Source organism: Nocardioides xinjiangensis (assembly GCF_017916385.1).
Taxonomy (GTDB): Bacteria; Actinomycetota; Actinomycetes; order Propionibacteriales; family Nocardioidaceae; genus Nocardioides; species Nocardioides xinjiangensis.
Genome location: NZ_JAFMSW010000002.1, coordinates 57,672 through 171,142 on the forward strand (window position 1 = coordinate 57,672; position 113,471 = coordinate 171,142).

The following is a 113,471-nucleotide window of genomic DNA, read 5'->3' on the forward strand; positions in this document are numbered from 1 at the left end:
CGGCGATGCCGGCGTACAGCCCGCCGCCGCCGACCGCCACGACGACCGTGTCGACCCCCGGCTCGTCCTCGAGGACCTCCTCGCCCACCGTGCCTGCGCCGGCCGCCACCTCGAGCTGGTCGTACGCATGGGCGAAGGCGGCTCCCTCCGCCGCTGCGTGTGCCACGGCCGCCGCGTAGGCCTCGGCGTACTCGCGGCCGGCCCTGCGGACCTCGGCGCCGTAGCGCTCGATCCGCGCCACCTTGACCTGCGGCGCCGACTCCGGGACGAACACCGTGGCCCGCACGCCGAGCTCGCGGGCGGCGAACGCCTGCGCGAGGCCGGCGTTGCCGCCCGAGGCGACGACGATGCCGGCGTCGCCCAGGTCGCCGCGCTCGAGGGCTGCGAGCTGCCGGTTGAAGGCGCCGCGGGTCTTGAACACGCCGCAGTGCTGCAGGTGCTCGCACTTGAGCCAGACGCCGTCGCGGCCGCCGGGCGGGAGCAGGGGAGTGCGCCGTACCCGGCCGGCGATCCGGTCGCGGGCGGCCAGCACGTCGTCGCGGGTGATCGTCACCGCGCCAGTATCGGCGACCGTCGCACCCTCGACCGGCGGGTGGTCCGTCACCGGACCCGCGGGACCTCGCCCGGGCCGGCGCGCCGGACGCCGTCGGGATCGGCGGGTTCGGGGAGAGGGCCGAACTGCTGGTTGCAGGTCCAGCCGGCGCAGGTCACGAGCTCGCGTCGACGCAGCTCGAGCGCGGCGACCACCGCGGCGTAGGCGGGGTCGTCCACGCGGTTGACCATCTCGTCCGGGTCGAGCAGCCGGTCGTAGAGGAAGGCGTCGACGCCGTCCGTGCCGTAGAGGTAGCGCTCGGTGCGCACGCCGCGGTGCGACCAGCCGTCGCCGAGTGTCCGGCCCGTCTGGATGAGGGTGGTGTCGCGGAACGCCTGCTCGTCGCCGAGGAGGGTGGGGGCGAGGGAGGTCCCGTCCACCTGCCACTGGGGCGTGACGCCGGTGAGGCCAGCGAAGGTCGCCGGCAGGTCCACGAGCGTCACCGGGAGGTCCGAGGTCGTCCCGGCAGCGATCCCGGGCCCCCGCACCAACAGCGGCACCTGGAGTGCCTCGTCGGTCAGCACGTCCTTGCCGACGAAGCGGTGCTCTCCGAGCGAGTAGCCGTTGTCGGAGCTGAAGACGACGTAGGTCTCGTCGAGCACGCCCTCCTGGGACAGGGTCGCCACGAGGGAGCCGACCGCGCGGTCCACGGCCTGCAGCGACTGCAGCCGCGCCGTGTTCTCCGCGCGGACCGCGGCGCGCGAGACGGGGGAGAGGCGGCGGAGGTAGGCGGGCTGGTCGCTGACGTCGGCCTCGTCGAAGGCCGGGGCGTCGAAGGAGGACGGCCGCTGGTCGACGAAGAGGTCCTCGTCCTGCGGCATGGCCGGCGGCAGGCCGCGTCCGCCCTGGGGCGTGATGCGGTAGTGCGGGGCCAGGTGCCAGGCGTACACCACGAAGGGGTCGCCGCTGCGGGCGAAGTCGCGGACGGCCTCGTTGGTGTGGTCCTCGATCACGCGGGTCACGTGGCTGCCGGTGTGGTGCTCGGGCCGGCCGTCGCCAGTCATGGAGAAGTTCACGTAGTCGTAGACGCCCTCGGTCAACGCGTCCCAGCGCGACCAGCCGGCGGGACGTACGTCGTGGGGCCCGTAGCCGTTGAGGAACTTGCCGACCAAGGCGGTGCGGTAGCCCTCGTCGCGCCACCAGGTGCTGGCCTCCTGCGCCGGGTCGAGCGCCTCGAAGCCGCCGTGCACGCCTCGGTTGTGCTGGACGCCGTTGTTCTGGGCGTACTGGCCCGTGGCGAGCTGCGCGCGAGCGGGGCAGCACAGCGGGTGCGGTGAGATCGCGTCGGTGAGCTCCATGCCCTGGTCGGCGAGCAGCCGGCGCGTGATCGGCATGTGATCGAGGTCGTCGTCACGCATGTCGTCGGTCAGGACGAACACCAGGTTCGGGCGGTCGACGCCCGGGGCGGGTGACTGCGTGCCCTGCGCGAGGCTCACCGGCCCGACGCGGTCGGCGTCGGTCCCCCCGGTGGTGGTGACGGTCGCCAGGGTGGCGACGAGTACGACGAGGAGGGCAGCCGTGATCGACTGTGCCCACCCTCGCATCTACGTCATTCCTCGCCGGGACCCCCGAGGGTCCTTGTCGCCGCCCGTGTGGGGGCAACAGTAGGACGGGCCGGCGTCCCTCCCCAAAGCGACACGACGACTGTGGCGGAACGCATCCGAGTCGTTACCCTGTGGTCTCCTGGCGCCCGCCGGCGTCGACCCACCGAGCAGAAGGAACCCCCAGCACCAGTCATGGACGACGGTCAAAGTCCCCGCACGGCCGCGCTCGACCCAGGGCGCGCGTCGTGACCCCGCTCCTGCTCCTCCTCGTCTCGCTGGCCCTGGTGGCCGCCTGCGGCCTCTTCGTCGCCGCTGAGTTCGCGTTCGTCACCGTCGACCGGCCGAGCGTCGAGCGCGCCGCCGCCGACGGCGACGAGGGCGCCCGTGGCGTCCAGCTGGCCCTCCGGTCGCTGTCGACCCAGCTCTCCGGTGCCCAGGTCGGCATCACCGTGACCAACCTCGCCATCGGCTTCCTGGCCGAGCCGGCCATCGCCCAGCTCATCGACGGTCCGCTGGCGGCCGCGGGCGTGCCCGACGGAGCCGTGACGCCCCTGTCGCTCGCGCTCGGGCTCGCCATCGGCACCGTCGTGACGATGATCTTCGGCGAGATGGTCCCGAAGAACATCGCCATCTCGCGCCCGCTCGAGACCGCACGCACGACGCAGGGCTTCATGCGCGCCTTCACCGCCCTCACCCGGGGGCCGATCCACGCGCTCAACGGCTCGGCCAACGCGATCGTGCGCCGTCTCGGCATCGAGCCGCAGGAGGAGCTGCGCTCGGCACGCAGCTCCCAGGAGCTGTCCTCGCTCGTGCAGCGCTCCGCCGACCAGGGCACGCTGGACGCCGACACCGCCGAGCTGGTCGAGCGCTCGGTGGAGTTCGGCAGCCGCACGGCCGGCGAGATCATGACGCCGCGGGTGCGCACCACGACGGTGGAGGACGGCGACCGCGTCTCGTCCGTCATCGAGCTGGCCCGCCAGACCGGGCACTCGCGCTTCCCCGTGCTCGACGCCGAGGACGTGGTCGTCGGCACCGTGCACGTCAAGCACGCCGTCGCCGTACCGGTCCACGAGCGCGCGACGACCCGCATCCGGCACGTGATGGTCAAGCCGGTCGTGGTGCCCGACAGCCTGCGGCTCGACCCGCTCCTCGCCCTGCTGCGGCAGGACGGCTTCCAGATGGCGATCGTGCTCGACGAGTACGGCGGTCACGCGGGCATCGTGACGCTGGAGGACGTGGTCGAGGAGATCGTCGGCGACATCTCCGACGAGCACGATCGTCTGGGGTCCCGCATCCGCCAGCGGCGCGACGGCAGTTGGACCCTGTCCGGCCTGCTCCGGCCCGACGAGGTGGAGGACGCGACCGGGATCGAGCTGCCCGACCACGAGGACTACGACACGGTCGCCGGCCTGGTGATGCGCGAGCTCGGCAAGATCCCGGAGCCCGGTGATCGCATCGAGGTGCCGGTGCCCGACCGCACGGACCCGCACGAGCTGCGGGAGCGGCTCGTGACGCTGACGGTGGAGCGGATGGACGGACTGCGCATCGACCGCCTCGACCTGCGGCTCGTCGCCCCGACGGCGGGGGAGCGGACAGGCGCGAGCGCGGAGGACACCGCATCGACCGGGACGTCCGCGACGAGGGGAGCCGCGCGATGAACGGCGACCTGTTCGGTGTCGGCCTGGCCGTCGTGCTGCTCGGCCTCAACGCCTTCTTCGTGGGAGCGGAGTTCGCGCTCCTCGCCGCCCGCCGCAGCCAGATCGAGCCGCGCGCGCAGGAGGGCTCCCGCGCCGCCCGGACGACCCTGCGGGCGATGGAGAACGTCTCCCTCGTCATGGCCGGCGCCCAGCTCGGCATCACGGTCTGCTCGCTGGGACTCGGCGCCATCGGCGAGCCGGCCGTGGCCCACCTGCTCGAGCCGCTCTTCCACGCCGCCCACCTGCCGGAGGACCTGCTGCACCCGGTGTCGTTCGTCGTGGCGATGTCGATCGTGGTGTACCTCCACGTCGTGCTGGGCGAGATGGTGCCGAAGAACATCGCGCTCGCGGGCGCCGACCGGGCAGCCCTGGTGCTGAGCCCCCCGATGATGGTCGTCGTCACGGTGCTCCGCCCCGTCATCGCCGGGCTCAACCTCGCCGCCAACGGCGTGCTCCGGCTGCTGCGGATCGAGCCCAAGGACGAGGTGCACTCGAGCTTCACCCGCGAGGAGGTCGCCGCCCTCGTCGAGGAGTCGCGGGGCGAGGGGCTGCTCGAGGCGGAGGAGTACGACCGGCTCGCCGGCGCCCTCGGGTTCACCGAGAAGTCCGTGTCCTCGATCCTGATGACTCCCGACACCCTCGCCACCGTCGCCCCCGGGTCGACCGTCGCCGACGTCGAGGCGCTGTGCGCCGCCACCGGCTTCAGCCGGTTCCCGGTCGCCGGTCCCGACGGCACGCTGCTCGGCTACCTCCACATCAAGGACGCGCTGGAGTCCGACGACGACAAGCGCTCGCGCGTCATCGAGGACAAGTGGATCCGGCCGTTCGCATCGGTCAACCCCGACGACCTGCTCCACGACGCGCTCGAGAGCCTCCAGGCCAAGGGCGCCCACATGGCACGCGTGGTGCGGCGCGACGGCGAGGTCATCGGCCTGGTCACGCTGGAGGACGTGCTCGAGGAGCTGGTCGGCGAGATCCGCGACGCGGCACACCACGACGTGTCACCGGTGGACGCCTGAGCGCTGGATAGGGTTCGTCCGTGCCAGAGGAAGCGACCCGCGTCTGGACCGTGCCCAACATCATCAGTGTGGTGCGGCTCGCCGGTGTGCCGTTGTTCCTGTGGCTCGTCCTGGGGCCCGAGGCCGACGCCCTCGCCCTCGTCGTCCTCATGGTGGCCGGGTTCACCGACTTCCTCGACGGCTGGCTGGCGCGCCGGCTGGACCAGTACTCCACCCTCGGGGAGATCCTCGACCCGGTCGCCGACAGGCTCTACATCCTGGCGGTCGTGGTCGGGCTGCTCCTGCGCGACATCATCCCGTGGTGGGTGGCGGTCGCGCTGCCGCTGCGTGACCTCTTCCTGTGGGGACTCGTGCCGGTCCTGCGCACCCGCGGCTACTCCGCGCTCCCGGTGCACTTCCTCGGCAAGGCCGCCACCTTCAACCTGCTCTACGCGTTCCCGCTGCTCCTGCTGGGCGGTGGCGACGGCATCGTCGCCACCCTCGCCCGGACCTTCGGGTGGGCGTTCGCGTGGTGGGGCATCGGCCTCTACTGGTGGGCCGGTGTCCTCTACGCGTGGCAGGTGCGCACGCTGCTGAGGGACACCCCCCGCCGCACGTCACCGGCGTCCGAGCATGGCTGAGCCCTCCGCCGGCACCACCGAGCGCCGCCTCCCCGAGCACGTCACCACGCCGCTGCTGACGCTGATCACCACGCGCTCGATGGACGAGGACTACGCGCACGTCGCGCAGCAGCGTGCTGCAGCGGGTGACGTACGCCCCCAGGTCGCGCGGCCGCACTGGTCGAGCGTGCTCGCGATCGCCGCGCTGGGCGTGATGGCGGCTGTCGTGGCTGCGCAGACGGACCGGCAGGCCGACGTCGACGAGCTGAGCCGCGCCGCGCTCATCGAGCAGATCGACATGCGCAGTGACGAGGTCCGCGCGCTGCAGCGCCAGGTCGTCGAGCTGACCAGCTCCAACGCGGAGGCGGCGAGCAGGAGCACGCAGCTGCAGGGACGGCTCGACGACATCCAGTCGCGGGTGCGGCGCGCCGAGCTCAACACCGGCTACTCGGCCGTCCACGGCCCCGGCGTGCGCATCACCGTCGACAACCGGCCCGACGTCGAGGTCAACAGCGAGATCCGCGACGAGGACCTCGCGATCCTCGTCGACGGGCTCTTCGAGGCGGGCGCGGAGGCCGTCGCCGTCAACGACCAGCGGATCAACGTCCTCGGCGGGATCCGCAACACCAACCGCGCGATCCACGTGAACGGACGGCCCATCATCCCGCCCTACGTGGTGTCCGCGATCGGCGACCCCAGGACCCTGCAGGCGCGGCTGCTCCAGACCAGCCAGGGGCAGGAGTGGTTCACGCTCGTCGACGGGCTGGACTTCGTCTACTCGTCGGAGAATGTGGACGACATCCGCCTGCCGCCCGCGCCCGAACGGGCGCTTCGTGATGTGATCGAGCTCGACGCCGACGCCTTCAGCGGACCGACCAGAGAGGGGAGCTCGCCGTGATCGCCGCCCTTGGGCTGCTCCTCGGCATCATCGCCGGACTCGCGTTCGCGCCCGACGTGCCCCTGGGCCTGCAGAACTACCTGCCCATCGCGGTCGTGGCGGCCCTCGACGCGGTGTTCGGCGGCCTGCGCGCCTACCTCGACGGCATCTTCGACGACAAGGTCTTCGTCGTCTCGTTCGTCAGCAACGTCGTCGTGGCCGCGGCGATCGTCTACCTCGGCGACCAGCTCGGCGTCGGGTCGCAGCTGAGCACGGGCGTCATCGTCGTGCTCGGCATCCGCATCTTCTCCAACGTGGCGGCGATCCGCAGGCACGTGTTCCATGCCTGACGAGCGACCGGCGCACGGGCGGCCCGCACCGGACGAGCCCGGCCGCGAGCGGCTCCGGGTGGCGCTGACGAAGCCGACGCGCCGCCAGGCGGTGGTGGCCGTGCTCCTCGCGGTGCTCGGCTTCGCCTTCGTCGTCCAGGTCCGCGACACGCAGGCCAACGACACCTACGAGGGACTGCGCGAGGGCGAGCTCATCGAGGTGCTCGACGGACTCACCGGCACCGCGGAGCGGGCGCGCCGCGAGGTCGACCGGCTCGAGGCGCGCCGCGACGAGCTGCAGGACGAGAACCAGGCCCGCGCCGCCGCGCTCGACGAGGCCGAGCAGCGGGTGCGCACGCTCAACATCATCGCCGGCCTCGTGCCGGTCACGGGCCCCGGCCTGCGGGTGACCATCGCCGAGTCCACCAGCCGGGTCAGCGTCGGGTCGCTGCTCGACACCGTCCAGGAGCTGCGCACCGCCGGTGCGGAGGCGATGGAGTTCAACGACTCCATCCGCCTCGGCGCGGACAGCTCGTTCGAGAACGCCGTCGGCGGGATCGAGCTCGACGACCAGCTGCTCGAGCCGCCGTACGTCCTCGACGTCATCGGCGACCCGCACGTCCTCCGCACGGCGCTGACCTTCTCGACCGGCCCCATCGAGACCCTCGAGACGCTCGACGGCGCGACGGTGACCGTCGAGGAGCTCGAGCAGGTCGAGATCACCAGCGTCCGCGACGCGCCCCGGCCCGAGTATGCGGAGCCCGGCAGCGGCCAGTAGCCTGCCGAGGAGCCCCGGCCACCAGCCGACGTACCCGCCGACCACCCGAGGAGCCCCCGTGTATCCGGAGAACCTGAAGTACACCAGCGAGCACGAGTGGGTCCGCACCCCCGGCGACACCGACGGCTCGGTCCGGGTCGGCATCACGGAGTTCGCGCAGGACGCCCTCGGCGACATCGTCTACGTGTCGCTGCCGCAGGTGGGCGACCAGGTCACGGCGGGCGAGACCTGCGGCGAGCTCGAGTCGACCAAGTCGGTCAGCGACATCTACGCGCCGGTCACCGGCGAGGTGGTCGCCACCAACTCGGCCCTCGACGCCACGCCCGAGCTGGTCAACAGCGACCCCTACGAGGCCGGCTGGCTCTTCGAGGTCAGCGTCACCGACGCGTCCGAGGTCGACGGCCTCATGGACGCCGCGGCCTACCAGGCCGGCCTGGGCGGCTGAGTCGTCCGCCCGGTCGCCGACCACCGGATCCACCGGGCTGGTAAGTTCGGACCAACCGTCAACCTCAACCCTCGGCTGAGGGTTCAGTGTCGATCCGTCGAGGAGCCTCCATGCCGTTCTGCACCGCCTGTGGCAAGCAGAACCCTGACGATGCCCGCTTCTGTGCCCAGTGCGGCACCAAGCTGCTCGGCGGGGACGACGCGGGCACCAGCCCGGTCGAGACCACAGCGACGATCACCTTCGGGGCGCCCGACCAGCGCGAGTCCTCCGACCGCCAGCTGAGCCCGGTCGACGCGGCCGCCGTGGACGCGCTGCCCGAGGGTCACGCCCTGCTCGTCGTCCAGCGCGGTCCCAGCGCCGGCAGCCGCTTCCTGCTCGACACCGACGTCGTCGGTGCGGGCCGTCACCCCGACAGCGAGATCTTCCTCGACGACGTCACCGTCTCGCGCCGGCACGCCGAGTTCCGGCGCTCCGGCACCGGCTACGCCGTCAGCGACGTGGGCAGCCTCAACGGCACCTACGTCAACCGCGACCGCATCGACTCCGTCGAGCTCAACGACGGCGACGAGGTGCAGATCGGCAAGTACCGGCTCGTCTTCTTCTCCTCCCACCCGGGCAGCTGATCCGTGGCCGCCTCGGCATCGGCAGGGCAGGGTCGCGGCGCCCGCTACAACATCGGGCAGGTCCTCGACCAGCTCCGTCCTGACTTCCCGGGCGTGACGATCCCCAAGATCCGCTTCCTCGAGGACCAGGGCCTGGTCAAGCCCGAGCGCACCGCGGCCGGCTACCGGAAGTTCTCGGGCGAGGACGTCGCGCGGCTGCGCTACATCCTGCTGATGCAGCGCGACCACTACCTGCCGCTGAAGGTCATCGGCGACCACCTCGACGCCATCGACCGCGGCCTCGAGCCGCCGGCGATCGAGTCGGTCGTGCCGACGGTGCCCAAGGTGGCCCTCGCCTCCGACGGGCTGCCCAGCCCGGAGTCGTTCCGCCGCACCAGCGACCTGCGTCTCTCGCGCCGGGAGCTGATCAAGGTCGCGGAGATCTCCGAGGAGCTGCTCGCGCAGCTCGAGCAGTACGGCCTGGTCAGCGCGCGGACCGGCACGGGGCACTTCGACAGCGACGCCCTCGTCGTCGCCCAGACCGCGCGCGAGCTGGCCGACTTCGGCTTCGAGCCGCGCCACCTGCGGGCCTTCAAGACGGCGGCCGACCGGGAGGTCGGGCTGGTGCAGCAGGTCGTGGCCCCGCTGGCCCGGGGCCGCGACGCGGCTGCTCGCGGACGCGCCGAGGACGCCACCTCGGAGATCGCGGCCCTGTCGGTGCGGCTGCACGCCACGCTGGTGAAGGTGGGCCTCGACCGGGGCTGACCCCTGAGCGGTGCGTCCCGCGGGTGCGTGGCCGGCCACCCGCCGGCGGGGACGCTCGGAGGGGCACCGCCGACAGGCACCTCCAACCTCACCAGCCGTGAGTAGGGTGGAGCCATGCGGGAAATGGACGTCATCGGGGTCCGTGTCGAGATGCCCTCCAACCAGCCCATCGTGCTGCTGCGCGAGGTCACGGGGGAGCGCTACCTGCCGATCTGGATCGGGGCGGTCGAGGCCACGGCCATCGCGTTCGCCCAGCAGGGCGTCACGCCCCCGCGCCCCCTGACGCACGACCTCATGCGCGACGTGCTCGAGGCGACGGGCCAGCGGCTCGACGAGGTGCGGATCATCGACATGCAGGACGGCGTCTTCTACGCCCAGCTGGTCTTCGAGGGCGGCGCCGAGGTCGGAGCGCGCCCCTCGGACTCCATCGCCCTGGCCCTGCGCACGGGCAGCCGCATCGTGTGCGCCGAGTCGGTGCTCGAGGAGGCCGGGCTCGCCGTGCCGGCCGAGCAGGAGGACGAGGTGGAGCGGTTCCGCGAGTTCCTCGACCACGTCTCGCCCGACGACTTCGAGTCGCCCTGAGCGACGGGCGGCCGGGGCGTCCCTCGCCCTCCTGCGTCGTCCGGTGACCATCACCCTCAACCTGAGGTTGGGGGTCTGCGACACGCCGGGTCGTGGATGGACAACCCGCACGTGCGGGCTTACCTTGAACTGTCTCTGTTGTAACTCCACCGTTGTGGTTGCCGGTCCTCCGGCTGCCGGGCGGGCCCTTCCCCCAGGAGTTACCGCTCAGCGGAGGATCTGACCTGGAGGGTCACTGTGGGTAGCAACGAGAACGAGCAGGGCGCGGACGCCGCCGGGATGAAGGCTGCTGCCGAGGCGGCCGGCCTCGCCGAGGAGCAGGGTCTGCTCTTCGACGACGACGTCTCGCCGCTGCCCAGCGACACCGGCTACCGCGGGCCGACCGCCTGCAACGCGGCCGGCATCACCTACCGGCAGCTCGACTACTGGGCCCGCACCGGGCTGGTCGAGCCGAGCGTGCGCGGCGCGGCCGGGTCCGGCTCTCAGCGGCTCTACTCCTTCCGCGACATCCTGATCCTCAAGGTCGTCAAGCGGCTGCTCGATGCGGGCATCTCGCTGCAGCAGATCCGCACCGCGACCGCCCACCTCCGCGAGCGCGGCACCGACGACCTGACCCGGGTCACCCTGATGAGCGACGGGGCCTCGGTCTACGAGTGCACGAGCAACGACGAGGTCATCGACCTGCTGCAGGGCGGCCAGGGCGTCTTCGGCATCGCGATCGGCGGTGTCTGGCGCGAGATCGAGGGCACGCTCGCCGAGCTGCCGTCCGAGCGCACCGCCGAGGAGGCCGGCACGGCCGTCCCCGGCGACGAGCTCGCCGCGCGCCGCGCGGCTCGCAAGACGGGCTGAGCCCCGCCCCTCCCCGCACCACGTCGAGGCCGTCCGGACACCGGGCGGCCTCGCCCAACTCCCGGGTGGGCCGCTAGACTCGTCGTGCTGACATCCCATGCGGGAGAGTCACCGCGGCCGGCTCGCCGGCCTGCGGTGCGCCGAAGGGGCAATTCCTCCCCGGAACCTCTCAGGCACCCGGACCGCGCTGGGTTGGCACTCTGGAGGTCACCGGGCCGACAGAGGGGGAGGTCCAGTGACCTCAGGGAGCCCTCGTGCCGGACGCCACCCCGACCCCCGCCCCGACCCCCGCCCCGACCCCAGTCCCCACCGACACGCTCGGGGAGTTCGTTCGCCGCCACATCGGCCCCGACGAGTCTTCCGTCGCACACATGCTGCGGACGGTCGGTCACGAGTCGCTCGAGTCGCTGATGGCGGCTGCGGTCCCGGGCGGCATCCGCACCGCCGCCGCGCTCGACCTGCCCGACCCGCTCGACGAGGAGGCCACGGCCCGCGCGCTGCGGACCCTCGCCTCGCAGAACCGTCCCGCCGAGGCGATGATCGGACTGGGCTACCACGCGACCATCACGCCGCCGGTCATCCGGCGCAACGTGCTGGAGGACCCCTCCTGGTACACGGCGTACACGCCCTACCAGCCCGAGATCTCCCAGGGCCGGCTCGAGGCGCTCCTGAACTTCCAGACCGTCGTCGCCGACCTCACGGGCCTGCCGACGGCCAACGCCTCGCTGCTCGACGAGGGCACCGCGGCCGCCGAGGCCATGACGCTCGTGCGTCGAGCGCAGCGCAACGCCTGCGGCCCGTTCGTCGTCGACGCCGACGCCCTGCCCCAGACGATCGACGTCGTGCGCACCCGCGCCGAGGGCATGGGCATCGAGGTGGTCGTGGCCGACCTCGACGAGGGGTTGCCCGAGGGCGACGTGTGCGGCGTGCTGGTCCAGTACCCCGGCGCCTCGGGGGAGGTGCGCGACCCCCGGCCGGTGATCGACGCCGTGCACGAGCGCGGCGGTCTCGCCGTCGTCGCCGCCGACATCCTCGGACTGGCCCTGCTGGAGGCGCCCGGGACCTTGGGCGCCGACGTCGTGGTGGGGTCGTCGCAGCGCTTCGGCGTGCCCCTGTTCTACGGCGGTCCGCACGCCGGATTCATGGCGGTGTCCTCCGGCCTGGAGCGCCACCTGCCCGGCCGCCTGGTGGGCGTCTCGGTGGACGCCGAGGGCCGCCCGGCGTACCGCCTCGCCCTGCAGACGCGGGAGCAGCACATCCGTCGCGACAAGGCGACGTCCAACATCTGCACCGCCCAGGTGCTGCTCGCGGTCGTGGCCTCGATGTACGCCGTCTACCACGGGCCCGACGGGCTGCGGCGGATCGCGCGGCGCACGCACGAGCACGCCGGCCGGATCGTCGCGGCGCTGCGTGCCAGGGGAGTGACGGTCCTCAACGAGACCTGGTTCGACACCCTCACCGTCGCCGTGCCGGGTCGCGCCGGCGAGGTGGTCGCAGCCGCCCGCCAGGTGGGCCTGCACCTGCGGCTCGTCGACGAGGACCACGTCGGCCTCTCAACGTCCGAGCGCACCAGTCCCTCGACGGTGGCTGCTGTCCTGCGGTCCTTCGGCGTGGCTCCGGCCGCGGACGAGGTGGCGCCGGGACTGCCCGAGCAGCTCGTGCGCACGACGGACTTCCTGACCCACGAGGTGTTCAACTCCCACCACAGCGAGACGCAGATGCTGCGCTACCTGCACCGCCTGTCGTCGCGTGACTACGCCCTCGACCGGGGGATGATCCCGCTCGGGTCGTGCACGATGAAGCTCAACGCGACCACGGAGATGGAGCCGGTGAGCCTGCCCGGCTTCGCCGACCTGCACCCGTTCGCGCCGGCCCAGGACGCCACGGGCTACCGCGAGCTCGTCGACGACGTCGAGCGGTGGCTGGCCGAGGTGACGGGCTACGACAAGGTCTCCGTGCAGCCCAACGCCGGCTCCCAGGGCGAGCTCGCCGGCCTGCTGGCGATCCGCGGCTACCACCTCGCCAACGGCGACGTGGGCCGCGACGTCTGCCTGATCCCGTCCTCGGCGCACGGCACGAACGCGGCCTCGGCGGTGATGGCGGGCATGAAGGTCGTGGTGGTCAAGGCCTCCGACGACGGCTCGGTGGACCTCGACGATCTCCTGGTCAAGTGCGAGCAGCACGCCGAGACGCTGGCCGCGATCATGGTGACGTACCCCTCGACGCACGGCGCCTACGAGGACACCATCACCGACCTGTGCAAGATCGTCCACGACCACGGCGGGCAGGTGTACGTCGACGGCGCCAACCTCAACGCGCTGCTCGGCCACGCCCGGCCCGGCGAGTTCGGCGGCGACGTCTCGCACCTCAACCTGCACAAGACGTTCTGCATCCCGCACGGTGGTGGTGGTCCCGGCGTCGGTCCCGTCGCCGTGCGCTCGCACCTCGCGCCGTACCTGCCCTCGCACGCGTCGCACCCGGAGGCCGGGAAGCGGCAGGGCATCGGTCCCATCAGCGCGGCGCCCTACGGCTCGGCCGGCATCCTGCCGATCACGTGGGCCTACATCCGCATGATGGGCGCCGAGGGGCTCACGCGCGCCACGGCGGTCGCGGTGCTGTCGGCGAACTACATCGCCCACCGGCTCGGGGACCACTTCCCGGTGCTCTACCGCGGCCACGGCGACCTGGTGGCGCACGAGTGCATCCTCGACCTGCGCGGCATCACCAAGGCCAGCGGCGTCACGGTCGACGACGTCGCGAAGCGGCTCGTCGACTACGGCTTCCACGCCCCGACGATGTCGTTCCCGGTGGCCGGGACGCTGATGGTCGAGCCCACGGAGTCCGAGGACCTCGGCGAGATCGACCGGTTCTGCGACGCGATGATCGCCATCCGTGCGGAGATCGCACGCGTCGAGGCGGGGGACTGGACGCCCGAGGACTCGCCGCTGCGGCACGCGCCGCACACCGCCCGCGCGCTGGTCGGCGAGTGGGAGCGTCCGTACACCCGCGAGCTCGGCGTCTTCCCGCGGGGCATCGACCCCGACAAGTACTGGCCGCCCGTGGCCCGCATCGACCAGGCCTACGGTGACCGCAACCTGGTCTGCTCGTGCCCGTCCCCGGAGGCGTTCGCCGAGTGACCGCCACGGCGCGGCGCGCCTAGGGTCGGGTCTGTGGGCGACCAGCGACAGCGACTGCTGGACCTCGCTCAGGCGGAGGGCCGGCTGACGTCGGTCGTCGGCGCGGTCCTCGACCGCTACGGCGCGGTGTGGGCCGGTGGTGCCGGCCAGGCGCCGGGCCTCGACGGGCAGTACCGCATCGGGTCGATCACCAAGACGATGACGGCCGTCCTCGTCCTGCAGGCGCGCGACGAGGGCCTGCTCGACCTCGACGACCCGCTGTCGGCGCACCTCGGCGACGTCGGCTACGGCGAGGTCACCCTCCGCGAGGCGCTCGCCCACTCCTCGGGGATGCAGAGCGAGCCGCGCGGCCCGTGGTGGGAGCGCACGCGGGGCGGCGACTTCGCGGCGCTGGTCGCCGCCAACGACGGCAGCGGCCGGGTCGCGCGGGCGGGGGAGTGGTTCCACTACTCCAACCTGGGCTACGGACTGCTCGGGGAGGTCGTCGCCCGTCGGTTCGGCGCGCCCTGGCGCGCGCTCGTGGCGGAGCGGCTGCTGCAGCCGCTCGGGATGCGCACGACGTCGTACCTGCCGCGTCCCGGTGCCCAGGCGGGCTGGAGCGTCGACCACTTCACCGGCATCCGGGTGCACGAGCCGCTCGCCGACACCGGGGCGATGGCGCCGGCGGGGCAGCTGTGGTCCACGCTCTCGGACCTCGTCACCTGGGGACAGGTGCTCGGGGGTGCCCGGCCCGACGTGCTGGCGGCGCCCTCGCTGGAGGAGATGCAGCGGCCGGTCACGGCCGGCTACGGGCTCGGGCTGATGCTCGACACGCACCCGGGCGGCCGCCTGGTGGGGCACACCGGGTCGATGCCCGGCTTCCTCGCCGCGCTGCACGTCGACCCCGTGAGCGGGATCGGCGCGGTCGTGCTGGCCAACGCCACCACCGGCATCGATCCGCGAGAGCTCGCCGTCTCGCTCATCGACGGCGACCCTGGCGCCGACGACGCCCGCCCGGTGCCCTGGCGGCCGACGGTGGCCCTGCCACCCGAGGTCCACGGCGTACCGGGGCTCTGGTTCTGGGGCAACACCGCCTACGACGTGCGCTGGCACAACGACGGGCTCGAGCTGCGGGCCATGGCCCGCAGCAACGTCGTCACCGACCGCTTCGAGGTCGTCGACGGGGTGCTCGTCGGGACGCTCGGCTACCACCGGGGCGAGCGGCTGGCGCTCCTGCGCCGCCCGGACGGCTCGATCCGCAACCTCGAGTGCGCGACGTTCGTGTACACCCGCACGCCCTACGACCCCGAGGTCGACATCCCGGGCGGACACCCGTGGTGAGCGGAGCAGGCGGGCGGGTCAGACTCCCTGCGACACGCTCGACATGTTGAAGTCCGGGATGCGCAGCGCCGGGGTCGCGGTCCGCGAGAAGTAGTCGTCGCCCCACTCGCGGCTGAAGCTCGGCACGGACGTCGTGGCCGCGCTGAACCGGTTGAGCAGGTCGATGGGGCTCTCGTTCCAGCGGAAGTTGTTGGCCGCGCCGACGATCTCGCCGTCCTCGACCACGTAGACGCCGTCGCGGGTCAGCCCGGTCAGCAGCATGGTCTGCGGGTCGACCTCGCGGATGTACCACAGGCAGGTCAGCAGCAGACCGCGCTGCGTGCCGGCGACGAGGTCGTCGATCGTGCCGGCGCCCTCACCGACCTCGAGGACGAGGTTGTCGATCATCGGCGTCACCGGCTGCCCCGTCATCGCCGCCGAGTGGCGGGTCTGCAGCAGCCCGGTGAGGAGGCCGTCGCGGATCCAGTCGGTGCGCTCGAGGGCGAGCCCGTTGTCGAAGACGGAGTCGGTGTTGTCCGAGGACCCCGCGACGACGAACGGCGCGCACTCCAGGCCGGGATGGGCGGGGTCGGAGAACAGGTTGACCCCGGGAGCCGCCACCTTGTCCTGGATCCGCGTCCCGCCGCCTCGGCGGCTGTAGACCGACTCGCCCTCGTGTGCCACGCGGGCGCCGGCGCCCCAGTAGGCGTCGATCATCAGGTCGGCGACCGAGGACGGAGGGAGGATCGTGTCGTAGCGGCCGGCGGGCAGGTCGACCCGCCGCTGCGCCCACGCCAGCCGCTGGGCGACGGTGGCGGCCATCGCCGCGGCGTCGACGTCGCGGAAGTCGCGTGTGGCCCCACCGGTCCAGGCGCTGCGGGTCAGCGAGGCGTCCTTGCCGGTGCAGGCGTAGTGCCCGGTGGGCTGCACGTGACGCAGCCGCAACCCGCGGGAGGAGCCGAGGTAGGTCGTCACGACCTCGTGGTTGACGAAGCCGTAGAGCAACCGGTCCTCCGCCGTCGCCTGCACGAACGCCTCGCCGAGCGCCGGAGCGAAGGCGTCGTAGACGCCGATGTCGGTGGTCACCGGCTGGTCGTCCCAGTCGCGGGACGTGACGTCGGCGACCAGCTCGGCCTCGTCCTCGGCGGGGGTGCCCGCGCGAGCCGCGGCGTCGGCGGCCTCGACGAGTGCGCCGACCTGCGCGGTGGTGGCGGCGCTCCCGGACACCGAACCGGTGGCGATCCCGCCGTCGACCGAGGCGAAGCTGATGACGGTCACCGAGACCTCGGTCATCACCCCGTTGGTGGTCAGGGTGTTGTTGGCCCAGCGCAGGTTGGCGCTGGTGGCGTCGCGGACGATGGCGATGCAGTCGTCCGCGGTCGACGTGGCGAGCGCGTGCTCGACGAGCTGCTGGGCGGTGCTGCGCATGGACGTCATCAGTGGCCTGCCTCGTCGAGGGTGTTGAGGATGTTGACCCCGCGGAACAGTGCGGTCGGGCAGCCGTGGCTGACGGCGGCGACCTGTCCCGGTTGCGCCTTGCCGCAGTTGAACGCACCGCCGAGGACCCAGGTGTCCGGTCCACCGACGGCCTCCATTGAGCCCCAGAAGTCCGTGGTGGTGGCCTGGTAGGCGACGTCGCGCACCATGCCATCTAGACGGCCATTCGCAATTCGATAAAAGCGCTGGCCGGTGAACTGGAAATTAAAGCGTTGCATATCTATAGACCAGGACTTGTCGCCGACCACGTAGATGCCGCGCTCCACCCGGGCGATCAGGTCGTCGGTGCTCAGTCCGTCGGTGCCGGGCAGGAGCGAGACGTTGGCCATGCGCTGGATCGGGATGTGCCCCGGCGAGTCGGCGTACGCGCACCCGTTGGACCGCCCGCCGTTGAGCTCCGGCTTGAGGTGGCCCATCGAGCGGTCGAGCTGGTAGCCCACGAGCACGCCGTCGCGGACGATGTCCCACGTCTGTGTCTGCACCCCCTCGTCGTCGTAGCCGACCGTGGCCAGGCCGTGCTCCTGGGTGCGGTCGCCGGTGACGTTCATGACCGAGGAGCCGTACTGCAGGGTGCCGAGCTTGTCGTAGGTGGCGAACGAGGTGCCGGCGTAGTTGGCCTCGTAGCCGAGTGCCCGGTCGAGCTCGGTGGCGTGGCCGATCGACTCGTGGATGGTGAGCCAGAGGTTCGAGGGGTGCACGACGAGGTCGTACGTCCCGGCCTGCACGCTGGGCGCCTTCAGCTTCTCGGCGAGCAGCTCGGGCACCTCGGCGAGCTCGGCGTCCCAGTCCCAGTGGGACCCGGTGAGGTACTCCCACCCGCGTCCGACCGGCGGGGCGATCGAGGCCATCGAGTCGAAGACGCCGGTCTCCGCGTCCTCGCCCGTGGCCTCGAACCCCGGCTGGAGGCGGACGCGCTGCTGGGTGGTGCGGGTGCCGGACAGGTCGGTGTAGTACTTGTTCTCCTGCACCTGCTGCAGGAACGCCGTGGCGTGGGCGACGGCGGCACCGGCGCGGAGCCGCTCGGTCCAGTCGACGAGCAGCGCGGCCTTGTCGCGGGTGGGGACCTCGAGCGGGTTGACCTCGTAGCCGGAGACCCAGGTGACGTCGCCGTGGACCGGCTCGGGCGCCAGCTCGACCGGGGTCGTGGTCATCGCCGCCGCGACCCGAGCGACCGAGACGGCCGTCTCCGCGACCCGTCGGGCCTCGGCGTCGGTGAGCACCACCCCGGACGCGAAGCCCCACGCGCCGTCGTGGACGACGCGGACCGCGAAGCCGAGGTCCTCGGCGTCGCTCGCGGTCTGGAGGACCCCGTCGCGCGCGCCGAGGTACTGGTAGCGGTTGCGCTCGAACCGGAAGTCCGCGTGGCTCGCGCCGAGCTCCGCGGCTCGGGCCAGGGCCACCTCGCCGAGCCGGCGGTGCGGCAGGTCGCTGAAGGTCGGGTCGAGCCCGGGCGCACTCATGCGCACGAACCTAGCCGAGCACCGGGGCGCGGCACGACCGACATCCTGGGCAGCAGCACGATCAGGCGAGGGCGAGGGTGGTGCGGCTGCCGCTGCGGCCGCGGTGGACGCGCAGCTGGGTGGGGATGCGGGTCTGCAGCTCGGGGACGTGGCTGACCACGCCGACCACGCGCCCGCCGTCGCGCAACGTGTCGAGGGTGTCCATCACGTCCTCCAACGTCTCGGAGTCGAGCGCGCCGAAGCCCTCGTCGACGAAGAGGGTGTCGAGGTCGGTGCCGCCGGCCTCGTCGGTAATCACGTCGGCGAGGCCGAGGGCCAGGGCGAGGGACACCACGAAGGTCTCGCCGCCGGACAGGGTGGCGGGGTCGCGGTCGTCGCCGGTCCAGTCGTCGCGGACCAGCAGGCTCAACCCGCCGCGTGTCTCACCGGCACCGCGTCGGCCCGTGTGTACGAGCGTGTAGCGCTGGTCGCTCATCGTCGTCAGTCGCAGGTTCGCCGCGTCGACGACCTGCCCCAGGCGGTGCGCGAGGACGTAGGCGGACAGCCGCATCTGGAGCCGGTTGTCGGGGTGCTTGCCCTCGACCAGCGCGGCGAGGTCGGTGACGAGGTTGAGGTCGTCGAGGACCGGCTGCCAGGCCGACAGCGCAGCCGTCACCTCCTCGGCGAGGCTGCCGAGCCGGCGGGCGCGGTCGCGCAGCGCCAGGTCGCGCTGGCGGGCGGCGACCGCCTCCTCCTTGGCGGTGCGGTGGGCCCGCGCCAGCGCCTCCAGGTCGGGCGGATCGGCCTCGGCGGACCGGGCCAGGGCCTCGTCGGCGAGGAGTGCGCCCACGCGGGCGACCTCGCGCTCGTGGCTCTCGATGGCGTCGAGCAGCGCGGCGAGGGTGTCGGGCGGCAGCCAGGCAGCGGCTGCTGCCGCGGACGACGCGAAGCCGGCAGCGGCAGCCACCTCGTCGGCGGCGGCCTGTGCGCTCGTCGCCGTGCCGCGGGACCGGGCGAGGTCGGACGTGATCTCGTGGTGCCGCCGTGCGAGTGACTCGACCCGCTGGTGGTGCGCGGCGAGGGCGTCGAGGTCGGAGCCCTCACCGAGCACCGCGCCGATCTGCTCGTGCAGCGCCTCGATGCGGGACGTCAGGACCGCGGCCTCCGTCTCGTGTCGGGACACAGCAGCGACGAGCCGCTCGCGCTCACCGGTGAGGGAGGCCTGCTCCGTGCGGAGGTCGTCGACGCGCGTCGCCAGCGTCTCGGCGCGGGCCGCCGCGGCGCGTGCCCGGTCGCGCTGCCCGGTGACGCGCAGCTCCTCGGCGAGCAGGCGCTCGAGCGACTCGCCCGACTCGGTGCGGGCCACCGCGAGCTGCGCCTCGAGGCCGCGGACCTGCTGGGCGTGTGCCTCGACGACCACCTCGAGGTCATCGACCTCACGACGGGCGCGGCGCTCGGCGGCCTCGTCGGGCGCGCCGGGCGCCGGTGAGGCGGGGGAGGGGTGCTCGGCCGAGCCGCACACGGGGCAGCAGGCCCCGACGGCGAGCTTGCCGGCGATCTCGGCGGCCATCCCGTCCAGTCGCTGCTCGCGGATCTCGACCAGGGTCTCCCGGGCGAGCAGCCGCGCCTCGGTGGCGCCGCGCAGCTCGGCCTCGGCCGCCGCCAGCCTGGAGGTGAGCTCCTCGGCGGCGCGTGCCGCACCCACCCGGGCGCCGAGCACTCGCAGCTCGCGGTCGAGCGCCTCGGCGGTGGTGACCGCTTCGCGTGCCGTCGCGAGGTCCGGCTCGAGCCGCGCGAGCGCCAGGGGCACCTCCGCGAGGCGTTCGTCGACCTGCCGCAGCTGCGCCTCGACCTGCTCCCGCGCCCGAGCGGCGGCGGTGACCTGGCGGTCGAGGTCGCCGGCCTGTCGCTGCAGGGGACGCACGCGAGCGACGTCGGCCAGGGTGCTGGTCGCCGTGCGCAGGTGGTCGTCGACGTCCGTCGCCTCGAGGGACGGCACGCCCAGGACGCCGGCGAGCGCGGCGAGGGCGTCGGCTGCTCGCCGCTCGAGGTCGGCGACCTCGGCGCGGGACTGGGCCGCGAGGTCGTGCAGGGACCGCACCGCAGTGGCGCGCTGGGCTGCGTCGGCCCGCTGAATGCGGGAGGCGTGCTGGGCGGCCTCGGCCTCGAGCGCCGTCCACGAGCGGTGCGCGGCGGCGTGGGTGGCGCGCAGGCCGGCGAGCTCGACGCCTGCGGCGTCGGCCTCCGCGGCCGCTGCCTCGGCGCGGGCCGCCGCGTCGACGGCGATCGCCTGCTCCTCCGACGCGCAGACCGCTGACTCGAGCATCGCGCGCACCCAGGGTCCGAGCGACGTGGGGTCGGCCGTCCACTCCTCGGGCACACCCTCGCCGGCCACCTCGCTGACGCGGCTGACCAGGTCGGCGACCGCGGAGCGGTGTGCGTCGCAGGTGCGCCTCAGCTCGATGCGGCGGTCGCGCAGCCAGCGCTCGGTGCGGTCAAATCGTCCGGTCTGGAAGACCTGCTGCAGCAGGGCGTGCCGTTCCTCCGAGCGGGCCCGCAGGAACGCCTGGAACCTGCCCTGGGGCAGCAGCGCGACCTGGCAGAACTGGGGCAGCGTCATCCCGACGAGCCGGGTCACGAGGTGCCCGGCCTCGTCCAACCGGGTGGTGAGCGGCTGCCACTGGTGACCCGTGCCGTCCGACCCGTCACCGGTGGAGTCGTCGGCGGACGGACGACGCTCCGAGATCACCACCCGGGCCTGCTCGGTCGTCGTGCCGCTCCCGCGCTTCTTGGGGCGGGTCCAGGCCGGCGACCGGTCGATGCGGAACCGCCGGCCCGAGAGAGTGGCCTCGAGCACGACCCGGGGAGCCACGCCGGGCGCGGCATGGTCGGAGCGCAGCCGCTTGGCGATCGCCCGGTCGCCGGGCACGTCGCCGTAGAGGGCGAAGCACACGGCGTCGAGGACGCTCGACTTGCCGGCTCCGGTCGGCCCGCTGAGCAGGAACAGCCCAGCCGCTGACAGGGCGTCGAAGTCGACCGTCGTCGGGTCGGCGAACGGGCCGAAACCGACCACGTCGAGGCGGTGGAGCCTCACCCGGCACCACCGGGTGCGGGCGCTGCCGCCGCAGTGACAAGCACGTCCTGGTCGGGGTCGTGGCAGCAGGCGTCGACGGCCTCCTGCAGCAGGGCCGACTCGGCCGCGCTCGCCCCGGTGCCGCGCACGTGGCGCACGAAGTCGAGCGCGATCGCGTGGTCGCCGGCCCCGGCGGCCGGTCGCGGCGGCGCCTGCGGGTCGGCGGCCGGGGTGGGGAACTGCAGGACCAGCGTGTGCGGAAAGCGTCGGCGCAGCTGCTCCATGGCGCGAGCCGGCCGACGCGGGTCGGTGAGGGTCACCTGGACCCAGTCGTGTTCGTGGTGGGTGAGCGAGGGGTCGGCGAGGAGGTCGTGCAGGGTGCCGGAGAGGCGTGCGAGCCGGCGCGGGACCGGCGCGTCGATCCACGTGGTCGAGACCAGGCCGGTGGCCCCGAGCTCGACGAGCCAGGAGCCCTTGACCTGGTCGGCCTCGGAGAAGGAGTAGGCCAGGGGCGAGCCGGAGTAGCGCAGGCCCTCGGACAGGACGTGACGGCCGTGCAGGTGGCCCAGGGCGGTGTAGTCGACGCCGTCGAAGACCGTGGTGGCGACGCGCGACACCCCGCCGACGCTGATGTCGCGCTCGGACTCCGAGGGCGTGGCCCCGGCGACGAAGGCGTGGGCGAGGACGACCGACCGGGTCGTCGCCGGCCGGGCCGCGAGGTCGGCACGGACCCGGCGCATCGCCTCCCTGAGCGCTGCCTCGTGGCTGCGGTGACCGAGCGACCACGGCTCGAGGAGCGCGGAGGGGTCGAGGTAGGGGATGGCGTGGATCGCCACGTCGCCGTGGCGGTCGCCGAGCAGCACGGGCGTGCCGACCGAGGAGGCGTCGGTGCGGACGAAGACGCCGGCGGCGTCCATGAGCCTGGAGCCGAAGCCGAGCCGCCGGGCACTGTCGTGGTTGCCGCTGCTCACCACGACGCGGGCCCGCGACGCGGCGAGCCGGGCGAACGCCTCGTCGGCGAGCGCGACCGCGTCGACGTGCGGCAGCGCCCGGTCGTAGACGTCGCCGGAGACCACGACGACGTCGACCGCCTCCTGCTCCACCACCTCCAGCAGGTGGTCGACGAACGCACCCTGGTGGCCCAGGAGGCCCTCGCGGTGGAAGGACCTCCCCAGGTGCCAGTCGGAGGTGTGGAGGATGCGCACGGGACGACCGTAGAACGCACCACCGACAGCACCCGACCACCACGCCGTGGTGGCCGGGATCGGTGCCCGGGGGTCAGGAGTAGCTGACCGTGCGACGTCCGGAGGTGAAGCCCCAGAGGTCGATGCCGGCCTCCCGGGCCAGGGCGGCGGCCAGGCTGGTCGGGGCGCCGACGGCGACGATCGACCCGATGCCGCTGGCGGCGGCCTTCTGCACCAGCTCGAACCCGACGCGTCCGCTCAGCACGAGGCAGGCCGACGCCGGTGGCTCGCCGGCCAGCACCCGCGCACCGACGACCTTGTCGACGGCGTTGTGGCGGCCCACGTCCTCGCGCACCACGAGCAGCGTGCCGTCCGCGTCGGCCAAGCCCGCCGCGTGGACGCCGCCGGTCCGCGCGAACAGCTTCTGGCGCTCACGCAGCGCGTCGGGGAGGCGGCGTACGACGTCCGCGGCGGGCCGGTCGCCCGACCATCGCGCCGCCGGCCGCGTGGCGAGCGCCTCGCTGACGCTGTCCTTCCCGCACACCCCGCAGGCGGAGGACCCGGCCGACGCGGCGACGTGGCGGTGGGGGAGCTCGGCGCCGCCGGCGAGGGTCACCGTCACGACGTTGAACTCCTGCTCGGGCGTCAGGTCCGCATCGGTGCAGTAGGCGACCTGGACCAGCCCGTCCTGCGTGGCGAGGCCCTCGTTGACCAGCCAGCCGGCGGCCAGCTCGAAGTCGTGGCCGGGGGTGCGCATGGTGACCCACGCGCGGCGCGGCTCGACGCCGGCCGCGCGCACGCGGATCTCGAGCGGCTCCTCGGTGATCAGCCGGTCCTCGCGGGACACCGGGTCCGGCCCGGCGTGCTCGACGACACGTGTCCGGACCGAGGGGCCGGGCCGTCGTGTTCGATCGGTGGTCACGCCTCGACCCTAGCCCGGAGGCGTTCGCGAGCGCCGCCGGTCCGGTGGCGGAGATCACCCGCTCGTCGATACCAAACGCCGGTGGGAGCCGCCGTACGATGTAAGAGCCGCAACGGCGCGGCTACGTCTTACATCTTCGCTCGCTCACGTGGGGGCCAGGACGCCCCCGGAAGGACAGATCCCCATGAACCCGCAGCTGCACCTCGCCATCAGCCTCGTCGATGCACGAGCGCGATCGGCCGAGGACCGTGCCCTCCTGCGCAACGTGGAGATCGCCCGTCGCGAGGAGCGCCGCGCCCGACGCGCGGCCCGCCGCAGCACCCGCTGACCCGCGCGGGCAGGGCCGCAGCGGGCCCCGGCCGCTGGGCGGACCGGCGAGCTGGTCGCCGGTCGTGGTCCCTGCTCGCTCTGGCAGGGTGAGCGCCATGAGCGACCAGACCGACCCGTCCCTGCGCAGCGTCGAGCTCACCCGCATCGGGCCGGCCCGCTTCAAGGCCACCAACGCCCGCGGTGGCGAGACGTTCTTCGGCACCGGGGGAGAGGACCCCGACTTCACCCCGGTCGAGCTGCTGCTGGCGGCGATCGCCGGGTGCAGCGCCCTCGACGTCGAGGCGATCACGCACAAGCGCACGTCCAGCACCAGGTTCGACGTGCGCGCCGAGGGTCGCAAGGTGCGCGACGAGCACGGCAACCACCTGACGGGCCTGCGGGTGTCGTTCGACGTCGCGTTCCCCGAGGGCCGCGAGGGCGACGTGGCCCGCGCCCGCCTGCAGGCGGCGATCGAGATGTCGCGCGACCGGCTGTGCACGGTCTCGCGCACGGTGCAGCTGGGCGCCGACGTGGCGTACGACCGGGTCAGCCGACCGTGACCTCCTCGATGGTGACCTCCTTGTTCGGGGTGCCACCACCGGCCGGGTGGGCGCCGTCGTTGCCCTCGGCGGCGATGGCGTCGATGACCTCGAGGCCGGCGTCGTCGATGGTGCCGAAGACGGTGTAGTCGGGCGGGAACTGCGAGTCGCGGAAGACGAGGAAGAACTGCGAGCCGTTGGTGTCGGGGCCCGCATTGGCCATGGCGAGCGTGCCGGCCGGGTAGGTCTCGTCGCCGCTCAGCTCGTCGGCGAAGGAGTAGCCGGCGCCGCCGGAGCCGGTGCCGGTCGGGTCGCCGCACTGGAGGATGCCGAAGCCCTCCTGGTCGCCGATGCGCGGGCACGGGGTGTCGTCGTAGAACCCCTGCTCGGCCAACGACACGAACGAGTTCACCGTGCACGGCGTGGTGGCTGCGTCGAGGGTGATGCCGATGTCGCCGAAGTTGGTCGTGATGGTCGCCGGGACGGTGCCCTCGGCCTGCGCCTCCGCGTCGGGCGCCTCGACGTCGCGGGCCGGCTCCTGCCCGTCGGTGGGGTACTCGCAGGTGGTCGTCTCGCCGGAGGCGGAGGGTGACCCGCTCGCGCTCGGGCTCTCGCTGGAGGTGTCCGTGGCGGTGCCCTGCCCGTCGGCCTCGTTGCCGCACGCGGCGAGGGTGAGGACGGACAGGCACGCGGCCACGGAGGCGAGGCGCTTCAGGGGTGAGGGGGTCGACATGGCGCCGATGGTAGCCAGCGGCTGCTCACATCTCCTCGTGGGTGTCGGGGTTGCCGCCGAACAGCCGGCCGTCGGGCTCGGCCAGCCCGGAGATCGCCGCCACCTCGTCGTCGGTGAGCTCGAAGCCGAAGACGTCGAGGTTCTGCGCCTGGCGCGCGGGGTCCGCGGACTTGGGGATCGGCAGCGAGCCGAGCTGGACGTGCCAGCGCAGGATGACCTGGCCGGGGGAGACCCCGTGCGCCGCCGCGGCCGAGGTGACGACGTCCTCCTCGAGCGGCGCGCGCCGCTTGCCCATGGGGCTCCACGCCTCGGTGCGGATGCCGAGCCGCTCGTGCACCTCCCGCATCCCGGCCTGCGGGAACCGGGGGTGCAGCTCGACCTGGTTGACCGCCGGCGTGACGCCGGTGTCGTCGATGATCCGCTCGAGGTGCTCCGCGGTGAAGTTCGAGACGCCGATGGAGCGGACCAGGCCGTCCTTCTGCAGCTGGACGAGCGCGCGCCACGCCTCGACGTACCTGCCCTGGCCGGGGTTCGGCCAGTGGATGAGGTGGAGGTCGGTGCGCTCGACGCCGAGCCGCTCGAGGGAGCCGCGCACCGACGCGATGGCGTCGTCGTACGCGTGGTGGCGGCCGGGGATCTTGCTGGCGACCAGAATCTCCTCGCGGGGGAGGCCCGAGCGTCGGACCGCCTCGCCGACCTCGACCTCGTTCTCGTAGTTCACCGCCGTGTCGAGCAGCCGGTAGCCGGCCTCGATGGCGCTCAGGATCGCCGCGGTGCCGTCCTCGCCCCTGAGCGGGTAGGTCCCGAAGCCGATCGCCGGGATGGTGGTGCCGTCGTTGAGGTCGTACGCCGGGATCGCGCTCGGGTCGTGGGCCATGGCCCCACCGTAGGGGGAGCGGCCCGATCAGGCGGCCAGGCGGTCAGGAAGTCAGGCCCACGACCAGGACGAGGCCGACGAGCGCGGTGGCTCCGAGGCCGTGGCCGAGGAGCACCGACTTGGGGATCTGCTTCTCGACCACTCGCACGTCCGCCGGGTCGGCGGCCGGCTTGTGCAGCGTGTCGGAGTGCCCGAACGTCCGGGCCGCCATGACGAGCCCTCCGGCCACGCTCGCCAGCAGCGAGCCGAGCGTCACCCAGACCCACATCTTGTCGGCGGTGAGCAGCCACGCGACCCACCACACCGGGGCGATGATGCCGAGCATCGAGTGTCCGAAGACGACGAGGGACGGCAGGCGGGTGGCGCGGGCGGTGCTGGACCGGGAGTTCGACGAGGCGACGGACATGAACAGGTAGGACCCGACGACCACCTGCACCACCAGCAACATCATCACGAGCTTCGACATGACGCCCGGTACCCCGTGCAGCGCCGATCACGCGGGCACCCGGCGGCGCGGACGGGGCATGACCGGGCCCGGGGGAGGGAACCTCGTGAGATGCCCGACGAATCCGCCGGCGCGCCGGACGTGGACCTCGGCGTGCCGCTCGCGCTGGACGTCCAGCCCCTGCCGCACAGCGCGAGCGGTGAGGCCACGACCGAGATCGACCTGTCCCGGTTGGCGCCGCCCAGCCGCCCGGCGCGGCGTTGGGTGCCCAAGCGCGTCGTGGTCACCCCCGCCGCGCTCGACGAGCCGCACGGGCAGCGCGTCGTGGCTCGGGTCGAGGCGCTCGGCATCGAGGTCGAGCGGCTGCGCGCGAACCGGCTGACCGGGGTGCGGGGGGAGTCGGACCGGGAGACCTACGCGCGGGCGAAGTCGACGATGGCCATCGTGGTCAGCCCACCCAGCCGGCGTCGGCTGCAGCCCATCGCACCGAGCGCCGACTGGCGCGTCGACCTCGCCGAGGGCTGCCCGGCGCACTGCCAGTACTGCTACCTCGCAGGCTCGTTGTCCGGGCCGCCGGTCACCCGGGTCTACGCCGACCTCGACGGCATCCTCGACGGCCTCGCCGACTACGTCGGGACCGGCACCGTCACCAGCCGCTCGGCCGCCCGCAGCGAGGAGGGGACGACGTTCGAGGCCTCGTGCTACACCGACCCGCTCGCCCTCGACCACCTCACCGGCAGCTGGCAGCGGGCGATCGAGCACTTCGGCGCCTGGGACGCGCCGGTGCAGCTGCGGTGGACCACGAAGTACGGCGACGTCGACCGCTTCCTCGACCTGCCGCACGCCGGCCGCACGCGCGTGCGCTTCAGCGTCAACTGCCTGCCCGTGACCCGGCGCTGGGAGGGTGGCACCAGCACGCTCGAGCAGCGGCTCGACGCGCTCCGCCGGCTCGCCCTCGCGGGCTACCCGGTCGGGCTGACGATCGCGCCGATCATGCCGCTGGAGGGCTGGCGCGACCACTACGGCCACCTCCTCGACCTCGTCGAGCAGGCCGTGGCCGACGTACCGGCGCCGGACCTGACCGCCGAGCTGATCACCCACCGCTTCACCGCGTCGAGCAAGGAGGTCCTGCTCGGGTGGTACCCACGCACCACGCTGGAGATGGACGAGGCGCGACGCTCGGTCAAGCGCGGCAAGTTCGGCACGAGCAAGCACGTCTACCCCCGCGAGGTGATGGCCGAGCTGCGGACGTGGTTCGACGACGAGCTCGGCCGGCGGCTGCCGCAGTGCCGGGTGCTCTACTGGACGTGAGGGATCACCGGCGGCCGACGACGTCGCGGGCCGCCGCCTCGACGGCCGGCAGCATCGCATCGGCGATGACGGCGTAGCCGGCGCTCGAGGGGTGGAACCGGTCGGCGGAGAACAGCGAGGGATCCGTGCCGAACGCCCGGGAGGCTCGCTGGTCGCCGTCGGCGACGCGGCCGCCCTCGGCCAGCACGGCAGCCGACTGCCGCTCGCGCAGCACGTCGCCGGCCGCACGGACGACGTCGCGCAGGTACGGCGGCACGTGGGGGACCGCGCTGAGGTCGGGTGCGGGTGCCACCACGACCTCGCTGCCGGCGGCGCGGAGGCGGCGAACGGCGTCGGCGAGCGCGGCCACCGCCCGGTCGACCGGCTCGCGGTGGGTGAGGTCGTTGGCGCCGATGACGACCACGGCCAGCTGCGGGGACCACCGCAGGGCGGCGTCCACCTGCGCGGCGAGCCCGGCGCTGCGGGCGCCCGGCACGGCGTACGTCGCGAGCTCGACGTCGACGCCGCGCACCGCAAGGCCGTCGACCAGACGCGGACCCAGCCGTTCCCGGTCCCGGCTCGCTCCCTGCCCCCACGCGATGGAGTCGCCGAGCAGCGCCAGTCGAACGGTCATGTCCTCAGCAGAGCAGACCGGACCAAGGAACGGGGGGCAGGGCAGGGAGAGGAACTGGGGCCCGACGCCCATGCATAATGACATAATGTCAGTTATCGGCGACATGGCCAGGCGTTGCGGCCGCGCTCATCGTCGGCCCGAGGTGCAGCCAGCCCTGACGTGACATCGTGGAACATCGGGGTCATCCAGTGACGCGGATCCTCCACAATCGTTGGACGTGCTCAGCTGCCGCTGACCCGGCCGAGCGCCAGGCGCAGGGACGAGACGTCCTCGGGCCCGACGCGGCAGCACCCGCCGACGAGCCGCGCGCCGCCGGCGACCCAGCCCGCCACGTCGGCGGCGTGGAAGGCCGAGCGGCCCTCCCACATGCGAGTGGCGGCGTTCCACGACTGGCCGGAGTTCGGGTAGACCACGGCCGGGCGTCGATCACCGACGAGCGGGACCGCCGTCCCCGCGTCGGCCGGTGTCGTGCAGTTCACCCCCACCGCGATCACCTCCGCCACGTCGGCGGCCATGGCGAACGCCTCCGCCAGCGGCTCGCCCGCCCGGGTCCGGCCGTCGGCGGCCGACAGCGACAGCCACGCCGGGACGCCGGTGCCGTCGAGCTCCGCCAGCACGGCCTCCACCTCGGCCAGGCACGGCACGGTCTCGACGGCCAGGACGTCCGCACCCGAGCCGACGGTCGAGGCCAGGACCTCGAGCCTCGGGCGGTGGAAGGCCCGCAACCCCGCGACGTCGAGGTCGTAGTCGCCGCGGTACTCCGAGCCGTCGGCCAGCACCGCGCCGTACGGGCCCACCGAGGCGGCGACCCAGCCGCCCGGCGCCACGGCGTCCCGTGCCGCCGCGGCCAGCTCGACGCTGCGCCGGAGCACGGCGGCGACCTCCCCGCGGTCCGCGCCCTGCGCGCCGAAGCCCTCGAAGGAGACCTGGTACGACGCCGTCGTGGCGACCTCGGCGCCGGCGGCGAAGAACTCCCGGTGGGCGGCCTCGACGGCCGCGGGCTCGTCACGGAGCAGCCGGGCCGACCAGAGGTCGCTGGACAGGTCGTGGCCGTGCCGCTCGAGCAGCGTGGCGAGGCCGCCGTCGAGGACGACGGCACGCGAGGCGACGGCGTCGCGGAGGCTCGTGCGGGTCATGGCGGCGAGTCTGGCACCCGAGGGGTGTGCCCGGTCCCTTGCCCGGTGGGCGAGCATCGGTGCGTGCCAGAGGGACACACCATCCACCGCCTCGCCCGTCGCCATGCCCGGCTGCTCGTCGGCCACCCGGTGGCCGCCGACAGCCCCCAGGGCCGCTTCGAGGACGGCGCGCGCCTGCTCGACGGCCGCATCCTCGAGCGCACGGACGCGTGGGGCAAGCACCTGTTCCACCAGTACGGCGACCTGTGGCTGCACGTCCACCTCGGCCTCTACGGCACGTTCGACGACGGCGTGCTCCCCGCTCCCCCGGCCCGCGGCGCCCTCCGGCTCCGCCTGGTCGGCGGCGGTCACTGGCTGGAGCTGCGCGGGCCGACGGCCTGCGAGGTCCTCACCGCTGCCGAGCGCAAGCGGATCCTCGCGCGCCTGGGGCCGGACCCGCTGCGTCGCCGCCCCGACGTGACGGCGTTCGTCACCCGCGTGCTCACCAGCCGCACGCCGATCGCCACCTTGCTGATGGACCAGTCGGTCGTGGCCGGCATCGGCAACGTCTACCGCGCCGAGGTGCTCTACCGCCACCGGCTCGACCCGTTCCGCCCGGGCCGGGACCACGACGCGGCGGTGCTCCACGCCCTGTGGGACGACCTGGTCGTGCTGATGCGGGCTGGGGTGCGCGTCGGGCGCATCATCACCACCCGGCGCGAGGACCGCGAGCGCCGCACCGGCAGCCCCCGCCGGGAGGACGCGCACTACGTCTACCGCCGCACCGGCCTGCCGTGCCGCATCTGCGGCACGCCCGTGCAGGACGCCGAGATCGCCTCGCGGCGGCTCTACTGGTGCCCGGTCTGCCAGTCCTGACCACCGCCGGCCGCGCGCCGGTCAGGGCAGCAGCGCCTGCACGGCCGCCGGGTCCTCGACGTGGGCGTTGTGACCCAGCCCGGGCAGCGTCACCGGGTCGGCGACCAGCGCGGCGAGCTCCGCGTGGCTGACCATCGGGTCGTGCTCGCCGCGCGCCAGCACCACCGGGCAGTCGACGGCCGCCAGCAGGGCCGGCACGTCCGGCACGCCGACGCCGAAGGTGCGCGGGTCCTGGGCGAGCCGCCAGCCGCTCCCCTCCCCCACCACCGCGGTGCCGACCGCGGGGTCGTCGGGAGCGACGAGGCCCGCGAGCCCGGAGACGCGGAGGAACCGCTCGGCGGCCTCCTCCCGGGTCGCGTACGTCGCCACCGGGCGCTGCGCCACCGCAGCCGCACGTGCCACGTCATCGGGCGACCAGGCCACCTTGATCCCGAGGCCCACGACGCCCGCCACCCGCTCCGGGGCCATGGCGGCAAGCGCCAGGGCGACGACCCCGCCCATCGAGTGCCCGACCAGCGGCACCGGGCCGTCGAAGCGCTCGAGCAGCGGGCGCACCGCGTCGGCGCACCGCTCGAAGGAGTACGTCGGCTCCCAGGGCGCGGTCCCGTGACCGGGCAGGTCGGGCCCGACGCCGTCGTAGCCGCGCCACACCGCGCCCGTGGCGCCGAGGCCGTGCAGCAGCAGCATCAGGCGCCGACGTAGGCCGCGAGGTGCTTGCCGGTCAGCGTCGGCTCCGCGGCCGCCACCATCTCGGCCGGTGGGCCCTCGAAGACGACGGTGCCGCCGTCGTGGCCGGCGCCCGGCCCGATGTCGATGATCCAGTCGGCGTGGGCCATCACCGCCTGGTGGTGCTCGATGACGATGACCGACCTGCCGGAGTCGACGAGGCGGTCCAGCAGCGCGAGGAGGTTCTCCACGTCGGCCAGGTGCAGGCCGGTGGTGGGCTCGTCGAGGATGTAGACGTCGCCCTTCTCCCCCATCTGCACGGCCAGCTTGAGGCGCTGCCGCTCGCCGCCCGACAGCGTCGTCAGGGGCTGTCCCAGGGTGATGTAGCCGAGCCCGACGTCGACGAGCCGCTCCAGGATCGTCACGGCGGCCGGGATCCGGGCCTCGCCCTGCCCGAAGTGCGCGAGCGCGTCGACGACCGACATCTCGTGCACCTGCGCGATGTCCTTGCCGCCCCGGGTGTGCTCGAGCACCTCGGCCTTGAACCGGCGGCCCTCGCACTCCTCGCACGGCGACTCGACGGTCGCCATCGGGCCGAGCTCGGTGAAGATCACCCCCGCGCCGTTGCACGTCGAGCACGCGCCCTCGGAGTTGGAGCTGAACAGCGCCGGCTTGACGCCGTTGGCCTTCGCGAAGGCCTTGCGGATCGGCTCGAGCAGCCCGGTGTAGGTGGCGGGGTTGCTGCGGCGCGACCCCTTGATCGCGCCCTGGTCGATGACCACGACCCCCTCGCGGCCGGCGAGCGAGCCGTGCACCAGCGAGCTCTTGCCCGACCCGGCCACGCCCGTGACGACGGTGAGCACCCCGAGGGGCACGTCGACGTCCACGTCCTTGAGGTTGTGGGTGCTCGCGCCGCGGACCTCCATCGCGCCGGTCGGCCCACGCACGGCGTCCTTGAGCCGGGCCCGGTCGTCGAGGTGGGTGCCGGTGATCGTGCCGCTCGTGCGCAGCCCGTCGACGTCGCCCTCGAAGCAGATCGTGCCGCCGGCGGAGCCGGCGGCCGGTCCGATGTCGACGACGTGGTCGGCGATCGCGATGGTCTCCGGCTTGTGCTCGACCACCAGCACCGTGTTGCCCTTGTCGCGCAGCTGGAGGAGCAGGTTGTTCATCCGCTCGATGTCGTGCGGGTGCAGGCCGATGGTCGGCTCGTCGAACACGTAGGTGACGTCGGTCAGCGAGGACCCGAGGTGCCGGATCATCTTGGTGCGCTGCGCCTCGCCGCCGGACAGCGTGCCGGCCGGCCGGTCGAGCGACAGGTAGCCGAGCCCGATCTCGGAGAACGAGTCCAGCAGGTGCTGCAGGCCCGCGAGGAGGGGCGCCACCGAGGGCTCGTCCAGCCGGCGCACCCACTCGGCGAGGTCGCTGATCTGCATCTGGCACAGGTCGGCGATCGACTTCCCGGCGATCTTCGACGCCCGCGCCTCCGGCGTCAGCCGGGTGCCCTCGCACTCCGGACACGTCTGGAAGGTGACCGCGCGCTCGACGAAGCGCCGGATGTGCGGCTGCATCGCCTCGGGGTCCTTCGACAGCATCGACTTCTGGATCTGCGGGATGATGCCGTTGAAGGTGAGGTTGACGCCCTCGACGTTGATCTTGGTCGGCTCCGCCCACAGCATCGTCTCGAGCTGCTTCTTGGTGAACGACCGGATCGGCTTGTCCATCGGCAGGCCCATGCCCTCGAAGAGCCGGCCGTACCACCCGTCCATCGAGTAGCCGGGCACCGTCAGCGCGCCATCGGAGAGCGACTTGTCCTCGTCGTAGAGCGCAGTGCGGTCGATGTCGTTGACCTTGCCCATGCCCTCGCAGCGCGGGCACATGCCGCCGAGGTAGACCTCCTGCTTGGCGATGCGCCGCTCGGTGCGGCCGCCCTTCTCGGTGGTCATCATCCCGCTCGCCTTGCGGGTCGGGACGTTGAAGGAGTACGCCGTCGGCGGGCCGACGTACGGCTCGCCGAGCCGGCTGAAGAGGATCCGCAGCATCGCGTTGGCGTCGGTCGCGGTGCCGACGGTCGAGCGCGGGTTGGCGCCCATCCGCTCCTGGTCGACGATGATCGCCGTCGTGAGCCCCTCGAGGTGGTCCACGTCGGGGCGCGAGAGCGACGGCATGAACCCCTGCACGAACGCGCTGTAGGTCTCGTTGATCAGGCGCTGGGACTCCGCCGCGATGGTGGCGAAGACCAGCGAGCTCTTGCCGGACCCCGAGACCCCGGTGAAGACGGTGAGCCGCCGCTTCGGCAGCTCGACCGTCACGTCCTTGAGGTTGTTCTCCCGGGCCCCCACGACCCGGATCAGTGCGTGGTCGTCGGCTGGGTGTGTGGTCATGCTGCGCTCTCCCCGTCGTCCTTCGGCCCTCGAGCCGTCGAGCCCTCGAGCCGTCCGCCCGCCGGGTCGCTGCCCGCCCGGCGGCTGCGGGCCATCCTGCCAGTACGACGGCCGAGCGGGCAGGAGTGTGACCGCACCCGCCCGGCAGGATGAGGTGAGGGTTTGTCCACCGTGCGAGGGTCGAAGCATGACGACACACGACGACCAGATCTCGACCGTTGCGGAGCTCATGCGGGCCACCGACATCGCCGTGCTGACCTACGTGTCGCTCGACGGCGCCCTCGTCTCCACGCCCATGGCCACGCGTGACTTCACCGATCCCGGCACCACGTGGTTCCTCACCGAGCGCGACACCGACAAGGTCCGTGCGATCCAGGCCGACCCGCGCGTCAACGTCACCTACCACGGCGACAACGGCTGGGTCTCCCTCAGCGGCACCGCGACGGTCAGCGACGACCGGGCGAAGGTCGCGGAGCTGTGGGACGCCTCCGCCGACACGTGGATGTCCGGTGGTCCCGAGGACCACGCCAACGTGGCGCTGCGCGTCGACGGCGCGACCGCGGAGTACTGGGAGTCGCCCGGCAAGGCCACCGCTGCCGTGCAGCTGGTGAAGGGGCTGGTGAGCGACAGCCGCCCCGACATGGGCGACAACGACACCGTCGAGCTCTGACCAGGGCCCGGCTGCCGACATGCTCGTCGAGGCACACGGACCCGCACCGGCCAGCGACGTCTGGCGTCGGTTCACCGAGCCGGACGCCTGGCCCGGCTGGGCGCCGCAGATGAGGAGCGTGGAGGCCGACGACGCGGTGCTGGCCCCCGGCACGCGCGGCCGCGTCCACGGCCCGGCCGGCGTGACGGTCGACTTCCGGATCCTCGACGTCGACCACGAGCTGCGGTCGTGGTCATGGAGCGTGGGTCGCGGTCGGGCAGCCGTGCGGATGGACCACCACGTGCTGCCCGCCCCGGGCGGCGGCAGCCGGGCCGTGCTCCGGGTGCCGGGACCGGCGGCGACCGTGCTCCAGCCGTACCGCCTCCCGGCGGTCGCGGCGCTGCGGCGGCTGGTGCGGGCCACGACCGGCGGGCAGGCACCCGCCGAGGCGGTCGCGTCGTTCGACTTCGCGTTCGCGCCGGCGTACGCCCTCGCCGGCCGCGCGTTCGGCGTGACGCCGAGCACCACGACCGTCGAGGTGGGCCCGCAGTGGCTCTACGTGCGCTACGGGCCCTGGCGGCTCGTCACCCCCCGCAGCAACGTGGCCTCCGCCGAGGTGACCGGCGACTTCCGGTGGATCCGCACGGCCGGCCCACCGCACCTGTCGCTGAGCGACCGCGGCGTCTCCTTCACCACCAACGGCGAGCGCGCCCTCTGCGTGACGTTCCACGAGCCGGTGCCCGCCATCGACCCCACGGCGACGATCACCCATCCCGGCGCGACGCTGGCGGTGGCCGAGCCCGAGCGGCTGGCAGCGGCGCTCGGTCTCGCGTGACTCAGGCGCGAACGGGCTCCAGGCCCAGCCACGCGGCGAGGGCGTCGACCTCGGCGTCGACCCGCCGTCGCCGGGCGGAGGACCAGTCGCCGTCCTCGTGCACGGCGTCCACGAGCAGCACGCCGCCCTCGCGGTCGGCCGTGGCGTCGACCTTGCCCACCAGCTCGTCGCCGTCGAGGACCGGCATGGCCCAGTAGCCCCACCGCCGCCTCGCTGCGGGCTTGTACATCTCCAGCTGGTAGTCGAAGCCGAACAGCTCCTTTATCCGCCTCCGGTCGAAGATGAGGCGGTCGAGCGGCGACAGGACCGCCGCTCGGCCCTCGAAGTCGTCGAGGTCCGCCAGGCGCTCCGGGTCGACCCGCCAGCGACCGCGTACGCCCTCGACGCGCGCGCCGACGCCGGTGTTCCGCACGTCGAACGGCTCCTGCCAGGCCTCGATGGCGCGGGGACGGGCGATGCCGAGAGCGCGGAGCCGCCGCGCGGCCAGGATGCGGTGGGCCTCCTCGGCGGGCACGGCGGGGTCGCCGGGGTGCACCCTCGAGGCGAGGTCCCACCGCCGCTCGCGGCCCTCGCGGGAGGCGACGGCCACCTCACCACGTGCCTCCATGTACTCGAGGAGCTTCATCACGTTCTTGCTGTCGGTCCAGCCGGTCGACCGCCACGGCACCTCGCAGCTGTCCGGCAGGTCCCGGGCCGGGGTGGGGCCTTCGGCGCGCAGCACCGCCAGGATCTCCCGTCGGCACCCGTCGTTGGCGGCGACCCAGTCGCGGAGCTCCTCCTGCCACTCCCTCAGCGGGGGACGCCCGGGCCAGGACTCCATGTCGGCCCGGAACAGCGCGACGTCCTCGCTGGGGCGCAGCATCCCCGCGAGCTCGACGACCGCGCCGTCACCCACCAGCTCCTCGAGGTCCTCGGGCTCGTACCCCTCCCCCAGCCGCGTCCACAGGGCGAGGTCGGCGTGCCGGGCGACCACCTGGGTCAGGTCGACCTGCAGGAACCCGAGGTGGCGCACGGTGTCCAGCACGTCGGTCGGCCTGTCGGCCGCGAGCAGCTGCGCGCGTACGGCGATCCGCCGGGCCTGCCGCGGCGACAGCGTGACCTCGCCCCGCGCATCGGCTCCCCCGTCGGCTCCCATGGCGCGATCCTAGGCGGCGAGGGACCGTGCGGAGGCACCGCGCGCACGGGCCAGCCGGCATGGCCCGAACGGGTCATTCCTGCCCCAGATCGGTCGATCGCGGCGGTGTTCGCGCCCTCGGGGCGTCATCGGGTGTCACCGTGGACGTCACGTGGAGGACATCGCGAAGACACCGACCTGTGGGGGCCGCATGTGGGACACCGTCGAGACCAGCACGGACCACCTCTCGCACGACCTGCCGTGCGCCGGGTGCGGACACGGGCGGCACACCTACCTGCCGTGCTCCGACACCTGCGACTGCGCGCACGGGCGCGACCGGGTGCTCACCACCACCTGACGCACCACCTGACGCACCACCCGACCCACCACCCAGGGCCGTCCCGGCCGCGCGGTCCTCAGCGCTGACGCACCGAGCCGTCGGCGACCCGCCGCCCGACCCGCCGCCGGACCTTCGCGACGACGCCGCCGCGGGGCGGGGCGTTGCCGTCCTCGTCGAGCTCGTAGGCCTCGACCTTGGCCAGCCGGGGCCGCGCGTGGTCGTCGACGACCTCCCCGGTCACCCACCACAGCCGCATGCCGCGCCCCGCGAGCCGGAGGAGGGCCAGGTTGTTGTCGAACCACGGTCCTTCGGCGTACGTCCACCGGAGCGGCGCGTCGGGCACGCGCGTCGAGCGGGAGGCGAGGCGCCCCACCGGGCCGGCGACGCCGTAGGACAGCACGGCCGTGGCGAAGCGCAGGTTCCGCGAGAGCGGATTGCGGATCGGGGAGCACACCGCCTGGAGGATCGTCGAGCGCAGGGGCGGACCGCCCGCGGCGGCCCGCGCCTCGGTGACGTAGCTGTGGTGCACGTCCCCGGACAGGAACGTCACGGTGGCCGGCGCCTCGCCGCGCTGCCCCGCCGCGACCGCCAGGGCTTGGTGAGCCACCTCCTGAAAGCTCCTCTGGAACGCGCCCCAGTGCTCGAGGTCGACGAGCTGGCGCAGCTTCTCGCCGGTCCGGGCGCCGCGGTCGCCCCACGCTCCCGCGGCCAGCGCCTCGCTGAACGCCTCGAGGTGGTGCAGGCCGCGCGCGAGGAGGAACGGCAGCGACGTGGCGATGAACAGGTGGTCGACGTCGCCGCGCATCTGGTCGTCGAGCCACGCCGCCTCGTCGGGGTCGAGCATCGCCCGCGACTCGGGCTCGAGCCGCCGGGCAGCGCGGGAGTCGACGACGACGAGCCGCGCCTGCGTGTCGAACTCGCGGGTGTAGCTCCAGCGGTAGGTGTGCGGCTGCTGGTCGACCCGCTCGGCGAACGCGTCGAGCAGCGGTCCGAGGTCGCGCTCCTCGTCGCCGGCATGGGCCCGCACCTGCGCGTACACCTCGTCCTCCGCACGCTCGGCGGGCGACAGGTTCCCGAGGTGCTGGTAGACCCAGTAGGACGCGAGCCCGCCGACGATGCGCCCGTGCCACCACGACGTCGCCTCCATCTCGCGACGCCACTCCAGCGAGGTGTTCCAGTCGTCGCGGATGTCGTGGTCGTCGAAGATCATCGCGCTGGGCACGGTCGACAGCAGCCAGCGGTTCGCCGGGTCCGACCACGCGAGCCGGTAGAGGTGTGCGTACTCCTCGTAGTCCTGCAGCTCGGTCCACGGCGCCTGGTCGATGTCGCGGCGGGACTCGATGAAGTCGCGCATCTCGTCGGTCGTCTCGTCGGCGTAGACCTGGTCGCCGAGGAAGAGCAGCAGGTCGGGGAGCCGGTCCGCGGCGAGGTCCGGGTCGTCGGGGTCGGCGGGGTCGACCTGCGCGGCGACGCGCAGCGCCCAGGCCCGCAGGGCGTCGACGCCGTGGCTGCGGTTGCCCTTCGCGTCGTGGGAGACCGAGGTCCGGCACGACCCGAAGGCGAGGTGGAGCGGCCGGCCCGGCTCGAGCGTCGCGATGACCGGCGCCGGGAAGGGCGAGGCGGGCTCCGGCCACACGGTGCGCCCGTCGACCGCGACGGTGTAGGCCTCGGTCGTGCCCGGCTTCAGCCCGTCGAGCTCGACGAGGGCGTAGTGGTGACCGTGGACGCGGAACGTCCGGGCGTCGGCGGAGGTCTCGCCCCGGGTCACGGTCACCGTCGCGGGGCCCTCGGTCTCCACCCACACGGCCGCGGAGGTGTCGTCGACGTGGCGCAGCAGCGGCCCGAGCCGCAACGCCTCCGCGGACCCGTTCACGGCTGCAGCAGCACCTTGATCGCGCGCCGCTCGTCCATCGCCCGGTAGCCCTCGGCGGACTCCGCCATCGGCAGCGTCAGGTCGAAGACCCTGCCCGGGTCGATCGCCCCGGACAGGACGCGCTCGAGCAAGTCGGGCAGGTAGCGGCGCACCGGTGCCATCCCGCCCGCGAGGCCGACGTTCTTCTGGAACATCCGGCGCACCGGTGGCTCGACCCCGTGCGGCACGCCCACGAAACCGACGGTGGATCCCGGTCGCGCGACCGCGAAGGCGGTGCTCATCGCGGCGTCGGTGCCCACGCACTCGAGCACCGCGTCGGCGCCCACGCCGGCGGTCAGCTCGGCGATCCGCGCCTCCCCCTCCTCGCCGCGCTCGGCGACGACGTGGGTGGCGCCGAAGGCGCGGGCGATCTCCTGGCGCGGCTCGTGGCGCGACATCGCCACCACCCGCTCGGCGCCGAGCTGCGCGGCGGCGAGCACGCCGCTGAGACCGACGGCGCCGTCCCCGACCACGACCACCGTGTGCCCGGGCTGCACGCCGGCCGCCACCGCGGCGTGCCAGCCGGTGGCCATCACGTCGGTGAGCGCGAGCAGGGACGGGACGAGGCGCTCGTCCGGCATCCCGTCGGTCGCCACCAGGCTCCCGTCGGCCTGCGCGACGCGGGCGTACTCCCCCTGCCCGCTCTGGGTGATCCCGAGGTTGACGCACGCGGACTGGACGCCGGCGCGACAGTGCGCGCAGGTGTTGTCGCAGTGGCAGAACGGGACGAGGACGAAGTCGCCCACCTTCGTCCTGGAGACGTCCGAGCCCACCTCCTCGACGACGCCGACGCACTCGTGGCCGATCGTGCTGCCGGCCCGGACGGGGTTCTCGCCGCGGTAGGGCCAGAGGTCCGAGCCGCAGATGCAGCCGGCGACGACCTTGACGATCGCGTCCGTCGGCTCCTGGATGACGGGGTCCGGGACCTCTTCGAAGCGGATGTCCCCGGGGGCGTGGATGGTGGTGGCGCGCATGGTCGCGATCCTGCCACGCTCCCCCGAGCCACGCGCACGCGCGCCGAATGGCGCTATCTCATATCTGAGATATCGTGGTGCCATGGCTGACTACAAGGGTCGTATCGGCAACCTGATCCGCGACGCTCGCAAGCACCGGGGACTCACCCAGCACCAGCTCGCCGAGCTCCTCGGCACGAGCCAGAGTGCCATCCACCGCATCGAGAAGGGCCACCAGAACCTCTCCCTCGAGATGCTCGCCCGCATCGGGGCGGCGCTCGACTCGGAGATCGTCGCCCTCGGCGCGGGCCCCACGCACCTGCGCGTCGACGGCCCGACGACGCTGTCGGGCTCGATCGACGTCAAGACCTCGAAGAACGCCGGCGTCGCGCTGCTGTGCGCGTCGCTGCTCAACAAGGGACGCACGACGCTGCGCAAGGTCGCGCGCATCGAGGAGGTCAACCGCCTCCTCGAGGTGCTCAACTCGCTCGGGGTGGCGACCCGCTGGCTCAACGACGACAACGACCTCGAGATCGTGCCCCCGGCCGACCTCGACCTCTCGCAGATCGACGAGGGTGCTGCGCGACGCACCCGCTCGGTGATCATGTTCCTCGGCCCGCTGCTGCACCGGGCGGAGGAGTTCGAGCTGCCCTACGCCGGCGGCTGCAACCTCGGCACCCGCACGGTCGAGCCGCACATGGCGGCGCTGCGCCCGTTCGGCCTCGAGGTCAAGGCCACCGACGGCGCCTACCACGCGAGCGTGAACCGCGCGCTGGAGCCGGAACGGCCGATCGTGCTCACCGAGCGCGGCGACACCGTCACGGAGAACGCGCTGATGGCCGCCGCGCTGCACCCGGGCACGACGGTGATCCGCAACGCCTCCTCCAACTACATGGTCCAGGACCTCTGCTTCTACCTGCAGAAGCTGGGCGTCGTCGTCGAGGGCATCGGCACCACCACGCTGAAGGTCACCGGTCGCTCGACGATCGACGTGGACGTCGACTACGCGCCCGCCGAGGATCCGATCGAGGCGATGTCGCTCCTGGCCGCGGCCATCGTCACCAAGTCGTCCATCACCATCCGCCGGGTGCCGATCGAGTTCCTCGAGATCGAGCTCGCCACGCTCGAGGAGATGGGTTTCCGCTACGACCGCTCGGCGGAGTACCCCGCCCTCAACGGCGAGACCCGGCTGGTCGACATCACCACCCATCCCTCCGAGCTGCGCGCGCCGCTCGACAAGATCCACCCGATGCCCTTCCCCGGGCTCAACATCGACAACCTGCCGTTCTTCGCGGTCATCGCCGCGACCGCCGAGGGCCAGACCCTGCTGCACGACTGGGTCTACGAGAACCGGGCGATCTACCTCACCGAGCTCAACAAGCTCGGCGCGCAGGTCAAGCTGCTCGACCCGCACCGGGTGCTCGTGGAGGGCCCCACGCACTTCTCCGGCGCCGAGATCGTGTGCCCGCCGGCGCTGCGCCCCGCGGTGGTGCTCCTCATCGCGATGCTCGCCTCGAAGGGCCGCAGCGTGCTGCGCTCGACGTACGTCATCCACCGCGGCTACGAGGACCTCGCCGAGCGCCTGAACGAGCTCGGCGCGAACATCGAGACCTTCCGCGACATCTGAGGGCTGGCCGGTTTGGAATCCCCCGCCTAAGCGGGGGATTCCGAACTTCCGGGGGCCTGCACACCCCCAGAAGTTCACGACCCGCGAGCGAGGTCCGGGCCGCCCGGAGGTCCTCGACCCCCGGCGCTGCTGCCGAGGCCCCCCGTGGCGCGCGCGAGAGCTCAGCCGAACAGCGTCTCCACCCAGGCGCGCGACTGCCGGCCCGTGACCGGCGGCGCGGTCATGTCGGCGGTGATGCGCGGCAGCGGGGCGGTGTGCTGGCCGGCCTGGGCGTGCCAGTCGTTCTCCGCCTCGATCAGCACGCCGAGATCGGCACGCGAGAGGAACACCCCGTGCCCCTCGGGGCACTGGCTGACCGTCGCCTCGCCGAGGGTCTTCTCGTCCATCTCGACACCGCACCGGGGACACGTCATGCTCTCCATCCTCCGACGGTACCGCCGCCTCCATACTTCTCGCGTGAGCCCAGCCCGCGACGTCCTCACCCGCCCCCGCCCCGTTCCCCCGTACGACGACGCCGCGGGGGCCGCCCGGTGAGCGCGCCGCGCCCCCCTGCGAGCGGCTACCTGGACTCGCCCCGCCCGCTCGCGTTCGCGCACCGCGGCGGGGCCTACCACCCCGAGATCGAGGGCCTCGAGAACACGCTGGCCGCGTTCGCGCACGCGGTGCGGCTCGGCTACACGTACCTCGAGACCGACGTCCACGTGACGAGCGACGGCGTCCTGCTGGCCTTCCACGACACGGTCCTCGACCGCGTCACCGACCGCACCGGCAGCATCGCCGACTCGACGTACGCCGAGGTGCGGGAGGCCCTCATCGGGGGGAGCGAGCGCGTGCCGACGCTCGCCCAGCTCTTCGACGCCTTCGCCGCCGCCCGGTTCAACATCGACCTCAAGTCGGACGGCGCCGTCGAGGCGCTGGCCGCATTCGTCGAGGACCGCGAGGCCTGGGACCGCGTGCTGGTGGGGTCGTTCTCCGCCCGCCGGATGAACGCCTTCCGCAGGCGCACCCGCGGCCGCGTCGCGACCTCGGCACACCCGCTCGAGGTCGTCGCGTACGTCGTCTCCCCCAGCGCCCGCCTCGCGCGGCTCCTGACCCGCGGGCGGCCCGTGGCGCTGCAGGTCCCGCACCGCCGCGGCCCCCTCGTCGTGGCGTCGGCCGGCCTGGTGCGCCGGGCGCACGCGGCCGGCGTCCAGGTGCACGTGTGGACGATCGACGACCCGGCCGAGATGAACATCCTCCTCGACCGTGGTGTCGACGGCGTCATGACCGATCGCACCGACATACTCAGGGACGTGCTCCGCGCCCGCGGACAGTGGCACGGTCCCGCCGAGGGACGTACGGAGGGGGACGCATGACCGGGGTCGGGGGCGGGATCGCCAACCTGGAGCCGCTCGAGCAGGCACGCGAGCAGAAGGCCTGGTACTTCTACGACTGGGCCAACAGCGCCTTCGCCACCACGGTCTCCGGCGTGCTGTTCGGGCCGTACCTCATCGCCATCGCCGAGGAGGCCGCGGTCGACGACCGCGTGTCGGTGCTCGGCCTCGACGTCGCCCCCGGGGCGCTGCCGGCGTACGTCGTGACGTTCTCCACGCTCGTCTCCGCGGTCCTGCTGCCGCTGCTGGGCGCCGTCGCCGACCGGACCTCGCGCAAGAAGGACATGCTGGCCGGCTTCGCCTGGGCCGGCGCCTTCTTCGCGGGACTGCTGTTCTTCATGTCCGGCGACAACTGGCAGCTGGGCGCGATCACGTTCGTGCTGGCGAACCTCTGCTTCGGCGCCTCGGCGGTGTTCAACGACGCGATCCTGCCCCTCATCTCGAGCGAGTCGGAGCGGGACCGGGTCTCCACGCGCGGCTGGGCGTACGGCTACGCGGGCGGCGGCCTGCTGCTCGCGCTGAACTTCGTGCTGGTGAGCCTCCACGACACGTTCGGCCTCACCGAGGGGATGGCGGTGCGCATCTCCCTGCTGTCCGCGGCGGTGTGGTGGGCGGCGTTCACGCTCATCCCGTTCCGGGGCCTGCGCAACCACCCGCCCGCGCACGTCGAGCACGTCGAGGGCGGCGTCGTGCAGCGCAGCTTCGGACAGCTGTGGGCCACGCTCAAGGACATGCGCAACTACCCGGTCGCGCTGACGTTCCTGCTGGCCTACCTCTTCTTCAACGACGGCATCCAGACCGTCATCAGCCAGGCGTCGGTCTACGGCGTCGAGGAGCTCGGGTTCCCCCAGGGGACGATGCTGGGCGTCTACCTGCTGGTGCAGTTCGTCGCGGTCGGCGGGGCGCTGCTGTTCGGCCGGGTGGCGGCCCGCCGCGGCGCGAAGTCGACCATCCTGGGCGGCCTGGTGGTGTGGATGCTCATCGTGACCGCCGCCCTGTTCATCCCCGAGGAGTCCCTCCTGCCGCTCGTGGCCCTCGGCGTCGCCATCGGCGTCGTCCTCGGCGGCACCCAGGCGCTGGCCCGGTCGTACTTCTCGCTGCTCATCCCGCGGGGCAAGGAGGCCGAGTACTTCAGCTTCTACCACGCGATGGAGCGCGGGACCTCGTGGTTCGGCACCCTGGTGTTCGGCCTGGTCTACACGTTCACCGGCTCCTACCGTCCGGCGATCTTCGCGCTCATCGTCTTCTTCGTGATCGGCGGCCTGCTGCTGCTGCGCGTGGACACCGCCCGCGGGATCCGCGAGGCGGGCAACGAGGTGCCCGCGGTCATCTGAGCCCCCGGGCGCAGCCCGGACGGGCGGACACGCGCCGCTCGGAGCGCGCCGTACCCCTGCGGGTGAGGTTGGTCTCGCCTGAGCGTGCGAAGGGCACGCTCGAATCCGCGGAATTGTGACGCCCCCGCTACCGTTGAAGATCGAAGGAGACGGGCCGCGTCGTCACGAGCGGCGTTCAGGGACCCCGGTCCGGCTCGTCTCATCCTTGACCCGGTACACAACAGCGGGTTTCAGCAACCCATTGGAGGTGGGCACGGTGGCGGAGCGCACACTACGTGGCGCAAGGCTTGGTGGTCAGAGCTTCGAGGACGAGCGCGGGATCGAGTTCGCCGCTCGGCAGCAGGTCGGCTATCGCTGCAAGCAGGGACACGACTTCGAGGTCACGATGTCGGTCGAGGCCGACATCCCGGCCGTGTGGGAGTGCCCGCGCTGCGGCGCCGAGGCGCTGAGCACGGCAGGCATCATGCCGGAGGAGAAGGTCGAGAAGCCCGCGCGCACGCACTGGGACATGCTCCTCGAGCGTCGCTCGGAGAAGGAGCTCGAGGACATCCTCAAGGAGCGTCTGGAGCTGCTGCGCGGCGGCGAGATCGGTCCCGCGCACCTGCACCGCGCGAACAAGAAGAAGCGCGTCGGCTGAGCCGGCCGCTCCCCTGACGCGTCACTCGACCACGTCTCACTCGACCACGTCGCCCCGGACCACCGGCCCCTCGCCGCCCGGTCCGGGGCGGCTGGCATTTCGCGGCCCGAACCCGGCGCCGAAGGCGCCGGCGGCGCCGAGGGGCGCCACCACGAGGCGTCGCTCCACCACCGTGGTGAGCAGTCGCCTGGCGACCGGCCGCGTGAACGGCAGGATCAACAGGATGCCGACGAGGTCGAGCACGAAGCCGGGGCTGAGCATCAGCGTGCCGCCGATGAGGACGAGCGCACCGTCGGCGATCTCGCGGGCCGGCATGCGCCCGTGCTGCAGCGCCTCACGCAGTGCCCGCCACGCGCGTCCGCCCTCGCGCTTGACCAACCACGCGCCGAGCAGGCTGTCGAGGACCAGCAGCACGATGGTCCACCAGGGACCGACCAGCCGGCCGACCTGCAGGATCGCCCAGATCTCGACGAGCGGGACAACGACGAACGCCGCGGCCAGGGCCGGCCGCAGCCAGCGGCGGGAGCGGCGGGGACCCGTGCGGAGCGACGCCGATGCGCTCATGCCCGCTCCCTGCTCCTGCGCAGCTGCGCCCGACGCTCGGACAGCCCCCACCGGGTGATGAGCCGGAGCGACTCGCTGGCGACCTGGCCGCTCATCTTGGAGTCGCCGCGTTCGCGCTCGACGAACTCGATCGGCACCTCGGTGAGGCGCAGCCCGCGGCTCAGGGTGCGGTAGGCCAGGTCGGTCTGGAACACGTATCCAGTAGACCGCACCGAGCCAAGGTCGATCGCCTCCAGCGTGGCCCGCCGGAACAGGCGGAAGCCCGCCGTGGCGTCCTTGACCCGGATGCCCAGCAGCAGCCGGACGTAGAGGTTGCCGCCACGGGAGAGCAGCAGCCGCTGCGCCGGCCAGTTGACGACCGACCCGCCGGGAACGTAGCGGGAGCCGATCACCAGGTCGGCGGTGTGCAGCGCGTCGATCAGCCGCTGAAGCTGCTCGGGCTGGTGGGAGCCGTCGGCGTCCATCTCGCCGATGACGTCGTAGCCGGCCTCGAGCGCGACGGCGAAGCCGTTGAGGTACGCGGCGCCCAGGCCGGCCTTCTCGGTGCGGTGCACGACCCGGACGGCAGGGTCCGCGTCGGCGAGCTTGTCGGCCAGGACACCGGTGCCGTCGGGGCTGTTGTCGTCGACGACGAGCACGTCGACGCCGGGCTGGGCCGCCCGCAGCCGTTCGACGATCCACTCGAGGTTGTCCGCCTCGTTGTAGGTCGGGACGACCATCACGCAACGGCCGAGGCCTTCCACTGCCACGCCCTGCTACCTCGCTCCGTCGGCTGCCGTCGCGGCGCGGTCGCGCCGCCGGGTGCGACGATAGGGCACCAGCACGAACAGCGTGTGACCTACGAGGAACACGAGGGTGAGCCGCGCCGGCCAGGTCCCGAGGCGCACGGCGGGCGTGGTGGTCGTGCTGAGCCCGACCGTCTCCACCAGCACCTCCTGGCCGCGGGCGGGCACCGAGGAGGCGATGGACCCGTCGGGCCGCACCACGCCGGAGATGCCGTTGATCGCGGCGACCACGACCCAGCGCCCCGTCTCGAGCGCGCGCAGCCGGCTGATCTCGAACTGCTGGGCCAGCTGCCCGGTGCGGCTGAACATCGCGTTGCTGGTCTGCACCGTCACCAGCTCGGCGCCGCGGCCCACCTGGCCGGCGATGCCGTCGTCGTAGGCGACGTCGAAGCAGATGGCGTCGGCCACCAGCAGGTCCCCCACGCGCAGCGGCTCCAGGCTGGTGCCCCGCACCATGTCGCGCGGCACCTCGGTGAGGCGGCCGTAGGTCGAGGGCATGAGGCTGCTGCCGCGGAACGGGATGTACTCGCCGTAGGGGACGGGGTGCAGCTTCGTGTAGCGGTCGCCGCCGCCGAGGCCCGGCCGGAAGACGATCCCCTGGTTGAGCACCCGGGTCTCGTCGACCGGGTCGCTGTTGGTCCCGCCGACGATGATCGGCACGTCGATGGCGTCGGAGGCCGCGACGATGCCGTCGTTGACCCCGGTGTCGAGGAACGGGTCGACGGCCGTCGAGTTCTCCGGCCAGACGACGAAGTCGGGCTCCGGCGCCTCGCCGGCCGCCACGGCGTCGGCGAGCTGCTGCGTCAGCCGGACGTGGTTGGCGGTGACCTCCCGGTGCACCGCCGGGACGTTGAGCCCGGTGCCCGGCACGTCGCCCTGCACGGCGGCCACGGTGGCCGTGCCGGACTGCTCGACGGGGAAGGGGAAGAGCGCCGGCGCGAGCGTCGCAGCGGCGAGCGCTGCCGCGACGGCGTACGTCCGCGGTGCGGGCGTGCGCACCCGGAGCAGCAGCCACGCGAGGGTGGTGCCCGTCAGGGCGACGAGGAAGCTGGTGCCGGTCATCCCGATCCACGGCACAGCGTCGGCCCACGGGGTGTCCGCGGTCGCGTAGACGAGGCGGCCGAACGGCATGCCGCTGAACGGGAAGCCGCTGCGCCAGGTCTCGATGCCGACCCACCAGAGGGCGGCCAGGACGGGCCAGGCGCGCATCCGCAGGCTCCACGCCAGCCCGACGCCCAGGGGCACGAAGAACGCGGACTCCATCGCGCACATGGCGATCCACGCGTCCGTCCCGACCGAGCGCATCCACACCATGACCGAGAAGGTGAACGCGACGCCGAAGACCAGGCTCGGGACCCAGGCCCGGCCCGGTCGCAGGCCGCGCACGGAGAACACGAGCGCCGCGATCGCCGGGGGCATGAGCCAGGAGTGGCCCACCGGCTCGAAGGCGGCCGCCAGCACGAGCCCCGCGACCAGGGCGAGGAGGCAGCGCAGCGGCACGCAGAGACCCTAGCCGACGGCTGCACACGTGCAGCGGAGCGGGAGGGACGAGGGGGCTTCGGACCGACGCGCGAGCCGACTGGCTGCCGATCGCACGAAGTTGTCTACGGCCCCGAGGTCCCTCCCGCATCCAGCCCCCGCGGGGCGTCGTCGACGGGTCGGCGGACACGGGGCACCGCTGGCTCCACGTACCTCACGTCAGTCTCCCCACTGCCGATGACGCCACCCGCGAGCTGCACAGGCGGACCCCGGAACCCTCCCTCCCCCAAGGGGTGATGTCAACCGGCTCCTGACCTGCGCGTTCGGGCGAAACCGCAGGTCAGCGCCGGGCAGGCGGTCGGGCAGTCGCTCGAGGAAATCTCGGCGGCGACGGCGTGTCGTGCTCGACACGCCGGTGTCGGTACTCCCGGACCAGGGATGCGGGTCGCCGGACCCGGGTCGGGGACGCGGGGCGAGGGACGGCGGTCAGGGGCGCGCGGGCACGACGACGGTGCCCGTGGCCGTCGTGGCCACGACCGGCGGGTCGAGGACCTCGGCCGCGCCGGGTGCCTCGGCGCTCGGCGTACCCCGTCCGACGACGTGGACGGCGAAGTCCATCACCCGGCTGCGGGTGCCCTCGCGCACGAGCGTCGCGGTGATCTCCAGGACGTCGCCGGCGCGCACCGGTGCCCGGAACTGCACGTCGGAGTACGACGCGAACAGCCCCTCGTCGCCGTCGAGGACGATGCACATCTCGGTCGCCACGTCGCCGAACAGGCCGAGGCTGTAGGCGCCGTCGACCAGGTTCCCGGCGTAGTGGGCGTGCGAGTAGGGGACGTAGCGGCGGTGCGTGACGACGGTGCCGACGCGGGACTCGGTGCTCATGAGGCCTTCTCCGTGCTGGTGCCGGCCGGCCCGCGAGGACCGGCAAGCCGGTGGACGATGAACGACGCGACCTCGCCGGGCGTCGTGCCCCTGCTGAAGACCCGGTCGACGCCGAGCTCGTCGGCCATCGTCTCGTCGAAGCGGGGCCCGCCCACGACGAGGAGCGGACGCCGCGCGGCGGGATAGGCCTCCCGGAAGGCCGCGGACATCTCGCGGGTGTTGAGCAGGTGGGCGTCGCGCTGGGTGACGACCTGGGAGACCAGCACCGCGTCGGCCTTCTCCTCGCGGGCCGCCTCGACGAGCTGCGGGACCGACACCTGGGCGCCGAGGTTCACGACCTTGAGCTCGCGGTAGTACTCCAGGCCCTTCTCCCCCGCGAACCCCTTGATGTTGAGGATCGCGTCGATCCCGACGGTGTGCGCGTCGGTGCCGATGCAGCCGCCGACGACCACCAGGCGGCGCCGCAGTGACCGCTTGATGGCCGCGTTGGCCTCCTTGGGGGTCAGCAGCGGGTAGTCGCGCTCCACCACCTCGACGGTGCTGGGGTCGACGAGGTGGTTCACCCGCCCGTACACCACGAAGAACGTGAAGCCCTCCCCCATCGCCTTGGCGTGCACGACCAGCGCCGGGTCCATCCCCATCTTGTTGGCGAGCTGCACGGCGGCACCCTCGGCGACCTTGGAGTGCGGGATGGGCAGGGTGAAGGACAGCTGCACCATGCCGTCGCCGGTGGTGTCGCCGTAGGGACGGACGAGTCCGGTGCTCATGCGCCCTCCAGGATCTCGGTCGCGGGGTTGTAGTAGTCGGCGGCCTTGGGCGCGACGCCGTCGAGCCCCTTGCCCTTGTCGGCCGGTCGCTTCATCAGGCCGAACGTGCCGTCGGCGATCGCGGACAGCAGCGGCGGCTGCCCCGGCGCGCTGCGGTCGGCCTTGATCTCCTCGAGCAGCCCGACGGCCTCGCCGAGCACCTGGCGGGCCCGACCGGCGATGAAGCCGTCGGGTGCGGGCCGGAAGTCCTCGTGCAGGTTGCCGGCGGCGTTCATGACGTAGCGGACGTTCTGCAGGGCCAGGTCGCGGTCGGAGATCCAGGGCGTGACGACGGCTTCGGTCATCATGCCCACGAGCAGGATGCCCTGACCGGTGAGGGCGCCGACGAGGTTGAAGAAACCGTCGAGCAGGTAGCCCTTGAAGATGTCGCCGGTCATGTGCCGGGTGGGCGGCATCCACTTCAGCGGCGCGTCGGGGAACAGCTCGCGGGCCAGCATCGCGTGGGCCAGCTCGAGGCGGAACGAGTCGGGCACCTCGGGGTCGATCTCGAACGCGTGGCCGAGCCCGAGCTGCCAGTCCTCGAGGCCGGCCTCCTTGGCGAAGTACTCGTTGAGCAGCTGGCTGGTGGTGACCGTGTGCGCGGCCTCGACCGCGTCGGCGGTGGTGAGGTAGTTGTCCTCGCCGGTGTTGATGATGATGCCGGCCCGGGCGTGCACCTGGCGGCTGAAGCGCTGGTCCACGAACGTCCGGATCGGGTTGATGTCGCGGAACAGGATCCCGTACATCGAGTCGTTGAGCATCATGTCGAGGCGCTCGAGGCCCGCCAGCGCGGCGATCTCCGGCATGCAGAGCCCCGAGGCGTAGTTGGTGAGCCGGACGTAGCGGCCGAGCTCCCTCGACGTCTCGTCCAGCGCCGCGCGCATGAGGCGGAAGTTCTCCTGCGTGGCGTACGTGCCGGCGAAGCCCTCGCGCGTCGCGCCCTCCGGCACGAAGTCGAGCAGCGACTGGCCGGTCGAGCGGATCACCGCGATGACGTCGGCGCCCTCGCGCGCGGCGGCCTGCGCCTGCGGGATGTCCTCGTGGATGTCGCCGGTGGCGACGATGAGGTAGATCCACGGCTTGCTCGGGGCGTCGCCGACCTTGGCGATCATCCTCTCGCGGACCGCGCGCTGGCGGTCGATGGTCCTGATCCCGGCGCCGACGGCCTTGCGGGCGGCCGCCCTCGCGCGCGTCGCGTCCTTGCCCTCCGGCACGCGGAAGGTCACCGAGCCCGCCGCGGCCTTCTGGGCGAGCGTGAGCAGGTCGTCGCCCTCGCCCCGGAGGAGTGCGTCCCACACCGGCAGGCTGACGCCGTGCTCGAGGCCGACGTCGGCGCGGACGACGTCCGCCAGGCGGTTCACCCACGGCGTGCCGTCGGGGTCGGCGCCGGCGAGGCCGGCGAGGCGGAGCGTGGCGCGCTCGACGCTCACCGTGGTGTGCCGCTGGGCGAGGTCGACGATCGGTCGCCCGACCTGCCGGGCCAGCGTCCGCGCGCGGCGCACGTCGGCGCGGTCGATGCCCAGGGTGCTGGTCGTGCGGGCCACCTCAGAGCCTCCGCTCGAACAGTGCCCGGACCCCGGCGTCCGAGCGCAGCAGCTCCATGGCGTACGCCGCGTGGCCGGGGACGTAGCCGTTGCCGACGAGCATCCGCACGTCGGCGGCCAGCCCTTCGGCACCGAGTGCCGCGGCGCTGAAGCTGGTGGCCATCGAGAAGAAGACGACCGTGCCGCCGTCGGCGGTCGCGAGGATCGCGCCGCCCTCGCAGCCGGGCACGTCGACGCAGACGACGGTGACGTCGGCGGGGCCACCCGCCGCGGTCACCGCGTCGCGGAGCGCGACGGGGTCACGGGCGTCCGCGACGGCGACCCTGTCGGCGAGACCGGCGGCGGTGAGCAGGTCGTGCTCGCCCTGGTGGGGCACCACCCCGATCGTGCGCTCCGCTCCGGCGGCCCGGGCGGCGGCCAGGCTGAGGGAGCCCGACTTGCCCGCGCCGCCGATCACCGCGACGGTGGGCCGCGCGCCGCGGGCGACGTGCTCCTCCACGACGCGGGCGGTCAGGGCGGGCGCGCCGCAGACGTCCATCACGCTGAGCGAGAGCGCGGGGTCGAGGTCGTCGGGGATGACGGCGGCGATCGAGCGACCGAAGAGCACGGCGTAGCCGTCGCAGGGCACCTGCTCGCTGCGGCCGTCCCAGCGGGCGAGCCCGTCCTCGATCACGAGCGGGGTCAGGGTGAGGCTGACGAGGGTCGCGACCCGATCGCCCACCGAGAGGCCGAGCGGCGACTCGGGGCCGACCTCCTCGACCGTGCCGACGAGCATGCCGCCCGAGCCGGTCTCGGGGTTCTGCATCTTGCCGCGCGTGGCGACGATGTCGAGGACCTCGGCACGCACGGCGTCGCCGTCGGTGACCCCGTCGTGGGTGTGCACCCGCTCCAGCTGGCGGAACGACGCCGCGTCGAGGTTCAGCCGCTCGACGCGGACACGGACCTCGTCGGACCAGAGCTCGCGCCGCGTGTCGAGGCGCTGCGCCGCCTGCGGGAGCACGGTGCGCTCGTCGAGCACCCGGTGCAGGCCCGTCGGGTCGCTCGTGCGGATGTCCGTGTCGGTCGTCATTCAGAGCATCCTTCTAGGTTCACGCGGTTCAGCGGGAAATCTTGCGGCGTGGCATTGGACGCGCCGTACGTTCTCCACGTACTCTCCCAGATGTGTCGCCGCACACACAACCGGCGCGCCGCACGTCCCGACCCGGGCGCCTCCCAAGGCCCTGCAAGGAGATCGCATGAGCATCGAGACCGCCGTCGGCCTCGCCACCGGACAGCCCTACCCCTACCAGCGGGTGGAGCTCGTCGAGCCGGACTGGACCCGCTTCCCGGGCTGGTCCGACGTCACGGCAGCGGACTGGGCGTCCGTGCAGTGGCAGCGCGCGCACTGCATCAAGAACGTGAAGCAGCTGCGCGAGCTCATGGGCGACCTGCTCGACGAGCGCTTCTACGCCGACCTCGAGCGCGACCAGGCCGAGCGCGCGACGATGTCGATGCTCGTGCCGCCGCAGATGATGAACACGATGGCGCCGGCCTTCGAGCCCGCCGGCCCCGGCTCGCTGACCGAGGAGTTCTACGCCGACCCGGTCCGGCACTACATGATCCCGGTGTTCAGCGACCGGCGCACCGACTGGCCCTCGCACCCGCACGCGGCCCGCGACTCCCTCCACGAGCACGACATGTGGGCCACCGAGGGCCTCACCCACCGCTACCCCACCAAGGTCCTCGCCGAGCTGCTGCCCACCTGCCCGCAGTACTGCGGCCACTGCACGCGCATGGACCTCGTGGGCAACTCGACGCCGGTCATCGACAAGCTGAAGTTCGCCGCGAAGCCCAACGACCGGCTCGGCGACATGCTCGACTACCTCCGGCGCACGCCGTCGGTGCGCGACGTCGTGGTGTCCGGCGGCGACGTGGCCAACATGCCCTGGCCCCGCCTCGAGGCGTTCCTCATGTCGGTGCTCGAGGTCGACAACATCCGTGACATCCGGCTGGCCACGAAGGCGCTCATCGGCCTGCCGCAGCACTGGCTGCAGCCCGACGTCGTCGAGGGCGTCGCCCGCGTCGCCGCGGTCGCCCGCTCGCGCGGGGTCTCCCTCGCGATGCACACCCACGCCAACCACGCGAGCTCCGTGACGCCGATCGTCGCCGAGGCCTCGCGCGCGATGCTCGACGCCGGCCTGCGCGACGTACGCAACCAAGGCGTGCTGCTCAACGGCGTGAACGCCGACCCGCACGCGCTGCTCGACCTCTGCTTCCGGCTACTCGACGGGGCGCAGATCATGCCCTACTACTTCTACATGTGCGACATGATCCCGTTCTCGGAGCACTGGCGGGTCTCGGTCGCCGACGCGCAGCGCCTCCAGCACCACATCATGGGCTACCTGCCCGGGTTCGCGACGCCGCGCATCGTGTGCGACGTGCCCTTCGTCGGCAAGCGGTGGGTGCACCAGCTCGCCGACTACGACACCGAGCACGGCATCTCGTACTGGACGAAGAACTACCGCACGTCCATCGAGGCCGACGACGCCGAGGCCCTCTCGCGCCACTACGAGTACTACGACCCGATCCACACCCTGCCCGAGTCCGGCCAGCGGTGGTGGGAGGAGCACGGCCGCCTCGACGAGGCCTCCCTCAAAGCCGCCGAGATGGCCGAGGCGTCGCGGCGTACCGCCGCGCTGCAGGCCTGGTAGGCGCGCGGCCCGTCCGCCCCTGAGCGCCCCCTGAACGCCCCCTGAAGTCCGGCAATCCCCCGCTTAGGCGGGGGATTGCGAACATCAGGGGGCCTGCACGCCACCGGAACTTCGCACAACCCTCGGCAAGTCCGGTCCGCGGTCGGCGTCCTCCACAGCCGGCACCACCGGCGTTTCCGCCGCCCCGCTCACCGGGCATCACGGGTGCATGCAGCGACCGCCCGCACCCGACCTCACGCACGTCGTCCGCCTCCGCAGCGAGCTGGTCGACGACGGCTACACCGACCACCAGCTCCGCGTGCTCGTACGCGCCGGTGTCCTGCACCGGGTCCGGCGCGGCGCGTACGTCGACCGCGCGCTGTGGGAGCGCTTGTCCCCCGTCGACCAGCACCGGGTCCTGTGCCGCGCCGTGCTCCGCGTCGCGCACCCGCTGACGGCGCTCACCCACGTGTCCGCGGCCGTCGAGCTCGGCGCACCGGTGTGGAACATCCCGCTCGACGAGGTCCACACGACGCGCACCGACGGCAAGGCGGCCCGCCGCGAGGCCGGGGTCGTGCACCATGCCGGCGCCCTGCCGGAGGAGGACGTGCGCGTCGTCAACGGCGTACGCGTGGGGCCGGCCGCCCGGGCCGCCGTCGAGGTGATGGCCAGCGTGCCTCCTGAACCGGCGCTGGTCGTCACCAACGGCCTGCTGCACGGACAGCACATGACGCGCGAGGAGCTGGTCGCGTCGGCGCGGGCGATGAAGCACTGGCCGCACACGCTGTCGGCGCACGTCGTCGTGGCGCTCGCCGACGAGCGGATGGAGTCCGTGGCGGAGACGAGGACGTACTACCTCTGCAGGCAGCAGCACCTGCCGAGGCCCGAGCCGCAGTACCCGGTGGTCGACGAGCACGGCCAGGTCTTCGCGCGCGCCGACTTCGCGTGGCCGGAGCACGGTGTGTTCCTCGAGTTCGACGGGCGCGTGAAGTACGAGCAGCACCGGCGTCCCGGGGAGACGCTCGAGCAGTACCTCATGCGGGAGAAGCGCCGCGAGGAACGGATCTGCCAGCTCACCGGCTGGGTGTGCATCCGCATCGGCTGGACCGACCTGGCCGACCCGGTGACGACCGCCGCCCGGATCCGCCGCCTGCTCGACAGCCGGCGCGGCCCGATCGGCGCCTGACCTGCCGAGGGTTGTGCGAACCTCCATGGGTATGCAGGCCCCCGGAAGTTCGCGATCCCCCGCTTAAGCGGGGGATTGCAAGAAACGACCTCACAACCGCGGGAGCAGGACCGGTACGCCGGGGCCGTCGAGCTCCTCACCGGACACCGGGCGCCCGTACACCAGGCGCACGGCCGCGTTGGCCGACAGCGTGACCTCCGGCCCGTCGCCGTGGCTCCAGCCGGCCTCCGGCACGACGAGGCGGACCCCGGCGACGCGACGGCGCGAGCTCCCGCCGATGACGGCTGTGAGCGGCCACGGCGTGGCGAGGGCGAAGTCCGCGATCCGGCCGACGGCCGGCGGCGGGAGGTCGTGCGGCAGGCCGAGCGGGCGGCGTACGTCGATGCCGTGCACGACGGCGTCCGCCAGCGCCGACACCCTCGGCATCCCGATCGGCGTGGCGCCGGACCGGGCGTTGTCGGTGAGCTGCTCGAGGATCGCCTCGCGGCCCCGCGCCGACCACGCCACGGCGGTGCGCGCGATCATCCGGTTCACCGAGCGGTACCGCGCCAGCGCGGCGGCGCCCTGCACGGCGCCGAGCGTCGGCGTCCACGCGAGGTGCGCCGCGACGTCGACCACCCGCCAGCCGCCGCACAGCGAGGGCTCCTGCCACTGGGCGGCGGTCAGGGCGGACAGGTCGTCCACGAGCGCCAGGCGCTCGGCGGTCAGCAGGTCGTGCGTGGACGGTGCCATGGGCGCTCCCGGTGCGGCGGGCGGGACGGGACGGTCAGTCGATGGGTCGGTTCTCGTAGGGGGTCGAGAGCACGATCGTGGTGCGCGTCGAGACGCTGGCGGCGCCGCGGATCCGCGCGAGCAGCTCCTCGAGCGCCAGCGGCGTGGCGACGCGGATCTTGAGGATGTAGGACTCCTCGCCGGCGACCGACCAGCACGACTCGATCTCCTTGATGCCGGCCAGTCGCTCGGGATAGTCGTCGGGCTGCGAGGGGTCGATCGGGGTGATCGAGATGAACGCCGTCAGCGGCCGGCCGAGCTGGTCGTGGTCGATCGTCGCGCCGTAGCCGGTGATGAGCCCGCGCTGCTCGAGCCGCTTGACGCGCTGGTGCACCGCCGAGGTGGACAGGTCGGTCGCCCTGCCGAGGTCGGTGAAGGACATCCGCCCGTCGGCGGCCAGCAGCGAGAGGATCTGCCGGTCCTTGGACTCGACCTCGGAGGAGCTCACGGCGTCACCCTAGTGCGCGCCGGACAGTGCCTGCACCAGCCGCACGGCAGACGAACCGAGGCCCCACTTCTCGTCCAGGGCCACGAGTGCGTCGTGGTCGGCGGGGGTGCGGGGCCGGGTGAGGTCAGGCGTGCCGAGGTCGAGGTCACGGCGTACGGCGACCACGCGTGGCGCGACCGCGAGGTAGTCGGCAGCCGCCTTGATCTTGCCCCGCGGGCCGGGCCCCATGTCGGAGCCGGGGTCGGCGGCGGCCTCGATGATCGCCTCGACGGTGCCGAAGCGGTTGAGCAGCGTGGCGGCCGTCTTGTCCCCCACCCCGGCGACGCCCGGCAGCCCGTCGGAGGCGTCCCCGCGCAGGGTCGCGAGGCCGGCGTACTGGTGGGCGTCGACGCCGTACTTGGCGCGCACCCAGGCGTTGTCCACGCGCTCGTGGCGGCTGACGCCGCGCGCGACGTAGAGCACGCGCACCGCCGCGTCGTCGTCGACGAGCTGGAACAGGTCGCGGTCGCCGGTGACGATGTCGACCGGCATCCCGGCGCCGGTGGCGAGGGTGCCGATGACGTCGTCGGCCTCCATCTCGGGGTGGCCCACGACCGGGATGCCGTAGGCCTCGAGCACCGACAAGATGATGGGGACCTGCGCCTCGAGCGGGTCGGGCACCTCCTCGACGTCGGGCCGGGGGCCCGGGACGGCGCGGACCACCCGGTGCGCCTTGTAGGAGGGGATCAGGTCGACGCGCCACTGCGGCCGCCAGTCGTCGTCCCAGCAGCAGGCCAGGTGCGTGGGGTCGTACTCCCCCACGAGCCGGCTGATGAAGTCCATCAGCCCGCGCACGGCGTTGACCGGTGTGCCGTCGGGTGCCTTCAGCGAGTCGGGCACCCCGAAGAACGCGCGGAAGTAGAGCGAGGCGGTGTCGAGCAGCATGAGACGGCTGCCGGCGGGGGCGGTCATGTGCTCAGCCTGTCACTCCGCGAGCACGGAGTACGCGATCACGCCGCGCTTGAGCAGCTTCGCCGTCGCGCGGGCGGTGTCGCGCAGCTCGCGCTCGCCCGCGGCGTCGGCCACCTGGCCGCACAGGTCGAGCAGCTGCTTCATCCAGCGCACGAAGTCGCCCGCCGACAGGCCGGTCACCATCAGCACGTCGTCGAGGTCGTCGCCCTCGGCCCAGCGCCACGCCGCCCAGGCGAACCCGATGTCGGGCTCGCGCAGGAAGTCGAGCTTGTGGTCGCGCTCCAGCGCGTCGAGCTGCCCCCAGAGCCGCACCAGTTCGGCGAGCACCGGCCGCACGCGGCCGCCGGGCATCTTCGGCGACGACGCGTCGTCGGCGCGCCGGGCCTCGAAGACGAGGGCGGACAGCACGGCCGCGAGCTCGGACGGCGCGAGCTCGTCGAACAGGCCGGCCCGGATCGCCTCGGCCGCGACGAGGTCCATGTCGGTGTAGATGCGCCGCAGGTGGGCGCCCTTCTCGGTGACGGTGTCGCCCTCGAGGTAGCCGAGCGCGGCCAGCACGTCGCAGACGCGGTCGAAGGTCCGCGCGACCGTGTTGGTGCGGTTCTCCACCCGCCGCTTGAGCGTCTCGGTGTCGCGCTGCAGCTTGAACCAGCGCTCCGCCCACCGCGCGTGGTCCTCGCGGTCGGGGCACCGGTGGCACGGGTGGGCCTTCAGGTCCGCGCGCAGCCGTGCCACCTCGCGGTCGGTCGCGGTGTCGGCGCCGTCGCGCTGCTTCGACTGCCGCGGGGCCGGGCCCTCGAAGCTGTCGGCCCTGTCGCGCAGGGCGGTGGCGAGCTCGCGGCGCATGGCGGGGTTGCGGCCGTTGAACGACTTGGGCACCCGCAGCCGGCCGATCGCCTCGACGGGGACCGGGAAGTCCATCGGCGCCAGCCGGCGGGCCTGGCGGTCGGCGGTCACGACATAGGGCCTCGGCTCGTCGCCGGAGTGCCCCGGGTCGATGACCACCGCGAGCCCGCTGAACTTGCCGGCGGGCACGTGGATGACGTCGCCGGGGCGGAGCTTGCCGAGCGACCGTATGGCCTCCTCGCGGCGGTCCAGCCGCCGGTCGCGGGCCGCGCCCTTTTCGAGGTCGGAGATCCGCCGGCGCAGCCCGGCGTACTCCATGAAGTCGCCGAGGTGGCACGTGGCCGCCTCCCGGTAGCCGTCGAGCGCCTCCTCGGCCTTGTGCACCTGCCGAGCGAGGCCGACGACCGCCTTGTCGGCCTGGAACTGGGCGAACGACTGCTCGAGCAGCTCGCGGGAGCGGGCCCGGCCGAACTGGTGCACCAGGTTGACCGCCATGTTGTAGGACGGCCGGAAGGAGGAGCGCAGCGGGTACGTGCGCGTCGAGGCGAGGCCGGCGACCTCGCGCGGGTTCATGCCCGGCTGGTAGAGCACGACGCCGTGCCCCTCGATGTCGAGCCCGCGGCGACCGGCGCGACCCGTGAGCTGGGTGTACTCCCCCGGCGTCAGGTCGGCGTGCGACTCGCCGTTCCACTTCGAGAGCTTCTCGATCACCACGGTGCGCGCGGGCATGTTGATGCCCAGGGCGAGGGTCTCGGTGGCGAAGACGACCTTGACCAGCCCCTCCTGGAACAGCTCCTCCACCACCTGCTTGAACGCCGGGAGCAGGCCGGCGTGGTGGGCGGCGATGCCGCGGGTGAGGCCGTCGAGGAACTCGTGGTAGCCGAGGACGTGCAGGTCCTCCTCCGGCAGCGTGCGGGCCGCCTCCTCGACGCGCGCGAAGATCTCGTCGCGCTCCGCGGCCGTGGTCAGCCGGGTGTTGGCCTGCACGAGCTGGGTCACGGCGGCGTCGCAGCCGGCGCGGCTGAAGATGAACACGATCGCCGGCAGCAGGCCCTCGCGGTCGAGCCGCTCGACCACCTCGACCCGGCTGGGGATCCACACCCGGCGTCCGTTGCCGACGGCACGGGGGTTCTTCGAGGACCCCGGCTTGCCCTTGCGGGGCGAGCGGCGGTCACGCATCAATCGCGAGCTCGCCCAGTCGTCGCGGGCGATGCGGGTGAGCTCGTCGTTGACCGGCGCGCCCTCCTTGACGAAGCCCGCGCTGGCGTCGACGTCGGAGGAGGCGAACAGGTCGAGCAGCCGGCGGCCCACCATGACGTGCTGGAACAGCGGCACCGGCCGCTTCTCCTCCACGATCGTGGTCGTCTCGCCGCGCACGGTGGCCAGCCACTCGCCGAACTCCTCGGCGTTGGACACCGTCGCCGACAGCGACACCAGCGTCACCGACTCCGGCAGGTGGATGATCACCTCCTCCCACACGGCGCCGCGCATGCGGTCGGCGAGGTAGTGCACCTCGTCCATGACGACGAACCCCAGGTTGAGCAGCGTGCGCGAGCCGGCGTAGAGCATGTTGCGCAGCACCTCGGTGGTCATCACCACCACGGGCGCCTCGCCGTTGACCACGTTGTCGCCGGTCAGCAGGCCGACGTTGTCGGCGCCGTAGCGCCTGACGAGGTCGTGGTACTTCTGGTTGGACAGCGCCTTGATCGGGGTCGTGTAGAACGCCTTGCGGCCGGTCTGCAGCGCGAGGTGGATCGCGAACTCACCGACGATCGTCTTGCCGGAGCCGGTCGGTGCGGCGACGAGCACGCCGCGGCCGCTCTCGATCTCCTGGCACGCGCGGACCTGGAAGTCGTCGAGCTCGAAGCCGTGCAGGCTGGAAAACTCCTTGAGCATCGGATAGGGCTTCTCCCGCCGGAACGCCGCGTAGCGCTCGGCAGGGGACAGCTGCTCGTCGGGACGGTCGCTCATGCGAACACCTCCAGCGCGCCGGGCACGCACTCGATCGTGATGGGCAGCGGGCCGAAGCGCTCGCCGTCGGCGTACGACACGATGCCGGGCGCGGCCACCGTCACCGAGCGGACCCGGCGGTGGACGTACTCCTCCACGCCGTCGATCCTCCCGGTGAACAGGCGCGGGTAGGACCGCACCAGCTTGGGCTTGCTCATGCGCGTGATGACGACGACGTCGAGCAGCCCGTCGTCGAGCAGCGCCCCCTCGGTGATGCGCAGGCCACCGCCGAAGGACGGGCCGTTGCCGACGGCGACGAGCATCGCCTCGTGCTCGATCGTCTCGTCGTCGAGCCGGAGGACGTAGGGGATCGGCCGGAAGGTGCGCAGCTCGGCCAGCGTGGCGAGGTTGTAGCGCATCTGGCCGCGCGGCCACGTCATCGTGTTGGCCCGCTCGTTGACGATCGCGTCGAAGCCGGCGGCGAGCACGGTCACGAAGTAGCGGTCGCCGCTGCGCGCCAGGTCGATGGTGCGGCGGCGCGACGCCACGACGCGGTCCGCGGCCGCCGCCGGGTCGGTGCGCGGGAGCCCGAGGTAGCGGGCCGCGTCGTTGCCGGTGCCCGCCGGGATCACCCCGAGCGGGATGCCGGAGCCGGCCACCGCCTGGGCGCCGAGGTGCACGAGGCCGTCGCCGCCGCACACCACGAGCGCCTCGACCCCGTCGGCCACGCAGCCGCGTGCCAGGTCGGCCGCCTCGTCGGCGTCGCGGCCCTGCAGGTTGCGCACGACGAAGCCGCTCTCGCGCAGCCGCGCGAGCGCGACGTCGCGGTGACGGGCACCTCTGCCCCGACCCGCGGTGGGGTTGGTCAGCAGTGCGATCTCGCGCCCGGCCACCGGGTGGCCGGACGCACGGGCGTCGTGCATGGCGCGACCCTATCCCCCGGCCCCGACAGGTCCGGGCCGGTGGCCCACCGCGGGCCGGTGCGGCGCCCGGGGCTAGCCGAGCCGCAGCAGCGCGGCGTAGCGCTCGGTCCGCGCGCCCACGGCGCGGGCGAGGCGGCTCAGGGCGTCGAGCACGAGCTCGGGGTCGAACCCGGTGCCCGGCACGGCGAGCACCAGGCGCGACTCGAGGCTGCCGACCACCACCTGCCCGTGCCGCCACGCCTGGTGGACGCGCAGCCGGCTCGCGTCGTCGACGACGGGCGCCGGGTACGCCTCGTCGACCGCGAGCAGGTCGCACGCGAGCTCCTGCGCGGCCTCGGGGGCCGAGCCGTCGGCGGTCAGGCGCCCACGCACGAGGTGGCCGGTGCGCAACCCGGCGTCGGCGCGCCACACGACGTCCGCCGTGCCGAGCCACTCCGGCAGGTCGAACGGGTCGAGGTCGGTGATCGCGCCGGGCATGCGTCCACCCTGTCAGACCGCGCCGCGGCCGGTCAGATCGGCGAGAGCTCGTCCGGGGACAGGCCGGAGTTCGGCCCCCGGCGGGCGCGGCGGCGGTCGTTGAGGCGGGCGATCGCCTCCGAGGCGAAGAACAGCAGCACCATCGGCCCGGCCATCAACGTCATCGAGAACGGGTCGGCCGACGGCGTCGCCACGGCGGCGAAGACGAACGTGCCGATGATGATCCACGGCCGGTACGCCTTGAGCGAGGCGCCCCTCACCACGCCGGCGAAGTTGAGGAGCACCACGAACACCGGGATGTTGAAGGAGAGGCCGAACACGAACAGGGTGCGCGTGAAGAACTGGAGGTAGTCGTTGAAGTCGATGAGGTTGGTGACGCCCTCGGGGTTGAAGCCGATGAGCACCTGGAGGGCCAGCGGCAGGGTGACGTAGCCGAGCACCACGCCGGCGAGGAAGAGCGGGCCCGCGACGGCCACGAAGATGCGGCTCATCTTCCGCTCCTGCGGGTAGAGCCCGGGCAGTACGAACGCCCAGATCTGGTAGAGCCAGTAGGGCGCGGTGACGATCGCCGAGGTGAAGCCGCACAGGGTCAGCCACAGCAGCAGGCCGGCGGCGGCGCCGCTGGTGGTGGCGTTCGTGGTGCCGGCGGGCAGCTTGTCGCGCGCCTGCTCGTAGGGGCCGTAGACGAGCTCCAGCAACCCGTGACGGAACACGAGCGCGACGCCCAGCGCGACCACGAAGACCAGCAGGCACCGCAGCAGGCGGGCGCGGAACTCCCGGAAGTGGTCCGAGAGCGCCATCCGGCCGTCAGGGCCGACAGGGTGGTGCGGCCGGGCGCTGAACAGCCCAGCGAGTCCCGCGATCCTCACGCTTGTCGCGGCCCCGCGTCAGGCGGTGGTGTCGTCGCGGCGCTCGCGAAGCACCTCGCCCGGGGCGTCGGTGCGCGCCTCGTCCCGGCCGTGGTCCCCGCTGTGGTCCCGGCTGGAGTCGCCGGCCTGCTCGCGGGCGGCCCGGTCGCGGCTCTCGATCTCGCGCTGCTCGGGCGTCGTCTTGTCGTCGTCGCGCAGGCCCTTGGTCTCGGTCTTGAAGATGCGCAGCGCCTGCCCCGAGCTGCGGGCGAGGTCGGGCAGCTTGGCGGCACCGAACACGAGCACGACGATCGCCAGGATCACCAGCCACTCCAGGCCCTGCGGCATGCCGATCATCGGATTCACCATGGAAGTCACTCCGTCGTCCCTGAGGTTGTGTGAGGTGCGTGCGTCAACACCGGCGAGTCTACGCCGTCGTCCTCGTAGAGGCTGAGCGCCGCCCGTGCGGACTCGGTGAACACCCGGGCGTACTCGGGTGGCGCGAGGACGACCGCGTGGGGTGCCAGCCGGAACAGCAGCGACCGCACCCACTGCTCGCTGGCGACCTCGAGGTCGACGTCGACGGTGTCGTCGGGCCCGGGCCGCTGGTTCGTCACCTGGTAGTACTCCAGTGCCCAGCGCGCGGGCGGCGCCAGCCGCAGCGTGACCGTGGTCGTCTCGGCATCGGTGAACCAGCCGCCGGTGAGGTCACGGGCCCGCGCCGCCGGGTCCGCGACCGGGCTGTCGAGCTCGGTGGCCGCGAGGATGCGGTCGACCCGGAAGGCACGGTCGCCCTGGGCGGTGTGGCACCAGGCGTCGAGGTAGAGCAGGTCCTCGACCCGCGCCAGGCCGCGGGGGTCGACCACTCGCTGGGACTCCTGGTCGCGCGAGGGCACGTGGTAGGTGATCTCGACCTGGTGCCCGTGCGCGATCGCCGCCTCGAGGACCGGCACGACCGCGCTGGCCTCGAGAGGCGTGGGTGTGACGTGCAGCCGCAGCAGCCCCTCGTCGTCCTGACCGGCGGCCTCCTCGAGCTTGCGCAGGGTGCGCTCGATGACCTCCCGCGCCTCCGCGGGAGCCACCTCCAGCATGGTGCGGAGCGCGACCACCAGCGACGTGGCCTCGGCGGGCGAGAACCGCACCGGCCGGGCGAGGTAGTCGGCGTTGTCGACGCGGATGATTCGCTCGCCCTCCAGCGCCTCGAGGTCGACCTCGATGAGGTCGCCCGGCAGTCCCGGGGAGACGCCGGTCATGAACAGCAGGCGCAGGTCGCGCTCGATCTGGTCGGCGTCGGTGCCGAAGTGGGCGGCCGCGTCGTCGAGGCGCACCTCGCCGCGCGCGAGCAGGTAGGGCACGAGGGCCAGCAGCCGCGCCACCTGGTCCGGGGCGGTGTCCGCCCCCTGCGTGCTCATCGCACCTCTCCCGTTCCCTCGACCGGGCCAGCGACGGCCCGGAGCCGGGTCACCACGTCCTCACGCAGCGACGCAGGCCCCTCCACCACGACGTCAGCGCCGTAGGTGAGCACCTCGTCGGAGAGCTCGTGGACGGGGCCCTCCACGACGACCGCGTCCCACCCCGGGCGCCCCGGGATCGGCGTGACGGACTCGGCACGCCGGCGCAGGCCGACGCCGGTGCCCTGGCGCACCCGCACCTCGGCTCGCACGGACGGGAACGACGGCGACAGCCGGCGGGCGACCTCGCGGACGTCGGTGCCCGGCGGGACGTCGTAGGCACCGGACTTGCCGCTCGCGCGGACCGGCCCGACGATGCGGGACAGGCGGAAGACGCGCTCGGCGCCGCGGTCGACGTCGAACCCGACGACGTACCAGCGTCCCGACGAGCGGGCGAGCCCCCACGGCTGGACCCGGCGGGTGGTCGGCTGGGCCTCGCTGGTGCGCTGGTAGGGGAAGCTGACCTGGCGGCGCTTGCCGACGGCGTCCCAGAGCGGCTCGAAGGCCGGCTCGTCGGCGGTGATGGCCGGGGCCACCACCTCCAGGCGGGACGGGTCGATCTCCACCCCTTGCCCCTTGAGCTTGGCCAGGGCGCGGCCGGTCGCCTTGGCGAGCGTCGCCTGCTGCCACACCTGCGCGGCGAGCCCGAGCACGGCGGCCTCGTCGGACTCGAAGCGGATCTCGGGCAGCGACGTCTGCTCGGTGGGGATGCGGTAGCCGATCTCGTCGTCGAAGAACGCGTCCGCGCTGCCGACCTCGATCACGGCGCCGATCTGGCGCAGGGCGTCCTTGTCGCGCTCGAAGGCGCGCTCGAACGCCTCGTCGCCCGCGGGACTGTGCGCGTGCTCGGGGTAGACGGCCTCGCGGATCGCGTCCTTGCCGATGAAGCGCTTGGCGCCGAGCAGCAGGATGTGCAGGTTCATCAGCCGCTCTGCACGTGGCGTCGCCATGCCCCTGTCCTGCCTCGTCCAGCGCCGCTCGGATCAGGAGGCGGCGAGGATGTCGACCACGAAGAACAACGTGTCGGTGCCCTTGATGCCGGCCTGCTCGTTGCCCTTCTTGCCGTAGCCGTCGGCCGGCGGGATCTCGAGGATCACCCGGGAGCCGACGGTCCGGCCCACGAGGCGCTCGTCCCAGCCCTTGATGACCTGGCCCACGCCGATGGGGAACTCGGCCGGCTCCTTGCTGTAGGACTCGTCGAAGGGCTTGTCGGCCCCGTAGACCTGGCCGAGGTAGTCGACGGTGAGGGTCTGGCCGGACTTCACCTTCGCCCCGTCGCCCTTCACCAGGGTGGTGGCGATGAGCTTGCCGCTCGGCTCGTGGGCGTCGGTGAAGTCGAAGCCGGTGATGACCCCGTCCTCCTCGATGAGCGTGGGCGCCCATCCGGCCGGCTTCTTCTTCTCGCCCTGCGGGCCGTCGAGCGGCGGCACGGTCTCGGACCGGTCGAGGATGTCGACGACCGCGAGGACGGCGTCCTTGTTGCCGATGCCGATGCTCGGGTTGCCGGCCTCCCCGTAGGCCTCCTCGGCCGAGGTGAGCAGGACGACCCGGTCGCCGACCTTGTTGCCGATCAGGGCCTCGCGCAGGAACGGCAGGATGTCCTCGGCGACCTCGAGGGACTGGGGGCCCGACCCGTAGGTGCTCTGGGCCTCCTCCTCGGTGTAGCCGTTGCCGATCCACCAGTCGGCCTTGACCGTGTCGCCGTCGGCGACGGTCTCGCCGTCGCCCTCGATGAGGACCTCGGTCTCGGTCCTCGTGCCGTCGAGGCGGCCGTCGAAGGTGACCTTGGGCTCCTTGCCGTGCTTGCCCTCGATCGTGACCGAGCTCAGCGGCTGCCCGCCGGCCTCGTCGTCGCTGGACCCGGAGCCGCAGGCCGCGAGGGCGAGCATGCTGACGGCGAGGACACCGCTGACGGCAGCGGAACGTACACGAGACACTGGTTCACCTGTTCGATCGGACGGCGTTGCGCGGTCACCCTACCCAGCGACCCCACCCCGGCGGTGACGACACCCACCCCCGGGACCTCCCGGTCGGGCGCGTCCGGGTCGGGCGGCAGGGGGCGCGGGCCGGCTCACATGCCGTCGATGAGCCGCTGCACGCGCTCGTCGTAGGCCTTGAACGGGTCCTTGCAGAGCACGGTGCGCTGCGCCTGGTCGTTGAGCTTGAGGTGCACCCAGTCGACCGTGAAGTCGCGGCGGCGCTCCTGCGCCCGGCGGATGAACTCGCCGCGCAGCCGCGCGCGGGTGTTCTGCGGCGGGACGCTCTTGGCCTCGAAGATCTTCAGGTCGCTGGCGACGCGGGCCACGGCACCGCGCTTCTCCAGGAGGTAGTAGAGCCCGCGGCCGCGGTGGATGTCGTGGTAGGCCAGGTCGAGCTGGGCGATGCGGGCATCGCCGAGGGAGAGGCCGTGCTTGGCGCGGTAGCGCTCGATGAGCTTGAGCTTGATGACCCAGTCGATCTCCCGGTCCACGAGGCCGAGGTCGTCGGACTCGACGGCCTTGAGGGCCCGCTCCCAGAGGTCGAGCGCCCGCTCGATGGTCGGCGTGGAGATCTGGCGCCGGTCGACGAAGTCGCGCGCCTTGCCGAGGTACTCCGCCTGGATCTCCAGCGCGCTCGCCTCACGGCCGTTGGCCAGGCGCACCTTGCGCCGGCCCGACGGGTCGTGGCTGATCTCGCGGATCGCCCGGATCGGGTTCTCCATCGTGAGGTCGCGCATCACCAGGCCCTCCTCGATCATCCGGAGCACGAGGTCGCACGACGCCACCTTGAGCAGCGTCGTGGTCTCGCTCATGTTCGAGTCGCCGACGATGACGTGCAGCCGGCGGAACCGCTCGGCGTCCGCGTGGGGCTCGTCGCGGGTGTTGATGATCGGGCGGCTGCGCGTGGTGGCGCTGCTGACGCCCTCCCAGATGTGCTCGGCACGCTGGCTCACGCTGTACGACGCCCCGCGAGGGGTCATCACGACCTTGCCGGCGCCGACGACGATCTGCCGGGTCACCAGGAACGGGATCAGTATGTCGGCGAGGCGGCTGAACTCCCCGGCCCGGCCGACGAGGTAGTTCTCGTGGCAGCCGTAGGAGTTGCCGGCGGAGTCGGTGTTGTTCTTGAACAGGTAGATGTCGCCGGCGATGCCCTCCTCGTGGAGGCGGGCCTCGGCGTCGAGCAGGAGACCCTCGAGGATCCGCTCCCCCGCCTTGTCGTGCGTCACCAGGTCGACGATGTCGTCGCACTCGGGGGTGGCGTACTCGGGGTGGCTGCCGACGTCGAGGTAGAGCCGGGCGCCGTTGCGCAGGAACACGTTGGACGAGCGACCCCAGCTCACCACCTTGCGGAAGAGGTAGCGGGCCACCTCGTCGGGGCTCAGGCGGCGCTGGCCCCTGAACGTGCACGTGACGCCGTACTCGTTCTCGATGCCGAAGATCCGCCGGTCCATGACCCCACACTAGGCCCGCGGTCCACGTCGCGCGGGCGTACGCAGCGGTGACACGCAGGCCGCCGCCCGCCTTGGGCCTCGCGCCTAGGTTGCGGGCATGGACGACCCGACCGCCGCACCCGGGGCGCACCTCCGCCCGCAGCCTCGGGCTGACTCCCGCCTGAACTCCCTCCTGGACTCTCGCCTCGATTCCTGGCCCGCCCACCTCGCGACGGCCGCCGCCACCGGGCTCGTCACGACGCTCATGCCCGTCCAGCGCTGGTCGCGCGGCGCCCGGTGGACGATGCACGGCGGGACGGGGGTGCTCGCAGCGGCCGGGACGGCGCTGGTCGTGCGGCACCCCGAGAGGTTCGGCATCACCGACAGGCCACGCACCTCGCACCCGCAGGCCCTCGCGGTCGCGGCCCCGGCCGTGGTCGTTGGCGTGGCCGTGGCCGGCGCGAGCCGCGGCGGCCAGGCGGTGGACGCCTGGGCCGAGCGGCGGCTGGTCGCCCGCGGCGTACGCCGCCCGCGGCTGTGGATGGGCCTCGGGGCGGCTGGGCTCTCGCTCGCGATGAGCGTCGGGGACCGGCGACGCGCGGCGCGGCAGGCTCAGGCCTCGCCGGGCTCCGACGGGGGCGACGGCGAGCCGGGTGCCGGCGGCTGACCCGGCTGGGTCGGCGGCTGTGGCGCCGGAGGCCGCGGCTCGCCGGGCGCCGCCGGGTCGGTCGGTGTCCGCTCGCCCGGCTGCGACGGCGGAGCGACCGGGGGCACGACCGGCGGGGCCACCGGGGGTGCCACCGGCGGCTCGCCCGTGACGGGGTCCTCCAGCGGCGGCGTGCCGCCCGACACCTGGTCGGTCGGGTCGGCGGGGTCGTCGGTGGCCGACTGGCGGGGGCCGGCCCCGGCCAGGGCGTCCTCGGGTGCGGCGGCGTCGGCCTGCTCGGGGCCGCGGTCGGCCAGGATCTCGGCGAGGCGTGCCTCGCGCAGGCGCATGAACTTGCGCGGCTGCGTGCGGGTGCGGTCGAGCACCGCCACCTCAAGGTCGCGGGCCGGGATGACGCGGTCGTCGGTCTCGCTGTGACCGAGCGCGCGGACGGCGCACCGGACCGCGTCCTCGAGGGAGGCGCCCTCGACGTAGTGCTCGGTGAGGTGCGCGGCGACGACGTCGGCCGCCCCGCCCATCACCGCGAAGCCGTGCTCGTCGGCGACCTGGCCGTCGTAGGTGAGCCGGTAGAGCTGGTCGTCCGCGGGCGCGTCCCCGATCTCGGCGACGAAGATCTCCACCTCGTAGGGCTTCTCGCCGCCCGAGGAGAAGATCGTGCCCAGCGTCTGGGCGTAGGCGTTGGCCAGGCCGCGGCCCGTGACGTCGCGCCGGTCGTAGGCGTAGCCGCGCATGTCGGCGAGGCGCACGCCGGCGATGCGGAGGTTCTCGAACTCGTTGTAGCGACCGACCGCGGCGAAGGCGATCCGGTCGTAGATCTCGCTGACCTTGTGCAGCGCCTGCGACGGGTTCTCGGAGACGAACAGCACGCCGTCGGCGTACTGCAGCGCCACCACGGAGCGTCCGCGGGCGATGCCCTTGCGTGCGAAGTCGGCCCGGTCCTTCATCAGCTGCTCGGGCGAGACGTAGAACGGCATGCTCATGCGGGGCCTCCTAGACCAGCTCGGCGGCAGGGCCGTCGGGCCGCCGCATGCGGGACGCGATCATCCGGTCCGCGATGGCGGAGACCTCGTCGTCGGGCATCCGGCGCCCGCCGTCGGCGGTGATGACGTGGACGACCGGGAAGATGCGGCGGGTGAGGTCGGGGCCGCCGGTGGCGGAGTCGTCGTCGGCGGCGTCGTAGAGCGCCTGGATCACGGCCGTCACGGCGCCCTCGGCGTCGAGGTCCTCGCGGTAGAGCTTCTTCAGCGAGCCCCGCGCGAAGAGGGAGCCGGAGCCGACCGAGTGGAAGGCGGTCTCCTCGTAGCGGCCGCCGGTGACGTCGTAGCTGAAGATCCGGCCGCCGCCGGCGGCCAGGTCGTACCCGGCGAACAGCGGGACCACGGCGAGGCCCTGCATCGCGAGGCCCAGGTTGGCCCGGATGAGGGCGGCCAGGCGGTTGGCCTTGCCGTCCATGGACAGCGTGGTGCCCTCGATCTTCTCGTAGTGCTCGAGCTCGGTCTGGAACAGCCGCACCATCTCGACCGCGAGCCCCGCCGTGCCGGCGATGCCCACGACCGAGTACTCGTCGGCGGGGAAGACCTTCTCGATGTCGCGCTGGGCGATGATGTTGCCCATCGTGGCCCGGCGGTCGCCCGCCATCACCACCCCGCCGTCGAAGGTGGCGGCGACGATCGTGGTGCCGTGCGGCGCCAGGTCGCCCGCGTCACCCGGGGGCACCGCCCGGCGCGACGGCAGCAGGTCGGGGGCCTGTGCACCCAGGAAGTCGGTGAAGCTCGACGTGCCGGGCGTCATGAACGAGGTGGGCAGCCGGGACTCGCTCACTGGCCGCCCTTCTGGATGAACGACTTCACGAAGTCCTCGGCGTTGGTCTCGAGGACCTCGTCGATCTCGTCGAGGATCGCGTCGACGTCCTCGTCGATCATCTCCTTGCGCTCGGCGACGTCGGTCTCCACGACCTCCTCGGTCGCCGTCTCCTCCTGCGAGGACTTGCGCGGCTGCTTCTGCTCCTGGGCCATGACTCGACCCTATCCACTCCCCCTGACGCCACAAGGCGTTCACCGCAGGGCGAACGGGTGTGTCGGTGCGGGCCGCGCGGTCGTCGTACGTCGCGCAGGGGCGGCACTTCTCGAGGGTTGTGTGAACCTCGGGGGGCGTGCAGGCCCCCGGAAGTTCGCAATCCCCCGCTTGAGCGGGGGATCCGCACCCGGGCGCCGACGCGGCCGGCTACCCGCGCTGGCCCGTCGTCCGCGCCGGACTTCTCCAGGGTTGTGTGATCTCCGAGGGGCGTGCAGACCCCCGGAAGTTCGCAATCCCCCGCTTAAGCGGGGGATCCGCACCCGGCCGGCCGGCCCGGCCGGCTACCCGCGCTGGCCCCGTCGCTCGCGACCGGACTTCTCGAGGGTTGTGTGATCTTCGAGGGGCGTGCAGACCTCCGGAAGTTCGCAATCCCCCGCTTAAGCGGGGGATCCGCACCCGCGGCCGGCCGGCCAGCACCCCGACGACGCGCGAGCGCCGGTCAGCGGGTGATCGCCGCGACGAGCGCCTGCGCGGTGTCGCTGCGGTCGATCAGCTCCCCCACGTGGGCGCGGGTGCCGCGGAGCGGGTCGATCGTCGGGACCCGCTGGAGCGATTCGCGTCCGGGGAGGTCGAAGATCACCGAGTCCCACGACGCGGCGGCGACCGCGTCGGCGTACTTGTCGAGGCACCGGCCGCGGAAGTAGGCCCGGGTGTCGGTCGGCGGCTCGTGCATGGCCGCCTCGATGCCGGCGTCGTCGAGCAGCCGCTCGATCCGCCCGGCAGCGGCCAGGCGGTGGTAGAGCCCCTTGTCGGGGCGCACGTCCGCGTACTGCAGGTCGATGAGGTGCAGCTTCGCGTCGTCCCAGTCGAGGTCGTCGCGGTCGCGGTACTGGTTCAGGAGCTTGAGCTTGGCGACCCAGTCGAGCTCGGTGGCGCACTCCATCGGGTCGCGCTCGAGCCGGGTGAGCACCGACTCCCAGCGGGCGAGCACGTCGACGGTCTGCTCGTCGGCGTCGGCTCCGTAGCGGTCCTCGACGTACTTGCGCGCCAGCTCGAGGTACTCCAGCTGCAGCTGCACGGCGGTGAGCCGACGACCGTCGCGGAGGGTCAGCAGGTGCCGCAGCGTCGGGTCGTGGGAGACCTCGCGCAGCGACTTCACGGCCCCCTCGACGGCGAGGTCGCGGTCGATGAAGCCGTCCTCGATCATCGCCAGCACGAGCGAGGTGGTGCCGACCTTGAGGTAGATCGAGACCTCCGCGAGGTTCGCGTCGCCCAGGATCACGTGCAGGCGGCGGTAGACCGCGGGATCGGCGTGCGGCTCGTCGCGGGTGTTGATGATCGGGCGCTTGAGCGTCGTCTCGAGCCCGACCTCCACCTCGAAGTAGTCGGAGCGCTGGCTGATCTGGAACCCGCGCTCGGGCGTGGTGTCGCGGCCGTCCTGGCCGATGCCCACCCGCCCGGCACCGGTGACGACCTGGCGGGAGACGAAGAACGGCGTGAGGTGGCGCACGATCTCCGCGAACTGGGTGGAGCGGCGCATGAGGTAGTTCTCGTGCGCGCCGTAGGACGCACCCTTGTTGTCGGTGTTGTTCTTGTAGAGCAGGATCGGCGTGCTGCCCGGCACCTGCGCCGCCATCCGCGACGCGTCGAGCATGACCTGCTCCCCCGCCTTCTCCCAGCGCACCACGTCGAGCGGCGTGGTGACCTCGGGCGAGGAGTACTCCGGGTGCGCGTGGTCGACGTAGAGCCGTGCGCCGTTGGTGAGGATGACGTTGGCGAGGCCGAGGTCCTCGTCGGTCAGCTGGGTGGGGTCAGCGACCTGCCGCGCCATGTCGAAGCCGCGGGCGTCGCGCAGCGGCGACTCCTCCTCGAAGTCCCACCGCGCGCGACGCGCCCGTGCGGTCGAGCTGGCATAGGCGTTGACGACCTGCGACGACGCGACCATGGGGTTGGCCGAGGGCTGCCCCTGCACCGAGATCCCGTACTCGATCTCCGTGCCCATCACGCGGCGTACGCTCATGGGATGAGCCTACGGGTGTGGGACGAGCGCGTCGTGCCGCGCCTCACGGAGCTCAGCCTGCGCGGACCCGAGCTCCACGAGGTGCGCGCCGCCACCTGCGCCGGGCTCGCCGGACGGGTGCTGGAGATCGGCTTCGGCAGCGGGCTCAACGTGCCCTGGTACCCCGCGGAGGTCACGTCGGTCACCGCCATCGAGCCCTCCGACCTCGGCTGGCGGCTCTCGGAGCCCCGCCGCAGGGGCGCTGCGCTCCCGGTCGTCCGCGCCGGGCTCGACGGCCAGCGCCTCGACCTGCCCGACGACTCCCACGACAGCGCGCTGGTCACGTTCAGCCTCTGCACGATCCCGGATCCGCTGGCCGCGCTGCGCGAGGCGAGGCGGGTCGTGCGCGACGGCGGTCGGCTGCACGTCCTCGAGCACGGCCTGGCCCCCGACGAGTCCGTACGCCGCTGGCAGCGGCGGCTCGAGCCGGTGCAGCGGGCCCTCGCCGGTGGTTGCCACCTCACCCGCGACGTCCCGGCGCTGGTGGGGCGGGCCGGATGGCACGTCGAGGACATCGAGCAGGCCTACCTGCCCGGGCCCGCCGTCGCCCGGCCCTGGGTGCACTGCACGCGCCTGCGCGCGTCGTGAACCCCCGGCCGGGGACGGCCGAGGCTCAACGCCCGCGGCGCAGGAAGCCCAGCAGGAAGATGACGATGACGACGACGACGACGATGATCAGAATGGTTCGCATCTGCTCAACCTAGCGCTCCGGGCCCCCGCGGCAACCCTCCGGAGGGGTGTCGCGCTCAGGGCCGCCGCGACTGCCAGGCGTGCGCGAGGTTCACCCCGACGATGCCGGCCAGCGTCACCAGCAGGGCGAGGAACTCCCCGTTCACGCCGAGGGCGATGCTGATCGGGATGAAGGCGACGAGCGAGACGATGCCGAGCGCCAGCTGGCGACCACCGGCCCCCGCGACCGCGGACGTACGCCGCTGCTCCAGGGCGGCGCGCTCGGCGACCCGCCGCTCCACCGCGCGCTCGATGCGCTCGGCGAACCCGTCGACGAGCTCGGCGTCGTAGCGCGCACCGAGCTCGCGACGGGCGGCGAGGGCGGCCTCGATGTCGCCGTGGCCGAGGTCGTCGTCGCGGGTCACCGGAGGCTCACCCCGGCCGGCTCACAGGTACTGGCCGGTGTTGGCGACGGTGTCGATGGACCGGCCCGGCTCGGTGCCCTGCTTGCCGGTGATGAGCGTGCGGATGAAGACGATCCGCTCACCCTTCTTGCCCGAGATCCGCGCCCAGTCGTCGGGGTTGGTCGTGTTGGGCAGGTCCTCGTTCTCCTTGAACTCGTCCACGCACGCCTGGAGCATGTGCTGGACGCGGAGACCGCGCTGGGCGGGATTGAGGTCGCTGTCGAGGAAGTCCTTGATCGCCATCTTCTTCGCCCGGTCGACGATGTTCTGGATCATCGCGCCGGAGTTGAAGTCCTTGAAGTAGAGGACCTCCTTGTCGCCGTTGGCGTAGGTGACCTCGAGGAAGCGGTTCTCCTCCGACTCGGTGTACATCCGCTCCACCGTGGCGCGGATCATCGCGTTGACCGTGGCCTCGCGGTCGTTGCCGAACTCGGCGAGGTCGTCGGCGTGCAGCGGCAGCCGCGCCGTGAGGTACTTGGAGAAGATGTCGCGCGCCGACTCGGCGTCCGGCCGCTCGATCTTGATCTTCACGTCGAGCCGGCCCGGGCGCAGGATGGCCGGGTCGATCATGTCCTCGCGGTTGGACGCCCCGATCACCAGCACGTTCTCCAGCGCCTCGACGCCGTCGATCTCGCTCAGCAGCTGCGGGACGATGGTGTTCTCCACGTCGGAGGAGACGCCGGACCCGCGGGTGCGGAACAGCGAGTCCATCTCGTCGAAGAACACGATCACCGGGGTGCCGAGCGACGCCTTCTCGCGCGCCCGCTGGAAGACCAGCCGGATGTGGCGCTCGGTCTCGCCGACGTACTTGTTGAGCAGCTCGGGTCCCTTGATGTTGAGGAAGTAGGACTTCCCCGACGCGCCGGTCTTCTCGGCGACCTTCTTCGCCAGCGAGTTGGCGACCGCCTTGGCGATGAGCGTCTTGCCGCAGCCGGGCGGACCGTAGAGCAGCACGCCCTTCGGCGGCTTGAGCTCGTGGTCGCGGAACAGCTCGGGGTGCAGGTACGGCAGCTCGACGGCGTCGCGGATCGCGTCGATCTGCGTGGTGAGGCCGCCGATCGAGCCGTACTCGATGTCGGGCACCTCCTCGAGCACGAGCTCCTCGACCTCGGACTTCGGCACGACCTCGTAGACGTAGCCGGCGCGGGTGTCGAGCAGCAGGGAGTCGCCCGCCCTGATGGTGACGTCCTCGGCGCGCAGCGGCTCGGCAAGACGTACGACGCGCTCCTCGTCGGCGTTGGCGATGACCAGGGCGCGCTCGCCGTCGGCGAGGATCTCCTTGAGCATCACGACCTCGCCGACCTGCTCGAAGTCGAGCGCGGCGACGACGTTGAGCGCCTCGTTGAGCATGACCTCCTGGCCGCGCACGAGGCCGTCGAGGTCGACGGCCGGGCTCACGCTGACGCGCAGCTTGCGCCCGCCGGTGAAGACGTCGACCGAGTCGTCGTCGTTGCGGCCGAGGAAGGTGCCGAACCCGGCCGGCGGCTGCGCCAGGCGGTCGACCTCCTCCTTGAGCGTGGTGATCTGGTCGCGCGCGTCGCGCAGCGTCTGGGCCAGGCGCTCGTTCTGGCTGGAGACGGCGGCCAGCGAACGCTGCGCGTCGGCCAGGCGGTTCTCCAGGCCCCGGGCGTGGCCCGGCACGTCGTCGAGGCGGCGGCGCAGGTCGGTGACCTCCGCCTCCAGGTAGCGCACCTGGGTGGCAAGTTGCTCGCGGGTCGGCTCCGTCATCTCGCACCTCCTGCTCAGTGACACTACCCACGGATCCGCGGGAGGGAAGGGCACACACGCCTGAGTTGGTCACCGTTTGGCAACGCCGCCGCGTCGGCTGTCCCGATCCGCGGGCGCGGCGCCCCCTCAGCCGGCGTCGTTGACGCGGCGGATCTCCTCGAGCTCGTCGGCGGTGAGCTCCCCCGACGCCGCGAGCACCTGCTGCAGGATCGCCGACTTCCCGGCGACGTAGGTGTCCATGTCCATGGCCGGGTCGGCTGCGAGCGCGCGCTTGACCCCGGCGTACGCGTCGCGCAGGTCGTCGCGGCCGCGCAGGACGTCGCGGACGGCGAGGTGGTTGCGCACCGAGGCGGTGCCGGCGGGGCACACGTAGACGTGTCGGCGCGGCCCGCCCGGGGCGTGGAAGGCCCCCCGGCCGGGGACACCGAGGTCGCCGCGGTGGACGTAGCCGACCGCCTCCAGCGCGGCGACGGCGGCGGGGACCTCCGCGGCGTCGACGACCACGTCGATGTCCAGGACCGGCTTGGCGGCCAGCCCGGGGACCGACGTCGAGCCGACGTGCTCGACGCGCGCCGACGGCACGTCGACGAGGGCCGAGCGCAGGACGGTCGCGACCTCCTCGAACTGCCGCGACCAGTCCGGTGACCAGTCGACGACCTCGACGCCGCTCACGCGCCGTCGGCCGCCTCCGCCGGCGGGACGTCGGCCGGGCGCGGGCCGGTGTAGTCGGGTCCGTACGCTCCGGGCGCGGGTCGCCGGGTCTTGCGGGGCGGCCTCTCCCCCGGCGCCATCCGGCGTGCGGTGACGAGGAAGGCGGTGTGCCCGATCATCTTGTGCCCCGGCCGCACCGCGAGGCCCTCGACGTGCCAGTCGCGCACCAGCGACTCCCAGGGCTGCGGCTCGGTGAAGCCGCCGTGGGCGCGGAGGGTCTCCACGACACGTGAGAGCTGGGTGGTGGTGGCGACGTAGGCACAGATGATCCCGCCGGGCACGAGCGCCTCGGCCACGACGTCGACGCAGCTCCACGGGTCGAGCATGTCGAGGATGACCCGGTCGACCTGGCCACCGAGAGCGGGCAGGCCGTCCTTGAGGTCGCCCAGGCGCAGGTCCCAGGCAGGGTGCGTGTGGCCCTCCGGAGCGGAGAAGAACTGGCCGACGTTGCGCCGGGCGACGTCGGCGAACTCCTCGCGCAGCTCGAACGACGTGACCCTGCCCCACGGGCCGACCGCGCGCAGCAGCGAGCAGGTCAGGGCGCCGGAGCCCGCCCCGGCCTCGACCACGCGGGCGCCCGGGTAGATGTCGGCCAGGGCGACGATCTGGGCGGCGTCCTTGGGGTAGACGACCGCGGCGCCGCGGGGCATCGACACGACGAACTCGTTCAGGAGCGGGCGGAAGACCAGGTACTGGCCGCCGGCCGACGAGGTGACCGTGAAGCCCTCGTCGCGGCCGATGAGCTCGTCGTGGTCCAGGTGGCCCTTGTTGGAGAAGAACCGCTTGCCCGCGGTGAGCTCGAAGTTGTGCTTGCGGCCCTTCTGGTCGGTCAGCCGCACCCACTCGCCCTCGCGAAGAGGACCGCGGTGGACGCCGGACCAGGCCTCGGCGGGGACGTCGGGTGAAGGCTCGGGCATGCCGCGAAGACTAGTGGTCGACGCCGCGTCGTCAGCGCCGGGCGTTCTCCCGGAAGGCGCGATCGACGTCGGCGGTCGACAGCACGCCGTAGATCCGGCCGTCCTCCTCGACGAGGAGGTACTCCTCGGCCGGGCGCCGGCTGATCGCCAGGATGAGGTCCTCACCGGACACGGCGGCCGGGAGGGCGAGGCCGTCCTCCATGGTGCGGGCCACCGTGGAGACCGCCACCCAGGGCCGGCGGTCCGCCGGCATCGCCGTCACGGCGGCCTCGCTGACGATGCCGACCGGCGTGCCGTCGGCGGCGACGGTGACGATGCTGCCGGCCTGCGCCTCCTGCGCACGGCGTACGGCCTCGGCGAGCGGCAGGTCCTCGGGGACGGTGAGCGTGCGCCGGGCGAGGGGTCGCGCGACCAGCGCGGGGAGCCGCTGCCGCAGCCGGGCGTGGGCCATCGCCGCCGTGGCGCCGGTCCACAGGAACAGGCCCAGGATGAACACCAGCACGAGGTCGAGGATCGTCGGCTCGGACCCCGTCAGCGGCTCCTGGACGAGCGGCCACGCCAACAGCGCCAGGGCGGTGAGCCGCCCGCCCCAGCCGGCGACGATCGTGCCGCGGTGCTGGTCGCCCGACGCGCCCCAGACCGCGGACTTCAGCACCCGGCCCCCGTCGAGCGGCAGCCCGGGGACGAGGTTGAGGACCCCGATGAGCAGGTTGGCACCGGCCAGCCCCTCGACCGCGACCCGCAGGAGTCCGTCCGGCACGACGAACCACAGCCCCGCTGCGGCGGCACCCACGGCGATCGACGTCAGCGGCCCGACGACGGCGATCCAGAACTCGTGGCGCGGCCGGCGCGACTGCCCGTCGATCTCGGTCATGCCACCGAGGAAGTGGAGCGTGATCGAGGTGACGCCGTAGCCGAGTCGCTGCGCCGTGACGGCGTGCGAGGCCTCGTGGAGTAGCACCGAGAGGTAGAGCACGACCGCGAAGACGAATCCGGCGACGTACTTCCAGAAGCCCAGCCCCGGCTCCTCCTGCTCGATCCGCGGGGCGAAGGTGAGCGAGATCAGGAGCGCGACGATGAACCAGGAGCTCGTGATGAGCACGTCGATGCCCGCGATCGAGCCGATCCGCAGCGTGCCCCGGGCGCGCGGCGTACGGCGGGGACGCCCCTGGGCAGGGGCCGGATCGGTCGGGTCGGGCACGCTTGAACCCTAACGAACGCCACCCACGGCGCCGGCGCGCAGGAGCGGCGGAGGGCGCTGTCGCACCCCTCGCCTAGGGTGACGGCGTCATGTCGATACCCGTCCCGGCCTCCGTCGTCCCGGCGCCCGCCCCCGCGCCCGCTCGGCGTCCCGTCGAGTCCCCCGCCGAGCGTGTGTCCACCCCCGTCGACGGAGTGGAGGTGCTCGGCGCCCTGTCGCCGAGCCGCGCGAGCGATTTCATGACCTGTCCGCTGATGTACCGCCTGCGCACCGTCGACCGGCTGCCCGAGGAGCCGTCGCCCGATGCCGCCCGCGGCACCGTGGTGCACAAGGTGCTCGAGGACCTCTTCGACCTGCCGGCGTCGGACCGGACCCCGGAGCGGGCCGCCGACATGCTCGCGCCGGCCTGGAGCGACCTTCTCGATATCGAGCCCGCCCTCGCCGACATGTTCGGCGGCGACGGCCCGGACCAGGCGGCATGGCTCGCGTCCTGCCGCACGGTGCTCGAGCGCTACTTCGACCTCGAGGACCCGCGCCGGCTCGAGCCGGCCGAGCGCGAGCTCTACGTCGAGGCGCTGCTCGAGTCCCGGCTCCTGCTGCGCGGGTTCGTCGACCGGGTCGACGTGGCTCCCGACGGCCGGATCCGGGTGGTCGACTACAAGACCGGCCGCAGCCCGGGCGAGGGCTTCGAGGCCAAGGCGCTGTTCCAGATGAAGTTCTACGCCCTCGTCATCTGGCGCCTGCGCGGCATCGTGCCGTCGGTGCTCCAGCTGGTCTACCTCGGCAACGGCGAGATCGTCCGCTACGAGCCCGACGAGCACGACCTGCTCGCCACCGAGCGCAAGGTCGAGGCGCTGTGGCGGGCGATCCGGCTGGCGCAGGAGACGGGCGACTGGCGACCCAGCCCGTCACGCCTGTGCGACTGGTGCTCCTTCCACCAGTACTGCCCGACCAAGGGCGGCACCGTCCCGCCCCTCCCCGAGCCGCCGGCGCCGCTGGCGGGCCGGGCGGACGCCTCGGTCGACGAGTCCGCGGACTGAGCTCCGCCCCTCGCGCCCCACCGCCCGGGCCTCCGCCGCCCGCCTGCCGGCGCCAGCGTGCCAGCCCAGCGTCATGCGGACCCGCACCCATACGTACGCCTTCGTATGACGCCCGCGCGGCTGCAGGCAGCGCCCGCCCGCCCGCCGGGCGCCAGCGTCATGCGGACCTGCACCCATACGTACGCCTTCGTATGACGCCCGCAAGCCACCAAGCGCCAGCGTCATGCGAACCCGCACCCATACGTACGCCTCCGTATGACGCACCCCCGCCATCCGGCGCCAGCGTCATGCGGACCCGCACCCATACGTACGCCTTCGTATGACGCCCGCCCGCCAGGCGCCAGCGTCATGCGAACCCGCACCCATACGTACGCCCTCGCATGACGCACGCGAGCCCCCGCCCGCCGGCGCCAGCGTCATGCGAACCCGCACCCATACGTACGCCTTCGTATGACGCCGGCACGCCCGGCCCGCGGGGGCGACGAGGCGACGCGCCGGGTCAGTCCTCCCGCGCGAGCATCCGCCCCAGCGCGGGCGGGTCGAGCCCGACGAGGGTGTCGGCGAACACGCGCCCGTCCCCCTCGAGGATCGGCACGTGGTTCGGCACGCACAGGACCGTGCAGCCGGCGGCGACCGCCGACTTGGCGCCGGTGTTGGAGTCCTCGATGGCCAGGCACTGTGCGGGGTGCAGGCCGAGCTCGGCGGCGGCGGTGAGGTACGGCTCGGGGTGCGGCTTGCCGAACTCCACGCGGTCGCCGGTGACGACGCTGGCGAAGGTGCCCGCCGGGAGACGCGACAGGATCGGCGTCACGAACCGCTGCCACGACATGGTCACCAGCGCGCAGGGGACGCCGTGCGCGTGCAGGTCGGTGAGCAGCTCGCGGGCACCGGGACGCCACGGGACCTCCTCCTCGACCCGGGCGACCACGCCGTCGAGCAGCTCGTCGACGATCTGCTGAGGCGTCCGGTCGATGCCCATGTGCACCCGGATGTAGTCGCCCGACTCCAGCAGGGCGTTGCCGACGAGGTTCATCGCGTGCTCGTGCGACCACGTCCCGCCGTACTTCTCGGCCATCTCGTACTCGGTGGCGATCCAGTACGGCTCGGTGTCGACGAGCGTGCCGTCCATGTCCCACAGGACTGCGGCGGGCAGGGGGTGCGGCGGCGCCGGGAGGGTCACCCGAGCGACCCTATCGACGTGGGCAGCGGCTCGCGCCGCCGCCCACACCCCGGCCCACACCTCGGCCGCGACTGGTCAAGGCGCACCCAGCACCGGTAGACAGGGGCCACTCGGGAGCCTCTCGAGGATGCGAACACCGTCTGCACATCGTCTGGGGAGCCCATGGTCGCCTTGCACACCGCCGTCGCCATCCTCCTGGTGATCGCGCTCATCATCCGGGTGCGCATCGACCCCGTGATCTCGTTGATCCTCGGCTCGCTCTACCTCGGGCTGGCGGCCGGCGTCGGCTTCGCGGGCACGATCGAGGCGATCACGACCGGCTTCGGCGGCATCATGGCCGAGGTCGGCCTCCTCATCGGGTTCGGCGTCCTCATCGGGTCGCTGCTCCACTCCACCGGCGCGTTCCGCCGCCTGGTCGGGCTGCTGGTCCAGCGGGTGGGTCCGGGCCGGCTGCCGTACGCGCTCACCTCGATGCTCGCGGTGGTGATGCCCTCGATCTACGTCGACGTGCAGGTCGTGCTGGCCGCGCCGGTGGCGCGCTCCGCCTCGCCGTTCATCGGCAAGGTGGGTCTGCCCGTCCTGGCCTCCGCGCTCGGCTGCGGGATCTTCGCCGGCTACGTCTTCGTCATCCCGGGCCTGGCCGCGATCTCGATCGCGGGGCTGCTCGACATCCGGCTCGGCGACTGGCTCGTCTACGGCGTGGTCATCGGCCTCGTCACCGCGGTCGTGTCCACGATGCTGATGCGGCTGCTCTTCCACGCCGGCGGCTTCTGGAACGTCGCGACCGACGAGGAGCCCGACGAGGCGATGATCGAGCAGGAGGCCGCCGACCGCGCCTACCTGACCGGCGAGGCGGGCTCCTCGCAGGAGGCCCTCGCGCAGACCGAGGCGTCCGCGAGCGCCGCCGAGGCCGGTGAGGGCGTACGCCGCCTGCCGCTGCTGGTCCTCCTGCTGCCGATCCTCGTCCCGCTGCTGCTCATCGCCTTCGGCGCGTTCGCCGAGCTCGGCGGTTGGTCCACCGACGTCATCGCGTTCCTCGGCGACGCCAACGTCGCCCTCTTCATCGGCCTGCTGGGGGCCTACACCCTGTCCCGCGCCTCCGCCGGCCCGGAGCGGACCAACGAGGCGATGGAGGACGGCTTCCACACCACCGGCGAGATCCTGCTCATCACCGGCGTGGGCGGCTCCCTGGGCGCGGTCATCGAGGCGACCGGCCTCGACAAGGTGCTCGGCGACCTGTTCTCGGCCGACGCGGGCGCGCCAGTGGTGCTGAGCATCCTGCTCGCGTGGTTCATCGCGGCGGTGCTGCACCTGGCCATCGGCTCGGTCTCGGTCGCGGCGATCACCGCGGCCGGCATCATCGCGCCCGTCCTCGACTCGATCACGGTCTCCCCCATCGTCGTGGGGCTCGCCATCGCGTCGGGCGCGATGTTCGCGCTGCAGGTCAACAGCAACTTCTTCTGGATGTTCAAGTCCCTGCTGGGGCTCTCGACGAAGGGCACGCTCAAGACGCTGACACTCGTCACCTCGGTGGCGTCGGTCGTGTCGCTGCCGCTCGTGATGGCGGCCGCGCTGGTCCTCTGATCAGGCCCTCGCCCCGGGGTCGGGTATTGAGCCAGGCGCGCGGCGGAAACTCTCGGGATCGGTCCGCCGGGTCGCGATCGACTCGAGCAGGACGACCGCGGTCGAGCCGGTCGCCGGTCACCGGTCTCCGGCGTCCAGGGGGAATCGGATGACGAACGTCGTCGGGCTGTCCTCGGCCGGGGGCTGGTAGACGGCGTCGCCGCCGTGGCCCCTCGCGATCTCGCGCACGAGGTAGAGGCCCAGGCCGGTCCCGCTGGTGGCACCGGCCGTGGCGAACCGGTCGAACAGCCGTGGGACCAGCTCGTGGGGCGCGCCCCGGCCGGCATCGGTGACCCGGAGCTCGACCTGGTCGTCGCGCACCGTCGCCGCCACGGTGAACGGCGGGGATCCGTGGCGGACGGCGTTGTCGAGCAGGTTGTCGAGCGCCTGGGCGAGGCGCACCTCGTCGGCACGGAGGACGGCCCCGTCGGGGACGTCCACCTCGACGTGGACGGCGGGGCTCGCGGCCGCCCGCCGCAGCGCGGCGCTCCGCACCAGCTCGCGGAGCGAGACGGTCTCGGCCCGGAAGTGCATGCCGCCGCCCTGCAGCTGCGAGGCCGCGGTCAGGTCGGCAGCCAGCCGGCGGAGCCGGTCCGCGCTGCTCCGGATGCCGCGGAAGAAGCGCTCGCGCTCCTCGGGGGTCATCTGCCGCTCCGACATCTGGAGGGCATGCGCACTGCCGTCGATCACGGCCGTGGGGTTCCTGAGCTCGTGTGCCGTCACGGCGAGCAGCCGCGCCTGCTCGGCCATGGCCTCCAGCCGGTTCTCGGCGTTCTCGCGCTGCTCGGTCTGGTCGCGGGTGATCTTGGCGAAACCGATGTGCCGACCGCGGTCGTCGTGGACGGGGGTGATGACGACGCTTGCCCAGAAACGGCTGCCGTCCTGGCGTACGCGCCAGCCCTCCTCGGCGAACGACCCGTCGCGCAGCGCCGCCTCGAGGTTGCGCTCGGGATGGCCGGTCAGCTGCTCCTCCTCGGGGTAGAACACCCGGAAGTGGCGCCCGACGATCTCGTTCGCCTCGTAGCCCTTGATCCGCCGCGCCCCCGCGTTCCAGCTCATCACCAGCCCCCTGGCGTCGAGCATGAACACGGCGTACTCCTCGACGGCGGCGACCAGGAGGCGGAACTTCTCCTCGGTGCGGTGCAGCTCCTCCTCGGCGGTGCGCTGGGCGGTGATGTCCTGGACCTGCGCGAAGACGTAGAGCATCTGCCCGACCGAGTCGCGGATCGGGACCAGGGTCACGCGGGCGGTGCGCACCTCGGTGGCCCAGGGCAGCCCCGGGATGGGGTGCTCGAACGTCGCCACGTTCTCCTGCGAGGTCCGCAACGTCTCGAGGTGGCGGTCCAGGACGTCGCCCAGCCCACCGGTCAGGCGGCCGTAGTCGACACCGACGAGCTCCCTCGGCTCGCACGACATCAGGTCGGCGAGGGCGTCGTTGGCCCGCACGATCGTGGCGTGCACGGTCAGGGTGGCCATGCCGATCGCTGCTCGGTCGAAGAGCTCGCGGAACCCCTCGACGTGGTCGTCGAGGATCTCCTGCTCCACCCGCGCCACGTCGACGCCCGCCTCGCGCAGCTCCTCGGGGTCCTCGTCCGGCGGAAGAGGGATGTCTGCGACGGCCTCCGCCCCCGCTCCGCGCAGGCTCCGCAGGAGCCGGTCGGGGAGCTCCTCCAGAGGGATCGACTTCTCGATGAGGTCCAGCGCGCCGAGCTCGCGGACCTCCATGGCGAGGTGGTCGCCGCTGAACCCGCTGAACATCACGACCGCTGTGTCCGGCCGCACCGCGAGGATCGACGGCAGCGTCTCGAGACCGTCCATGGCTGCCATCGAGACGTCGAGGAGCACGAGCTCCGGCTCGTGCCGGATCACCAGCTCGATGGCCTGCTCCCCGTCCGCGGCCTCACCGAGGACCTCGAACGAGCCCGAGGCCTCGAGCCGCATGCGCACCAGAGTGCGCACGTCGACCGAGTCGTCGACCAGCACCACCGACACCTTGCCGGGCTCCGCCACCTTCACGATCCTCCATCTGCCGGGCCCACCACACTCTCGCGACCCCGCAGTGTGTACCACGACTCGCCTCCTGCCGCGGTTCCCCCCACGCCCCTTCCCGATGCGCGTCGCCGACACCGAGGGACGGCTCGCTCAGTCCTCCGGGTCGTAGCCGAGGTTGGGCGAGAGCCACCGCTCGGCCTCCGCGAGGGTCCAGCCCTTGCGCTCGGCGTAGTCGGCGACCTGGTCGCGGGCCAGGCGGCCCACCACGAAGTACTGCGACTGCGGGTGGGAGTAGTAGAAGCCGCTGACCGACGCGCCTGGCCACATCGCCATCGACTCGGTGAGCCGGATGCCGGTGTGGTGCTCCACGTCGAGCAGTTCCCACAGGGTGCGCTTCTCGGTGTGCTCGGGGCACGCGGGGTAGCCGGGGGCGGGACGGATGCCGTCGTACTGCTCCTTGATCAGCCCGACGTTGTCGAGGTGCTCGTCGGGTGCGTAGCCCCAGAGCTCCTTGCGTACCCGCTCGTGGAGGCGTTCGGCGAAGGCCTCGGCGAGGCGGTCGCCCAGCGACTCGAGGAGGATCGCGCTGTAGTCGTCGAGCTCCGCGCGGTAGGCGGCGACGCGCTCGGCGAGGCCGTCACCCGCGGTCACCGCGAAGGCGCCGACGTGGTCGGGCAGGCCCGTCTCCCGGGGTGCGACGAAGTCCGCCAGGGAGCGGTTGGGCACGCCGTCGCGGTGCTCGCCCTGCTGCCGGAGCTGGTGCAGCACGGCGCGGACCTCGCTGCGGTCGCTGCCGAGGTAGAGCTCGATGTCGTCGCCGACCGAGTTCGCGGGGAAGAACCCGACGACGCCGTGCGCCCGGATCCACTTCTCCTCCACGACCTGGTCGAGCATCGCCTGGGCGTCGTCGTAGAGCTTGCGGGCCGCGGGACCCGAGCTCGGGTTGTTGAGGATGTCGGGAAAGGCGCCCTTCATCTCCCACGCGTTGAAGAACGGCTGCCAGTCGATGTAGCGGCGCAGCGTGGCGAGGTCGTAGTCGCGCAGCACCCGCACGTGCTGCGCGACCGGGGTGTCGACGACCGTGGAGACGGCGTGGTCCTGCTGCAGCAGCATGTGGGGCTTGGGCGGGTGGTAGCCCGACCAGTCGATCGGCGTCGCGTTGGCGCGCGCCTGCTGCAGCGTGACGAGCGGCCGGTCGTGCTTGGCCGCGTGGCGCGCCCGCAGGGCGTCGAAGTCGGTCTGCAAGTCGGCCAGGAGCTTCTCGCGCTGCCCGGCGTCGAGCAGGGCGGCCGCCGTCGGCACCGACCGGGACGCGTCCTTGACCCAGACGACGGGGCCGTCGTACTTCTGGTCGATCTTGACGGCCGTGTGGGCGCGGGACGTCGTGGCACCGCCGATGAGCAGCGGGATGTCGAGGCCCAGGCGCTGCATCTCGGCGGCGAAGTTCACCATCTCGTCGAGCGAGGGGGTGATCAGGCCGGAGAGGCCGATGATGTCGGCGTCGACCTCCTGCGCGGCGTCCAGGATCTTCTGCGCGGGCACCATGACGCCGAGGTCGATGACCTCGTAGTTGTTGCACTGCAGCACCACGCCGACGATGTTCTTGCCGATGTCGTGGACGTCGCCCTTGACCGTGGCCATGACGATCGTGCCGTTGGTGTCCTTCGCGGTGGCGAGGGCGGGGTTGTCGAGCTTCTCCTGCTCGATGAAGGGGATCAGGTAGGCGACGGCCTTCTTCATCACGCGGGCGCTCTTGACCACCTGGGGCAGGAACATCTTGCCGGCGCCGAAGAGGTCGCCGACGACGTTCATGCCGTCCATGAGCGGGCCCTCGATGACCTCGATCGGGCGGCCTCCGGCGGCGGCGATCTCGGCGCGGAGCGCCTCGGTGTCGGCCTCGACGTGCTGGTCGAGGCCCTTCACCAGGGCGTGCGTGATGCGCTCGCGCAGCGGCAGCCCGCGCCACTCGTCCTCGGCCTCCTCGACGTCGGCCGCGGCCACGTTGTAGCGCTCGGCGATCTCGAGCAGCCGCTCGGCGGCGTCGGGCCGCCGGTTGAGGACGACGTCCTCGATGCGCTCGCGGAGCTCGGCGTCGACCTCGTCGTAGACGACGAGCGCGCCGGCGTTGACGATGCCCATGTCGAGGCCGGCGCGGATGGCGTGGTAGAGGAAGACGGCGTGGATCGCCTCGCGGACGGGGTTGTTGCCCCGGAACGAGAACGACACGTTGGAGATGCCGCCGCTCACCTTGGCGCCCGGCAGGTTCTGCTTGATCCACCGCGTCGCCTCGATGAAGTCCTCACCGTAGGTCGCGTGCTCCTCGATGCCGGTCGCGACCGCGAAGACGTTGGGGTCGAAGATGATGTCCTCGGGCGGGAACCCGACCTCCTCGACGAGGATCCGGTACGCACGCTCGCAGATCGCCTTGCGGCGCTCGAGGTTGTCGGCCTGGCCGTCCTCGTCGAAGGCCATCACCACGACGGCGGCGCCGTACTTGCGGCACAGGCGCGCGTGCTCGCGGAACGCCTCCTCGCCCTCCTTCATCGAGATGGAGTTGACGATCGCCTTGCCCTGCACGCACTTGAGGCCGGCCTCGATCACCTCCCACTTGGAGGAGTCGACCATCACCGGGACCCGGCTGATGTCGGGCTCGGCCGCGATCAGCTTGAGGAAGCGGTCCATCGCGGCGACGCCGTCGATCATGCCCTCGTCCATGTTGACGTCGATGACCTGGGCGCCGGCCTCGACCTGCTGGGCTGCCACGCCCAGCGCGGTGTCGTAGTCGCCGTCCTTGATGAGCTTGCGGAAGCGAGCCGAGCCGGTGATGTTCGTGCGCTCGCCGATGTTGACGAACAGGCTGTCCTCGGTGATCGTCAGCGGCTCGAGGCCCGAGAGCCGCATGACGGGCTCGTGGGGCACCGGCTCCCGGCGCGCCCGGCCCTCGACCGCCCCGGCGATCGCCGCGATGTGGTCGGGCGTCGTGCCGCAGCAGCCGCCGACGATGTTGAGGAAGCCGGCCTCGGCGAACTCGGCGAGGACGGCGGCGGTCTGCTCGGGCGTCTCGTCGTACTCCCCGAACGCGTTGGGCAGGCCGGCGTTCGGGTAGACGCTGACGAACGAGTCGGCCAGGCGGGAGAGCTCGGCGACGTAGGGGCGCATGTCGCGCGCGCCGAGGGCGCAGTTGAGGCCGACCGCCAGCGGGCGGGCGTGCCGGACGGAGTCCCAGAAGGCCTCGGTGACCTGGCCGGAGAGCGTACGACCCGACGCGTCGGTGATGGTGCCCGAGACGATCACCGGCCAGCGGCGTCCCTGCTCCTCGAAGAGCGTCTCGACCGCGAAGATCGCGGCCTTGGCGTTGAGGGTGTCGAAGATCGTCTCGATCATTAGCAGGTCGGCCCCGCCGTCGACGAGGCCGCGGGCCGCGACGAGGTAGGCGTCGGCCAGCTGGTCGAAGGTCACGTTGCGCGCGCCGGGGTCGTTGACGTCGGGCGAGATGGACGCCGTGCGGGTCGTGGGGCCGAGCGCGCCCGCCACCCAGCGCGGCCGCTCGTCGGTGGCCACGGCGTCCGCGGCCTGGCGGGCGAGCCGCGCCGACTCGACGTTGAGCTCGTAGGCCAGCTCCTCGAGACCGTAGTCCGCGAGCGAGATCGCGTTGGCGTTGAAGGTGTTGGTCTCGATGATGTCGGCGCCGGCGGCGAGGTAGTCCTCGTGGATCGCGCGGATCAGTGCCGGCTGCGTGAGGGTGAGCAGGTCGTTGTTGCCGACGAGGTCGCTGGGGTGGTCGGCGAACCGCTCCCCGCGGTAGCCCGCCTCGTCGGGCCGGTCGCGCTGGATCGCCGTGCCCATCGCACCGTCCAGCACCATGATCCGCTCGCGGAGGACTGCCGTCAGCGCGGCGGTGGCGTCTGGGCGGTGCTGCGGCTCCACGGGTGCGTGGCTCCTCTCGGGCTGCGGTGGGTGCCAGCCTAGGACGGGGTCCGACGCGCGGACGTGGTTCCCACATGGTGGCACCGGCGCGTCGGGCGGCGAAATCACGACGGCACGCTGGGCCGCGCGGCCTAGGCTGAGCAGGTGATCGAGTTCGACGACGTGCAGGACCTCGTCTCCCCCGTGGTGATCGCGGCGTTCGAGGGGTGGAACGACGCCGCCGACGCCGCCTCCGGGCTGGTCGACCACCTGATGGAGCAGTGGAGGGCCGAGGTGATCGGAGCGATCGACCCCGAGGAGTTCTACGACTTCCAGGTCAACCGGCCCGTCATCGGCACCGACCACAACGGGCACCGCCGGCTCACGTGGCCGACCACCCGCATCGCGGTGGCGCGGCCGGCGGAGCTCGACCGCGACGTGATCCTCGTGCGCGGCATCGAGCCGAACATGAAGTGGCGCCAGTTCTGCGCCGAGCTGCTCGCCGCGTGCGACGACCTGGGCGCGGAGCTCGTCGTGACGATGGGCGCGCTGCTGGCGGACACGCCCCACACCCGGCCGATCCCGGTCACGGGCACCGCCAGTGAACCCGAGCTCGTCGACCGGCTCGCGCTCGAGCAGTCGACCTACGAGGGTCCGACCGGCATCGTCGGGGTCTTCAACGACGCGTGCACCCAGCTCGACATCCCCGCCGTGTCCTACTGGGCCGCGGTCCCCCACTACGTCGCGCAGCCGCCGTGCCCCAAGGCCACGCTCGCGCTGCTCGGGCAGCTCGAGGAGCTGCTGCAGGCGCCGATGCCGCTGGGCGAGCTGGCCGAGGACGCCAAGGCGTGGGAGCGAGGCGTCGACGAGCTCGCCGCGGAGGACGAGGACGTCGCCGACTACGTGCGCGCCCTCGAGGAGACCCGCGACACCGCCGACCTCCCGGAGGCCTCCGGCGAGGCGATCGCCCGCGAGTTCGAGCGCTACCTCAAGCGCCGCGACACGGACTGACCGCACCGCGTCCCGCTCGCGGTTGGCGTACGCCGACATGCTCGTCGGCGGTCCCGTCGGCGGTGAGTGGCGCAGGTTTCGGACCGTGGGAACGTGCGTCACGCACCGCTGGGCGCCCGGCGTACGCCGAGACGCCCGCGCGGCGGTGAGCGGCGCAGGTTTGGGCGGCGGAAACGTGCCTCACGCACCGCCCACCCGCGCGGCGGTGAGTGAGACAGGTTTCGGAGCGCGGAAACGTGCCTCACGCACCGCTGGGCGCCCGACGCACGCCGACACGCCCGTCGGCGGTGAGTGGCGCAGGTTTCGGGCGGCGGAAACGTGCCTCACGCACCGCCCACCCGCGCGGCGGTGAGTGGCGCAGGTTCCGGGCGGCGGGAACGTGCCTCACGCACCGCTTATCCGCGCGGCGTACGCCGACACACCCGCGCGGCGGTGAGTGGCGCAGGTTCCGGACCGCCGAAACCTGCCTCACGCACCGCCCGCCCGCCCGACGTACGCCGACACGCCGCCGGCGGTGAGTGGCGCAGGTTCCGAACCGCGAGAACCTGCCTCACGCACCGCCCCGTACCTACGTCAGAGCGACAGGCCCAGCGCCGCGTCGACCAGCCGGTGCACGGTCGCCGCCGCCTCGGGGTCCGAGGTGTCCGCGAGGCCATGGGTGCCGAGGGTGGCCTCGACCCAGTCCTGGACGGCCGCCACGGCGGCGGGCGCGTCGAGGTCGGAGGCGAGGGCGGCGAGGACGCGCTCGACCACCGGCGCGGTGGGCGCCCCGGCGCCCAGCGCGAGGGCGCGGCGCCAGTCGGCGAGGGTGTCGACGGCGTCCCAGAGCTGGTCGTCGGTCCACTCCCAGTCGCTGCGGTAGTGGTGGCGCAGCAGCACGAGGCGGATCGCCATGGGGTCGACCTCGCTCATCCGCAGGGCGGAGACGAAGACGAGGTTGCCCTTGGACTTCGACATCTTCTCGCCGTCGTAGGCCACCATCCCGGCGTGGGCGTAGGCCCGCGCGAACGGCACCCCCGGCTCGGCGACCTGCGCGTGGCCGGCCCCCATCTCGTGGTGCGGGAAGACCAGGTCGCTGCCGCCACCCTGGACGTCGAACGACGCGCCGAGGTGCTCGAGCGCGATCGCGGTGCACTCGACGTGCCAGCCCGGGCGTCCGGGACCGAACGGGCTCGGCCACGACGGCTCGCCGTCGCGCGCGCCGCGCCACACCACGCAGTCGAGCGGGTCCTTCTTGCCCTCACGGTCGGGGTCGCCGCCGCGCTCGCCGAAGATCTCCAGCATCTGCGCACGCTCCCACCCCGACACCTCGCCGAACGCGGGGTCCGCGGTGACGGAGTAGTAGAGGTCGGTGTCGACCTGGTAGATCGCGCCCGCTGCCTGGAGGCGCTCGATCACCGCGATCGCCAGCGGGATCGACTCGACCGCGCCGATGTAGTGGGCGGGCGGCAGGACGCGCAGGGCCTCCATGTCGTCGCGGAACAGCTGGGTCTCGCGCTGGGCGAGCTCGGCCCAGTCGACCTTGACCTTCTCGGCCCGCTCGAGCAGCGGGTCGTCGACGTCGGTGACATTCTGCACGTAGGTCACCTCGTGGCCGGCGTTGCGCCAGGCGCGGTTGAGCAGGTCGAAGGCGACGTACGTCGCCGCGTGCCCCATGTGGGTCGCGTCGTAGGGCGTGATCCCGCAGACGTACATCCGCGCCGGACCCTCCGGACGGGTCTCCACCAGGGCGCCGGTCGCGGTGTCGTGCACCCGCACGACGGGGCCCGTGACGGGCAGGGTGGGAACGTCGGGGGACGACCAGGCGCGCATGTCGCGCAGCCTATCGGCCGGCCGTCGAGCGCCGTGCCCGCGCACCTCGGTGGGCGCGGTCCGGCGTCAGAACGGCGGCCAGGGGATGACGGGGTACGCCGACGACGCGGGCGCGGGGAACTCGCCGCGGGCCAGCAGGCGGGCGACGCGCCGCCGCGTGGTGGCGACCTCGTCGTCGGTGAGCGAGGCCGCGAGCGTGGCGCCCAGCTCGGCGTCGAGGGCGGCGGCGAGCCGGCGCAGCGCCCGGTCCTCGTCGGCGGAGATCGGCTCGCCGACGAACCCCCAGAGCACGGTGCGCAGCTTGTGCTCGATGTGGAAGGTCAGGCCGTGGTCGACGCCGTGGCGGTGCCCGTCGGCCATCGGCAGGACGTGCCCGCCCTTGCGGTCGGCGTTGTTGACCACCACGTCGAAGAGCGCCATCCGCCGCAGGGCGGCGGAGTCCTCGTGCACCAGCGAGACGGGCTGGTCGTGGGCGTCGAGCCCGTCGAAGACGTGGCGGTAGCCCGCCGGGACCTCACCCTCGGCGACGATGTCGACCGGCACCTGGTCCTCGACCTCGTCGCGCCACAGCTGCACCATCCCGGGCCCGTGCGGCCCGTCGCCGAGCACGGTCGGCGGGACGATGTCCCAGCCCAGCGCCTGGGAGACGGCGTACGACCCCACCTCGCGCGCGGCGAGGGTGCCGTCGGGGAAGTCCCACAGCGGCCGCTCCCCCGCGATCGGCTTGTAGACCACACGCACGCCGCCGAGCTCGCCGACGAACGTGGCGTTGGAGGCGGGCAGCACGCGACCGTGGAGCGTGAGCGTGCCGGTCGGGAAGCCGTCCGGCAGCGCCTCCGGGGAGGGGTGGTCAGGGATCACGGCGCCGGAAGCCGTTGGCTCGCACGCACAGGTGGCCGTCGGGGTCGATCGGCTCGCCGCAGAAGGGGCAGTCGGGGCGTCCGGCCTCCACGACCGACCGCGCCCGCTCGACGAAGGAGCGGGCCGCTGCCGCGGTGATGCGCACGAGGAAGATCTCCTCCGGCTCCGGCTCGAGGAGGTCCTCGAGGTCCTCCTGGAGCTGCTCGGGGGACACCACGGCGGCCTCGGTGAAGGGGAACACCTCGATCACCACGCGCTCGTCGGTGCCGTCCCACGACAGCGTCATCGTGCCGGCGCGGAACTCCTCCTCGATCGGCTGCTCGAGCGGCTGGGCGTCGACGAGGTCGCGCGGCGCGATGGCCGGGATGAGCACCTCGTCGCCGGCGGCGCGCATCAGCTCGTCGAGGAGCTCGTCGATGCGCTCCGCCAGGGCCTGCACCTGCTGCTTCTCCAGCGAGACGCTCACGAGCCGCGTGCCCTCGCGCGCCTGGAGGAAGAAGGTGCGCGAGCCGGGCTCGCCAACGGTGCCGGCGACGAAGCGCTCGGGCGGGTCGAAGCGGTGCACGACGGGCATGTGACTCACCCTAGGACCCTGCTGTCTGGGGCCCGGCCCCTCCACCCACCTCGGCGTCCGCGCGGCGCGCGTGGGACGTGCGGCGCGGCTTGCGCGGCGGCGTGAGCCAGGCCAGGTCACCGCCGTGGGTGTTCGTGCCGAGCACGAAGGGACGCGTCTCGGTGTAGCGCACGACCGACACCGACGCGGGGTCGACGTGGATGCGCTGGAAGAGGTCGAGGTGGGTCCCGAGGGCGTCGGCCAGGACCGACTTGATGACGTCGCCGTGGCTGACCGCGAGCCACACGGCGTCGTCGCCGTGCTCGGATGCGACGCGCGCGTCGTGGCGGCGGATCGCGGCCACGGCGCGGTCCTGCATGGCCCGCATCGACTCCCCGCCCGGGAAGGTCGCCGCCGACGGCTGCGCCTGCACGGTGCGCCAGAGCTTCTCCTTGGCCAGCTCCTTCAGCGGGCGGCCCTGCCACTCGCCGTAGTCGCACTCGGAGAGCTGCTTGTCGGTGCCGGCCCGCAGCGGCGCCGCCTGCCGCGAGGTGATCTCCCTGGCGGTCTCCCGGCACCGCTCGAGCGGGCTCGTGACGGCCACGGCGAGACGTACGCCCGCCAGCCGCTCGCCGACCGCGACGGCCTGTGCGACGCCCGCCTCGTCGAGGTGGACCCCGGCGAGCCGGCCGGCCAGGACACCCGTCGCGTTGGCCGTGGAGCGCCCGTGGCGGACGAGGATGACGGTGGGCACGACGACGACCCTAGTGGGACTAGCCTGAGCGCCGTGATCGTCGACAACGCGCTCTACCGCGACGGCAGGCGGGTCCCCGTGCGCGAGGGCGACGACCAGAGCCTCGGCCACACCCGCGTGCCCTGCGAGGCGGGCGACTTCCAGTGGATCGGCATCCACGACCCCACCGCCGAGGAGCTCCGGCTGATCGCGGAGACGTTCGACCTGCACCCGCTGGCCGTGGAGGACGCCGGGGACTCCCACCAGCGCCCGAAGCTCGAGCACTACGGCGACACGCTGTTCCTGGTGCTCAAGACGCTCTGGTACGTCGACGAGGAGGACGCGGTCGAGACCGGCGAGATCAACCTGTTCGTCGGCGACGACTTCGTGGTGACCGTCCGCCACGGCGAGGGCATCGACCTCGCGTCGGCCCGCCGCGACCTCGAGCACCGGGCGAAGGTGCTCGAGCACGGCCCGATGGCGGTCATGTACGCCATCTGCGACCGCGTGGTGGACGAGTACGAGAAGGTCGGCGCCGCGCTGGAGGTGGACGTCGACGAGGTGGAGGAGTCGGTCTTCTCCCCCGCCCGCACCGACGACTCGAACCGCATCTACGTCCTCAAGCGCGAGATCGCGGAGGTCCGCCGGGCGGTGATGCCGCTGCGCGAGCCGATGCGGCGCTTCGCGCACGGCGCCGACGACCGCGTCACCGCGCACACTGCGACGTACTTCCGCGACGTCGCCGACCACCTTCAGCGTGTCTCGGAGGTCATCGACAACCTCGACCAGCTGCTCTCGACGGCGTTCGACGCCCAGGTGGCGCGCATCTCGGTGCAGCAGAACGAGGACATGCGCAAGATCTCGGCCGGTGCGGCGCTGGTCGTCGTGCCGACGCTGATCGCCGGGATCTACGGCATGAACTTCGACCACATGCCCGAGCTGCACTGGACCTACGGCTATCCCTTCGCCGTCGGGCTGATGGCGGGGGTCGCCGCAGCCCTGTTCGCCTGGTTCAAGCGGTCCGGCTGGCTGTGAGCCGGCCCGCGACGGCCCCCACCGCCTGGCGGGTGGTGGGGTGGTTCGGATTCGTCAGCCTGGCCGCCGACATGGTCTACGAGGGCGCCCGGTCGGTGTACGGCCCGGTGCTGGCCGCGCTCGGCGCGTCCGCGGTGGTCGTCGGGCTGGTCACCGGTGCCGGAGAGGCGGTCGCGCTCGTGCTGCGCCTGGCGTTCGGGCCGCTCGCCGACCGCACCGGCCGCCACTGGACGCTGACGATCCTCGGCTACGGCCTCACCGCGATCTGCGTGCCGCTCCTCGCGCTGGCGCCCCGGCTCGGGGCGGCGGGGCTGGCGTTCGCGGTGACGATGATCCTGCTGGAGCGGCTCGGCAAGGCGGTGCGGTCGCCGTCGAAGTCGGCCCTGCTGGCGCGCGTGGCGGCCGCGGTGGGGCGCGGCCGCGGGTTCGGGGTGCACAAGGCGCTCGACCAGGTCGGCGCGTTCGCCGGCCCGCTCGTGGTGTCCGCCGCCGCGGCGGTGGCGTCGCTGTGGTGGGGCCTGGCGGTGCTGGCCGTGCCGGGCGCCGTCGCGATGCTGCTCCTGCTCGCGCTGCGCCGCCGTGTCCCGGACCCGGCCGCCTACGACGCGCGCCCGCCCGCCCCGGACGACGCGCCGGCGATCCCGCGCGGCTGGTGGGCCGAGGCGGTGGGTGCCGGGCTGTCGCCCGACTTCTTCCGCTATGCCCTCGCCGCGTCGCTGACCACCGGCGGGCTGGTGACGTGGGGCGTCATCGGCTACCACGTCACGGTGGACGGGCTGCTGCCCGTGGCCGCGGTGCCGTTGCTGTACGCCGCCGCGATGGCGGTCGAGGCCGTCGCGGCGCTCGCGGTGGGCGCTGCCTACGACCGGACCGGCGCCCGGGTGCTGCTGGTGGTGCCCGTGCTCGTCGGCCTCGTGCCGGCCCTCGCGCTGGGCTCGACGCTGGCGGCGGTCCTCGCGGGCGTGGTGGCCTGGGGGATCGCGCAGGGAGTCCAGGACTCCACGGTCAAGGCGGTGGTGGCCGACCTGGTCGCCGCGCCGCGCCGCGCCACGGCGTACGGCGTGTTCGCCGGCGTGCAGGGACTGCTGGCGGTGGTGGGTGGCGTCGCGGCCGGATGGCTCTACGAGCGCTCCCTGCTCGCGCTCGTCGCGGTGGTGGCGCTCAGCCAGGTCGTGGCGCTCGGGCTCCTGGCCGACACGTTCAGGCGGTCAGCACCCCGGCGCCGAGCAGGGTGAGGGTGCCCGCGCCGAGCAGGATGCGGTAGACGACGAACGGCGTGTAGGACCTCGTGCTGACGTAGCGCAGCAGCCAGGCGATGGCGGCGTAGCCGACGACGAACGAGACGACCGTCGCGGTGATCGTGGGCCCCCACCCGAAGTCGTTGTGCCCGTGCGGGATCTCCTTGAGCTCGAAGAGCCCGGCGCCGACGACCGCGGGGATGGCGAGCAGGAACGCGAAGCGGGTGGCCGCCTCGCGCTCGAAGCCGAGGAACCGACCCATCGAGATGGTCGCCCCGGAGCGCGAGACGCCGGGGACGAGCGCCAGCGCCTGCGCCGCGCCCATCAGCACCGCGTCCCTCAACGTCAGCCTTCCCAGCGGCCGGTCGGTGTGGCCCACCCGGTCGGCGACGCCCAGCACCACGCCCATCACGACCAGCGTGCAGCCGATGATCCACAGGTTGCGGAAGTCGCGCTCGATGACGTCCTTGAGCAGCACGCCGAGCACCACGATCGGCAGCGAGCCGACGATGATGAACCAGCCCATGCGGGCGTCGAACGTCCCGCGGTGCTCGGCCCGGAACAGCGAGCGCAGCCAGGCGCTGCCGATGCGCCAGATGTCCTTGCGGAAGTAGATGAGCACGGCGAGCTCGGTGCCGATCTGGATGACGGCCGTGAAGGCAGCACCGGGGTCGCCCCACCCGAACAGCTCGGGGAAGATCCGCAGGTGCGCGCTGCTGGAGATCGGCAGGAACTCGGTGAGTCCCTGGATGATCCCGAGGACCACGGCTTTCAGGAGATCCGTCACGGGGGCTGAGCCTACGGGCGAGTCCCTGCTCGTCCCTGCAGCACCCGTGGCTACCCTCACCACCATGCAGCAGCGTTCGCTCGGCTCGACCGGGCTCAAGGTCTCGCGGCTCGGCCTGGGCACCATGACCTGGGGCCGCGACACCGACGAGCACGAGGCGCGTGACCAGCTGGTCGCGTTCGCCGAGGCCGGCGGCACCCTCCTCGACACCGCTGCCGGCTACGGCGACGGCGCCAGCGAGGAGCTGATCGGGACCCTGATCGGCGATGTCGTGGCTCGCGACGAGGTCGTGCTGGCGACCAAGGCGGGCATCTCGCGACGCACCGGTGAGCGGGTCACGAACACCTCGCGCGGACACCTGTTGCGCACGCTCGACGCCTCCCTGGCGCGGCTCGGGGTCGACCACGTCGACCTCTGGCAGGTCCACGTGTGGACCGACGAGGCCCCCCTCGAGGAGACGCTGCAGGCCCTCGACCTCGCCGTGACCTCCGGCCGCGCCGCCTACGTCGGCATCTCGAACTACTCGGGCTGGCAGACCGCGCAGGCAGCCACCTGGCAGCGCGCGGTGCCCGGCCGCACGCCGCTGGCGTCCACGCAGGTCGAGTACTCCCTGCTCAACCGCCACGTCGAGCAGGAGGTCGTCCCCGCTGCCCGCGCGCTCGGGCTCGGCGTCCTGCCGTGGTCGCCGCTCGGCCGCGGGGTGCTGACCGGCAAGTACCGCACCGGCACCCCCTCGGACTCGCGCGCCGCCAGCGAGCACTTCGCCCGGTTCGTCGGCGTCTACCTCGACGAGCGGGGACGCGGCATCGTCGAGGCGGTCGCCCGCGCCGCCGACGGGCTCGGGTGGTCCCCGCTCGAGGTGTCGCTCGCCTGGGTGCGCGACCGGCCGGGCGTCACCGCGCCGATCATCGGCGCCCGGACCGCGGCCCAGCTCGACGGCGTGCTCGGCGTGGAGCAGCTGACCCTGCCCCGCGAGATCGTGGACGCCCTCGACGACGTGTCCGCGGACTGACCCGCAGCAGCCGGACGAGACCCGACCCGACCCGAGCAGACCCGACCAGACCCGAGCAGGCAGGAGGCACCATGGCCAGGATCCAGCGTCGCCCACCCGGACGCGGTGTGGAGTGGGAGTTCGAGACCCTCGTGCTGCCCAAGGACTTCTCCCGCAACGTCGTGACCCGGATGCTGGTCGAGCGCGCCGAGCACGGCGGCTGGGAGCTCGACCGGCTCCGCATCGGCAACGACGGCAAGCGCCGTGTCGTCCTGCGCCGCAAGATCATCCGCCAGCGGCTCACCCTGTTCGCCGGCTGACGTCCGCGAATCCGCGCGGCCAGGACGCCCGCCGCCCGGATCGTGGAGCTCTCGGGTCACCCGGCGGCACGGATCCCCCACCGTCCTCGTCGGTCCGCATCGGTCCGCGTCGGACCTCGCGTGGCTGACGCCTACCAGCCGGTGGTCCCGGGCCCGCCCTTGAACGGGCCGGTGACCCGCGAGGTGATCCAGCCGCCGTAGAAGTCGCCGGGCTGCGGCTCGACGACCTCGCCGTCGACGGTGCAGCGGTCCACGCGACCGGGATAGAGGGCGACGTGGTCGACGAGCCGCTCGAAGCCCTGCGAGGGCGTGGGGTACGTCCACGCGACGGCCGCCAGCACGTCGTCGCCCACCACGAGGTCGAGGTAGGCCGCCCGGCCCTTCCACTCGCACCACGAGGTACCGCGGGCGGGACGGAGGACGTCCGTTGCGAAGGCGTCGCGCGGCAGGTAGTACGTCGGCGGGTGGCTTGTCTCCAGCAAGCGCAGCGCCGCCGTGGTGTCGGCGACCACCACGCCGGCGTGACTGACGACGACGTGCTCGCCGGTCGGCTCGACCCGCGGCGGGCGCGGGTAGTCCCAGACGGACTCGGTCACGTCGGCTCCTCCCCCGGCCGGTACGCGCGGACCTCCCGGCGCGCGTCCGGGTGCCGGCGCCGGTGGTCCTCGACGCAGACGCGCTCCCGGGGCCCGGTCGTGGCGGTGCGCGAGGTCCATCAGCCGGCGACCGACTCGGCGCGCTCGCGCAGCGCGGCCACCATGGCGTCGGGGTCGTCGGCGGAGTAGACCGCGGACCCGGCCACGAAGACGTCCGCCCCCGCCTCGGCGCACCGCTCGATCGTCTCCAGGGAGACGCCGCCGTCGACCTGGAGCCAGGTCTCGACGCCGTGCTTGCGCATCAGCTCGCGGGCCGTGCGGATCTTCGGCAGGCAGAGGTCGAGGAACTTCTGGCCGCCGAAGCCCGGCTCGACGGTCATGACGAGCACCATGTCGAGCTCGGCGAGCAGGGCCTCGTAGGGCTCGATCGGGGTCGCCGGCTTCAGCGCCATCGACGCCCGGGCGCCCTGCGCGCGGATCTCGCGGGCCAGCCGGACCGGCGCCCTCGCCGCCTCGGCGTGGAACGTGACCGAGCCGCAGCCGGCCTCGGCGTACGCCGGAGCCCACCGGTCGGCGTCCTCGATCATCAGGTGCGCGTCGATCGGCTGGGACGCGTGCCTGACGAGCGCCTCGACCACGGGGAGCCCGAGCGTCAGGTTGGGCACGAAGTGGTTGTCCATCACGTCGACGTGCACCCAGTCGGCGCTGGGGATGCGCGCGACCTCGTCGGCCAGCCGCGACAGGTCGGCGTTGAGGATGCTCGGCGTGATCTGGATGCCCACGCACCGATCCTAGGGACTGGCCCCCTCACGCCCGGGGGTGCCGTCCATCCGCGCGGCCCGGCTGCCGGCCGGCACGACGACGTGCAGGGCGTTGCGGTCGACCTCGAAGGTGGCCGGGGTCGTGGCGGCGATCTCGCCGTCGAGGTTCACCGGCAGCGGCTCGTCCGTGACGAGCCGGAGCCGGCGGGCGGTCACGTGGTGCACGCGCTCGTGCTCGACCAGGTGGCCGGTGCGGAGCAGGCGGGCCACCGACACGTGGTCGAGCAGCCGGCCCTGCTCCACGGCGTACACGTCGAGCAGGTGGTCGTCGATCGAGGCGTGCGGGGCGACGGTGAGCCCGCCGCCGTAGTGGCGGCCGTTGCCGATCGCGACCTGCATCAGGTCGCGGAGCTCGAGCACGGTGCCGTCGTCGAGCTCGAGGCGGGCGGCGAACGGCCGGTGCGAGCGGTACGCCGCGAGCGTGGCGGCGGGGTAGGCGAAGCGGCCCAGCCGCCGCTTGAGGCCCGGGGTCAGGCGCTGGGTCACCGCGACCGACAGTCCCACGGAGGCGACGTTGAGGTAGGCACGGCCGTCCACGCGGCCCAGGTCGACGTCGACGACGCGCCCGTGGACCAGCGTGTCCACGGCTGCGGCGAGCTGCGTCGGGATCTCCAGCGTGCGGGCGAAGTCGTTGGCCGTCCCGAGCGGCAGGACTCCGAGCGTGGTGGGGGTGTGGGCGACCATCGCGGCGGCGGCGCCGATGGTGCCGTCGCCCCCGCCGACGACGAGGAGGTCGGGCTCGGACCGGGCGGCAGCCGACAGCGCGTCGAGCAGCTGGGTGCCGCCGTGGACGGCCCGCACCGTGACCTCGTCGGCCACCGGACGCAGCGCGGCCTCCAGGAGCGGCAGCAGCCGCGCGCCGGTGCGCGCCGCGGTGTTGACGACGACGGCGACGCGGTCGGTCCTGGGCTCGGCGGGCGTGTCCTCCTGCATGGCCTCGAGGCTAGGCCGGACGGGTGAGAGGAGTCTGAGGCCCGCCTGTGCGCGGCCTGTGCCTAGTCATCGTCGGGTTCGGGCGGCGCGTCGGCGCCGGCCGCCTCGTCACGCTCGGCCCACGCGAGCAGCGGGGCGATGTCGAAGGGGTGGTCGTCGATGTCGGCGTGCAGGTCGCCGATCTCGGCGAAGCGCCGCGGCATCGTGAACATCGTGAAGTCGTCGGGCTCGCAGTCGTCGACCTCGTTCCAGCCGATCGGCGCCGAGACCCGCGCGCTCGGCACCCCGCGGACGGAGTAGGCGGCAGCGATCGTGTGGTCGCGGGCGTTCTGGTTGTAGTCGACGAACAGCTGGGTGGGGTCGCGGTCCTTGCGCCACCAGGCCGTGGTGACGTCTCCCCCGGCCCGGCGCTCGACCTCGCGGGCGAACGCCAGCGCGGCGCGGCGGACGTCCTGGAAGCCGTGGTCGGGCGGGATCCGGACGTAGACGTGCAGCCCGGACCCTCCGCTGGTCTTGGGGTACCCGACCGCGCCGAGCTCGTCGAGGACCTCGTGCGCCACGTGCGCGACCCGCTGCACGGTGTCCCACGTGCACTCCGGTCCGGGGTCGAGGTCGATGCGCCACTCGTCGGGCTTCTCCGTGTCGCCGCGGCGGCTGTTCCACGGGTGGAACTCGACGGTGGACATCTGCACCGCCCAGATGACGGCCCCGAGCTCGGTGACGCACAGCTCGTCGGCGGTGCGCTTCCAGCGCGGGAAGAACAGCTGCACGGTCTCCACCCACTCGGGCGCTCCGGCGGGCAGGCGCTTCTGGTGCACCTTGTCCCCCGAGAGGCCGGTCGGGAAGCGGTGCAGCATGCACGGTCGCTCGAACAGCGCGTTGACGATGCCGTCGCCGACGGCGAGGTAGTACTCGACGAGGTCGAGCTTGGTCGCGCCGCTCTCGGGGAAGTAGACCCGGTCGGGGTTGGTGACCTTGACGATGCGGTCGTCGACCTCGATCTCGGTGTAGGGCGATGCCACGACCCCGACCCTAGTGGCCCGGGTCAGCGCTTCGACGGAGCCGACGCGGCTTGCCGCTGGTCCTCCCGCGACTCCCCGGGCTGCTGGGTCGCCTCGCCCTGCCCGGGCGCCTGCCCCTCCTCGGGCGCCTGCCCCTGCTCGGGCGCCTGCCCCTGCTCGGGCGCCACCCGCACCGTGACGGCGTCCGACCACCCCTCGTCCGCGTACTGCCCCTCGGGACGGTGCCAGCGGAACTCGGTGGTCTCCGTCACGGGTACGGCGACGCGCGCGACGCCGTCGCGGTCGGCGAGCACCGGCTTGCCGACGGGCGACCACGCGCCCCCGGGTGCGCGGGACTCCAGCACGAGCGGGTCACCGGTCAGGCGGCCCGAGGCGTCGGTGACCCGGCCGGTGAGCTCGACCTCCTCGCCGGAGCGGACCTCCTGCCTGCCGGCCGCGATCGAGGTGGTGAGCCGCACGCCCTCGAAGTCGAAGGTCGACCCGGACGCACGCACGGCGTCGAGGTTGAAGGCGTTGCCGTCGCAGCCGAAGCCGGTGACCGCGAACCCGGTGCCGTCACCGTGCTCGGCGGCGAACTGTGCCGGCGTGCCCCTGCCGGCGGCGTCGACGACCTTGCCCGAGGCCAGCTCGACCAGCGACCAGTCGTAGGTGAGCCGGGCGGTGGACACGGTCGTCCAGGAACCGGACGGGGCGGCGACGGTGGCGCGACCCCGCCAGGCGGTGCCGACCGGGCTGGTCCTGGTCACCGCCATCACCCACGAGACGCCCTGGCTGCCCGCGGTCGACGCGACGGAGAGGCTGGAGTCGAGGCCGGCCAGGGAGTCGAACGTGGTGTAGGGGCCGGTGGCGCTGCCGGCGGTCGTCGGGACCAGCCCCAGCGACCGGCGCCCGAGCGGGGCGGCGTACGGGCCGAGGTTGATGCGCGACTGCGGGGCGGAGGCGGCGCCGAACAGGCCGTCGCAGCGCACGTAGGTCAGGTAGACGTCCGCGTCGCCCGTGGCCGGCCCCGAGACCGTCCGCGTCTCGCCGGCTCGGGCCGGGCCGGTCAGGGCGACCGTCAGCGCCGCCGTGGCGACCACGGCCAAGAGACCTCGCACGTGCATCCCGCTCCCCTCGCCCGGCACCCCTTCGGTGCTCGTGCTGACCCCATCATGCAAGGCCGCACAACAGATGGGAACAGGTGACGCGAAGGCGACGTCGAGATGTCGGGTCGGGCCCACCTGTCCGGGTGACGGCTGGTCGTGCGGACCGTCGGCGCGGGCTCAGTCCCGGCGCCGTAGCGTGGCGGCGAACATCGCGTCGGTGCCGTCGCGGTGGGGCCACAGCTGGAACCGGTCGACCTCGTCGGTGTCACCGCGTCGCTCCAGCACGGCTCGCACCACCGCCGTGGTCTCGGCGACGACGGGCGAGCACGTGGCGTAGACGACCACGCCGCCCGGCCGGACCGACTCCAGGGCGACGTCGAGGAGGACCTGCTGGAGGGCGACCAGGCCGTCGAGGTCCTCGGGGGTCCGGCGCCAGCGCGACTCCGGCCGCCGCCGCAGGGCGCCCAGCCCGGAGCACGGGGCGTCGACCAGCGCACGGTCGAAGGTCCCCGGCACCCATGCCGGCCGCATGCCGTCGCCGGCGAGGACGTGGGCGGTGCCGGGAGGAACGGCGCGCATCGCCGAGGCGACGAGTGCGGCCCGGTGCGGCTGCCGCTCGTTGGCGGTGAGGGTGGCACCGCGGCGCGCGGCCAGCGCGGCCAGCAACGCCGCCTTGCCGCCCGGGCCGGCGCAGAGGTCGAGCCACCGCTCGTCGCGGCCCTCCAGCGGCGCCTCCGACATGGCGAGCGCGACGAGCTGGGAGCCCTCGTCCTGCACGCCGGCGCGGCCCTCGGCGACCGCCGGCACCGCGGCCGGCTCGCCGCCGGCCAGCACCACGCCGTGGGGCGACCGGCTCGTGCGGGTGCCGCCGGCGGCCTCCAGCTCCTCGACCGTCGCCAGTCCCGGCCGCGCGACCAGCGTGACCCGCGGTGCGGCGTTGTCGGCCGCGAGCAGGGCGTCGAGCTCCTCGTCGGTGCCGAGCGCCTCGCCCAACGCGTTCACCACCCAGCGGGGGTGCGACCGCGCCACCGCGAGGTGGCCGTACGGGTCCGTGGCCCGGTCGGGCGCGACGTCGGCGACCCACGCCTCGAGGTCGCGCCGGCTGACCTTGCGCAGCACGGCGTTGACCAGCCCCGCCGGCCCCTGGCCGACGACGGCGCGGACCAGGTCGACGCTGGTCGAGATCGCGGCGTGGTCGGGCACCCGCATCGACAGGAGCTGGTGGACCCCGAGCCGGAGCACGTCGCGCACCTCGGGCTGGAGCCGCGGCTTGGTCAGGCACGCGTCGATGACGGCGTCGTAGAGCCCCTGCATCCGGATCGCGCCGGACGCCAGCTCGGTCGCGAGGCCGGCGTCGCGGCCCGCCAGGCGGTGCTTGCGCAGCACCTGTGGCAGGACGAGGTTGGCGTACGCCTCCTCGACGCGGACGGCCGTCAGCACGTCGAGCGCTGCCCGCCGCGCCGGGTCGGCCGCACGGCGACGCTCAGCCACCGAGGTGCTCCCGGACGAGCCTCTTCGGAGCCTTGGCCGCCCACGCGTCGGTGATCACCTCGACCAGCTCCTCCCGGCTGATCTCGCCGAGCCGGGACAGCTGCACCAGGACGGCGTTGTAGCCGGAGAAGTGGTCGATGGTGAAGAACGGCGTCGACGGGTCCTCGACCAGGGCGTGCTTCTCGGCCTCTGTGGGCGTCACGACCACGAGGAGGTCGTCGTACATCTCCCCCGTGTCCGGGTCGATCGCGCTCCTGTGGGGAGCGCGGTGGAGCACGAAGGCCTTGCCCTTGTCGCCGCGGGGCACCTTCCACGTCGGCCGGTCGCCCCACGACGTCCCGAGCTCCGTCTCGGGCAGGCTGCCGCAGATCTCGTCGACGTCCTCCGGGCGGGCGGGCACGGTCACGACGGCGACCCCGGGTCGCCGAGCCGGACCCCTGACTCGAGGCGGACGCCGCGGGCCCAGTCGGCCGCACCCATCTGCCTCTTGCCGAAGGGCTTGACCTCGCCGAGCTGGACGGGCGTGGTGGCGGTGCCGACGAAGACGGCGTTCTTGGTGACCTCGACGACGCCCGGGGCGAGCGTCTCGCGGTCCACCGGGCGCACCGGCCCGACCTTCATCCGCTCGCCCTCGAACGTGCTCCACGCGCCGGGAGCGGGGTCGCAGGCGCGCACCTGGCGGTCGATCCCGACGGCGGGGTGCGTCCAGTCGATGCGGGCGTCGTCGACGGTGATCTTCGGCGCGAACGACACGCCGTCCTCGGGCTGCTCGCGCGCCTCGAGGGTGCCGTCCTCGATGCCGTCGAGCGTCTGGACCAGCAGTCCTGCCCCGCCCTCGGCGAGGCGGGTGAGCAGGTCGCCGGCGGTGTCGTCGGGCCGGATCCGCTCGGTCATCACGCCGAAGACCGGACCGGCGTCGAGCGCCTTGACGATGCGGAAGGTGGTCGCGCCGGTGACCTCGTCGCCGGCCCAGACAGCGTGCTGGACGGGCGCGGCGCCGCGCCATGCCGGGAGCACGGAGAAGTGCAGGTTGATCCAGCCGTGCGGCACCAGGTCGAGCGCCGACTGCGGCAGCAGCGCACCGTAGGCGACGACCGGGCAGGCGTCGGGGCGCAGCTCGGCCAGGGCTGCCTGGAAGTCGGGGTCGCGCGGGTGCTCCGGTTTGAGCACGGGTACGCCGATCTCCTCCGCGCGCTGCGCGACGGGACTGGCGACCAGCCGGCGGCCGCGCCCGCTGGGAGCGTCGGGTCGGGTCACGACACCGACCAGCTCGTGACGGCTGGCCGCGATCGCGTCGAGGGCGGGCAGGGCCACGTCGGGCGTGCCGGCGAAGACGACGCGCATCAGGCGCGCCCCGTCACCGGGCGAACCCGTTCGTGGGGTGGGGGCTGACCTTGACCGCAGGCCGCTCCAGGCCGAACCAGTCGGACTCGCGGATCTCCTTCATGGCCGCCTTGCGGGCCTGGGTGTCCAGCTTGTCGATGAACAGGATGCCGTCGAGGTGGTCGGTCTCGTGCTGCATGGCGCGGGCGAGGAGCTCGGAGGCCTCGATCCGCTGCGGCTCGCCGTACATGTCGAAGCCGGTGGCGACCACCGACAGCGCGCGCAGGCACTCGTAGGTCAGCTCGGGCAGCGACAGGCAGCCCTCCGCGCCGTCCTGGGTCTCGTCGGACAGCTGGAGCGTGGGGTTGACGAGGTGACCGACCTCGCCCTCGACGTTCCAGGTGAACACCCGCAGGCTGACACCGATCTGCGGCGCCGCGAGGCCGGCGCCGGGCGCGGCCAGCATGGTGTCGGTGAGGTCGGTGACGAGCTGCCGGACCTCCTTGTCGAAGTCGTCGACCTCGACAGCGCGCTGGCGCAGCACGGGGTCACCGAAGAGGCGGATGGGCTGGACGGCCACGGGTCTCCTTGCAGCTGCTGCTGTGTGGACGAGGGACCAGTCTAGGGACGGCCGGCGCCGCAGCGCCCATCGACGGTGCTCAGACCGACAGCGGGTCGACCTGGACCCGGACGGGCTCGAGCTTGCGTGCGGACCGGATCCGCTGGAGGTCGCCCAGCGCGCCGGAGAGCGCCTCGCCCGCGACCCGGGGGACGCGGAGCAGCACGCGGTGCTCGTCGCCGGCGGGAACCGGACCCAGGACCTCGGCGCCCTCGGGGAGGTCCAGCAGGTGCAGCACGTCGTCGAGCGCGCCGATGTCGCCGGTCACGGTCGCCAGGCGGGCCGCCGGGGGCAGGTGCGCCAGCGCGCGCTCCTCGGCCTCGCGGCGGGCGAACCCGGCGGGGTCCCACCGCACCAGCGCCTGCAGCGCCGGGTGCGCGGGGTCGCCGACAGCCACGACCTGCCCGCCGGCGCGGACGAGGGCAGCAGCGTTGAGCCAGCGGCGCAGCGCCTCCTCGGCGGCACGGAGGTCGTCGCGGGCCAGGCTCAGCCAGGTGTCGAGGACGACGACGGCGGCGTACCCGGCCTCCGCGACGGGCTCGGCGCCGACCGTCGCGACCACGAGGTCCGCGCGCTCGCCGACGCGGTCCACGACCCGGTCGCCGCTCGAGCTGCGCACCGTCGTGCCGGGGAACATCCGGCCCAGCTCCTCCGCGGTGCGCGCCTCCCCCCGCACGGGGGCGCGCAGGCCGTGCCCGCCGCACGTGGGACAGGCCCAGGGGGACTTCGCGTGGCCGCACCAGCGGCACTGCGGGGGCACGGCGGGGCCCGCCATGGCGAGGGGCCCGGTGCACACGCTGCAGCGGGCGGGCGCCCGGCACGTGTCGCAGGCGAGGGACGCGGCGTAGCCGGCCCGCGGCGTCTGGACGAGGACCGGCCCGGTGGTCAGCCCCCGCCGGATGGCGTCGTAGGCCGGACGCGGGATGCGGGTGCCCACGGACCGGTCCTCGGCGGGCACTGCCTCCACGCGGACGCGTCGGCGCAGCACCTCGCGCGGCACGGCGAGCTCGTGCGCCCACCCGGTGGCGAGGAGCTGCTGCGCCTCCGGGGTCCGGGCGACCCCGCCGACGAGGGCGGCCGTGCCCTGCTGCTCCGCACGCGCGAGCAGCACCTCGCGGGTGTGCGGGTAGGGAGCGCGGGGCTCGGCGTGCAGGTCGTCGCCGTCGTCCCACACCACGACCAGCCCGAGGTCGTGGACCGGGGCGAACGCCGCCGACCGGGTGCCGACGACCACCCGGCGGGCGCCGCGCGAGACGGCGAGGAAGTCGCGGTAGCGCGCCGCCGGACCGCCGTCGGCGCCCAGTGTGACGTGGTGCCCCTCGCCCAGGAGCGCCGTCAGTGCGGCGTCGAGCCGGGCGACGTCGCGCCGGTCGGGCACGCACACGAGCGCGCCGCGGCCGCCGGCGTACGTCGCTGCGACCGCCTCCGCCAGCATGGCCGGCCAGTCGTCGGCCGGGGCGGCGGACCACACCGCCCGGGGCGAGCCGCGGGCGGCGAGGCGGCGCAGGAACGCGTCGGCGTGCTCGACCTCGGTCCACGTCGTCGGGGGCCGCGGGGTGAGGGCCGGCGCGGGCGGCGAGGGCGCCTTCTCGGTCGCGGCGTGCCGGGGTGGGACCGCCAGGCGCAGCACGTCGGACCGGGCGCCGGCGTACCTGCGGGCGAGCGTCTCGCTCAGTGCGGCGATCTCGGGCGCGAGCACGGGCTCGGGGCTCACCACGCGGCGCAGCGGCTGGAGCCGGCCGGTGTGGTCGGACTCGGCGCCGCGCGCCACGACGTAGCCGTCGACGTCCTGGCCGGCGAAGCGCACCTTCACCCGGGCGCCGGGGACCGCGGTGTCGGCCATCGCGCGCGGGACGGCGTAGTCGAACGGGCGGTCGAGGTGGGCGAGCGCCACGTCGACGAGCACCCGCGCCACCGGATCGGTCTCCGCGGGCTCCCACGCGGCGGCCCTACGGCGCCGCGTGGCCGCCGCCTTGGCCTTCGCGTCGTCCACGGCGGCACGAAGCCCCGGGAGCATGTCTGCTTCCGGGGCTTCGCGTGAGGTCATGCGGCCGATTGTGTCAGCGGGCTCGGACAGCCCGGACCTCCCGGGGCGTCCTCGAACTTCCTGTGGTGTGCAGGCCCCCGGAAGTTCGCAATCCCCCGCTTGAGCGGGGGATTGCAAGCACGGGAGGGACGACGGGCGGGAGCGGGTCAGACGCCGGCGGCGGCCTTCAGCTTCTCGGCGCGGTCGGTGCGCTCCCAGGTGAACTCCGGGAGCTCGCGGCCGAAGTGGCCGTAGGCCGACGTCTCGGCGTAGATCGGCCGGAGCAGCTCGAGGTCGCGGATGATCGCGGCCGGGCGGAGGTCGAAGACCTCGAGCACGGCGTCCTGGATCTTCTCGTCGGGCACGACCCCGGTGCCGAAGGTCTGGATGAACACGCCGACGGGGGCGGCCTTGCCGATCGCGTAGGCGACCTGCGCCTCGCAGCGCCGGGCCAGGCCGGCGGCCACGACGTTCTTGGCGACCCAGCGCATCGCGTAGGCGGCCGAGCGGTCGACCTTCGACGGGTCCTTGCCGGAGAACGCCCCGCCGCCGTGGCGGGCCATGCCGCCGTAGGTGTCGACGATGATCTTGCGACCGGTCAGGCCGGCGTCGCCCATCGGGCCGCCGATGACGAACGTGCCGGTGGGGTTGACGAGCATCCGGTAGCCCTCGGAGGGCAGGTCGAAGTCCGCGAGCACCGGGTCGATGACGTGCTGCTTGATGTCGGCCTCGAGCGTCGCGTGCTCGACGTCGGCGTCGTGCTGGGTGGACAGCACCACGGTGTCGATGCGCACCGGGCGGTCGTCCTCGTCGTACTCGATGGTGACCTGGGTCTTGCCGTCGGGACGGAGGTAGTCGAGCGTGCCGTCCTTGCGGACCCGGGTGAGGCGGGCGGCGAGCCGCTGGGCGATGGTGATCGGGAGCGGCATCAGCTCGGGCGTGTCGTCGCAGGCGTAGCCGAACATCAGCCCCTGGTCGCCGGCGCCGCGCTTGTCGAGCTCGTCGTCGGACTCGCCGACGCGGGACTCGTGGCCGGCGTCGACGCCGGCGGCGATGTCGCTGGACTGTGCGCCGATGGCGACCTGGACGCCGCACGTGTGGCCGTCGAAGCCCTTCTCCGAGGAGTCGTAGCCGATGTCGAGGATCGCCTTGCGGACGATGTCGGCCACCGGCGCGTAGGCGTTGGTGCGGACCTCGCCCGCCACCACGACGAGGCCCGTGGTCAGCAGCGTCTCCACCGCCACGCGCAGGTTGGCGGTGTCGGGGTCCTCGCGCATCAGGTGGTCGAGGACCGAGTCGCTGATGCGGTCGGCGATCTTGTCCGGGTGTCCCTCGGTCACGGACTCGGAGGTGAAGAGGCGTCCAGCCACGTTGCTCTCGATTCTTCTGCTCGAACGGTCGGTGGAAACGTACCTGTTGGCCAGCATCCGGGACACCGGTCTCAGTCGGCGAATCGCCGGGCGACCTCGTCCCAGATGATGTGTGCGAGCGCCGCCTTGCTGCCGCGGGCGACCTCGACGGCCGTTCCGTCGGCGCCCAGGATGACCGCCTCGTTGTCGGCGCTGCCGAAGACCGCTCCCCCGCTGACGTCGTTGACGACGAGCAGGTCGCACCCCTTGCGAGCCAGCTTGGCGCGACCGAGGTCGAGCACCGAGCCGGTGGCGTCACCGGTCTCGGCGGCGAAGCCCACGACCACGGAGCCGGACCGGGCCCGGTGGTGGGAGATCTCGGCCAGGACGTCGGGGTTCTGCTCCAGCTCGATCGCCGGCGCCGAGCCGTCGTCGGCCTTCTTGATCTTGGCGTCGCTGACCGCGGTCGGCCGGAAGTCGGCGGGCGCCGCCGCCATCACCACGGCGTCGGCGGTGGCCGTCGCGGCGACCACGGCCTCACGCAGCTGCTCGGTCGTCTCGACGCGTACGACGCTCGCGCCGGCGGGGTCGGGCAGCGACACGTTGGCGCTGACCAGGGTCACGTGCGCCCCCCGGGCGGCGGCCGCCCGAGCGAGGGCGTAGCCCTGCAGGCCCGAGGAGCGGTTGCCGAGGAAGCGCACGGGGTCGAGGTACTCGCGGGTGCCACCCGCCGACACGACGACCTTGCGGCCGGCGAGGTCCTGCGTCGCGTCGGCGCCGCGCTCGAGGACGCCGAGCACGAGCTCGAAGATCTCCGCGGGATCCGGCAGGCGGCCCTTGCCCGTGTCGGCGCCGGTCAGCCGCCCCTCGGCGGGCTCGACCACGACCGCCCCCCGCTTGCGCAGCGTGGCCACGTTGGCCTGGGTCGCGGGGTGCTCCCACATCTCGGTGTGCATCGCCGGGGCGAACACGACCGGGCAGCGCGCGGTGAGCAGGGTGTTCGCGAGCAGGTCGTCGGCCAGTCCGTGCGCGGCCCGGGCCAGCACGTCGGCGGTCGCCGGGGCGACCACCACCACGTCGGCGTGCTGGCCGATGTGGACGTGCGGCACGGCGTGCACGTCGGTCCAGACGTCGGTCGCCACCGGCTTGCCCGACAGGGCCGCCCACGTCGGCGCGCCGACGAACTCCAGCGCCGCAGCCGTGGGCACGACGGTGACGTCGTGGCCGGACTCGGTGAACCGGCGCAGCAGCTCACAGGCCTTGTAGGCCGCGATCCCGCCGGAGACGCCCAGGACGACCCGTGCGGTCATCGCGAGGCTCGCGTCACTCCGTGACGTCGCCGGCAGCGGCGGCCTCGGCGGCGGCGGCCTCGGCGGCGGGGTCGATGTCCTCGCAGGTCAGGAGGTCCTCGTTGATCTCGCGCAGCGCGATCGAGAGGGGCTTCTCCTGCACGTGGGTGTCGACCAGCGGGCCGACGTACTCCAGCAGGCCCTCGCCGAGCTGGGAGTAGTAGGCGTTGATCTGGCGCGCGCGCTGGGCGCTGTAGAGCACCAGCTTGTACTTGCTGTCGGTCTTGCTGAGCAGGTCGTCGATCGAGGGGTTGGTGACGCCCTCGGCGGCGATGGTGGGAGAAGCCACGGTGTGGGTGCCTCGCTAGTCAGAAGGGGGCTGGTCGGGATGACGCAGACCGGGTCCAACCATCAAGGCTACCAACTCGTCCGCAGCGGCGTGAACTTCGTGGTTGACGATGGTCACGTCGAACTCGCTCTCGGCGGCCAGCTCGTGGCGGGCCGTCTCCAGGCGGCGCTCGCGCTCGGCCTCGTCCTCGGTGCCGCGACCGACGAGGCGACGCACGAGCTCCTCCCACGACGGCGGCTTGAGGAAGACGAACAGCGCCTCGGGCATCGTCTCGCGCACCTGCCGGGCGCCCTGCAGGTCGATCTCGAGCATGGCCGGCTGCCCCGAGGCGAGGGCGAGGTCGACGGGGCCGCGGGGCGTGCCGTAGCGGGCCGCCCGGTGGACCACCGCCCACTCGAGCAGGTCGCCCTTCTCCACCATGGCGTCGAACTCCTCGTCGGAGACGAACCAGTAGTGGACGCCGTTCTCCTCGCCCGGCCGCGGGGCGCGCGTCGTGGCCGACACCGAGATCCAGACCTCGGGGTGCGTCTCGCGCACGGCGGCCGCGACGGTGCCCTTGCCGACGGCGGTGGGGCCGGCCAGGACGATCAGGCGGGAGCGTCCGCTCCGGGTGCCGGCGTCGGCGGGATGACCGGTCTCGATCACGATGCGTCGGGGCCGAACTCGCGCTCGAGCGCGGCGACCTGCTTGACGCCGAGCCCGCGCACGCGGCGGCTCTCGGCGATGCCCAGGCGCTCCATCACCTGGCGCGCGCGCACGCGGCCCAGGCCGGGGACCGACTGGAGGAGCTCGACGACCCGCATCTTGCCGATGACCTCGTTGGTCTGCCCCTCGTGCAGCACGTCGAGGATGGAGCCCCCCGAGTTCTTGAGGCGGTTCTTCACCTCGGCCCGCTCGCGTCGGGAGGCCGCAGCCTTGTCGAGGGCTGCCTGGCGCTGCTCGGGCGTCAGAGGGGGCAAGGCCACGGAGGCGGTCCTTCCGGGTCGTGGTTCCGGCTGGTCCGGACGGCGGTCCGGACCCTGGTCCGGACTCCCGTCCGCGACGGTCGTCCGTCGGACGTCCGGCTCAATCTAGTCAGGTCCTGCGGGGTCGGGCAATCGGGTCGTCGCGGTGTCCCGTGGACGTGACGTCGGCGACAGCGGCGCCCCCGCGCTAGCGCGACAGCGGCGTCCCGCAGACGTCGAGGGCGTGCTGCTCGACCGCCGCCATCGCCTCCACCGTGCGCTGGGCGCCCACGTCGCGGGCGGCCGCCTCGATCTCGTCGCGGGCCGCGTCGCCGAGGCCGGCCGGGGGCCTGGTGGCGGCGTACGTCGACGGGTCGACGTCGTGCTCCTCGAGGACCTCCCGCAACGCGTGCAGCGGCTCCACGACGGCCGCCCAGTCGTCCGCGACGTCACGCGGCGCGAGGGCTGCGAGGTCGTCGTAGGCGGCCAGGGCGTCGAACACGGCGGCCGCGTCGTCGGAGGCCGCGACCTCGGTGAGCTCCGCCTGGTGCTCCTCCACGGCGGCGCAGTAGGTCTCCTGCGGGTCATCCGAGCACCCGGCCAGCAGGAGGAGGGGCAGCAGGACGAGGGGCACCAGCGCGGCGCCCGCCGGGCGGCGGCGGGGCGGGGTCACGCTCCCAGGCCCCGCACGGCGTCGTTGCCGCGCAGGGCCGCGTCGCGCAGCGCCGTGACGTCGGGGCCGGCGCGCAGCACCTCGCGCGACGAGCTCGGCAGCGCCCACCGGGCAGCGGGGCCGAGGACGCGCACGAGGTCGTCGGCGGTGCCGCCCTGCGCGCCGTAGCCCGGAACCAGGAGCGGCCCGTTGACGTCGAGGTCCTCGACCGTCTCGCCGATCGTCGCGCCGACGACGGCGCCGAAGGAGCCGAGGGGCTCGGCGCCCGCGTTCGCGGTGCGCAGGTGGGCCAGGACCGTCCCCGCGACGGTGCCGTCGGCCGTGCGGGCGTGCTGCACCTCCGGGCCCTCCTTGTTCGAGGTGAGCGCGAGCACGAACAGCCCGCCGCCGTGGCGGCGGCACGCCTCGAGCATCGGGTCGAGCGACCCGAAGCCGAGGTAGGGGCTGGCCGTCAGGGCGTCCGAGGCCAGCGGCGAGGTGGGATCGAGGTAGGCCTGCGCGTAGGCCTCGCTGGTCGAGCCGATGTCCCCGCGCTTGGCGTCCATGATCACCAGCGCGCCGGCCGCCCGCGCCTCGGCGACCACCCGCTCGAGCACCGCGACGCCCGGGCTGCCGAATCGCTCGTAGAACGCGCTCTGCGGCTTCACCACGCCGACCACCGGGGCCACCGCCTCCACGACGGTGAGGGCGAAGCGCTCCAGCGACGCGACGTCGTCGGAGAGCCCCCACTGGTGCAGGAGCCCGGCGTGCGGGTCGATGCCCACGCAGAACCGTCCGCGCTCCTCGATGGCGTGGGCCAGGCGGGTGCCGAAGGGGGTCATGGGGTCTCCTCTGCTGCGGGCGGGTGGGCGGTCGGGCGCAGCGCGGCCCGCAGCCGCGCCACGGTGGTCGGGTCGTGCAGGAGCGCGGTGCCGACCTGGACCGCGGCCGCGCCGGCGTCGAGGTAGGCGGTCGCGGACGGCAGGTCGCGCACCCCGCCGCAGCCGATCACCGGGACGCCGGGCAGCGCCCGGTGCACCTCGGCGACGCAGCGCAGCGCGACCGGTGCGACGGCGGGGCCGCTCAGGCCGCCGGACCGGCCGTCGGGGAAGGCGGCGGGAACGGCGTTGCCGACCACCACGGCGCTGGCTCCCGCCTCGTGGCAGGAGCGGGCGCCCTCGACGACGCGGGACACGTCGGGGCGCAGCTTGACGAGCACCGGCCGGTCGGTGGGGAACTCGCGCCGGACCGCGGCGACCACGCCGGCCGCGTGGAACGGCTCGCGGACCGCGAGGAGGCCGGCGCCGTCCTCGTCGGGTGCGCCGACGTTGACCTCGAGCCCGGCGACGCCCGGCGCGCGGCTGAGGCGGCGGGCGAGGTCGGCGTACTCCCCCAGCGTCGAGCCGGCGACGGACACCACCACCCTCGCGCCCGCGCGCACCAGCCAGGGCAGCTCGGTCGCCAGGAAGTGCTCCAGGCCCGGGTTGGGCAGACCGACGGCGTTCACGAGGCCGCCGGGGACCTCGGCGATCCGCGGGCCCGGCCCGCCGGAGCGGGGGTCGAGCGTAATCGACCGGGTGACGAAGTCGAGGCCGTCGAGGCCCTCGGGGCCGGCGTACGGCTCGAGCTCGCGACCGGTGCCGCCACAGCCGGCGGCGACCATGACCGGCCCAGGCACGCGGGCGCTCACAGGGCGTCCCAGCGCACGCGGTCGCCGCGGACGACGGGTCCCTCAGCACAGGCACGAACCACGCGGTCGACGCCGTCCTCGCCGACGACGGGCAGCGGACAGCCGTGGCAGAGCCCGGTGCCGCAAGCGGTGGGCACCTCCACCGCCACCTGGCTCCAGGCCCCGGCCCGCTCGGCCGCTGCCGCGGCACCGGCCAGGACGGCCGCGGGTCCCGCGGCGTAGACGACGTCGGCGTCGCTGCGCTCGACGAGCTCGTCGAGGTGGTCGGCGACGTGGCCGCGCCGGCCGACCGACCCGTCGGCGGTCAGCACCGTGACGGACCGGACCCAGCGCCGGGCCTCGAGCGCCGAGAGCAGGTGCGACTCGTCGGGGGCCGAGACCACGAGCGACACCGAGCAGCCGCGCTCGCGCAGCCGCTCGGCGAGGGGGAAGAGGGGTGCCGCGGCGTAGCCCTCGCCGACGAGCAGGCACGACACGGCGTCCCGGGGTAGCGCGAAGGGACGCCCGAGGGGGCCGGTGAGGGTGACCTTGGCGCCGACGGGCAGGGCGGCCAGCCACGCGGTGCCGCTCCCCCGCACCTCGACGACGACGTCGAGGGTGGGGCCGAAGGCGCTCGACGCCCGGACGCGGTGCACCCACAGGGCACGGCGGGCCACGTGCCCGGCGACGGTGACCGCGACGAAGCTGCCGGCGCGGAACCGCTCGGGGACGCCCGGCGCCGTGAGGGTGAGGTGACGGTAGGCCCCGACGCGCTTGCTGGCGACCACCTCGCCGTCGACGTGCACCGGGCCGGGAGCGCGGCCCCGCTCCTCAGCCATCCGCAGCGAGTCCCCGCACGATGCGCCGGGGCCACAGCGGCCCCTCGTAGACGAAGGCCGTGTAGCCCTGCAGCAGGTCGGCTCCCGCGGCGAGCCGGCGCCGGGCGTCGTCGACCGTCGTGATGCCACCGACGCCGACGAGGGTCAGGTCGGGCCCGACCCGCTCGCGCAGCATGCGCAGCACCGCCTCGGAACGCTCCGTGAGCGGGCGCCCGCTGAGTCCCCCCGCGCCGACCTCCGCGACCCGCGCGGCCGGGGTCGCGAGGCCGGCGCGGCCGATGGTGGTGTTGGTGGCGATGATGCCGTCGAGGCCGCTGGCCAGCGCGAGGTCGGCGACGGCCGCGACGTCCTCGTCGCCCAGGTCGGGCGCGATCTTCACCAGCAGCGGGACGCGGTGGTCGGGACGCACCTCGTCGGCGCGCCGGCGTACGGCGGCCAGCAGCGGCTCCAGCTTCTCGACCGCCTGCAGGTTGCGCAGTCCCGGCGTGTTGGGCGAGGACACGTTGACGACGAGGTAGTCGGCGTGGGGCGCCACCAGCCCCGCGGACTTCTCGTAGTCGCGGGCGGCGTCGTCCTCCGGCACGACCTTCGACTTGCCGATGTTGACGCCCAGGATGGGCGGACCGAGGAACGAGGTCCGGCCATCCTGCGAAGCGGCCTCAGCCACCGGGGGGTTCGCCGTGCGCCATCGACGGAGGCGCCGCGCGACCACCTCGGCGCCGTCGTTGTTGAAGCCCATGCGGTTGACGATCGCCCGGTCCGCGGTGAGCCGGAACAGCCGCGGACGCGGGTTGCCGGGCTGCGGCTCGCCGGTCACGGTGCCGACCTCCACGTGCCCGAACCCCAGCGCGGCGAGGCCGTCGATGCCCACGGCGTTCTTGTCGAAGCCCGCGGCCAGGCCGAGGGGGTGCGGGAAGCTCAGCCCCAGCGCCCGGACCGGTGCGCCCACGTGCGCGCGCCCTTCGTGCCGGGTTCCGAGCAGCCGGCTCGTGACGGGCGCGGCCGCCCGGATCGCCCGGAACGCCGCGTGGTGCGCACGCTCGGGGTCGACCCGGGTGAGCGCGTGCTCGAAGAGGAGGTCGTAGGC

Annotated in this window: 109 protein-coding genes and 1 riboswitch (2 of these 110 cut by a window edge); of the genes, 35 read left to right on the forward strand and 74 right to left on the reverse strand. The window is 73.2% G+C overall.

Annotated elements, in window-relative coordinates:
• Both J3P32_RS15135 and J3P32_RS15140 read right to left on the reverse strand, forming a co-directional pair.
• A protein-coding gene (locus J3P32_RS15135) for a threonine/serine dehydratase (RefSeq protein WP_210440890.1) crosses the window boundary here: on the reverse strand, positions 1-553 show its 5' portion. 374 nt of this gene lie to the left of the window's left edge; only the first 553 of its 927 coding nucleotides appear in the window; its start codon is at positions 551-553; its stop codon lies beyond the left edge, outside the window.
• 47 nt (positions 554-600) lie between these two features.
• Positions 601-2,136, reverse strand: a complete 1,536-nt coding sequence (locus tag J3P32_RS15140) for a sulfatase-like hydrolase/transferase (RefSeq protein WP_210440891.1) — start codon at positions 2,134-2,136, stop codon at positions 601-603.
• Positions 2,137-2,381: 245 nt separating this feature from the next.
• Between J3P32_RS15140 and J3P32_RS15145 the strand changes: the two genes are divergently transcribed.
• The 13 genes from J3P32_RS15145 to J3P32_RS15205 all read left to right on the forward strand — a co-directional run bounded on the left by J3P32_RS15145 (position 2,382) and on the right by J3P32_RS15205 (position 15,135).
• A complete protein-coding gene (locus J3P32_RS15145) occupies positions 2,382-3,794 on the forward strand; it encodes a hemolysin family protein (RefSeq protein ID WP_210440892.1) in 1,413 nt (470 codons plus the stop codon).
• On the forward strand, positions 3,791-4,852 hold the full coding sequence (locus J3P32_RS15150; RefSeq protein WP_210440893.1) for a hemolysin family protein: 1,062 nt from the start codon (positions 3,791-3,793) through the stop codon (positions 4,850-4,852). The genes J3P32_RS15145 and J3P32_RS15150 overlap by 4 nt, the downstream gene beginning before the upstream one ends.
• Before the next feature lie 20 nt (positions 4,853-4,872).
• Positions 4,873-5,472, forward strand: a complete 600-nt coding sequence (locus J3P32_RS15155; protein ID WP_210440894.1) for a CDP-alcohol phosphatidyltransferase family protein — start codon at positions 4,873-4,875, stop codon at positions 5,470-5,472.
• Positions 5,465-6,349, forward strand: a complete 885-nt coding sequence (locus J3P32_RS15160) for a DUF881 domain-containing protein (protein WP_210440895.1) — start codon at positions 5,465-5,467, stop codon at positions 6,347-6,349. Before J3P32_RS15155 ends, J3P32_RS15160 begins: the two co-directional genes overlap by 8 nt.
• Complete coding sequence (locus J3P32_RS15165; protein ID WP_210440896.1) at positions 6,346-6,678, forward strand: small basic family protein; 333 nt, start codon at positions 6,346-6,348, stop codon at positions 6,676-6,678. Before J3P32_RS15160 ends, J3P32_RS15165 begins: the two co-directional genes overlap by 4 nt.
• Positions 6,671-7,435 carry a DUF881 domain-containing protein gene (locus tag J3P32_RS15170; protein WP_210440897.1) on the forward strand — a complete coding sequence of 255 codons (765 nt, stop codon included), beginning with the start codon at positions 6,671-6,673 and terminating at the stop codon, positions 7,433-7,435. Before J3P32_RS15165 ends, J3P32_RS15170 begins: the two co-directional genes overlap by 8 nt.
• 58 nt (positions 7,436-7,493) lie before the next feature.
• Entirely contained in the window at positions 7,494-7,880 is a 387-nt protein-coding gene (gene gcvH / locus J3P32_RS15175) for a glycine cleavage system protein GcvH (protein WP_307807862.1), read from the forward strand.
• A 110-nt stretch (positions 7,881-7,990) separates the two neighbouring features.
• The gene (locus tag J3P32_RS15180; protein WP_210440899.1) at positions 7,991-8,503 is read left to right on the forward strand and encodes an FHA domain-containing protein; all 513 of its coding nucleotides are present in this window, start codon (positions 7,991-7,993) and stop codon (positions 8,501-8,503) included.
• A gap of 3 nt (positions 8,504-8,506) precedes the next feature.
• Positions 8,507-9,247, forward strand: a complete 741-nt coding sequence (ftsR, locus tag J3P32_RS15185; RefSeq protein WP_210440900.1) for a transcriptional regulator FtsR — start codon at positions 8,507-8,509, stop codon at positions 9,245-9,247.
• Between the two features lie 114 nt (positions 9,248-9,361).
• Positions 9,362-9,829 (forward strand): bifunctional nuclease family protein, encoded by a 468-nt coding sequence (locus tag J3P32_RS15190; protein WP_210440901.1) that lies wholly within the window; start codon positions 9,362-9,364, stop codon positions 9,827-9,829.
• A gap of 279 nt (positions 9,830-10,108) precedes the next feature.
• Positions 10,109-10,678: a MerR family transcriptional regulator gene (locus tag J3P32_RS15195; RefSeq protein ID WP_210441576.1), complete on the forward strand. Its 570-nt coding sequence runs from the start codon at positions 10,109-10,111 to the stop codon at positions 10,676-10,678.
• A 90-nt stretch (positions 10,679-10,768) separates the two neighbouring features.
• Positions 10,769-10,873, forward strand: a riboswitch (glycine riboswitch).
• A gap of 146 nt (positions 10,874-11,019) precedes the next feature.
• Positions 11,020-13,815: an aminomethyl-transferring glycine dehydrogenase gene (gcvP, locus tag J3P32_RS15200; RefSeq protein ID WP_307861753.1), complete on the forward strand. Its 2,796-nt coding sequence runs from the start codon at positions 11,020-11,022 to the stop codon at positions 13,813-13,815.
• 33 nt (positions 13,816-13,848) lie between these two features.
• Positions 13,849-15,135 (forward strand): serine hydrolase domain-containing protein, encoded by a 1,287-nt coding sequence (locus J3P32_RS15205; RefSeq protein WP_210440903.1) that lies wholly within the window; start codon positions 13,849-13,851, stop codon positions 15,133-15,135.
• An 18-nt stretch (positions 15,136-15,153) separates the two neighbouring features.
• Here J3P32_RS15205 and J3P32_RS15210 read toward each other — a convergent pair whose 3' ends face one another.
• The 5 genes from J3P32_RS15210 to J3P32_RS15230 form a co-directional block, all read right to left on the reverse strand.
• Complete coding sequence (locus J3P32_RS15210) at positions 15,154-16,551, reverse strand: metallopeptidase TldD-related protein (protein ID WP_210440904.1); 1,398 nt, start codon at positions 16,549-16,551, stop codon at positions 15,154-15,156.
• Complete coding sequence (locus tag J3P32_RS15215; protein ID WP_210440905.1) at positions 16,551-18,071, reverse strand: TldD/PmbA family protein; 1,521 nt, start codon at positions 18,069-18,071, stop codon at positions 16,551-16,553. Before J3P32_RS15215 ends, J3P32_RS15210 begins: the two co-directional genes overlap by 1 nt.
• Positions 18,072-18,132: 61 nt before the next feature.
• Positions 18,133-21,144: an AAA family ATPase gene (locus tag J3P32_RS15220; RefSeq protein WP_210440906.1), complete on the reverse strand. Its 3,012-nt coding sequence runs from the start codon at positions 21,142-21,144 to the stop codon at positions 18,133-18,135.
• Positions 21,141-22,328 carry an exonuclease SbcCD subunit D gene (locus J3P32_RS18585; protein WP_210440907.1) on the reverse strand — a complete coding sequence of 396 codons (1,188 nt, stop codon included), beginning with the start codon at positions 22,326-22,328 and terminating at the stop codon, positions 21,141-21,143. Before J3P32_RS18585 ends, J3P32_RS15220 begins: the two co-directional genes overlap by 4 nt.
• A 73-nt stretch (positions 22,329-22,401) precedes the next feature.
• Complete coding sequence (locus J3P32_RS15230) at positions 22,402-23,229, reverse strand: formate dehydrogenase accessory sulfurtransferase FdhD (RefSeq protein WP_210440908.1); 828 nt, start codon at positions 23,227-23,229, stop codon at positions 22,402-22,404.
• Between the two features lie 184 nt (positions 23,230-23,413).
• Here J3P32_RS15230 and J3P32_RS15235 point away from each other — a divergent pair, with 184 nt between their 5' ends.
• Together J3P32_RS15235 and J3P32_RS15240 are read left to right on the forward strand one after the other, a co-directional pair.
• A complete protein-coding gene (locus J3P32_RS15235) occupies positions 23,414-23,557 on the forward strand; it encodes a hypothetical protein (RefSeq protein ID WP_210440909.1) in 144 nt (47 codons plus the stop codon).
• A gap of 97 nt (positions 23,558-23,654) precedes the next feature.
• Positions 23,655-24,098, forward strand: coding sequence for an OsmC family protein (locus tag J3P32_RS15240; protein ID WP_210440910.1), 444 nt, complete (start codon positions 23,655-23,657; stop codon positions 24,096-24,098).
• Here J3P32_RS15240 and J3P32_RS15245 read toward each other — a convergent pair.
• The 3 genes from J3P32_RS15245 to J3P32_RS15255 are packed head-to-tail and all read right to left on the reverse strand — an operon-like array spanning position 24,085 to position 26,153.
• Complete coding sequence (locus J3P32_RS15245) at positions 24,085-24,810, reverse strand: peptidylprolyl isomerase (RefSeq protein WP_210440911.1); 726 nt, start codon at positions 24,808-24,810, stop codon at positions 24,085-24,087. The two genes, J3P32_RS15240 and J3P32_RS15245, sit on opposite strands and share 14 nt — an antisense overlap.
• Positions 24,811-24,835: 25 nt before the next feature.
• A complete protein-coding gene (locus tag J3P32_RS15250) occupies positions 24,836-25,687 on the reverse strand; it encodes an aldo/keto reductase (RefSeq protein ID WP_210440912.1) in 852 nt (283 codons plus the stop codon).
• A gap of 43 nt (positions 25,688-25,730) precedes the next feature.
• Positions 25,731-26,153 carry a hypothetical protein gene (locus J3P32_RS15255; protein ID WP_210440913.1) on the reverse strand — a complete coding sequence of 141 codons (423 nt, stop codon included), beginning with the start codon at positions 26,151-26,153 and terminating at the stop codon, positions 25,731-25,733.
• A gap of 90 nt (positions 26,154-26,243) precedes the next feature.
• Here J3P32_RS15255 and J3P32_RS15260 point away from each other — a divergent pair, with 90 nt between their 5' ends.
• Positions 26,244-27,443: an SPL family radical SAM protein gene (locus J3P32_RS15260; protein ID WP_246851228.1), complete on the forward strand. Its 1,200-nt coding sequence runs from the start codon at positions 26,244-26,246 to the stop codon at positions 27,441-27,443.
• A 4-nt stretch (positions 27,444-27,447) separates the two neighbouring features.
• On the opposite strand, the gene J3P32_RS15265 is transcribed toward J3P32_RS15260, so the two are convergent.
• Together J3P32_RS15265 and mmuM are read right to left on the reverse strand one after the other, a co-directional pair.
• The gene (locus J3P32_RS15265) at positions 27,448-28,056 is read right to left on the reverse strand and encodes an SGNH/GDSL hydrolase family protein (protein WP_210440914.1); all 609 of its coding nucleotides are present in this window, start codon (positions 28,054-28,056) and stop codon (positions 27,448-27,450) included.
• A 221-nt stretch (positions 28,057-28,277) separates the two neighbouring features.
• On the reverse strand, positions 28,278-29,192 hold the full coding sequence (gene mmuM, locus J3P32_RS15270) for a homocysteine S-methyltransferase (protein WP_210440915.1): 915 nt from the start codon (positions 29,190-29,192) through the stop codon (positions 28,278-28,280).
• 63 nt (positions 29,193-29,255) lie between these two features.
• On the opposite strand from mmuM, the gene J3P32_RS15275 reads away from it, so the two are divergent.
• On the forward strand, positions 29,256-30,047 hold the full coding sequence (locus J3P32_RS15275) for an Fpg/Nei family DNA glycosylase (protein WP_210440916.1): 792 nt from the start codon (positions 29,256-29,258) through the stop codon (positions 30,045-30,047).
• Between the two features lie 21 nt (positions 30,048-30,068).
• On the opposite strand, the gene J3P32_RS15280 is transcribed toward J3P32_RS15275, so the two are convergent.
• Complete coding sequence (locus tag J3P32_RS15280) at positions 30,069-30,734, reverse strand: alpha/beta fold hydrolase (protein ID WP_210440917.1); 666 nt, start codon at positions 30,732-30,734, stop codon at positions 30,069-30,071.
• Positions 30,734-33,094, reverse strand: coding sequence for an ATP-binding cassette domain-containing protein (locus tag J3P32_RS15285; protein WP_210440918.1), 2,361 nt, complete (start codon positions 33,092-33,094; stop codon positions 30,734-30,736). Before J3P32_RS15285 ends, J3P32_RS15280 begins: the two co-directional genes overlap by 1 nt.
• A gap of 187 nt (positions 33,095-33,281) precedes the next feature.
• On the opposite strand from J3P32_RS15285, the gene J3P32_RS15290 reads away from it, so the two are divergent.
• Together J3P32_RS15290 and J3P32_RS15295 are read left to right on the forward strand one after the other, a co-directional pair.
• Positions 33,282-33,764: a pyridoxamine 5'-phosphate oxidase family protein gene (locus J3P32_RS15290; protein ID WP_210440919.1), complete on the forward strand. Its 483-nt coding sequence runs from the start codon at positions 33,282-33,284 to the stop codon at positions 33,762-33,764.
• A 19-nt stretch (positions 33,765-33,783) separates the two neighbouring features.
• Positions 33,784-34,578, forward strand: coding sequence for an SRPBCC family protein (locus tag J3P32_RS15295; RefSeq protein ID WP_210440920.1), 795 nt, complete (start codon positions 33,784-33,786; stop codon positions 34,576-34,578).
• A gap of 1 nt (position 34,579) precedes the next feature.
• Here J3P32_RS15295 and J3P32_RS15300 read toward each other — a convergent pair whose 3' ends face one another.
• On the reverse strand, positions 34,580-35,713 hold the full coding sequence (locus J3P32_RS15300) for a DNA glycosylase AlkZ-like family protein (RefSeq protein ID WP_210440921.1): 1,134 nt from the start codon (positions 35,711-35,713) through the stop codon (positions 34,580-34,582).
• A gap of 151 nt (positions 35,714-35,864) precedes the next feature.
• Here J3P32_RS15300 and J3P32_RS15305 point away from each other — a divergent pair, with 151 nt between their 5' ends.
• Positions 35,865-36,050: a hypothetical protein gene (locus tag J3P32_RS15305; RefSeq protein WP_210441671.1), complete on the forward strand. Its 186-nt coding sequence runs from the start codon at positions 35,865-35,867 to the stop codon at positions 36,048-36,050.
• Positions 36,051-36,108: 58 nt separating this feature from the next.
• On the opposite strand, the gene J3P32_RS15310 is transcribed toward J3P32_RS15305, so the two are convergent.
• Entirely contained in the window at positions 36,109-37,905 is a 1,797-nt protein-coding gene (locus J3P32_RS15310) for an alkaline phosphatase D family protein (RefSeq protein WP_307861720.1), read from the reverse strand.
• Complete coding sequence (locus tag J3P32_RS15315) at positions 37,902-38,918, reverse strand: zinc-dependent alcohol dehydrogenase family protein (protein ID WP_210440922.1); 1,017 nt, start codon at positions 38,916-38,918, stop codon at positions 37,902-37,904. The genes J3P32_RS15310 and J3P32_RS15315 overlap by 4 nt, the downstream gene beginning before the upstream one ends.
• Positions 38,919-39,000: 82 nt before the next feature.
• Between J3P32_RS15315 and J3P32_RS15320 the strand changes: the two genes are divergently transcribed.
• Positions 39,001-40,524 (forward strand): helix-turn-helix domain-containing protein, encoded by a 1,524-nt coding sequence (locus J3P32_RS15320; RefSeq protein WP_210440923.1) that lies wholly within the window; start codon positions 39,001-39,003, stop codon positions 40,522-40,524.
• Positions 40,525-40,685: 161 nt separating this feature from the next.
• Here J3P32_RS15320 and J3P32_RS15325 read toward each other — a convergent pair whose 3' ends face one another.
• Positions 40,686-40,937, reverse strand: a complete 252-nt coding sequence (locus J3P32_RS15325; RefSeq protein WP_210440924.1) for a TFIIB-type zinc ribbon-containing protein — start codon at positions 40,935-40,937, stop codon at positions 40,686-40,688.
• Between the two features lie 117 nt (positions 40,938-41,054).
• On the opposite strand from J3P32_RS15325, the gene J3P32_RS15330 reads away from it, so the two are divergent.
• The 3 genes from J3P32_RS15330 to J3P32_RS15340 all read left to right on the forward strand — a co-directional run bounded on the left by J3P32_RS15330 (position 41,055) and on the right by J3P32_RS15340 (position 43,868).
• Positions 41,055-41,879, forward strand: a complete 825-nt coding sequence (locus J3P32_RS15330; protein ID WP_307807865.1) for a glycerophosphodiester phosphodiesterase — start codon at positions 41,055-41,057, stop codon at positions 41,877-41,879.
• Positions 41,876-43,231: an MFS transporter gene (locus J3P32_RS15335; protein ID WP_210440925.1), complete on the forward strand. Its 1,356-nt coding sequence runs from the start codon at positions 41,876-41,878 to the stop codon at positions 43,229-43,231. The genes J3P32_RS15330 and J3P32_RS15335 overlap by 4 nt, the downstream gene beginning before the upstream one ends.
• Before the next feature lie 256 nt (positions 43,232-43,487).
• Positions 43,488-43,868: an RNA polymerase-binding protein RbpA gene (locus J3P32_RS15340; protein ID WP_210440926.1), complete on the forward strand. Its 381-nt coding sequence runs from the start codon at positions 43,488-43,490 to the stop codon at positions 43,866-43,868.
• Positions 43,869-43,904: 36 nt separating this feature from the next.
• On the opposite strand, the gene J3P32_RS15345 is transcribed toward J3P32_RS15340, so the two are convergent.
• The 7 genes from J3P32_RS15345 to kdd form a co-directional block, all read right to left on the reverse strand.
• Positions 43,905-44,432 carry an FxsA family protein gene (locus J3P32_RS15345; RefSeq protein ID WP_210440927.1) on the reverse strand — a complete coding sequence of 176 codons (528 nt, stop codon included), beginning with the start codon at positions 44,430-44,432 and terminating at the stop codon, positions 43,905-43,907.
• On the reverse strand, positions 44,429-45,181 hold the full coding sequence (locus J3P32_RS15350) for a polyprenol monophosphomannose synthase (RefSeq protein WP_374222535.1): 753 nt from the start codon (positions 45,179-45,181) through the stop codon (positions 44,429-44,431). The genes J3P32_RS15345 and J3P32_RS15350 overlap by 4 nt, the downstream gene beginning before the upstream one ends.
• A gap of 6 nt (positions 45,182-45,187) precedes the next feature.
• Positions 45,188-46,717, reverse strand: coding sequence for an apolipoprotein N-acyltransferase (lnt, locus tag J3P32_RS15355; protein ID WP_210440928.1), 1,530 nt, complete (start codon positions 46,715-46,717; stop codon positions 45,188-45,190).
• A 465-nt stretch (positions 46,718-47,182) separates the two neighbouring features.
• Positions 47,183-47,581: a 3-aminobutyryl-CoA ammonia lyase gene (gene kal, locus J3P32_RS15360; protein ID WP_210440929.1), complete on the reverse strand. Its 399-nt coding sequence runs from the start codon at positions 47,579-47,581 to the stop codon at positions 47,183-47,185.
• Entirely contained in the window at positions 47,578-48,348 is a 771-nt protein-coding gene (gene kamE, locus J3P32_RS15365) for a lysine 5,6-aminomutase subunit beta (RefSeq protein ID WP_210440930.1), read from the reverse strand. Before kamE ends, kal begins: the two co-directional genes overlap by 4 nt.
• Positions 48,345-49,931: a lysine 5,6-aminomutase subunit alpha gene (kamD, locus tag J3P32_RS15370; protein ID WP_210440931.1), complete on the reverse strand. Its 1,587-nt coding sequence runs from the start codon at positions 49,929-49,931 to the stop codon at positions 48,345-48,347. The genes kamE and kamD overlap by 4 nt, the downstream gene beginning before the upstream one ends.
• Before the next feature lies 1 nt (position 49,932).
• A complete protein-coding gene (gene kdd / locus J3P32_RS15375) occupies positions 49,933-51,000 on the reverse strand; it encodes an L-erythro-3,5-diaminohexanoate dehydrogenase (protein ID WP_210440932.1) in 1,068 nt (355 codons plus the stop codon).
• A 166-nt stretch (positions 51,001-51,166) separates the two neighbouring features.
• Between kdd and J3P32_RS15380 the strand changes: the two genes are divergently transcribed.
• A complete protein-coding gene (locus tag J3P32_RS15380) occupies positions 51,167-52,621 on the forward strand; it encodes a KamA family radical SAM protein (RefSeq protein WP_210440933.1) in 1,455 nt (484 codons plus the stop codon).
• Positions 52,622-52,829: 208 nt separating this feature from the next.
• Positions 52,830-53,786, forward strand: a complete 957-nt coding sequence (locus J3P32_RS15385) for a hypothetical protein (RefSeq protein ID WP_210440934.1) — start codon at positions 52,830-52,832, stop codon at positions 53,784-53,786.
• Between the two features lie 90 nt (positions 53,787-53,876).
• On the opposite strand, the gene J3P32_RS15390 is transcribed toward J3P32_RS15385, so the two are convergent.
• The 12 genes from J3P32_RS15390 to pafA all read right to left on the reverse strand — a co-directional run bounded on the left by J3P32_RS15390 (position 53,877) and on the right by pafA (position 65,884).
• Complete coding sequence (locus J3P32_RS15390; protein WP_210440935.1) at positions 53,877-54,518, reverse strand: maleylpyruvate isomerase family mycothiol-dependent enzyme; 642 nt, start codon at positions 54,516-54,518, stop codon at positions 53,877-53,879.
• 34 nt (positions 54,519-54,552) lie between these two features.
• A complete protein-coding gene (locus tag J3P32_RS18590; protein ID WP_307861721.1) occupies positions 54,553-55,005 on the reverse strand; it encodes an Lrp/AsnC family transcriptional regulator in 453 nt (150 codons plus the stop codon).
• Positions 55,006-55,014: 9 nt separating this feature from the next.
• Positions 55,015-55,956, reverse strand: coding sequence for a 5'-3' exonuclease (locus J3P32_RS15400; RefSeq protein ID WP_246851230.1), 942 nt, complete (start codon positions 55,954-55,956; stop codon positions 55,015-55,017).
• A gap of 12 nt (positions 55,957-55,968) precedes the next feature.
• Positions 55,969-58,773, reverse strand: coding sequence for a DEAD/DEAH box helicase (locus tag J3P32_RS15405; RefSeq protein WP_210440936.1), 2,805 nt, complete (start codon positions 58,771-58,773; stop codon positions 55,969-55,971).
• A complete protein-coding gene (locus tag J3P32_RS15410; protein ID WP_246851231.1) occupies positions 58,770-59,675 on the reverse strand; it encodes a diacylglycerol kinase in 906 nt (301 codons plus the stop codon). The genes J3P32_RS15405 and J3P32_RS15410 overlap by 4 nt, the downstream gene beginning before the upstream one ends.
• Positions 59,676-59,747: 72 nt before the next feature.
• The gene (locus J3P32_RS15415; RefSeq protein WP_210440937.1) at positions 59,748-60,152 is read right to left on the reverse strand and encodes a hypothetical protein; all 405 of its coding nucleotides are present in this window, start codon (positions 60,150-60,152) and stop codon (positions 59,748-59,750) included.
• 32 nt (positions 60,153-60,184) lie between these two features.
• Complete coding sequence (gene tatC, locus J3P32_RS15420; protein WP_210440938.1) at positions 60,185-60,952, reverse strand: twin-arginine translocase subunit TatC; 768 nt, start codon at positions 60,950-60,952, stop codon at positions 60,185-60,187.
• Positions 60,953-61,039: 87 nt separating this feature from the next.
• A complete protein-coding gene (gene tatA, locus J3P32_RS18285; protein WP_210440939.1) occupies positions 61,040-61,369 on the reverse strand; it encodes a twin-arginine translocase TatA/TatE family subunit in 330 nt (109 codons plus the stop codon).
• Between the two features lie 5 nt (positions 61,370-61,374).
• Complete coding sequence (locus J3P32_RS15430; protein WP_210440940.1) at positions 61,375-62,412, reverse strand: helix-turn-helix transcriptional regulator; 1,038 nt, start codon at positions 62,410-62,412, stop codon at positions 61,375-61,377.
• Entirely contained in the window at positions 62,409-63,401 is a 993-nt protein-coding gene (locus J3P32_RS15435) for a helix-turn-helix transcriptional regulator (RefSeq protein ID WP_210440941.1), read from the reverse strand. The genes J3P32_RS15430 and J3P32_RS15435 overlap by 4 nt, the downstream gene beginning before the upstream one ends.
• A gap of 33 nt (positions 63,402-63,434) precedes the next feature.
• Positions 63,435-64,388: an FKBP-type peptidyl-prolyl cis-trans isomerase gene (locus J3P32_RS15440; RefSeq protein WP_210440942.1), complete on the reverse strand. Its 954-nt coding sequence runs from the start codon at positions 64,386-64,388 to the stop codon at positions 63,435-63,437.
• A gap of 134 nt (positions 64,389-64,522) precedes the next feature.
• On the reverse strand, positions 64,523-65,884 hold the full coding sequence (gene pafA, locus J3P32_RS15445) for a Pup--protein ligase (protein WP_210440943.1): 1,362 nt from the start codon (positions 65,882-65,884) through the stop codon (positions 64,523-64,525).
• A 97-nt stretch (positions 65,885-65,981) separates the two neighbouring features.
• Here pafA and J3P32_RS15450 point away from each other — a divergent pair, with 97 nt between their 5' ends.
• Positions 65,982-66,530: a hypothetical protein gene (locus tag J3P32_RS15450; protein ID WP_210440944.1), complete on the forward strand. Its 549-nt coding sequence runs from the start codon at positions 65,982-65,984 to the stop codon at positions 66,528-66,530.
• Here J3P32_RS15450 and prcA read toward each other — a convergent pair.
• The 4 genes from prcA to dop all read right to left on the reverse strand — a co-directional run bounded on the left by prcA (position 66,476) and on the right by dop (position 70,566).
• Positions 66,476-67,510 carry a proteasome subunit alpha gene (gene prcA, locus J3P32_RS15455; RefSeq protein WP_210440945.1) on the reverse strand — a complete coding sequence of 345 codons (1,035 nt, stop codon included), beginning with the start codon at positions 67,508-67,510 and terminating at the stop codon, positions 66,476-66,478. The two genes, J3P32_RS15450 and prcA, sit on opposite strands and share 55 nt — an antisense overlap.
• A gap of 10 nt (positions 67,511-67,520) precedes the next feature.
• Entirely contained in the window at positions 67,521-68,321 is an 801-nt protein-coding gene (gene prcB, locus J3P32_RS15460) for a proteasome subunit beta (RefSeq protein WP_210441593.1), read from the reverse strand.
• 26 nt (positions 68,322-68,347) lie between these two features.
• A complete protein-coding gene (locus J3P32_RS15465) occupies positions 68,348-68,545 on the reverse strand; it encodes a ubiquitin-like protein Pup (RefSeq protein WP_172261243.1) in 198 nt (65 codons plus the stop codon).
• A 500-nt stretch (positions 68,546-69,045) separates the two neighbouring features.
• Complete coding sequence (gene dop, locus J3P32_RS15470) at positions 69,046-70,566, reverse strand: depupylase/deamidase Dop (protein WP_210440946.1); 1,521 nt, start codon at positions 70,564-70,566, stop codon at positions 69,046-69,048.
• Positions 70,567-70,569: 3 nt separating this feature from the next.
• Here dop and J3P32_RS15475 point away from each other — a divergent pair, with 3 nt between their 5' ends.
• A complete protein-coding gene (locus J3P32_RS15475; protein ID WP_210440947.1) occupies positions 70,570-71,193 on the forward strand; it encodes a class I SAM-dependent methyltransferase in 624 nt (207 codons plus the stop codon).
• A 158-nt stretch (positions 71,194-71,351) separates the two neighbouring features.
• Here J3P32_RS15475 and J3P32_RS15480 read toward each other — a convergent pair whose 3' ends face one another.
• From J3P32_RS15480 to J3P32_RS15500, 5 genes are all read right to left on the reverse strand, one after another.
• A complete protein-coding gene (locus J3P32_RS15480) occupies positions 71,352-71,699 on the reverse strand; it encodes a hypothetical protein (protein ID WP_210440948.1) in 348 nt (115 codons plus the stop codon).
• Between the two features lie 21 nt (positions 71,700-71,720).
• Positions 71,721-73,466, reverse strand: a complete 1,746-nt coding sequence (gene arc, locus J3P32_RS15485; RefSeq protein WP_210440949.1) for a proteasome ATPase — start codon at positions 73,464-73,466, stop codon at positions 71,721-71,723.
• A 126-nt stretch (positions 73,467-73,592) separates the two neighbouring features.
• Positions 73,593-74,138, reverse strand: a complete 546-nt coding sequence (locus J3P32_RS15490) for a GrpB family protein (RefSeq protein ID WP_210440950.1) — start codon at positions 74,136-74,138, stop codon at positions 73,593-73,595.
• The gene (locus J3P32_RS15495; RefSeq protein WP_210440951.1) at positions 74,135-75,094 is read right to left on the reverse strand and encodes a tRNA (adenine-N1)-methyltransferase; all 960 of its coding nucleotides are present in this window, start codon (positions 75,092-75,094) and stop codon (positions 74,135-74,137) included. The genes J3P32_RS15490 and J3P32_RS15495 overlap by 4 nt, the downstream gene beginning before the upstream one ends.
• A gap of 31 nt (positions 75,095-75,125) precedes the next feature.
• Entirely contained in the window at positions 75,126-76,295 is a 1,170-nt protein-coding gene (locus J3P32_RS15500; RefSeq protein ID WP_307807868.1) for a site-2 protease family protein, read from the reverse strand.
• Between the two features lie 89 nt (positions 76,296-76,384).
• On the opposite strand from J3P32_RS15500, the gene J3P32_RS15505 reads away from it, so the two are divergent.
• Entirely contained in the window at positions 76,385-77,335 is a 951-nt protein-coding gene (locus J3P32_RS15505; protein WP_210440952.1) for a RecB family exonuclease, read from the forward strand.
• A gap of 499 nt (positions 77,336-77,834) precedes the next feature.
• On the opposite strand, the gene J3P32_RS15510 is transcribed toward J3P32_RS15505, so the two are convergent.
• Positions 77,835-78,515, reverse strand: a complete 681-nt coding sequence (locus tag J3P32_RS15510; RefSeq protein ID WP_307861722.1) for an HAD family hydrolase — start codon at positions 78,513-78,515, stop codon at positions 77,835-77,837.
• A gap of 162 nt (positions 78,516-78,677) precedes the next feature.
• Between J3P32_RS15510 and J3P32_RS15515 the strand changes: the two genes are divergently transcribed.
• Positions 78,678-80,099, forward strand: coding sequence for a GntP family permease (locus J3P32_RS15515; protein ID WP_210440953.1), 1,422 nt, complete (start codon positions 78,678-78,680; stop codon positions 80,097-80,099).
• Positions 80,100-80,216: 117 nt separating this feature from the next.
• Here the strand turns inward: J3P32_RS15515 and J3P32_RS15520 are convergent, their stop codons facing one another.
• Entirely contained in the window at positions 80,217-82,148 is a 1,932-nt protein-coding gene (locus J3P32_RS15520; protein WP_307861723.1) for a PAS domain S-box protein, read from the reverse strand.
• A gap of 132 nt (positions 82,149-82,280) precedes the next feature.
• Positions 82,281-85,994, reverse strand: a complete 3,714-nt coding sequence (metH, locus tag J3P32_RS15525) for a methionine synthase (protein WP_210441600.1) — start codon at positions 85,992-85,994, stop codon at positions 82,281-82,283.
• Positions 85,995-86,201: 207 nt separating this feature from the next.
• On the opposite strand from metH, the gene J3P32_RS15530 reads away from it, so the two are divergent.
• The gene (locus J3P32_RS15530) at positions 86,202-87,047 is read left to right on the forward strand and encodes a PAC2 family protein (RefSeq protein WP_210440954.1); all 846 of its coding nucleotides are present in this window, start codon (positions 86,202-86,204) and stop codon (positions 87,045-87,047) included.
• A gap of 573 nt (positions 87,048-87,620) precedes the next feature.
• On the opposite strand, the gene mshC is transcribed toward J3P32_RS15530, so the two are convergent.
• The 4 genes from mshC to J3P32_RS15550 form a co-directional block, all read right to left on the reverse strand.
• Positions 87,621-88,859, reverse strand: a complete 1,239-nt coding sequence (mshC, locus tag J3P32_RS15535) for a cysteine--1-D-myo-inosityl 2-amino-2-deoxy-alpha-D-glucopyranoside ligase (RefSeq protein WP_210440955.1) — start codon at positions 88,857-88,859, stop codon at positions 87,621-87,623.
• A 66-nt stretch (positions 88,860-88,925) separates the two neighbouring features.
• The gene (locus J3P32_RS15540; RefSeq protein ID WP_307861725.1) at positions 88,926-89,720 is read right to left on the reverse strand and encodes an SCO1664 family protein; all 795 of its coding nucleotides are present in this window, start codon (positions 89,718-89,720) and stop codon (positions 88,926-88,928) included.
• A complete protein-coding gene (locus J3P32_RS15545) occupies positions 89,710-90,294 on the reverse strand; it encodes a DUF3090 domain-containing protein (protein WP_210440956.1) in 585 nt (194 codons plus the stop codon). The genes J3P32_RS15540 and J3P32_RS15545 overlap by 11 nt, the downstream gene beginning before the upstream one ends.
• A gap of 10 nt (positions 90,295-90,304) precedes the next feature.
• Positions 90,305-91,027 carry a histidine phosphatase family protein gene (locus J3P32_RS15550; RefSeq protein ID WP_210440957.1) on the reverse strand — a complete coding sequence of 241 codons (723 nt, stop codon included), beginning with the start codon at positions 91,025-91,027 and terminating at the stop codon, positions 90,305-90,307.
• A gap of 33 nt (positions 91,028-91,060) precedes the next feature.
• On the opposite strand from J3P32_RS15550, the gene corA reads away from it, so the two are divergent.
• Positions 91,061-92,041, forward strand: a complete 981-nt coding sequence (gene corA / locus J3P32_RS15555) for a magnesium/cobalt transporter CorA (RefSeq protein ID WP_210440958.1) — start codon at positions 91,061-91,063, stop codon at positions 92,039-92,041.
• Complete coding sequence (locus J3P32_RS15560) at positions 92,038-93,276, forward strand: MFS transporter (RefSeq protein ID WP_307861726.1); 1,239 nt, start codon at positions 92,038-92,040, stop codon at positions 93,274-93,276. Before corA ends, J3P32_RS15560 begins: the two co-directional genes overlap by 4 nt.
• Here the strand turns inward: J3P32_RS15560 and J3P32_RS15565 are convergent.
• Positions 93,242-94,066 (reverse strand): undecaprenyl-diphosphate phosphatase, encoded by an 825-nt coding sequence (locus J3P32_RS15565; protein WP_307861727.1) that lies wholly within the window; start codon positions 94,064-94,066, stop codon positions 93,242-93,244. The two genes, J3P32_RS15560 and J3P32_RS15565, sit on opposite strands and share 35 nt — an antisense overlap.
• Before the next feature lie 64 nt (positions 94,067-94,130).
• Here J3P32_RS15565 and J3P32_RS15570 point away from each other — a divergent pair, with 64 nt between their 5' ends.
• Complete coding sequence (locus J3P32_RS15570; protein ID WP_210440960.1) at positions 94,131-95,078, forward strand: aldo/keto reductase; 948 nt, start codon at positions 94,131-94,133, stop codon at positions 95,076-95,078.
• A 71-nt stretch (positions 95,079-95,149) separates the two neighbouring features.
• The gene (locus tag J3P32_RS15575; RefSeq protein ID WP_210440961.1) at positions 95,150-95,377 is read left to right on the forward strand and encodes a DUF5703 family protein; all 228 of its coding nucleotides are present in this window, start codon (positions 95,150-95,152) and stop codon (positions 95,375-95,377) included.
• A gap of 131 nt (positions 95,378-95,508) precedes the next feature.
• On the opposite strand, the gene J3P32_RS15580 is transcribed toward J3P32_RS15575, so the two are convergent.
• The 20 genes from J3P32_RS15580 to J3P32_RS15675 all read right to left on the reverse strand — a co-directional run.
• Positions 95,509-95,973 (reverse strand): DUF427 domain-containing protein, encoded by a 465-nt coding sequence (locus J3P32_RS15580; protein WP_307861728.1) that lies wholly within the window; start codon positions 95,971-95,973, stop codon positions 95,509-95,511.
• Positions 95,974-96,092: 119 nt separating this feature from the next.
• Entirely contained in the window at positions 96,093-96,755 is a 663-nt protein-coding gene (gene rpe / locus J3P32_RS15585; RefSeq protein WP_210440963.1) for a ribulose-phosphate 3-epimerase, read from the reverse strand.
• Positions 96,756-96,764: 9 nt separating this feature from the next.
• On the reverse strand, positions 96,765-97,727 hold the full coding sequence (locus tag J3P32_RS15590; protein WP_210440964.1) for a lipid kinase: 963 nt from the start codon (positions 97,725-97,727) through the stop codon (positions 96,765-96,767).
• A gap of 62 nt (positions 97,728-97,789) precedes the next feature.
• Positions 97,790-98,749, reverse strand: a complete 960-nt coding sequence (gene ligD, locus J3P32_RS15595) for a non-homologous end-joining DNA ligase (RefSeq protein ID WP_210440965.1) — start codon at positions 98,747-98,749, stop codon at positions 97,790-97,792.
• A 23-nt stretch (positions 98,750-98,772) separates the two neighbouring features.
• Positions 98,773-99,846 carry a hypothetical protein gene (locus J3P32_RS15600; protein WP_210440966.1) on the reverse strand — a complete coding sequence of 358 codons (1,074 nt, stop codon included), beginning with the start codon at positions 99,844-99,846 and terminating at the stop codon, positions 98,773-98,775.
• A gap of 165 nt (positions 99,847-100,011) precedes the next feature.
• The gene (locus J3P32_RS15605) at positions 100,012-101,325 is read right to left on the reverse strand and encodes an RsmB/NOP family class I SAM-dependent RNA methyltransferase (protein ID WP_210440967.1); all 1,314 of its coding nucleotides are present in this window, start codon (positions 101,323-101,325) and stop codon (positions 100,012-100,014) included.
• Complete coding sequence (locus J3P32_RS15610; protein WP_210440968.1) at positions 101,318-101,731, reverse strand: MmcQ/YjbR family DNA-binding protein; 414 nt, start codon at positions 101,729-101,731, stop codon at positions 101,318-101,320. The genes J3P32_RS15605 and J3P32_RS15610 overlap by 8 nt, the downstream gene beginning before the upstream one ends.
• Positions 101,728-102,669 (reverse strand): methionyl-tRNA formyltransferase, encoded by a 942-nt coding sequence (gene fmt, locus J3P32_RS15615; protein WP_210440969.1) that lies wholly within the window; start codon positions 102,667-102,669, stop codon positions 101,728-101,730. Before fmt ends, J3P32_RS15610 begins: the two co-directional genes overlap by 4 nt.
• Before the next feature lie 13 nt (positions 102,670-102,682).
• Positions 102,683-103,228 carry a peptide deformylase gene (gene def / locus J3P32_RS15620; protein WP_210440970.1) on the reverse strand — a complete coding sequence of 182 codons (546 nt, stop codon included), beginning with the start codon at positions 103,226-103,228 and terminating at the stop codon, positions 102,683-102,685.
• Between the two features lie 79 nt (positions 103,229-103,307).
• Positions 103,308-105,314 carry a primosomal protein N' gene (locus J3P32_RS15625; RefSeq protein ID WP_210440971.1) on the reverse strand — a complete coding sequence of 669 codons (2,007 nt, stop codon included), beginning with the start codon at positions 105,312-105,314 and terminating at the stop codon, positions 103,308-103,310.
• A 146-nt stretch (positions 105,315-105,460) separates the two neighbouring features.
• The gene (gene metK / locus J3P32_RS15630) at positions 105,461-106,663 is read right to left on the reverse strand and encodes a methionine adenosyltransferase (RefSeq protein WP_210440972.1); all 1,203 of its coding nucleotides are present in this window, start codon (positions 106,661-106,663) and stop codon (positions 105,461-105,463) included.
• Positions 106,664-106,734: 71 nt separating this feature from the next.
• Positions 106,735-107,952, reverse strand: a complete 1,218-nt coding sequence (gene coaBC, locus J3P32_RS15635) for a bifunctional phosphopantothenoylcysteine decarboxylase/phosphopantothenate--cysteine ligase CoaBC (protein ID WP_210440973.1) — start codon at positions 107,950-107,952, stop codon at positions 106,735-106,737.
• A 13-nt stretch (positions 107,953-107,965) separates the two neighbouring features.
• Positions 107,966-108,280 carry a DNA-directed RNA polymerase subunit omega gene (gene rpoZ / locus J3P32_RS15640; protein WP_210440974.1) on the reverse strand — a complete coding sequence of 105 codons (315 nt, stop codon included), beginning with the start codon at positions 108,278-108,280 and terminating at the stop codon, positions 107,966-107,968.
• 15 nt (positions 108,281-108,295) lie between these two features.
• Positions 108,296-108,925: a guanylate kinase gene (gene gmk / locus J3P32_RS15645; RefSeq protein ID WP_307807875.1), complete on the reverse strand. Its 630-nt coding sequence runs from the start codon at positions 108,923-108,925 to the stop codon at positions 108,296-108,298.
• A complete protein-coding gene (mihF, locus tag J3P32_RS15650) occupies positions 108,922-109,245 on the reverse strand; it encodes an integration host factor, actinobacterial type (RefSeq protein WP_179620612.1) in 324 nt (107 codons plus the stop codon). Before mihF ends, gmk begins: the two co-directional genes overlap by 4 nt.
• Positions 109,246-109,432: 187 nt before the next feature.
• Positions 109,433-109,897: a hypothetical protein gene (locus J3P32_RS15655; protein WP_210440975.1), complete on the reverse strand. Its 465-nt coding sequence runs from the start codon at positions 109,895-109,897 to the stop codon at positions 109,433-109,435.
• Positions 109,894-110,718, reverse strand: a complete 825-nt coding sequence (gene pyrF / locus J3P32_RS15660; protein ID WP_210440976.1) for an orotidine-5'-phosphate decarboxylase — start codon at positions 110,716-110,718, stop codon at positions 109,894-109,896. The genes J3P32_RS15655 and pyrF overlap by 4 nt, the downstream gene beginning before the upstream one ends.
• Positions 110,715-111,554, reverse strand: coding sequence for a tRNA-dihydrouridine synthase (locus J3P32_RS15665; protein ID WP_210440977.1), 840 nt, complete (start codon positions 111,552-111,554; stop codon positions 110,715-110,717). Before J3P32_RS15665 ends, pyrF begins: the two co-directional genes overlap by 4 nt.
• Positions 111,555-111,562: 8 nt before the next feature.
• Positions 111,563-112,384 (reverse strand): iron-sulfur cluster-binding protein, encoded by an 822-nt coding sequence (locus J3P32_RS15670; protein ID WP_210440978.1) that lies wholly within the window; start codon positions 112,382-112,384, stop codon positions 111,563-111,565.
• Positions 112,377-113,471 carry the 3' portion of a quinone-dependent dihydroorotate dehydrogenase gene (locus J3P32_RS15675; protein ID WP_210440979.1) on the reverse strand. It continues 6 nt past the right edge of the window, so the window shows 1,095 of its 1,101 coding nt (coding positions 7-1,101); its start codon lies beyond the right edge, outside the window; its stop codon occupies positions 112,377-112,379. Before J3P32_RS15675 ends, J3P32_RS15670 begins: the two co-directional genes overlap by 8 nt.

Excerpts from the sequence above, each read along its gene's own strand:
- J3P32_RS15545 (WP_210440956.1), bottom strand. The coding sequence starts at position 90,294 with ATGCCCGTCGTGCACCGCTTCGACCCGCCCGAGCGCTTCGTCGCCGGC.
- J3P32_RS15300 (WP_210440921.1), bottom strand. The coding sequence starts at position 35,713 with ATGGGAGCCGACGGGGGAGCCGATGCGCGGGGCGAGGTCACGCTGTCG.
- J3P32_RS15335 (WP_210440925.1), top strand. The coding sequence starts at position 41,876 with ATGACCGGGGTCGGGGGCGGGATCGCCAACCTGGAGCCGCTCGAGCAG.
- J3P32_RS15140 (WP_210440891.1), bottom strand. The coding sequence starts at position 2,136 with ATGCGAGGGTGGGCACAGTCGATCACGGCTGCCCTCCTCGTCGTACTC.
- J3P32_RS15250 (WP_210440912.1), bottom strand. The coding sequence starts at position 25,687 with ATGGCCCACGACCCGAGCGCGATCCCGGCGTACGACCTCAACGACGGC.
- dop (WP_210440946.1), bottom strand. The coding sequence starts at position 70,566 with ATGAGCGTACGCCGCGTGATGGGCACGGAGATCGAGTACGGGATCTCG.
- J3P32_RS15235 (WP_210440909.1), top strand. The coding sequence starts at position 23,414 with ATGAACCCGCAGCTGCACCTCGCCATCAGCCTCGTCGATGCACGAGCG.
- mshC (WP_210440955.1), bottom strand. The coding sequence starts at position 88,859 with ATGCGCGCCTGGTCGTCCCCCGACGTTCCCACCCTGCCCGTCACGGGC.
- J3P32_RS15170 (WP_210440897.1), top strand. The coding sequence starts at position 6,671 with ATGCCTGACGAGCGACCGGCGCACGGGCGGCCCGCACCGGACGAGCCC.
- J3P32_RS15410 (WP_246851231.1), bottom strand. The coding sequence starts at position 59,675 with ATGCACGACGCCCGTGCGTCCGGCCACCCGGTGGCCGGGCGCGAGATC.
- J3P32_RS15245 (WP_210440911.1), bottom strand. The coding sequence starts at position 24,810 with ATGTCGACCCCCTCACCCCTGAAGCGCCTCGCCTCCGTGGCCGCGTGC.
- J3P32_RS15320 (WP_210440923.1), top strand. The coding sequence starts at position 39,001 with ATGGCTGACTACAAGGGTCGTATCGGCAACCTGATCCGCGACGCTCGC.
- tatC (WP_210440938.1), bottom strand. The coding sequence starts at position 60,952 with ATGGCGCTCTCGGACCACTTCCGGGAGTTCCGCGCCCGCCTGCTGCGG.
- J3P32_RS15590 (WP_210440964.1), bottom strand. The coding sequence starts at position 97,727 with ATGCAGGAGGACACGCCCGCCGAGCCCAGGACCGACCGCGTCGCCGTC.
- J3P32_RS15405 (WP_210440936.1), bottom strand. The coding sequence starts at position 58,773 with ATGAGCGACCGTCCCGACGAGCAGCTGTCCCCTGCCGAGCGCTACGCG.
- fmt (WP_210440969.1), bottom strand. The coding sequence starts at position 102,669 with ATGCGCGTCGTCTTCGCCGGCACGCCCGACGTGGCCCTGCCCGCCCTC.
- J3P32_RS15195 (WP_210441576.1), top strand. The coding sequence starts at position 10,109 with ATGAAGGCTGCTGCCGAGGCGGCCGGCCTCGCCGAGGAGCAGGGTCTG.
- J3P32_RS15255 (WP_210440913.1), bottom strand. The coding sequence starts at position 26,153 with ATGTCGAAGCTCGTGATGATGTTGCTGGTGGTGCAGGTGGTCGTCGGG.
- J3P32_RS15390 (WP_210440935.1), bottom strand. The coding sequence starts at position 54,518 with ATGGCACCGTCCACGCACGACCTGCTGACCGCCGAGCGCCTGGCGCTC.
- J3P32_RS15670 (WP_210440978.1), bottom strand. The coding sequence starts at position 112,384 with ATGGCTGAGGAGCGGGGCCGCGCTCCCGGCCCGGTGCACGTCGACGGC.
- J3P32_RS15160 (WP_210440895.1), top strand. The coding sequence starts at position 5,465 with ATGGCTGAGCCCTCCGCCGGCACCACCGAGCGCCGCCTCCCCGAGCAC.
- J3P32_RS15325 (WP_210440924.1), bottom strand. The coding sequence starts at position 40,937 with ATGACGTGTCCCCGGTGCGGTGTCGAGATGGACGAGAAGACCCTCGGC.
- J3P32_RS15505 (WP_210440952.1), top strand. The coding sequence starts at position 76,385 with ATGTCGATACCCGTCCCGGCCTCCGTCGTCCCGGCGCCCGCCCCCGCG.
- J3P32_RS15290 (WP_210440919.1), top strand. The coding sequence starts at position 33,282 with ATGACGACACACGACGACCAGATCTCGACCGTTGCGGAGCTCATGCGG.
- J3P32_RS15380 (WP_210440933.1), top strand. The coding sequence starts at position 51,167 with ATGAGCATCGAGACCGCCGTCGGCCTCGCCACCGGACAGCCCTACCCC.
- prcB (WP_210441593.1), bottom strand. The coding sequence starts at position 68,321 with ATGACGCCCGGCACGTCGAGCTTCACCGACTTCCTGGGTGCACAGGCC.
- J3P32_RS15150 (WP_210440893.1), top strand. The coding sequence starts at position 3,791 with ATGAACGGCGACCTGTTCGGTGTCGGCCTGGCCGTCGTGCTGCTCGGC.
- metH (WP_210441600.1), bottom strand. The coding sequence starts at position 85,994 with ATGGTGCTGGACGGTGCGATGGGCACGGCGATCCAGCGCGACCGGCCC.
- J3P32_RS15495 (WP_210440951.1), bottom strand. The coding sequence starts at position 75,094 with ATGCCCGAGCCTTCACCCGACGTCCCCGCCGAGGCCTGGTCCGGCGTC.
- J3P32_RS15215 (WP_210440905.1), bottom strand. The coding sequence starts at position 18,071 with ATGAGTGCGCCCGGGCTCGACCCGACCTTCAGCGACCTGCCGCACCGC.
- J3P32_RS15315 (WP_210440922.1), bottom strand. The coding sequence starts at position 38,918 with ATGCGCGCCACCACCATCCACGCCCCCGGGGACATCCGCTTCGAAGAG.
- arc (WP_210440949.1), bottom strand. The coding sequence starts at position 73,466 with ATGACGGAGCCGACCCGCGAGCAACTTGCCACCCAGGTGCGCTACCTG.
- mmuM (WP_210440915.1), bottom strand. The coding sequence starts at position 29,192 with ATGACCCGCACGAGCCTCCGCGACGCCGTCGCCTCGCGTGCCGTCGTC.
- pafA (WP_210440943.1), bottom strand. The coding sequence starts at position 65,884 with ATGGACCGGCGGATCTTCGGCATCGAGAACGAGTACGGCGTCACGTGC.
- tatA (WP_210440939.1), bottom strand. The coding sequence starts at position 61,369 with ATGGTGAATCCGATGATCGGCATGCCGCAGGGCCTGGAGTGGCTGGTG.
- J3P32_RS15190 (WP_210440901.1), top strand. The coding sequence starts at position 9,362 with ATGCGGGAAATGGACGTCATCGGGGTCCGTGTCGAGATGCCCTCCAAC.
- J3P32_RS15400 (WP_246851230.1), bottom strand. The coding sequence starts at position 55,956 with ATGACCGCCCCCGCCGGCAGCCGTCTCATGCTGCTCGACACCGCCTCG.
- J3P32_RS15265 (WP_210440914.1), bottom strand. The coding sequence starts at position 28,056 with ATGACCGTTCGACTGGCGCTGCTCGGCGACTCCATCGCGTGGGGGCAG.
- J3P32_RS15295 (WP_210440920.1), top strand. The coding sequence starts at position 33,784 with ATGCTCGTCGAGGCACACGGACCCGCACCGGCCAGCGACGTCTGGCGT.
- J3P32_RS15570 (WP_210440960.1), top strand. The coding sequence starts at position 94,131 with ATGCAGCAGCGTTCGCTCGGCTCGACCGGGCTCAAGGTCTCGCGGCTC.
- kamE (WP_210440930.1), bottom strand. The coding sequence starts at position 48,348 with ATGAGCACCGGACTCGTCCGTCCCTACGGCGACACCACCGGCGACGGC.
- J3P32_RS15435 (WP_210440941.1), bottom strand. The coding sequence starts at position 63,401 with ATGGCGACGCCACGTGCAGAGCGGCTGATGAACCTGCACATCCTGCTG.
- J3P32_RS15285 (WP_210440918.1), bottom strand. The coding sequence starts at position 33,094 with ATGACCACACACCCAGCCGACGACCACGCACTGATCCGGGTCGTGGGG.
- J3P32_RS15415 (WP_210440937.1), bottom strand. The coding sequence starts at position 60,152 with ATGCCCGGCGCGATCACCGACCTCGACCCGTTCGACCTGCCGGAGTGG.
- pyrF (WP_210440976.1), bottom strand. The coding sequence starts at position 110,718 with ATGACCCCCTTCGGCACCCGCCTGGCCCACGCCATCGAGGAGCGCGGA.
- J3P32_RS15345 (WP_210440927.1), bottom strand. The coding sequence starts at position 44,432 with ATGAGCGCATCGGCGTCGCTCCGCACGGGTCCCCGCCGCTCCCGCCGC.
- J3P32_RS15260 (WP_246851228.1), top strand. The coding sequence starts at position 26,244 with ATGCCCGACGAATCCGCCGGCGCGCCGGACGTGGACCTCGGCGTGCCG.
- prcA (WP_210440945.1), bottom strand. The coding sequence starts at position 67,510 with ATGAGCATGCCGTTCTACGTCTCGCCCGAGCAGCTGATGAAGGACCGG.
- J3P32_RS15210 (WP_210440904.1), bottom strand. The coding sequence starts at position 16,551 with ATGACGTCCATGCGCAGCACCGCCCAGCAGCTCGTCGAGCACGCGCTC.
- J3P32_RS15430 (WP_210440940.1), bottom strand. The coding sequence starts at position 62,412 with ATGAGCACGCAGGGGGCGGACACCGCCCCGGACCAGGTGGCGCGGCTG.
- J3P32_RS15385 (WP_210440934.1), top strand. The coding sequence starts at position 52,830 with ATGCAGCGACCGCCCGCACCCGACCTCACGCACGTCGTCCGCCTCCGC.
- J3P32_RS15515 (WP_210440953.1), top strand. The coding sequence starts at position 78,678 with ATGGTCGCCTTGCACACCGCCGTCGCCATCCTCCTGGTGATCGCGCTC.
- coaBC (WP_210440973.1), bottom strand. The coding sequence starts at position 107,952 with ATGACCGCACGGGTCGTCCTGGGCGTCTCCGGCGGGATCGCGGCCTAC.
- J3P32_RS15465 (WP_172261243.1), bottom strand. The coding sequence starts at position 68,545 with ATGGCCCAGGAGCAGAAGCAGCCGCGCAAGTCCTCGCAGGAGGAGACG.
- J3P32_RS15240 (WP_210440910.1), top strand. The coding sequence starts at position 23,655 with ATGAGCGACCAGACCGACCCGTCCCTGCGCAGCGTCGAGCTCACCCGC.
- J3P32_RS15280 (WP_210440917.1), bottom strand. The coding sequence starts at position 30,734 with ATGCTGCTGCTGCACGGCCTCGGCGCCACGGGCGCGGTGTGGCGCGGC.
- kal (WP_210440929.1), bottom strand. The coding sequence starts at position 47,581 with ATGAGCACCGAGTCCCGCGTCGGCACCGTCGTCACGCACCGCCGCTAC.
- J3P32_RS15575 (WP_210440961.1), top strand. The coding sequence starts at position 95,150 with ATGGCCAGGATCCAGCGTCGCCCACCCGGACGCGGTGTGGAGTGGGAG.
- J3P32_RS15475 (WP_210440947.1), top strand. The coding sequence starts at position 70,570 with ATGAGCCTACGGGTGTGGGACGAGCGCGTCGTGCCGCGCCTCACGGAG.
- J3P32_RS15625 (WP_210440971.1), bottom strand. The coding sequence starts at position 105,314 with ATGACCTCACGCGAAGCCCCGGAAGCAGACATGCTCCCGGGGCTTCGT.
- kdd (WP_210440932.1), bottom strand. The coding sequence starts at position 51,000 with ATGACGACCGACACGGACATCCGCACGAGCGACCCGACGGGCCTGCAC.
- J3P32_RS15180 (WP_210440899.1), top strand. The coding sequence starts at position 7,991 with ATGCCGTTCTGCACCGCCTGTGGCAAGCAGAACCCTGACGATGCCCGC.
- J3P32_RS15450 (WP_210440944.1), top strand. The coding sequence starts at position 65,982 with ATGGACGACCCGACCGCCGCACCCGGGGCGCACCTCCGCCCGCAGCCT.